The following is a 113,987-nucleotide window of genomic DNA, read 5'->3' as shown; positions in this document are numbered from 1 at the left end:
TCCCAGGCCTCGTCGGCGAGCAGGGCCCACGCCAGGCTCGACGACGGGTGCGACACCACCACGCTGGCGACGGGGGCGTCGGCAGCGAGTGCCGCGGTCACCTCGGGTTCGGCGGGGAGCAGGGTCTCGGGGTTCGTCGACGGGTTCGGCAACAGGTTCTCCGGCATGCCCCCAGCCTGTCATCCCTTGCGCGTCCCCGTGGCCGGGATTACCGTGGGAGGCACCTCGTCGTCATCACGAGGCCCCCGGGGCGGGAGACCGACCGGCGGCACGGATGGCGGACACGGGGGTCCCCGACGGAAGAAGACGGATTGCTGTCGATCACCGGTTCTGCTCAGCCCACGCGCTGACACCGTGATCGCGCGCCCCGTCGGGCGCTCCACCGCACAGCGGTGGGTTCGGTGTCGTGCGCCCAGCATCGACACCGGGAGGCATCCCCATGCCCAGCAGTCCATCCGTCGTCCTGCACGACGTCACCTTCGCCTGGCCCGACGGCTCCGTCGCGCTCGACCACCTCAGCGCCGCCTTCGGGCGTGGCCGGACCGGCCTGGTCGGGAGGAACGGGGCCGGCAAGTCCACGCTGGTCCGGCTCGCGACCGGCCGGCTCCACCCCACGTCGGGCACCATCTCGACGTCCGGCCCCGTCGACCACCTGCCGCAACGCCTGGCAACGGGGACCGACGACGCCGTCGCCGACCTGCTCGGCATCCGGTCGACGCTCACCGCGCTCCGGGCCGTCCTGTCCGGTGACGCGTCGCCCGAGCACTTCGAGGCGGTCGGCGACGACTGGGACCTCGAGGAACGCGCTGCCGCGGCGATCGCGAGCGTCGGACTCGACGGCGCCGACCTGGAACGCCCGGTGTCGACGCTGTCCGGCGGGCAGTCCGTGCTCGTCGCCGTCGCCGGGGTGCGGTTGCGCGGCCGTCCGATCGCGTTCCTCGACGAGCCGACGAACAACCTCGACCGTCGGGCACGAGGGCTCCTGCTCGACCTGGTCGACGACTGGCGCGGCACCCTCGTGGTGGTCAGCCACGACCGGGAGCTCCTCGAGCACGTCGACGAGACGTGCGAGCTCCGCGCCGGCGCGATGACCGTGTTCGGCGGGACCTTCAGCGCGTTCGAGGAGCACGTGGCCGTGCAGCAGGCGGCCGTCGAACGCGAGGTCCGGGTTGCCGAACAGCGACACCGCACCGAGAAGCGGCAGCGCATCGAGGCCGAGACGAAGATCGCCCGGCGCGCTCGCGCTGGGGTGAAGGCCGTCGAGAACATGCCGAAGGGCTACGCGAACGAGCTGCGGAAGAAGGGCGAGCAGACCGCCGGCCGGCTTCGCGTCGGGTACGCGGACGACGAGGCCGCCGCACTCGCCACCAAGCGCGAAGCCGAACTCCGGCTGCGCGACGACGAGTCCATCCACGTGACCCTGCCCGACCCGGACGTCCCGGCGTCACGGCAGATCGCGACCGTCACGGTGCGCGGGCGGGACGTCATCGTGCAGGGGCCGGAGCGCATCGCGGTCACCGGGGACAACGGCGTCGGGAAGTCCACCCTGCTCGAACAGCTCGTCGGTTGGCCGGAGGCCCGGGAGCACCCCCTGCCCGACACCGGTGCCGTCGCCCACGTCGAGCGGATCGCCTACCTGCCGCAGCGGAAGGACACCCTCGACGACTCCGCCACGGTGCTCGACAACGTGCGACGGGACGCCCCGCACGTCGCCGTCGCCGAGGTCCGGAACCGCCTCGCGAAGTTCCTGGTGCGCGGCGACACCGTCGACCGGCTCGCCGGGGCGCTGTCCGGCGGGGAGCGCTTCCGGGTGGCGTTGGCGAGCCTGGTGCTGGCCGACCCGCCGCCGCAGTTGCTGGTGCTCGACGAGCCGACGAACGACCTCGACCTGACGAGTGTCGACCAGCTCGTCGACGCGTTGCGGGCCTACCGCGGCGCGCTCGTCGTGGTCAGTCACGACGAGACGTTCCTCGACCGGCTCGAGCTCGACGCGCGCATCGAGCTGTCGTAGCCCGCTGTCAGCGCCGTCGGGTCGGTCGGATCGCGAGCGACTCGACGGTGCCGCGCTCCGGCAGGTCGACGACCGTCCGGACGGCCGCGGCCACGTCCTCCGGCGCCAGGTAGTACGCGGTGTCGTAGTCCTCGCCGAGCTTCTCGGTCAGCGCCCGTTGCATGTCCGAGTCCGTCCGGCCCGGGTGCACGCTCGAGACCCGGACGCCGTTCGCCCGCTCTTCTTCGCGCAGGGCATCGGCGAAGGCCCGCAGCGCGAACTTCGACGCCGCGTACACGCCACCGCCGGGGCCGGAGTGGAACCCCGAGCCGCTGTTGATCGGCACGACGATGCCCCGCGCCGTCCGGAGTGCGGGCAGCGCCAGCCGGGTGAGCTCGGCGACCGCGAACAGGTTCGTGGCGAAGACCTGCTCCCACACGGCACGCGGGGTGTCGGCGATGGTCGTGCCCTGTTCGACACCGGCGGAGTGCACGAGCACGTCGAGCCGGTCGGGCAGCGCCGGCAGGTCCCCCGCGCCGAGGTCACCGACGAACGGCGCGGCGCTCGGCAGTTCGGCGACGAGGGCGTGCACCGCCTGAGCGTTCCGTCCGCCGACGAACACGTGGTGGATGCGACCGAGGTCGGTCGCGATCGCGCGGCCGATGCCGCGGGTGGCACCGGTCACCAGGGCGACCGGACGGTTCTGGAGCTGTTCTGTCGTCACGTGGGCCAGCCTACGGAAGCCGGGCCGGGCCTCCCGTCCGGTTCCGGGATCTGTGGAGAACCGTCACCGCGACGACCACCGCGACCACCAGGACGGCCACCGCTGCGATGCCCCACGGCGAGCCGGCCAGCGCGGCGACGACCGCCCAGAACACCGCGAGCCCGACGGTGGCGTAGAGGAAGGCCCACGCGACGCAGCCCGGCACCATCGCGATCGTGTACCGCCACCACGCCACGCGGGCGAGCCCGGCGGCCGCGTTCATCACCGTCTGCAGCCCGACCACCACGAAGCTTACCGTCACCACCGGCAGGCCCCAGCGTTCGAGGAGCACTGAGCCGCGGCGGACCGCCGGCGAGTGCAGCCAGCGGCCCCAGCGGGAGCGCGAGGCACCCGTCACCGCGAGACGCGCGACCCAGTACGTGGCCTGCGCGCGGCAGAACACGATCACGAAGAGCGCGAGGACGAGCTGCCAGAACGGCAGCCCGTCGAGGAAGGCGGGCACGGTCGCACCGTAGCGCCTCCGTCCGGAGGAACGCCTCCGGGGGTCAGTCGCCGTCGGCGCCCTGCCGGATCCTGATCCCCTCGAGGACGTCCTGCGCCCGCTTCTCGTCCTGCTTCTCGATCTGGCGGGTGTCGCGCTCGGGGAGCTGGATGTCCTCCTCCGCCCGGATGCCCGCCTGCAGCTGCCGGCCGCGCTCGAGCTCGGCGTCGAACTCGGCACCGAAGAGCAGCGCGTTGTTCGTGATCCAGAGCCACAGCAGGAACACGATGACGCCACCGAGGGAACCGTACGTGGCGTTGTAGTTCGAGAAGTTGGCGACGTAGAACCCGAAGCCGACGCTCGCGATGATCAGGATGAGGATCGCCAGGATCGACCCACCGCTCACCCACCGGAACTTGGGCTGCTTGACGTTCGGAGCCCAGTAGTAGAGCACCGCGACGACGATGATCGCGACGACGAGCAGGATCGGCCACTGCACGATCAGCAGGACCGTCGCGGCGGCGTCGCCGAGTCCGATCACGTCGCCGAAGCTCCGCGCGAGCGGGCCCGAGACGAGCACGAGCAGGCCGACGACGAGCATGACGACGGTGAACACCGTCACGCCGAGCATGGTCGGGCGGAGCTTCCAGATCGGTCGGCCCTCGCGGACGTTGTAGATCCGGTTCATCGCCCGGCCGAAGGCGCCGACGTACCCGGAAGCCGACCAGATCGCGCCGACGATGCCGACCACGAAGGTGATGCCGGCGGCGGGCGACCGGACGAGACCCTCGATCGGGTCCTTCAGCAGGTCGACGACGCTCTGCGACCCGACGTTGCCGATGATCGTCAGCAGGGAGTCGATGGTCTTCTGCGGGTCGGACACGAGGCCCAGGATCGAGACGATCGCCAGCAGTCCGGGGAAGAGCGCGAGCACCGTGTAGTAGGTCAGGCTCGCCGCGAGGTCGGTGCACTGGTCGCCGGTGAACTCGCGGAGCGTCTTCTTGAGCGTGTAGACGAGCGTGGGCTTGGTGAGGTCGGTGGGGCTGTCCGGCTTCCGGGAGTCGTCCGGGTCCGGCTTCTGCTGCTCCTGCGCCATCGGACTACCCCCGCGCCTTCAGGGCCTGCTTCGACCGCTTGACGGCGGCCTTGCGGTTCTTGTTCGCTCGTCGCTGCACCGCGGCGATGCCGGTCTGCTGCTTCACGCGGGCCTTGTGGGCCGGGTCGCGGTCCAGCGCCTGCTCGGCGGCCTTGGCCCGGGCCTTCCGACCCTTGCGGCCGGACTGCGCCTGCTCCTTGGCCGAGGGGCCGTCGCCGCGCGCGCCGAACGGCAGCAGCGCGGTGAACGCCGAACTCACCGGTGGCGTCGCCAGGTGTCCGGCGGGGCGGTTGCGCAGCGCGATGCCGAGGACGATCGCCGCGACGCCGGTCAGCCCGGTGATGCCCATCGCGACGAGCGGGGTCGGGTCACGGTGCCAGCGCTGGCGGGTCTTCGCGGCGGCGAGGCGTGCCCGCGCCGGGAGGTTCGCACGGCGCTTGAGCTCGGTGACGGTGTCGGTCATGCGCTCACGCGTGCGGACGTTCGCGAGTTCGAGCTCGGGGAGACTGTCCTTGGCCATTCCCCAGTTTCTACACGGCTGGGCCGGGGGCGCGCCCAGATGGCCGCGGCGCGGCCGCCCGGTCGGTGTCGCCCCCGGGCAGTGGGCGCGACCCCAGGGCGGACGGGAGGCCCGTGGCGGGCCCGCCACGGGCCTCCCGTCCGTCGGGCACGGCGTTCAGGACGGGACGACGACGTCCTCGGGCTGGCCGCTGGCAGCCGAACGTCCAGCTGCCTCCATGAGTGCGAGGCTGCGCAGGTTGTCGCGGCCGCTCGTCGCCGGTGCCGGGCCACCCTCGACCGAACGGGCGAAGGCCTGCAGCCCGCCCTGGCGGTCGGTGTGCTCGAGCACGGGCAGCTCGACGGGCTCGGCCTCGTCGTCCTGGGTGCGGCGGAGGGTGACCACGTCGCCGTCGACCGCGTTCGGCGCGCCGTCGCGGCTGGTGAACCAGAGTTCGCCGTCCTCGCCCTGGATGCTCCACTCGCCGGCCCACGCCGTGCGGGGGCCGCGGCTCAGCCAGCTGCCGCGGTAGCTGACGATCAGCCCACCGTCGAGCTCGATGAGCATCGAGGCGATGGCTTCGTCCTGGTACTTGCTGTACGACGGGAAGGTCGCCTTGGCGAAGACCCGGACGGCCTCTTGTCCGGTGACCATCCGGAGCAGGTCGAAGTGGTGGATGGCCATGTCGTTGATCATGGCGTGCGGGAACTTGTAGTGCGGGTGTTCCTCGAACGCCAGGTCGTTGTCCCACTGCCGGAAGTCGACGTTGATCGCGGAGAGCTCGCCCACGGTGTTCGCAGCGAGCAGGTCCTGCACGGCGCGCGGTGCCGGGTACCAGCGGTAGTTCTGGCTGACCTGCAGCACGAGGCCGAGCTCCTCGGCACGGCGCACGGCGGTGACGGCCTCGTCCGTGGTGTTGGCGAACGGCTTCTCGACCAGGACGTGCTTGCCGGCGTCCAGGGCCTCGAGCGCGAGCGGCACGTGGGTGACGGCGGGGGCGGTGATGACGACGGCGTCGGCCTCGACCCCGGCGAGCGCCTCGGTGAGGGACGCGAACGCGGCGGACTCGGGCAGCCCGAGGTCCTGCTGCACGGCGGTCAGCGTTGCCGGCACCGGGTCGACGATCCCGACCACCTCCACTTCGGAGACCTCTGGGATGGCGGTGCGGGCCCAGTTGCCGCCCCACCCTCCGAGACCGACGTGGATGATCCGGACCGTCATGCGTGCACTCCTTCGTGGCTGCCGCGTCACGACTCCCGTGACGCGTCCGTCCAGTCTGTCAGTGCTGCGCGCGCCGGGCGCCGTCGGTGCTGCGCGCGGCGGGCGCTGTCGGTGCTGCGCGCGGCGGGCGCCGTCGGTCCTGCGCGCGGCGGGCGTCGAGGTTCCACGACATGCCGTGTGCGCGGCGCCGAGGTTCCACGGAGCGCGTCGGGCGACGTCGAGATGCCGAGATTTCGGAACCTCGACGGGACGCCGACGGGACCGACGGAGCGGGACGGGACGGGACCCGGGCGCTCAGTGCGTGAAGGCGTAGGCGATGAGCGCCATCGTCACGATGAACCCCGCCAGGTAGTTGATCCAGAGGAACCGCTTCCACCCGGCGTTCGCGGCTTCGGCGCCCTGGTCCGTGATGTTCCACCACGGCAGCACGTTGAGCGAGTACGGGATCACGACGACGGCGGCGATCGGCCCCGGGAACGCCGAGAACAGCAGTGCGACGCCGGCGACCAGGTACGCGACGAACGCGAGTCGCACGGTCGCCCGGGCACCGATGACGGTCGCGACGGACCCGATGCCGCCGGCCCGGTCGGCGAGGACGTCCTGCACGGCGCCGAAGGCGTGCGAGGCGACCCCCCACAGGAAGAAGGCGATGCAGACGGCGACGAGCTGGCCGGTCCAGTGCGGTCCGGCGAGCGCCAGGCCGTAGATCGCGGGCGAGACGAAGTGGGTCGACGAGGTCAGGGAGTCGAGGAACGGCTTCTCCTTGAACCGCAGCCCCGGCGCCGAGTACGCGATGACGGCGAACACGCTGATCGCCAGGACGAGCCACGACCACGGCCCGTTCCCGCTCACCGCCCCGAGCACGACGAGCGCGACCAGGAACGGCACGTTGGTGATGACGACGGCCCAGAGCGTGGTGCGGTGGACGCTCTTGTCGAGCAGGGCACCCTCGACGCCGCCCTTGCGCGGGTTGCGCAGGTCGGACTCGTAGTCGAAGACGTCGTTGATGCCGTACATCGCCAGGTTGTAGGGCACCAGGAAGTACACGACGCCGACCAGGAACGCGACGAGCGAGAACCCGCCGCCGCCCTCGACGCCGACCCCGCTGCCGAGCAGGTACGCGGCACCGAACGGGTAGGCGGTGTTCACCCAGCTGATCGGGCGCGACGAGATGAACAGTGCTCGCAGGGTCGACGGCCTGGAGGCGGTGCTGGCGTTCACTTCGTGTCCTCCGGTGGTGCGGTGGTCGGGTCGGGCGCGGGGCGCGCGGCGGCCGGGTCGCGCGGGCCCGTCCGGTCGAACAGGACCCACAGGCTCGGCAGCAGCACGATCGCCGCCATCGCGTACGCGAGGTCCTCGACCGGGATCGCCCCGATCTTCGCCCCGCTGATGAGCGAGGGGTCGTAGGCGACGATGCGCAGGGTCACGATGACGTTGTCGAACACGATCGTCATCACGAGCAGCGCGATCCCGGCGACGAGCGACGTGACCAGTGCGACCCGGCGGCCGGGCCCCGGTGCGCGTCCCGCTGCTCGCGCACGGCGCGCGGCCACGATCCCGGCGACGACCGCCACCACCGCCACGACGGCGAAGAACGGCAGGGCCAGGAGGGCGTAGGCGCCGGAGCCGGTCACGGGCGCCGCCGCCCGAGCGACCGCTGCACGACGGGTCGGACGAAGCCGACCAGGTCCATCGTCGAGTAGCAGAGCAGCAGCAGGAAGAAGAGCTCCTCGAGCGGGACCTCGGGGGCGAGCAGCACGCCGGTCAGCAGGTGCTGCGGGCCGATGAAGAAGATGCCGTACGCGACCCCGGCGACGTCCCACACCATGAAGAACGCGACGCCGACGACCATCACCGCAGCCGCACGCCACGGCGCCCGCCAGAAGAACAGCCGGAAGCGGGCGTCGAGCACGGTCATGCCGATCAGCGACACGACCAGGCCGGCGAGGTACAGCCCGGGCATCAGACGGTGCCGGCCTGGTTCCGCGGGGTGCCGAGCGGCGTCGGCAGCGGTTCGGTGCTCGTGTCGCCGTGGATCCGCTTGAGCAGGACCTCGGCGCTGATCAGGCACATCGGCAGACCGATGCCCGGGATCGTGGACGCCCCGGCGTAGTACAGGCCGTCGACCTTGGCCGATGCGTTCTTCTCGCGGAAGAACGCACTCTGCTTGAGCGTGTGCGCGGGGCCGAGCATCGACCCGTTCCACGCGTTGAGGTCGTCGGCGAAGTCGCGCGGTCCGATCGTCCGGCGGACCCGGATGCGGTCCCGCAGGTCGGGGACGCCCGAACGCTCGGCGACGACGTCGATGGCGCGGTCGGCGATCTGCTCGACCTCCCAGTCGCCAGCACCGTCGATCCCGCCCTTGCCGATGGACAGGTCGGCGGGCAGGGGCACCAGGATGAAGAGGTTGCTCGAGCCGCGGGGCGCGACGGACGGGTCGGTCTCCGACGGCGCGCAGACGTAGATCGACGCGGGGTCGGGGACGTGCCGGTCCTTGCCGAAGATCGCGCCGAAGTTCGCCTTCCAGTCCTCGGTGAACACCAGGGTGTGGTGCAGCAGGCCGGGCGTCGGTCCGTCGATGCCGAGGTAGACGAGCACGGCGCTCGGTCCGGGGTCGCGGGTCTTCCAGTGCTCAGCACCGTGGGTGCGGTGCTCGCGGTCGAGCAGCTGCATCTCGGTGTGCTGCAGGTCGGCGGCGCTCACGACCAGGTCGGCCGGAGCGGTGTGCTGCACGCCGTCGCGGTCGCGGTGCACGACCCCGGTGGCGACGCCGTCCTCGACGACGATCCGTTCGACCTTCGCGCCGGCGATGATCTTCGCGCCCTCTGCACGGGCCACGCGTTCGACCGCGGCGATCACCTCGGTGATGCCGCCCTTCGGGTAGAGCACCCCGTCGGCGAGGTCGAGGTGGCTCATCAGGTGGTACATGCTCGGCGCGGCGTACGGGCTCGTGCCCAGGAACACGGCCGGGTAGCCCAGGATCTGCCAGAGTCGCCGGTCCTTGACCGCCGAGGCAGCGCGGGACGACAGCGGCTGCAGCAGGAGCCGGGCGAGCTTCGGCAGGCGACGGAGCACGTCGGGGGCGGCGAGCTTCGTGAGGTCCTGGAACGTCGTGTACAGGAACCGGCGGATCGCCATCGCGTAGGTGTCCTCGGCCGAGGCGAGGTACTTCCGGATCCGCTTGCCGGCTCCGGGCTCGACGGACTCGAACAGCGCGATGTTCGCCTCGGCGTCGGCACGCAGGTCGATCGGCTCGTCGTTGCCCTCGCTGTAGACGCGGTACCCGGGGTCGAGCTTCACGAGGTCGAGTTCGGCGTCGGCCGAGGTGCCGAGCAGCTGGAAGAAGTGGTCGAACACCTCGGGCATGAGGTACCACGACGGCCCGGTGTCGAACCGGAAGCCGTCGCGCTCCCACGAACCGGCACGGCCGCCGAGCTGCGACCGCTGCTCGAGCACGGTCACGGCGAAGCCGTCCCGCGCGAGCAGCGCCGCGGACGCCAGTCCGCTGATGCCGCCGCCGATCACGACGGCGCGTCGGGCGGGCACCTTGCGCCGGGTGGTGGCGGCGACGGCCGTCGGACGGGAGGCGCGGGGCGGGGTCATGACGTGCCTCCTGGCCGACGGGTGGCCACCTTCGACCGCACGGGGGCGCGTCCGGCGAGCACCTGTGCGGCCAGGCGCGCCTTCACCGGGTTCGGGACGCGCACGCGCGTCGTCACCAGGCGCGTCGCCGGCGTGCGGGCGATGCGGTCGTTGAGTTCCTGGAACAGGGCGTGCGCGAGCCCGACGGCGTTCCGGGCGTCGGGCGGCAGCAGCCGGATCGTCCGGGCCGCGTGGTCGAGGTCGGCCTGCACGTCGGCGACCAGGCGCTCCTTCGTGGCCTCGTCGAACGAGCGGATGTCGACCCCCGGGAAGTACGAGCGACCGAGCACCTCGAAGTCGGCGTGCAGGTCGCGCAGGAAGTTCACCTTCTGGAACGCGGCACCGAGCGCACGGGCTCCCGCGATGAGCTCCGCCTGGTCGAAGGTCGGGCGGCCGGCGCGGTACACGAACGCACGCAGGCACATCAGCCCCACGACCTCGGCCGAGCCGTACACGTACGCAGCGAACGAGGCGTCGTCGTGCTCGGTGCGCTCCAGGTCCATCCGCATCGACGCGAAGAACGGCTTCGTGAGCTCCGCGCCGAAGCCCGTGACCCGTGCACTCCGGGCGAACGCGTGCACGACGGGGTTCACCGAGAAGCCGAGGGCGATCGCGCGCTCGGTGTCGGCCTCGAGCTCGTCGAGGACCGTCCGTGCCAGGTCCGGGTCGAGCCCTGCCTCGGTCGCGGGACCGTCGACGACCTCGTCGGCGACGCGCACCAGCGCGTAGACGTTGCGGATGTGCTCGCGGGTGTCCTTGGCGAGCAACCGGCTCGCCAGGCCGAAGGACGTCGAGTACCGGTCGATGACGACGCTCGACGCCGCCTCGGCCGTGGCGTCGTACAGGGGGAGCCGACCGGACGGCGCACTGCCGGTCCGGGTGGTGTCGGTCGTCACCGGGCGCGCTCCACGAGTTCGGTCACGAGGCCCTCCAGGCGGTCGGCGAGGTCGTACGGCAGTCCGGAGAGCTCGGCACGGGCGAGTGCGACGTGGTCGGCGATCCGGGACTCGGCTGCGGCACGGGCGCCGCAGGTGACCAGGGTCGCACGGAGTTCGGCCGCGCGGTCCTCGGTCAGGTCCGGGTCACCCAGGTAGGGCGCGATGTCCGGCCAGCAGTCGGTCGTGGCCGCGTACGCGATGAGCATGGTCCGCTTGCCCTCGCGCAGGTCCCCCAGCACGCTCTTGCCGGTGGTGGTCTCGTCGCCGAACACCCCGAGCAGGTCGTCGACGATCTGGTAGGCGATGCCGATCTCGCGGCCGAAGGCGCCGAGCGCGGTGACGACGGTCTCGGGCGCGCCGGCGAGCACGGCACCGGACTGCAGCGGCGCCTCGAACGAGTACACGCTCGTCTTCGCCCGTTCCATCGCCAGGACCTCGTCCACCGTCGGCATCACGCCGAGGGCCAGGTCGACGTCGGTCATCTCACCGGCGGCGCTGGCGAACACGGCTTCGTCGAGCAGTTCGAGCAGACGCCCGCGACGCTCGCCCGTCACACCAGAGGACTCGATGAACCGCGGTGCGCCGGAGAGCGCGAGGTCGCCCGCGATCACGGCGGCGCTCATCCCGCGGTGCTCGGCGGTCGGCAGCGGCAGCCCACCGGTGGTGCCGGCGTCGCGGTAGGAGCCCGCGACGTTCGGCTGGCCGCGGCGCGCCCAGTCACGGTCGATGACGTCGTCGTGCACCACCAGCGCGGTGTGCAGGAGTTCGTAGGCCGCGGCGACGTGCGCGGCGGCGTGCACGTCGTCCCCGCCGAGGCCGAGGTACGCGGTCAGCACCATGCGCGGCCGGAAGCGCTTGCCGCCCAGGCTCGCCTTGCGGAGCACCCGCCAGAGTTCCTCGGACGGACGGCCGTAGCGCGCGGCACGAGCCGAGGACACGACGAAGAAGCGCTCGAGACAGTCGTCGACGAGCGCGAGGTCGATGTGCGCCACGGTGGCCGCTTCCTCGCTCATTGGCCTAACCTATCGGTGCAGATGAGCGCTTTCCCGGAAACCGTGGTCCTGCTGGCCGACGACCGTACCCCGATCGGCACAGCGGACAAGTTCACGGTGCACACAGACCACACGCCCCTCCACCTGGCCTTCTCGTGCCACGTCCGCAACACCGACGGGGACGTCCTGGTGACCCGTCGCGCCCTGTCGAAGAAGACGTGGCCCGGTGTCTGGACGAACACGTTCTGCGGGCACCCCGGCCCCGACGAGTCGTTCGAGGACGCCATCGCCCGCCGGGCATCACGCGAGCTCGGCATCACCGTGCGCGACGTCGAGCTCGTGCTGCCGGACTTCCGGTACCGCGCGGTCGACGCCTCGGGGATCGTCGAGAACGAGGTCTGCCCGGTGTTCCGCGCCGTCACCGACGACCTGCCCGCCCCCGCGGACGACGAGGTCGCCGAGTACGCCTGGGTCTCCGAGGACTCGCTGCGGGCCGCCGTCGCCGGTGCGCCGTTCGGCTGGAGCCCCTGGCTGGGCTGGCAGCTGACCGAGCTCGAGGCCGCGGGCCGGCACATCACCCGCTGATCCGGCGCGCCCGCCTGGGCCGAGACTCGGACTCCGCAACACTCCTCGTGCCCGCGAGTACGAGAACCGTCGTCCAGGCCGAGCCTCGGTCGAGCGCGGCCGAGCGCTTGGCTCCCTCGTGCGTCCGGAGTAGGGTCGGACGTCGGCCACGGTTGTGGCCACGAGGCTGCGCACCGCGGCCGCACGACCAGGAGAAGGGCAGGTGAGGCGCGATGTCGGGTGACCATCCTCGCGCGGGCCGGCAGCCCCTCCCCCTCGCCGCCGCGCCCGTGTCCTAGATCTCCTCCGCCCGCTGCGGTCCGTCCGCAGCATCGCGCCTGCCTGCTCCCGACCACGAGGAGCACGCGCATGGCAATGATCGACAACGCGATCTACGTCGAAGGACGTCGCATCGATTCTCCGTCGACCCTGTCGCTCGGCGCACGCCACGAGGTCGCACGGTGCGACCTGGCGTGGATCGGACTCCTCCGCCCCGACCCGAAGGAACTCGACGCCGTCGCGACCGAGTTCGACCTGCACGAGAACGCGGTGGAGGACGCCCGCAAGGGGCACCAGCGCGCGAAGCTCGAGCGGTACGGCGACACGCTCTTCCTGGTGCTCCGTCCGGCCTGGTTCGACCGCGCCGAGGGCACGGTCGAGTTCGGCGAGGTGCACCTGTTCGTCGGCGACCGGTTCGTGGTGAGCGTCCGGCACGCCGAGCGCCCCGACCTCGCGGCACTCCGCGCCCAGGTCGAGGCCGACCCCGAGTTCCTGGCGCTGGGCTCCGAGGCCGTGACCGCCGCGGTGCTCGACGAGGTCGTGGACGGCTACGCCCCGGTGGTCGAGGTGCTACAGGACGGCATCGACGCCATCGAGGACCAGCTCTTCGCCGGGCAGGTCGACCCGGGTGTCTCGAAGCGCATCTACCAGCTGCTCAGCGAGGTGCTGTCCTTCCAACGCGCCACGAAGCCGGTGCCCGCGATGGTGCAGGGCCTGCTCCGCGGGGCCGACAAGTACGGCGTCGACGACGAGGTGCAGCACCGGCTGCGCAACGTGCTCGACCACGCCCTGCGCGTGACGGAGCGGGTCGACTCGTTCCGGTCCCTGCTCGAGAACGCCCTGACCCTGCACGCGACCCTGGTGTCGCAGGAGCAGAACGAGGCGATGCGGCGGATGACCAGTGCGAGCCTGGCGCAGGGCGAGGAGAGCCGGCAGCTCGCCCGCGCTGCGCACCGACAGGGCGAGGAGGTCAAGAAGATCTCGTCGTGGGCGGCGATCCTGTTCGCCCCCGGGCTGATCGCCGGTGTCTACGGGATGAACTTCGACCACATGCCTGAGCTGCACTGGCGGTACGGCTACCCGGTCGCGATCCTCGGCATGCTCGCCCTGATGGGTGTGCTCTGGGCGATCTTCCGCAAGCGCAACTGGCTCTGACGCGCCGCGAGGCCGCAGCGAGGCTGCGGCCCGGCACGCCGCCGGGCCGCAGCGTCGAGGACGTTCAGGTGGCGTCGATCCGCCGGACGTGCATAATGATCTGGCCCGGAATGTGAACGTGCACATCGACGTGCCACGGCCCCGGGCGGAAACGAGCAGCAATGGCGTCATCGCGGGCACAGCAACCGCGTTCGCCCAGCATCCGTGACGTCGCACGGATCGCGGGCGTCTCCCACCAGACCGTCTCGCGGGTGCTGAACAACTCCGACGCCATCCGCGACGCCACGCGCGACAAGGTGCTGGCGGCGATGGAGCAGCTGCAGTACCGGCCGAACCGTGCGGCGCGGGCCCTCGTCACGAGCCGCACCCACACGATCGGCGTCCTGACGGCCCGCCGCGCCCACTACGGCCCGGCGGTCGCACTGCAGGCGATCGAGGACGCGGCGATGCTGCGCGGGTACTCGGTGACGACGGCGAACATCGCCGAGGCGACCGACACCGCCGTGCGTGAGGGGCTCGGGCACCTGCTCGACCTGGACGTCGAGGGCATCGTCGTCATCGCACCCCAGCAACGGGTGTTCGACCTGATCGAGGAACTCGGCATCCGCACGCCGTACGTGACGATGCGGGCCAGTGTCGGCGAGGACCCGACGGCCCTGTGGGTCGACCAGATGGAGGGCGCGCGGCTCGCGACCGAGCACCTGCTCGACCTGGGCCACGAGTACATCCGGCACATCGCCGGCCCGCAGGACTGGATCGAGGCCGACGCCCGTATGCAGGGATTCCTCCGTGCCATGTCGGACCGCGACATGTCCGTCGTCCCGCCGATCCTGGGCGACTGGACCGCGGACTTCGGCTACCAAGCCGGCCGAGAACTCCTGCGGTGGCGGGACTGCACAGCGGTGTTCTGCTCGAACGACCAGATGGCCCTGGGCGTCATGCACGCGGCCCGCTCGTACGGGCTCGACGTGCCGGGCGACCTGTCGGTGGTCGGCTACGACGACATCCCCGAGGCGAAGCACTTCTGGCCGCCGCTCACCACCGTGCAGGTCGACTTCGCCGAGCTCGGCCGCCGCTGCGTCGACCTGCTCCTGCCCGGCGAGGACGAGCTCCTGCGGCCGATCGACATCGTCCCGCAGCTCGTCGTGCGCGCGTCCACGGGGGCCCCGCGCGGTCGTTGACGCGCCGCTGCACACCTTGCCGGAACGGGCATACCTGGTCGAAAGAACGCACCAGGTACGCCCGATTCCGCCAGGTACGCCCGGCTCCAGACGCGACCGACAGGCGGACGGGAGGCCCGTGTGGACGCCGCCACGGGCCTCCCGTCCGCCCAGTGGGAACGCACGCACCGCGTGCGGAACTCCGCACGATCACCCCAACGCGGGGGACGTGATCAGCCTGCTTCCGCCAGATCACGCAGGCCGTTACGAAAACGCGACCAATCCGAATTGACAGCCGCACCGGGGCTGTGCGTAAATTACCTCCGTCCAGCCGATGTGACCGTTCACATGAGCGTCACACCAGCGGGGCACCGGACGCGACAACGAAGTCCACGCAGGCCACCTGCGCCCATTCGCTGCCGCAGCAGAACCACCCGAACAACTGCCGCATCGCAGCGGCAGAAGGAGATGCACTGTGGCGTCAACCCCGATCGACACCGGCCTCGAGACCCGGTCGATCACCGCACCCGAGACCATCCTCGAGATGCGCTCGATCACCAAGGAGTTCCCTGGTGTCAAGGCGCTCTCCGAGGTCTCCCTCAACGTCCGCGCCGGTGAGATCCACGCGATCTGCGGTGAGAACGGCGCCGGCAAGTCGACCCTGATGAAGGTCCTGTCGGGCGTCTACCCCTACGGCACCTACGACGGCGAGATCGTCTTCGAGGGCGAAGAGGTCCGCTTCGCGAACATCAAGCAGTCGGAGCAGGCCGGCATCGTGATCATCCACCAGGAGCTCGCGCTGATCCCGGAGCTCTCGATCACCGAGAACCTGTTCCTCGGAAACGAGCCGGGACGCTTCGGGCGCATCGACTGGACCGCCGCGCAGCTCCGCGCCCAGGACCTGCTCGCCCGCGTCGGGCTCGCCGACGACCCGGACACGCAGATCAAGAACATCGGTGTCGGCAAGCAGCAGCTGGTCGAGATCGCGAAGGCCCTGCACAAGGACGTCAAGCTCCTCATCCTCGACGAGCCGACCGCGGCCCTGAACGAGAACGACTCGCAGCACCTGCTCGACCTGATCGTCGGGCTGAAGGCCAAGGGGATCTCGAGCATCATCATCAGCCACAAGCTCAACGAGATCGAGCAGATCGCCGACGAGATCACGATCATCCGTGACGGCAAGACCATCGAGACGCTGAACGTCAAGGGCGACGGCGTCAACGAGGACCGCATCATCCGCGGCATGGTCGGCCGGTCGCTCGAGAGCCGGTTCCCGGACCGCACCCCGAAGATCGGCGAGACCTTCTTCGAGGTCCGAGACTGGACCGTGCAGCACCCCCTCGACGCGTCGCGTCTGGTCTGCAAGGGCTCGAACTTCCACGTGAAGCGCGGCGAGATCGTCGGGTTCGCGGGCCTGATGGGTGCCGGTCGCACCGAACTCGCGATGAGCCTGTTCGGTCGTTCCTACGGCACCTGGCTCGGCGGCGAGATCATCAAGGACGGCCACGAGATCAAGGTCACCAACGTCCAGCAGGCGATCCAGCACGGCATCGGCTACGTCTCCGAGGACCGCAAGGCCCTCGGCCTCAACCTGCTCGACACGGTGAAGCGGTCCACGGTCTCCGCCGACCTGCAGAAGATCTCGAAGGCCGGTGTCGTCGACTCGCTCGAGGAGTACTCGGTCGCCGAGAAGTACCGCAAGATGCTCCGCACCAAGGTGCCCAGCGTCGAGGAGAACGTCGGCAAGCTGTCCGGCGGCAACCAGCAGAAGGTCGTCCTGTCCAAGTGGATGTTCACCGACCCGGACATCCTGATCCTCGACGAGCCCACCCGCGGCATCGACGTGGGCGCCAAGTTCGAGATCTACGGGATCATCCAGCAGCTCGCGGCCGAGGGGAAGGGCATCATCCTCATCTCGTCCGAGCTGCCGGAACTCCTCGGTCTCTCCGACCGGATCTACACCATCTTCGAGGGCCAGATCACCGCTGACCTCCCGGCCGACCAGGCCGATCCCGAATCGCTCATGCGCAGCATGACCTCCGCGCGGAAGGGCGCCACCGCCTCATGAACAACCTGAAACTGCTCTTCGGCAAGGGCAACAGCATCGGCCAGTACGGCATGATCATCGCGCTCATCGTGCTGCTCGCGTACTTCGCGATCACCACCCAGGGGCTGATCCTCGAGCCCACGAACGTGATCAACCTGTTCCTGCAGTACTCCTACATCCTCATCCTGGCGCTCGGGATGGTCATGGTGATCATCGCCGGCCACATCGACCTGTCGGTCGGCTCGGTCGCGGCAGTCGTCGGCATCATCGTGGCCCAGTCGATCGCGGTGTGGAACTTCCCGGTCTGGGCCGCGATCCTGCTCGGCCTGGTCGTCGGCGCCGTGATCGGTGCCTGGCAGGGGTTCTGGGTTGCCTTCGTCCGCGTCCCGGCGTTCATCGTGACGCTGGCCGGGCAGCTCATCTTCCGTGGCGTCAACCAGATCATCGGCAACTCGACGTCGGTCCCCGTGCCGGACAGCTTCACCCCGATCGGCGCCGGCTTCCTCGGTGACTTCGGGCCCGACTTCGGCTACAGCAACGGCACGCTCCTGCTCGGCCTCGCCACCATCGCCGCACTCATCATCATCGAGGCGCGCGGACGCGCACGGCGCCGCAAGATGCAGGCCGAGGTCCCGCCGCTGTGGGTCTCCGTCGTGCGCACCGGCATCCTGGTCGCCGTCACGCTCGTCGCCACGTACCTGTTCGGCGCCGGCCCGGTCGGTACCTCGGTCCCGATCGTCGCGATCATCCTCGGTGTCCTGACGATCGTCTACGGCTTCGTCACGAAGAACACGATCTTCGGTCGCCAGGTCTACGCCGTCGGTGGCAACTCCAGCGCCGCCGTCCTGTCCGGTGTCTCCGCGAAGAAGGTCAACTTCTTCGTCATGATGAACATGTCCGTCCTCGCCGCCGTCGCCGGCATGGTGTTCGTCGCCTACTCCGGTGCGTCCGGACCCGCGGACGGCACCGGCTGGGAGCTGGACGCGATCGCCGCCGTGTTCGTCGGTGGCGCCGCCGTGGCCGGCGGTGTCGGCACGATCTCCGGTTCCATCATCGGTGGTCTCGTGATGGCGCTGCTGTCGAACGGCCTGCAGCTGATGGGCCTCGAGTCCAACAAGGTGCAGATCATCCGCGGTCTGGTCCTGCTCGTCGCCGTCGCCTTCGACGTCTACTCGAAGTCGCAGGGACGTCCGTCACTCATCGGCGGCATGATGCGGCAGTTCCAGCGGAAGGACACCGAGCAGAACACGGTGGCCGCCCAGCAGCCGCGGTCCATCGAGGACCAGCCGGACAAGATCACCCTCCCCTAGCTCACACCTCCCCACAGCGGGGCCTCAGGCCCCACCCCTCCTCAACGAAGAGAAAGCAATCACATGCGCAAGAAGATCGTCGCCGGCCTCAGCCTGGCGCTCATCGCGGGCCTCGCCCTCAGCGGCTGCTCGTCGCGCGGCTCGTCCGACGACGCCGGCAGCGGCAGCTCCACCACCATCAAGAAGGGCGACCTGATCGGTGTCGCCCTGCCCGCCAAGACCTCGCAGAACTGGGTCCTCGCTGGTGCAGCGTTCAAGAAGTCGATCGAGGACGCCGGCTTCAAGGCCGACATCCAGTACGCCAACGCCGGCAACCCCGTCCCGGACCAGCAGTCGCAGATCTCGGGCATGATCACCAAGGGTGCGAAGGCCGTCATCATCGGTGCGGCCGACGGCTCGCAGCTGACCGCGCAGGTCAAGTCGGCGAAGTCCTCGGGCGCCGTCGTCATCGCCTGGGACCGCAACATCCTGAACACGACGAACGTCGACTACTACGTCGCGTTCAACAACTTCAAGGTCGGTCAGCTGCAGGCCGAGGCGCTGCTCAAGGGCCTGAAGGAGAAGAAGGGCGACGGACCGTACAACGTCGAGCTCTTCGCCGGTTCGGCTGACGACGCGAACGCGACCGTCTTCTTCAACGGTGCGATGGACGTCCTGCAGCCGAAGATCGACGACGGCACGATCAAGATCGTCTCGGGCCAGACCACCTTCCAGAAGGTGCAGACGAAGGGCTGGCTCGCGCAGAACGCCCAGTCCCGCATGACCGACCTGCTCTCGCAGTACTACTCGGGCAGCACGAAGCTCGACGGCGTCCTGTCGCCCAACGACACCCTCGCCCGTGCCATCCTCACCGCGACCAAGGCCGCCGGCAAGGAGAACCCGGTCGTGACCGGGCAGGACTCGGAGACCGCTTCCATCCCGCTCATCATGCAGGGCACGCAGTACTCGACGATCTACAAGAACACCACGGAAGAGGCCCAGGCGGCCATCGACCTGGTGTCCGACCTCGCCGACGGCAAGACCCCGAAGACGACGAAGGACAAGAACAACGACAACGGCAAGAAGATCGTGCCGGCCGTCGAGCTGACGCCGATCCTCGTCACGAAGGACAACGCGGTCGAGGCCTACAAGGGCAACGACGCACTCGAGGAGCTCGCCAAGAAGGGCTGATCTCGCCAGTACACACGGACGGCCCCGTCTCGCCTCGGCGAGACGGGGCCGTCCTGCGTCGTCGTGGGGCTGCGGTGCGGGCTGCGGGCTGCGGGCTGCGGTGCGTGACGCCGTCGTCTTCGCACGGCGCCGCCATGTGCTCGAGACGCCGCAGTATTCGGCGGCGTCTGGGCGGGATCCGGGCGGGGAGCGACGACGCCGGCGTGTTGCGGAACCCGGTCCGCCCGAAGACGCCGGCGTGTTGCGGAGGGTCAGGGCCGGGTCGCGCGAAGACGCCGCCGTGTTGCGGAGGGTCAGGGTCGCGACGCTCGGAGCCGCCGCGCCGCCTCCGCCAGAGACGGCACGTCGGTGCGGGCCGTGCCGAACACCACCGCGCGGGTGGTGTCGAAGTAGCGCCGGGTCAGCCGGTCGCCGAGGTCGGACACCCGCGACCACGGGATGTCCGGCTCGCTCGCGGTGACGGTGCTCGGCAGGACACGGACCGCCTCGCCGATCTCGACCAACCGCATCCGGACGGCGTCGTGCACCAGGTCCTCGGGCAGCCGCTCGTCGCCGACGTACCGACCGATGGCCTCGCACGCGCCGATGACGTCGTCGAGTCGATCACCGACCAGCCGGGGCGTCACCGGCTCCTGGCTCACAGGGGCACCGCGCGTCGGACGACCTCGGGGCTCATGCCGGCGGCGTCCACGACGTCGACACGCACGCCGAGCAGTCGCTCGGCGTCGTCCTGGATGCGCATGAGCGCGAAGATGCCGAGCCCGGCGTCGACGTCGATCATCAGGTCGACGTCGCTGCCCGGGCCGTCGTCCCCGCGGGCGACGCTGCCGAACAACCGCGGGTTCCGACCACCGAAGCGCTCGACGACGGCGATCAGGTCCTGTCGCGCGGCGGCGACGCGTTCCCGCAGGGGCGGTGGGTCCTCGACCGGCAGCAGGTCGATCGACGTGGTGAAGCCCGCCGCCCGGAGCATGCGCTGGAGCGCGGCGAGCGAGGGTTCACGGCGGCCGTTCTCGTACGTGCTGATGACGCTCTGCGTGACACCGGCCCGACGAGCGAGCTGCACCTGCGTCAGTTCGGCGCGGTCACGGGCGTCACGGATGAGCGCGGCCGCCGACACCGTCGGCATCGGACGTGGAGGGACTGCGGACATGCTGCAACGATACACAGAATGCGACATTTCGTCCGCTGGGAGACATGGCGGTGTCGACTCGGAACGACGGCATCGATGTCGCACGACGTCGATGACGTCGTTCCGGGTCGGGTGGACCGCGGTCAGGGGCGTGCTGAAACGTCCGCGCGGTGGAAGTTCTGCGCCGAGCGGGACGGAGTCGGCCCACGCTGGCCCTGGTAGCGCGACTGGTACTCGGCCGAGCCGTACGGCTTCTCGGCAGGGCTGGACAGCTGGAAGAAGCACAGCTGCCCGATCTTCATGCCGGGCCAGAGCTTGATCGGCAGCGTCGCGACGTTCGACAGCTCGAGCGTCACGTGGCCGGAGAAGCCGGGGTCGATGAAGCCCGCGGTCGAGTGGGTCAGGAGCCCGAGGCGTCCGAGCGAGCTCTTGCCCTCGAGCCGCGCGGCGATGTCGTCGGGCAACGTGACGACCTCGTAGGTCGAGCCGAGCACGAACTCGCCGGGGTGCAGCACGAAGGCCTCGTCCGGGTCGGTCTCGACCAGCCGGGTCAGGTCGGGCTGGTCGACCGCCGGGTCGATGTGCGGGTACTTGTGGTTGTCGAACAGCCGGAAGAACTTGTCGAGCCGCACGTCGATGCTCGACGGCTGGACGAGCGAGGCGTCGTGGGGGTCGAGACCGATCCGGCCCTCGGCGAGCTGGGCGGTGATGTCGCGATCGGAGAGCAGCACGCCGTGCAGCCTAGCGGCAGTGGACCCCCGCCGATATGCTGCGAGGCGGTCCGGAGTCGGGCGGCGTCGCACCGCCGGGAGGAACCGACATGACCGCGTACACCGTCCACGAACTCGTGGTCCCCGCCACGATGGACGACGACCCGGGGGTCGTGCAGGCGTTCCGCGAGTGGGTCGACGTGCAGAACCGCGCCGAGGTGTCGATCACCGGACTGCCGGAACTGCTCTGGACGCCCGAGGAACAACTGCCGTACCTGATCGACCCCGACGCGCCCAGCCGACTCTTCCTGGCCCGTGACGACGTGGGGACCGCGGTGGGGGCCGGCTCCTACGACTCGAAGGCGGTCGCGGACTCCCCGAACTGCTGGATGGCGGTCAGCGTGGCGCCCGAGCACCGGCGCCGCGGCATCGGCACGCTCCTGGCCGAGCACGTCGAAGCGGTCGCGAGGCAGCAGGGCCGCACGCAGTGGAAGACGTACGCCGTGTCACGGCAGGTCGGCTCCGCAGCGGGTACCTCCGTGCACCGACCGGGTTCGGCGTCGTGCCCGAGGACGACCCCGGAGTCCGGTTCCTGACGGGCCGGGGTTGGCGGTTCGGCCAGGTGAACCGGATCAGCCGTCTGGAGCTCCCAGCCGAGGCCGATGCCCTCTCCGGCATCCGCGCGGCGGCGACGCGGGCGGCGGCCGACCGGTACCGCGTGCACACCTGGGCCGGACCGACTCCGCCCCTGTGGCAGACGGACGTCGCACTCCTCCTGACCCGGATGAGCACCGATGCCCCGTCCGGCGACATGGCCGAGCCCGAGGACGCCTGGACGGTCGATCGACTCCGGACGCACGAGCAGCACCTCGACGACGGCCCGCGCACGATGCGCACCGTGGCTGTGGAGGACGTGCCGTCCGGCTCACTGGTCGGCTTCACCCAGCTCGCCGTCCCCGGGCCCGTGGTCCAGCCGGTGATGCAGGGCGACACCCTGGTGCTGCGGGAGCACCGCGGACACCGGCTCGGGTGGCTGCTCAAGGTCGTCGGGATCGAGACGATCGAGCGTGACCACCCGGGGCACCCGTCGATCATCACCTTCAACGCCGAGGAGAACCGCCCGATGCTCGACGTGAACGAGGCCGTCGGGTTCGTGGGCGTCGGCAGCGAGGGGATCTGGGAACACCGCCCGGCGTAGGGTTCCCCCATGACGCGCTCACGGGGGATGGACGATCTGGTCAGCGACGGGGTCTTCCTGGCCTGGGAGGCGCAGCTGCAGCTCGCCGACCGGTACGACGACCACGAGCGCTGGAACGTCGACCTCGCCGCCGGCACCCTGCAGTTCGTCGGGCCGCACCCGGGCGAGTTCCGGATCCAGCTCCTGGGGTCGGCCGCACCGGGGCCGCGTACCTGGCTCTGGGGCTGGGCGAATCCGTCGCAGTACCCCGCGTCGGTGCTCGCCGCCGCGAACGCCACCCGCGCGCTGGGCGAACGGCTCGGCATCCCGGAACTCGTGCAGGGCGAGGTCCCGTTCGGCGAGCACCGGCAGGCCGACGCCGCAGACGCCGGGTACGAGTTCGCGTGGGACATGTCGATCGCGGCACGGCTGGCGACCGGCTCGTGGTTCGGCTTCGGCGGGCACGTCGGCGGAGGCTCCCGCCTCTGGGTGCTGTTCGAGGGCCTGCTGTTCGCGCCACCGACGGTGCCCCGGATGGTCCGCGTCTTCGGTGAGGGCCTGCAGACGACCGAGGTGCACGACCACCGCCGCGCTGTGGGGAGCTGGGCGTCGCTCCGCGGTGTCCCCTGGGACGGGCGCACGCTGACGTTGGCGGACGGGACCATCACGGTCGACTTCGACGAACTGGGCCGGATCCGCGACCTGCAGGGGTCGTCGGCGCGAGCCTGAGGCGGACCGCAGCGCGCGCTGCGGACTGACACCGCGCCTCCAGACCGACCCGCCTACCATGGAGGGTCCGCGGTCTCGCGGACGCACGCGTCCCTGGAACAAGGTTGATGACCGTCACGTCCCCCGCAACCCAGCCCGGAGGCCCGGCGCCGGAATCCGCGCCCGTCACCGCGCGCACGTCCACCGTCGCGACCGTGCTGGTCGTCGCCATCCCGCTCGCGGTCGCGTGCTCGATCCTCGGCCTGACGATCACCGGGGCGTTCACCGCGAACCAGCAGCTGGTGTCCGCCGGTGACGTGGTCGAGTACGGCCTGCCGATCGCCCGCGTGGTGCACGACACCATGGCGGCGCTGACCGTCGGCCTGCTCATCGTCGCCGCGTTCGCGCTGCCGGCACAGAAGAAGGACCACCGGGCACTGTCGAGCGTGCAGCACCGTGCCACGCGCTGGGCTGCGGCGACCGGATCGATCTGGTTCCTCGCCGCGGCAGTCACCGTCGTGCTGACCGGCGCCAACACCCTCGGCGTCCCGCTCACCAGTCCGGTGTTCGCCCGCAACTTCATGCTGTTCGCGTTCCAGGTCGAGATCGGTCAGGCACTCGTGGTCTCTGCGGCGGCGATCCTCATCGCGACCGTGCTCGCCGCGTTCGCCACCCGGGTCACGACGCTCGCCGTCGCCACCGTGTTCGGCCTCTTCGCCCTGCTCCCCCTGGCGCTGTCCGGCCACGCCGCCGGGTCGCTCGAGCACGCCAACGCCGTGAACTCCCTCGCGATCCACCTGATCGGGGTGTGCGTCTGGGCCGGCGGGCTCGTCGCCGTCGTGCTGCTGCGCACCCGCACGAAGGGCGCGACCGGTCGGGTGGTCTCCCGGTACTCCACGCTGGCCGGGTGGTCGTTCGGCGCCGTCGCGTTCTCCGGCATCGTCAACGCCTCGCTGCGGCTGACCGGTCCGCTCGACCTCGTCACGACCCCGTACGGCGCACTCATCACGGTCAAGGCCGTCATCCTCGTCCTGCTCGGGGTCGCCGGCGTCGTGCAGCGCCGCAAGCTGGTGCCCGGGCTGCTCCGCGCGCCGCTCGACCGCCGTCGGTTCACCCGGTTCGCGCTCGCCGAGATCGTGTTCATGGCCGTGGCGATCGGCGTCTCGGTGGCCGTGTCCCGCTCGCAGCCGCCGATCCCGCAGACGCCCGAGACCGGTGAGGACACCCGCTCCGGCCTGATCGGGTTCCCGTTCCCGCCGGCCCAGACGATGCACACGTACCTGACGCAGTGGCACATCGACTGGGTGTGGCTCGGGCTCGCCGTCGTCGGTGCCGTCTGGTACCTGCTCGCCGTGCGGAAGCTCCGGAAGCGCGGCGACAAGTGGCCCGTCGGGCGCACCATCGCCTGGGTCATCGGCTGCGCCCTGTTCGTCTGGACCACGTCGGCCGGACCGGCCGTGTACGGCATGATCCACTTCTCGTCGCACATGGTCCAGCACATGCTGCTCATGATGTTCGTGCCGCTGCCGCTCGTGCTCGGCGGCCCGGTGCTGCTGGCCATGCGCACCCTGCCGGTCCGCAACGACGGTTCCCGCGGGGCCCGCGAGTGGCTCATGCTCTTCGTGCACTCGCGGTACATGCAGTTCATGGGGAAGCCCGCCGTCGCCGGTGTGATCTTCGCCGGGTCGCTCGTGGTGTTCTACTTCACGCCGGCGTACCAGGCGGCGATGCAGTCGCACGAGTGGCACGTCGCGATGGTCGTCCACTTCGTGCTGAGCGGCTACCTGTTCTTCTGGGTGTTCGTCGGCGTCGACCCGGGGCCGAAACGGCCGCCGTACCCGATCCTGATCATCGCGCTGCTCGCGACGCTGGCCTTCCACGCGTTCTTCGGCGTCGCCGTGATGACCTCGCAGTCGGTGTTCGCGATCGACTGGTTCCACGCACTCGGCCAGACGAACGACGCCGCACTGCTCGACGACCAGCACACCGGCGGCGGCATCGCCTGGGGCGCCTCCGAGCTGCCGATGGTCTTCGTCGCGCTGCTCGTGGTGCGGAACTGGATCCGCACGGACAAGCGCGACGCGAAGCGGCTCGACCGCAAGGCCGAACGCGACGGGGACGCCGACCTGAAGGCGTACAACGAACGTCTGGCGGCGATCAACGCGTCCGACACCGCGCGCCGCGACTGACGGACACCAGGCGCACGAACAGGACGGCGCCCCGGGCAACTGCCCGGGGCGCCGTCCTCGTCCGTGCGGTCGGTTACTCCGCGGTGGTGTCGGCGACCGTGCCGCGAGCGGCCCGGGTGCGACGGACCATCAGGAGCACCAGGCCCGCGATGAGCAGCGCTGCGGCGAGTGCCATGGCGGTGCCCACGGCCACGGGCGAACCCGTGAACGCGAGCGCACCGGTGGTGGTCGGCGCAGGCGTGACGGGCGCGGTTGCCGACGGTGCCGATGCGGGCGCCGAGGTCTCCGGCGTGGACGGCTCGTCGGTCGGCCCCGGCGTCGGCTCGACGGCGGGGAGTGCCGCGACGACGATCTCGAGCGCGCTGCTCGACGCGGCGAACGACGCGTCACCGCTGTAGGCAGCCGAGACCGTGTTCGTGCCGACCGGCAGGGCGTCGGTCTCGCAGGTCGTCTCGGGCAACGTGACGGTGCACAGGACGGAGCCGTCCGCGGCCGTGAAGGTCACGGTGCCGGTCGCGCCGGCGGGCAGGCCGGATGCAGTCAGGCGGACCTTCGAGCCGACGACCGGAGCCGTCGCGTCGGTGCTCGCCACGAGCTCCGTCGACTGCGCGGTCACGACCAGCTCGAACGGCGCACCGTCGGCGGCCTCGTAGTTGTCGTCGCCGCTGTAGTGGGCGTGCACGGTGTACTTGCCACCCGGCAGGTCGGACGGGATCGCGCACGTGGTGTCGGGCAGCGTCGCGGTGCACAGGACGGTGCCGTCGTCGGTGACGTACTCGATGGTGCCGGTGGCGTCCTCCGGCACGTTCGGGGTGTCGAGCGTGGTGGTCTCGCCGTGCGTGACCGTCACCGTGGTGTCGGGTACGGACGGCCCGCCGCCGTCGCTCGGGTCGCCGCCACCGGTGCCGGGCTGGGTGCCGATGGCCGCCGAGGCCTTGCGGACGGTCAGGTCCACTGCGACCGAGGTCGAGCCGGCGTGCAGCGCGTCGCCGGAGTAGACGGCGGTCACCGTGTGCGTGCCGGCGCCGAGGCCCTCGGCCACGCAGCTCGTGTCGGGGAGCGTCGCGGTGCACAGGACGGTGGTGCCCTCGCGGTACTCGATCGTGCCGGTCGGCGCGGCGACCGTCTCCGAGCCGGAGCCCAGGCCGGTGGCGTCGAGCGTGGTCTGCTCGCCGTACGCAGCGGACGTCGGGGTCGACTCGACCGCGACGGCCGTCGGCACCTTGGTCGCGGTGAGCGTGCCCGTGCTGGTCGCAGCGGTGTGGTCCGCGTCACCCTCGTAGGTCGCGGTGACCCCGCGGGAGCCGACCGTCGACGTCGATGTGTCGCACGAGGCCGCACCGTCGACGATCGTCGCCGTGCAGAGCACCGCGCCGGTCTCGGTGTCGGTGAACGTGACGGTGCCGGTCGGCGCGGTGGCACCGGTCTTCGCGGACGACGCGACCTGGGCGGTCAGCGTGACCGTGTCGCCCACGGTCGCGGTGGCGTCGGCGACCGTGAGCGTCGTACCTTGCGGCTCGACGGTCAGGCCGCGGGTGACGGTGACCGCCTCGGCGTCGGTCGACGCCAGGACGGTGGAGATCGTCGCGGTGCGCGCTGCGCCCGTGACCGAGTACGGGATGGAGAGGGTGGGCAGCTCGGTGCCCGGGGCGAGGGGCGATGCGGCGTCGACGGCCTGGTCGCACGTGACGACCTGCCCGACGGGCGGCTGGCAGGTCCAGCCCGCACCGGTCACACCGGAGACGTCGGGCGTGACGCCCGCCGGGAACGTGGTGGTCGTGCGCACGAGCTGCGACTCGGAGCCACCGTCAGCGGAGACGGTGGGGGTGACCGTGTACGCGCCGGAACCGGCGTGTGCGACGGTGGCCGTGCCTCCCGTGCTGGCGGTCAGCACCGGCACCGGACCGGCGGCCGTCGTGGTGCGGAGGTAGTTGACCTCGTGGATGTCGTTCTGCCCGCCGGTGCCCGCGACCCACCCGTAGGTGAGCTTGTAGGGGTAGCCGGTGGCGGGGTCGACCCACGACGGGTCGACGTTCGCGGCGTTGCCGGTGGTGAGCTTCGGCAGCGCGCCACGCACGACCTGCTGCGAGCCGCCGATGGACGTGAAGACGACCGCGTACTGCCCCGCGGGGACGGACACCGCGGTGTTCTCCTGCGCGGCGAGCGCCGACGACGTCGGGTTGATCACGATCTCGACGGGGACCTTGGCCTGCGCACGGTCCGTGACACCGGTCTTGTTGAGCGACCCGTTGACCACGGTGCGGGACTGCACGCAGTAACCGGTGCCGCCGTCGCCGGGGCCACGGACGGTCACGGCGTTCGCCGTGAGGGTCCGGTTCGTCCCCTGGTCGGTCGTGCAGCCGGTGCCGCCGAACTCGCGGTTGCCGAAGTTGCCGAAGCGGTCGAGGCCGATGCCGAGGTACGCGTGGGAGAGGCCCTGCGCGTTGTTCGCGGTGCTCGCGCTGTAGCCGAGCGAACCGCCCAGGTAGCCGATCTTCGCCGGCACGGTCGGGTTGTACGGGTCGGTCGCGGCGAGGTAGAAGACGATGCCGTCGGCCGAGGTGCCGTTGTACTGGTAGCTGTCGAAGACCGCGTCGACGCCCTTGGTGATCGGGACGGACTGCTTCGCACCGAGGCCACCGGCCTGGTTGTTCTCCGCACCGGTCAGCCGGAGCGCGCCGCTGCCGTCCGCGTCCGTGGCACCGGCACACGTCGGGACCGAGCCGGTGTTCGACGAGCCGGCTGCCGGCTTCGCCGTGAGGCACGCGACGTTCGCGGCACCGGACTGGGTCGACGGCAGGATGTAGGCGGTGCCGGCGCTCGCGCCGGTGAACCCCTCGTTCACGAAGGTGGTCTGCGCGGGTACCGCGGCGGACGCGGTGGTCGTGCCGAGCCCGACGAGCGCGACGCCCGCGAGTCCGGCGACGACCACGCCGGTGAGGATCTTGCGAGCGCGCGCGACGGCGCGCCCCTGGTGGTGTGTACGCACTGGAGCCCTGTTCAGTGAGAAGGGTGCCGACGAGGAGCGTGCTCGCCCGGCTCGTCGGCTCGGGTCCTCACACCGTAGAGCGGTGCTGGGTACTCGCGGGTCTCGAAACCCGCGTTCTCACCAGAACTGGGGGCACCGCGTGGCCGATCCGCGCGACGAGTCGCTCCGGCAGTCGTCGCGTCGGGCCGCATCGGTTCCGTCAGTCGTCGCGCCCGGCTCCGTCAGTCGCCGTGGACGATGCAGACCGCGTCGAGGTCGAGTGCGGCCTCGAGCGCCGCCGAGATCCCGGACTCGCCGTCGGCCCCCGCGGGGGTGACGGTGTCGACCCACCACAGCGGCGTCGCGATCGTGGGGGCGTCCGGCAGGATCCGTTCGACCTCGTCGAACGAGTCGACCCGCCGCACCCCGAGCACGGTGATCACCGGGTGCGTGGCGTCGCGGCAGACCTGCAGCATCGGGCCGTCGTCGAGGGCTCGGACACCCCAGGACTCGTCGTGCAGGAGCAGCGCTTCGGCGACCTCCCGCGGCTCGACCGGCTGGCGGCAGAGGATGGTGACGTCACGCGGCACCCTGACCGCCTGCCACGCGATTGTCCCGCACGTGCCCGTCGAGCGTGCCCTCGTCGTGGGCCGGGTCGAGGGGCGCTCCGCCGACGAGCTGCAGGAAGCGGTCCTCGTCGATGCGGTCGAGGAAGGACTCGAGCGCTTCCCAGCCGTCCTCGAAGCGGACGATCATGCCGCCGTCGACGACGTCGCTCTCAGCGGTGCCGGTGTCGCCTGCGCCGGACCGGTCGCCTGCGCCGGACCGGTCGCCTGCGCCGGATCGGGTGCCGAACGTCGCCGTCGTGGTGCGCGGTGGCGGCCAGACCCCGTCGCGGTCCAGGAACTCGGAGGCTTCGGGTCCGACGACGACGGCGAGCGGCGACGGCTCGCCGTGCGACACCGCGCGGATCAGGTGGTCGGCGTCCCCCCGGCGCTGCATCACCACACCGAAGACGGGCACGACCTGGTCGGCGACCTGTTGCACGGCGTCGAACAGGCGGTTCGCGAGCTCCGGGTCGGTGTTCTCCTCGGGCACGGTCAACACGGCGGACATCGTCTCGACGACGACGCCACCGACCAGGTGGGCGGTCATCGTCGCGGAGAAGCCCTCGCCGACGGCGTACGAGGTCGACACCCCGGGTGCCTCGTGCTTGGCGTACTGCGTGACGACCCATCGGTCCCACGGCACGGTGAGCGGTTCGGCGGTGCCCCAGCGGGTGGGGCAGGTGCCGACGGTGTGGCACAGGGCCTCGATCGCGGACCCCATGTCCACGGCACGCTCGGCGTGGTGACGGAGCGTCAGGTCGATGCTGATCTGGCGGACGGAGTCGGCTGCGACGGGGTGCTCGGGCGACGGTGTGCCGACGAGTTCGGGGCCGCGGTGCACGAAGTCCTCGATGCCCGAGGCTGCTGCACCCGTCCGGCCGTCGCGCAGTGTCCCGTCGAAGTCGGCGACGGCCCACGCGGCACCGTAGGCACCGAGCGCGTGCCGCAGGGCGGGGGTGATCGCGGATTCGCGTCCGGTCCGCAGCACGACCATGCGGCCGGCGTCCGCCGAACGGCGGAGCAGTGAGGCGAGCGCGTCCGTCAGCCACACGACCGGCGAGGCGGACTCGACCACGATGGCGGGACCGACCACGTCGTCGATGAGGGGATGCCTGACCATCCGGGTCCTCCTCGGGTTCTTCGGCGCTGGAACTCCCTGGACGGTACACACGACGACGACACCTGTCCGTCAGGCTGGCGTGCTCACAGCGGAGACTCGGGAGGCACGACACACGCCCGACAGGAGGCGTACGGTGCGCGGTCGGCTGGCTTCCAGGCGAGAATCCGCTAGGCTTGCCGAGTCCCGTTCTGCGGGGCGCGCGAGTGTAGTTCAATGGTAGAACTCCAGCTTCCCAAGCTGGTAGCGCGGGTTCGATTCCCGTCACTCGCTCCAACTAGCATCGTGCTGTGGAGTCCAAGCCGGCATCTGTCCTCAAGGCGATCAGGGCCGAGATCATCGCCGGCACGCTCGCACGTGGCTCCCGGCTGAAGGAAGACGCCCTCGCCGAACGCTTCGGCGTCTCGCGGGTCCCCGTGCGCGAAGCACTCCGGCAGCTCGAGACCGAGGGGTTCGTCGAGTCAGAGAAGTTCAAGGGCGTCCGGGTCGCCGACTCCTCGACCGAGGTGGTCATCGAGCTCATGCAGATCCGCCGAGGACTCGAGGTCCTCGCCGCCGAGCTCGCCGCCCGTCGCCAGGGTGGCGAGTGCGCCGACCTGCTCCGTGCCGTCGGTCGCGAACACCGGTCCGACCAAGAGGTCGAGGCCGCGCAGTCACCGCGGTTCGCGTTCCACGGGCTGGTGGCACGAGCCTCGGGGAACAGCCGGCTCGAGACGATGATCGACCACCTCATCCACCAGACGGCGTGGGCGTTCGAGCGCGTGACGCAGGACGAGGTGGCGTCGAGCAGCGACGACCACACCGCGGTCGCCGGCGCGATCCTGCGCGGCGCTTCGGTGCAGGCAGGGCTGCTGATGGACGAGCACCTGCGCCGCGACGAAGCGATCTACCGGGCCCTGAACCCGTAAGAACGTATACAAAACAGCCCGCGAGCTTGGCGTGGCTTCGTCTGGATGCTTGAATATCCAGGTGATTCAGGCAGCCGTAACGAACTGTCTCGTGTTCGAAACCAGCCCGAAACAGCCTTTCGTATACAAAAGAGTGACCGCACGGTGCACCCACCTCACTCTTCCCCCGCTGGAGTTACGAATGACTGCTGTAACCCGCTCCACCGCACCAACCCGAACCGCTTCCGCCACCCCGTCCTCCGGCGGCGTCGGTTCCGCCCTCGACTCGATCGGCTTCACCCGGGCCCAGTTCGGGGTCCTCATGCTCATCCTCGCCGGGGAGTTCTTCGACACGCTCGAACAGAACTCCATCGGCGCGATGGCCACCAACATCAAGGCCTCGCTCGCCATCGGCGACGTCCAGCTCTCCACGATCAACACCGCCACCGTCCTCGGTGGCCTGGTCGGCCGGTTCCTGGCCGGCTGGCTCGCCGACAAGTACGGTCGGCGGTTCTCGCTCGGGCTCAACCTGCTCGTCTACACGCTCGGCGGCCTCCTCAGCGCCGTCTCCTTCAACTTCGACATGCTGCTCGTCAGCCGGTTCATCGTCGGGATCGGCGTCGGTGGCGAGTTCATGATCGGCATCGCGATGCTGTCCGAGATGGTGGCCACCAAGTACCGCGGCGGCCTCATCGCGACCATCAACGTCGGTGCCGGCGGCATCGGCAACTTCATCTCCTACGGCCTGTTCCTGCTGCTGCTCGGCCCGCTGGCCGTCCCGCTCGGTGGCGACGACCAGGTCTGGCGCTGGACGTTCGTGATCCTCGCGATCCCGGCCCTGTTCGTCGTCCTGTACCGCCGCAAGCTGCCCGAGACGCCTCGCTGGCTGCTGTCGAAGGGACGGGTCGACGAAGCGAACCGTTCGCTCGCGATCCTCGCCTCGAACACGCTCACCCCGCCCGCCGACGCCGCTCCCCCGGTGCGCCTGACGCCGGCCGACCTGCCCCCGGTCGCCCTGCACTCGTCGCCCGCAGCGGTGTTCCACAAGCTGGTGCTCCGCCGGACGATCGCGATCGGCGTCGCCTCGTGGATGGCCTTCGGTGTGCAGGTCACGCTGAACTTCCTGATGCCGACCCTGCTCGTCGAGCGTGGGTACACCGTGTCGCAGAGCCTGCTCTACACGATGATCATGAACATCGGATCGCTCCTCGGGTGCACGGCAGCGGCGCTCCTCGCCAACCGCGTCGGACGACGGCCCCTCATCGCCGTCGCGGGCATCCTCGGCTGCCTCACCGCCCTCGCGTTCGCGGCCTTCGGCAACGACACCGCCGCGATCCTGGTGCTCGGCGCCCTGTTCCAGTTCTTCACGATGCTGACGAACACGACCCTCGCGGCGTGGACCGCCGAGGTCTACCCGACCGCGATCCGTGCCTCCGGCGCCTCGATCGTCAACGGCATCGGCAACATCGCCGGAGCGGTCATGCCGTTCGCCGCGATCGCGCTGTACGGCTCCTGGGCCTTCGCCGGCGTCTTCGGACTCGCCGCCGTCATGTACGCGGTCCTCGTGGTCGCGTCGCGCTTCGCCCCGGAGACCCGCGGCCGGTCGCTCGAGGACGTCAACGAGAACGCCCTCTCGACCACCACCGCCTGACCCACCTGACCACCCGCACCACCCCGGTGGGCCGGACACCCCGGCCCACCACCCCACGATCGGAGAACACCATGGACACCCTCAAGATCTCGGCGACCGCGAACGGCCTCAACTACCTGCCCGAGTACGTCGCCGACGTGGGCGGACTGTTCGCCGAGCGCGGTCTCGCCGTCACCGCGAAGGCCTGCGACCCGTGGACCGGCGTCCTCGACGACATCGACTCGCACGAGGCCGACCTCGCCCTCGGCGGTCTCTGGGTCCCCGCGATGTACGCCGGGACCCCGCGCAAGCTGTCGGTCGTGGGCCAGCTCAACCACGGGTTCCCGATGACCATCGTCGCCCGCGACGAGACGACCCCGATCACCCTGGACTGGCTCGCCGGCAAGGTCGTCCTGGCGCCCGGCGCCGGCGGCAGCGCCCCGTACGAGTTCACGGCCGGACTCGTCCGCGAGGCCGGGTTCGACGTCGCGGCGACCCGCTTCGTCCGCGACCTGTCGACCGCGATGCTCATCGAGCTGTACCAGGGCGGGCTCGGTGACGCGATCATCCTCGACCTCGTCTCCGCCCAGGAACTCGTCGCAGCCGGTGGGGGCACGATCGTCTTCCGGCACCTCGACGCCGGTGGCGTGATGCCGAACAGCGTCTACTACACGCGCACGGACCGCATCGACGAGCTCGGCGACCGGGTCGACCGGTTCATGGACGGCATCGCCGCCGCGATGGCCAAGATCACCGCGGGCGACGCCGACGCCGAGATCGCCGCCGTGCTCGCCGCCCGGTGGCCGGAGAAGGACGCCGCCCTGCTGCGACGGGCCGCCGACGAGATGGCTGCGGGGGGCGTCTGGGACTCCGCGGTCGTCGACCGCGAGGCCTCGGACCGCTGGATGCGCATCCTGTTCGACGGTGGCCTCACGACCCACACCCCGTCGCTCGAGGAGCTGCTCGGCGCCTCGACCGCCGTCACCGCGTCGTGACCGTCGTCCTCGGCGCCGCCGACGTCGCCGGTCTCATCGACGCCGTCGACGTCGTCGGGGCCGTGGAGGCCGTCCACGCCGACCTCGGGACCGGCGCGATGCAGCAGCCGGCTCCGGTCGCCCTGACCGGCGCCGACGACGCGCTCTTCCTGCCGATGGCCGTGCGCTCCGACCGACTCGGGCTCGTCGCCGTCAAGCTGATGGCCGACATCCCCGACAACTCTGCGCGGGGACTGCCGTCGCAGCGGTCCACGATCCTGGTGTCCTCGTCGGTCACGGGTGAGTGCGTCGCCGTGCTCGACGGCATGACGATCACCCGGGCACGGACCGCGGCGACCACCGTCGTCGCAACGAAGCACCTCGCCCGCTCGGGCAGCCGGACCCTCGGGATCCTCGGCGCGGGCAACCTCGCCGTCGAGCACGTCCGTGCCTTCGAGGCGACGCGACCGTTCGAGCGGATCGTCCTGTGGTCACGGTCGTCCGGAACGGTCACCCGGTTCCTCGAGGCCGTCGGACCGGACGTGGCCCGACGGTGCATGGTCGTGCCGGAGGTCCGGCGCGTGGTCGAGGAAGCCGACGTGCTCTGCACCCTGACGCCCTCGGTCGACCCGATCGTCCGCGGTGCCTGGTTGCACGCCGGCCAGCACGTGAACGCGGTCGGGGCACGTCCCCGCCCGACGCACCGGGAGCTCGACGGCGCGGCGATGGCACGTGGCACGCTCTTCGTCGACAGCCGAGCCACCGCCTGGACGAAGTCGGGTGACCTGCTCGAGGCCGTGGTCGAGGGGGCGGTCCCGCAGGACCTCCACCCGGCGGAACTCGGCGAGGTCGTCGCCGGACGCGCACCCGGGCGGACCGGAGACGACGAGATCACCGTGTTCGACTCGGTCGGGCTCGGCGCGCAGGACCTCGCCGTCGCGGCCCGGCTGATCGACCTCGCACGCGAACGGGGTGTCGGGACGCAGGTCTCCGTCGCCCGGGTCGGGGTGCCGGTTCCCGGCGTGTGACCAGGGTCGAGCGGCAGGGTGCTCCCATGCGCCGTGCTCTCCCCCTGGTCGTCGGCGGCACCGTCACCGTGCTCGTCCTCGCCGGGTGCTCCGGTGGCGGCCCGGGTGCACCGACCGCGTCGGCCACGTCGTCCGCACGGTCCACGAGCACACCGACGAGCACCCCTGCGACGACGACGACGACGCGGACGGACGCCGCGACCACCGCCGCGGTCCGCCGAGCACTCGCGGGCCTCGAACGCGAGTACGACGCCACGGTCGGCGTCGTCGCGACCGACACCGTCACGGGGGAGACGGTCGCGTACAACGGCGACCGACGCTTCGGCTACGCCTCGACCATCAAGGCGTTCGCCGCGGCACAGTTCCTGCGCTCGGTGCCCGCGGACGCCCGGAACGAGGTCGTGCACTGGACGGCCGCGGACGTCGCCGCTGCCGGGTACTCCCCCGTGACGGAACAGCACGTGGCCGACGGGCTGTCGTACGAGCAGTTGGCCGAGGCAGCCGTCCGGATGAGCGACAACACGGCCCTGAACCTCGTGCTCACCCGCATCGGCGGTCCGAGCGGCCTGGACGCCGCGTTGACCGAGCTCGGCGACACCACCACCGAGGTGGTCCACGGCGAGCCGGACCTCAACACCATCGAGCCGGGCAGCACCGAGGACACCACGACCCCGGCGGCGTTCACCGCAGCCCTGGCGACCGTGCTCGACGGCAGCACCCTGGACCGCGCCGACACCGCGCTGCTGGTCGACTGGATGGGCGGCAACGCGACCGGCGACGCACTCATCCGGGCCGGGGCACCCGACGGCTGGGTCGTGGTCGACAAGTCCGGGGGCGCCGGACCGATCCGGAACGACGTGGCGCGGGTGACCCCGCCCGGCGGCGACCCGATCGTGCTCTCGGTCCTGACCACGCGGAACGACCCCGACGCCGCCTACGACGACGCCCTGGTGGCCCGGTCGGCATCGGCGGTGCTCGACGCGTTCGACCGCTGATCGACCACTGATCGACCGGGGCGGCGATCGCCGTTCTGCACCGCGTCACACGGCGTCATGAACGACACCTGTCGGGGACCTCGGGACACTACGCTCGCTCCATGTCCTCCTCCGGATCCCCCGTGGTCGTCGTCGGCGCCGGCATCATCGGGCTGAGCGCCGCGTGGCACCTCGCCGCGCTCGGGCAGCGGGTCCTGCTCCTCGACAGCGGCACGGTCGCCGGGGGCACCACCACCGCGGGTGCCGGGTTCGTCGGCCAGTGGGCAGCCGGGTACGCCTGGTACTGGAACGAGTCCGAGCGCGACGTCGAGCAGTACGGCATCGACTTCTACCGCGACCTCGCCGGCGCCGGCCACGGCCCGACCGGGTACCGGCAGAACGGCAACGTCTGGCTGACCGTCACCGAGCAGGGCCGGGCCGACCACCTGCCGCCGTTCGAGCAGCACCCGCTCCGCCCAGCCGGGGCGCGGACTCTCACCCCGGCCGAGGCGGCCGACCTCGTGCCCGGACTCGACCCGGCCGCCGTCACCGCGGGTTTCCTCCATCCGGACGGCATCCAGATCAGTGCGCCGGACACGGCCGCAGCGCTGGTGCACGCGGTCCGTGCGCGGGGCGTCGAGATCCGCGAGCACACGCTGGTCGCCGGTCTGGAGGCCCGTGGGGGCTCCGTCACGGGCGTCCGGGCCGCGAACGGCGAGGTCATCGACGCCGCGAAGGTCGTGCTCGCCGCCGGCAGCTGGACGAACGCCCTCCTCGCCCCCTTCGGGCGCGAGCTGCCGACGGTCCGGGTCGTCGCCAGCCGGCTCGTGACGACGCCGTTCGGTCTGCCGGGCACCCTGCCGACCCTGATGCTGCCGGAGCTGCACGGCCTGTGGATCCGTGAACACCGCGGCGGCCTGACGTACGGTGCCGGCCCCGGGTACGAGCCGCTGCACGTCGGCGGTGCGGACCGGAGCGACGAACCCGACCGCCGACCGGTTCGCACGGACCTGCTCGACGCCATGCGGACCTACCTGCACCCGATCGTCGCCCGGCTGATCCCCGCCGCCGCGAGCGTGCTCGGCGTCGACGAGACCCCCACACAGGGCGTCGTCTCGATGACCGCCGACCGGAACTTCATCGTCGGCGCGGTCCCCGAGCTGGACGGACTCGTGGTGGCCGGCGGCGACAACGAGTCCGGCGTCACGCACGGCCCAGGTCTCGGGCGGATCGCGGCGGAACTGAGCGTCACGGGCACGACCACCCTCGGCGACGCGAGCCGCTACGCCCCGGCACGGTTCCCGGCGGCGGCCCCGACCGAGGCCGAGGTGGTGGCGATGATGCCGGCGCGACGCGAGGCCGACGCCCGACGAGCCGGAGCCGTGGCATGAGCGACGTGCTGAGCGACGTGCTGAGCGACCGGGCCCCGACGCACGTCGTGATCGGCGGCGGGGTCGTCGGCGCCGCCACCGCGTACGCCCTCACACTCCGCGGCGAGCGCGTCCTGCTCATCGAGCAGCACGCGCGCGGGCACCACAACGGCTCGTCCCACGGCGCGACCCGGATCTTCCGGCAGGGCTACGCCGACCCCGAGTACGTGGCCCTGACCTCCCGCGCCCTGGTGCTGTGGGAAGCGCTCGAGGGCGCTGCGGGCGAGGAGCTCATCGTCCGCACCGGTGCCGTCGACCACGGCCGCGCCGAGGTCGTCGACGCCATCGCCGCCGCGCTGACGGACGCCGGCATCCCGCACGAGACCCTCAGCCCGGACGCCGCAGCCGCACGCTGGCCGGGGATCGCGTTCGAGGGGCACGTGCTCGAGCACGCCACGGCCGGTCGCATCCGGTCCGACCGCGCCATCGAGGTGTTCCTCACCCTGGCGGAACGGACGGGGCTCGCCGAGCTGCGCTTCGACACGCGGGTCAGCGGGCTCGAGGACCACGGCGACGACGTGACGGTGACGCTGTCGGACGGGTCCACCCACCGCACCGCGTCCGTGGTGGCGGCCGTGGGGTCGTGGGCCCCCGCGCTGGTCGGCGACCTGCTCGCCGGACGCGGGGCGGGCCTCCCGGCCATCCGCGTCACCCAGGAGCAGCCCGCGCACTTCCCCAGCCGTCTGCCGGACCAGGCGTGGCCGAGCTTCGTGCACTGGGCGGCCGACGACGACGTGTACGGCCTGCTCACCCCGGGCGAGGGCGTCAAGGTCGGGTTCCACGGCACCGGCCCCGTCGTCGATCCGGACCACCGCGACTTCACGCCCGTGCCGGCCGAGGCCGAGCGGCTGCAGGCCTACGCCGCGCGGTACGTGCCCGGTGTCGACGCGACGAAGCCGACCTTCATCAGCTGCCTGTACGACAACTCCCCCGACGAGGACTTCGTGATCGACCGACGTGGTCCCGTCACCGTCGCGACCGGGTTCTCCGGCCACGGCTTCAAGTTCGCACCGCTGCTCGGCGACATGATCGCCGACCTCGCGACCGGCGGGGCCGCACATCCCCGTTTCTCCCTCTCGAAACCATCCCCCTCAGGAACCCCGTGACGACCCGACTCCTCTCCGCGCTCGCGCTCTCCGCTGCCGTCGCCGCCGTGCTCACCGGCTGCGCCTCGACCGGGGCGTCCACCGACGTCTCCGACGGCCTGGTGATCGGGACCACCGATCCCGTCACCTCGCTCGACCCGGCCGGCGCCTGGGACCGCGGCAGCTACACCGTGCAGACGCAGCTGTACCAACACCTGCTCACCTACCCGGCCGGCAAGACCACGACGAGTCCCGAGGTCGCCGAGTCGTGCGACTTCACCGACGGCACCCACTACGTGTGCCGGATCCGCGACGGGCTCACGTTCTCGAACGGTGACGCCCTGACGGCGAAGGACGTCGTGTTCTCGTTCGAGCGCCAGGTCGGCATCGGCTCCGAGAACGGTCCGGGGTCGCTGCTCGCCAACATGGCGTCCGTGGCGGCCGACGGCGACGAGGTCACGTTCACCCTGAAGCAGGCGAACGACCAGACGTTCCCGTACGTCCTGGCGAGCATGGCCGGGGCGATCGTCGACAGCAGTGTGTTCTCGGGGACGAAGGTCCACGCGGACGACGGGGTCGTCGGGTCCGGTCCGTACGCGCTGCAGCAATCGGCCGACGGTGGGGCGACCATCGCGTTGACGGCGAACAAGGAGTACGACGGCACCGCGCCGGAGTCGTCGAGCGTGACGATCAAGCAGTACACGAAGTCCGCCGACCTCAAGCTCGCGGTGCAGGAGGGTGACGCCGACGTGGCGTACCGCCAGCTCACGCCGACCGAGGTCACCTCGTTGTCCGAGGACGACGGCCTGCAGCGGGTCCAGGGCTCGTCGGGCGAGGTCCGGTTCCTCGGCTTCAACCTCGACACGATGCCCGGTGACGACACCGCGCAGAAGACCGCGATCCGCCAGGCCGTCGCCGCGACGGTCGACCGCGCGGCGATCGCGAAGGACGTCTACCAGGGCACCTACGCTCCGGCGTACTCGATCGTGCCGTCCGACTTCACCGGCGCGACCGATGCGTTCCAGACGGAGTACGACGGCGCCGACCCCGCGGCCATCCTCCAGAAGGCCGGCGTGCGCACGCCCGTCGCGCTGCCGATCGAGTACACGACCGACCACTACGGCTCCGGGTCGGACGACGAGTACGCACTCATCAAGCAGCAGCTCGAGGACACCGGCCTGTTCACGGTCGACCTGCAGTCGGCGAGCTGGGACACCTACGTCGGGAACGTCGGCAAGGGCGAGTACCCGGTCTTCCAGCTCGGGTTCTTCCAGGACTACCCCGACGCCTCGTCGTACCTGACGCCGGCCTACGGTTCCGAGGACGTCAACCTGCTCGCGAACCACTTCGACGACCGGGCCGTGCAGCAACTGGTCGCCGCGCAGGCGGTCGAGGCCGACGCGACCGAGCGGACCAAGCAGATCGAGGAGATCCAGCAGGACACCGCCGAGTCCGTGCCGCTCATCCCGTTGCTCGCCGGGCAGGAGAACGTCATCGGGCAGAAGTCGCTCACCGGGCTGACGAAGTCGGTCGACGCCTCTGGTGAGTTCCGCATCTGGGAGATCGGGCGCTCGTGAGCACCGGCGACGCAGCGCTGCAGGCGTCCGTGTCCGCTGACCCGCTCCGCGACGCGGTCCGCGCCGGGATGCCCGCGGGGCTCGACGAGCTCGCGGCGCTCGTCGCCGTCCCGTCCGTCCACGACCCGGCCGTGCAGTCGCTCGACGACTGCCGCCGCGTCGCCGAGCGCGTGCGGGGTGCGTTCGACGGCCTCGGCCTGACCTCGAGCCTCGTCTCGACGTCGGACGGCTCGCAGGCGGTCCTCGCGACCTACCCCGCGCCGCCCGGCGCCCCGACGGTCCTGCTCTACGCCCACCACGACGTCCAGCCCGCGGGCGACCTCGCGGCGTGGACGAGCGACCCGTGGACCCTGACCGAGCGCCAGGGCCGGCTGTACGGTCGCGGTGCTGCTGACTGCAAGGGCGGGGTCGTCACCCACCTCGTGGCGCTGCGGGCCCTGCTCGACGTGCACGGATCGTTCCCGGTCGGACTCGTCGTGGTCGTCGAGGGGTCCGAGGAGCAGGGCACCGACGGCCTCGAGCAGTACGTGTCCACCCACGCAGCGGACTTCGCCGACGTCGACGCAGCAGTCGTGATGGACGCCGGCAACGCCGCCGTCGGGGTCCCCGCGCTCGTGACCACCCTGCGCGGCACGGCGTTCGTCGAGCTGCGCGTCCGAGCGCTGCACGGCAACGTGCACTCGGGGATGTTCGGCGGTGCCGCACCCGATGCCGTCGCGACCCTGGTGGCCCTGCTCGCCACGCTGCGCGACGACGCCGGGGACACCACCGTCGACGGACTCGAGGCCTCGCAGACCTGGGACGGCCTGCCCTACGACGCCGACCGGTTCGCCGCCGATGCCGGGCTGCTCGACGGCGCGGTGCCGATCGGCTCCGGGGACCCGGCATCCCAGGTCTGGGCACGGCCGGCGCTGACCGTCGTCGGCATCGATGCGCCGGCGGTCGCCGGGTCGTCGCCGTCCGTGCAGGCGACCGCCGGTGCCGCGCTGAACCTCCGGGTCCCGCCGGGTGTCGACCCCGCTGCCGCCGGCGAACTGCTCGTGGCGCACCTGCTGCGGCGAGCGCCCTCCGGGGTCGAGGTCACCGCGCGGGTCACGGGCACAGGCGACGGCTTCCGGGCGACGGCGGGGCGGTACTCGTCGGCGTTCCGGAGCGCACTGGCGTCGTCGTACCGGGTGTCGTCGGTGGGCTCCCTCGGCGGCGGCGGATCGATCCCGCTCTGCGCGACACTCGAACGGGCGATCCCGGGGGTCGAGGTCATCCTGGCAGGGGTGTCCGAGCCGGCTGCGAACGTGCACGCGCCGGACGAGAGCGTCGATCCGTCCGAGATCGAGCACATGGCCCTGGCCGAGGCGCTGTTCCTCGACGGGCTCGGGTGCGCCCGCGCCTGACGTCACACGACGCCGCCGGCCGCACGACGCCGTCGTCATCGCACGACGCCCCGGAGCGGCCGAGACGCCCCCTGATTCGAAGGCGTCTCGCGCACTACGGGGCGTCTGGCGCTGACGCCGTCGTCAGACGCCCGCCGCAGCCGATGCCACCACCGGCTTCCGACGCGTCCGAACCTGCAGCACCCCGGTCAGCAGCAGCACGACCAAGCCGATCGCGAGCACCACGAGCCCGCCGAGGAACCCGATCACGACGAGCAGCAGCGTCTCGGTGGACGTCCCACCGTCTGCGCCGCCGTCTGCCGCCGCCACGACGGTCCCGGCTCCGGAGTCGGCCGACTGGGCAACCGCTCCGACGCCGTCGACCACGGTGAACGGCACCGCGACGACCGTTCCCTCGTCACCGACGAGCACGACGTGGTGGTCGCCGACCTCCAGGCCGCTGGTGTCGACCGAGGCGGTGGCCGTGGCGTCCTCGACGGTGAAGTCGTCGCCCTGCACCGGTTCGGAGTACGTCCACACGCTCCCGCCCTCGTCGTCGCCCGTCCACGGCAGGCGGAGCTCGAGCTGGTCACCGGCGGTGACCTCGTCGGGGATCCCGGCGTCGGCGGCCGCGACGGTGGTGATGTCGCCGGCGTCGATCTTGCGTGCCAGCTCGTCGGAGTCCCCGGCGGGGGCCGTGGGTGGCTCGGCGGCCGAGGGCGCCTTCGCGCTGTTCCGTGGCTGGGCGGCGGTGTGCCGCGGCACAGCGGTCGGCGCGGCGATCGGCGCGGCCGTCGGCGCCGTGTCCGAGGCATTCGTGATGGTCGGTGCGGTGGCGGCCGGCGGCAGCTGCACGACGGGCGGCTGGATGACCGTGCCGCCGTTGCCTGCGCCGGTGCCACCCGTGGTCGGACCGGTCGGCAGGGTGCCGGGGACCGTCTGTCCGGCGAAGTACACCGGCGTGAAGGTCTCGAGCGCGGCGTCGGCGGCGCCGTGCGCACCGATGGTCAGGACACCGCACTGCACGGCCCCGGACAGGCAGTCGACGCGCTTGGTCGACTGGCCGGTGAACGTGGAGCGCGCGATGACGCCGCCCTGCGTGAAGCCGGCGTTCTTCGTGCCGCTGAGCTTCGCGGTCGCTGCGGCGCCGGTGCCGGTGTTGTCGGGCCAGGCGACGAAGCCCTGGCCGTCCTGCCCGGTGCCGCCGGACCCGGGGACGTAGTCGTAGCCCGCTCCGGCCGCTCCCCCGGCGCTCGGGTGCTCCGTGACGTACCCGAACAGCACGTACAGCCCGGAGCCGTTCGTGTTCTTCGTGAAGCCGGAGCCCGTCACGGTGAGCTTCGAGCCCGCCGACGCGGTCGAGAGTCCGGTGGCCGGCCGCACGTTCGTCGAGGCGCCCCGAGCGTTCTCCGCCCCGGTGATCGACCCGTCCGCACCGACGACGGTCGACCCGCCGCCGCCGTTCCCGCCACCCGGGTTCGTCGGCGCCTGCACGGTGACGCGCAGGGTCGCGGTGTCCGAAGCGACCCGACCGACGACGGTCGCACCGAGGACGTTCGTGGCGACCGCGCGGTACCGGTCGCCGTTCAGCCCCTCGGTGGCGGTGATGCGGAGTGTGCTGGTCGTCGCGCCGGCGACCGAGGGACCGTCCTGCAGGTCGGCCCAGCCGGACGGGGTGTGCTGCTGCCACTGCACGGTGGGCGTCGGGGTCCCGGTCGTGGTGACCGCGAAGGACACCTGCTGCGGCGTGGCGGGGGTCGTGCTGCCGTCGGTTCCGGTGGTCGCGCCGGTCAGCGTCACGGCGACGTCGGCCGGCTGCGCCGTGACGGTCGGGGTGGTCACGACCGTGAACGTGCGGAGCCCCTGGTCGGCGGCGTCGGTCGCGGCGTTCACGACGCCGACCACCGCGCGGCCGTCGGCGGCGACCACGATCGGGTCGCCAGTGTAGCTGGTGCCGGGCGTGTACTCGGCACCGAGCGTGGGCGCGGTGCTGCCGTCGATCGCGTACGCGCGGACGACGTTGCCGGTGTCGGTGCTGCCGGCGGCCGACACCCAGAGGCGCTTCGCGGACTCGTCGACGGCCAGGTACGCGGCACCGCCGACCCGGTCGATCGAGGTCGTCACGGCCGGGGTCCCGCGCAGCGACACAGCTCGGAGGGTGGCGTCGCCGTCGTTGCTCCACCACGCCCGGCCCCGGGAGTCGACGACGGTCCCGCCGGCGGCCCCGGACGTCGCGGTGGCGCCGATCGACACGTCGGCGACCGAGGCTCCGGTGTCGAGGTCGACGACGCGTGCGAGGGCGGCGGCCTGGTCGAAGACGACGGCGCGCTTGCCGGTCCAGTCGACGCCGACCGACGAGATCGTCCCGGTGACCGAGCCGATCAGGGTGGCCGTGCGGGTGACGGCGCGGACGGTCCCGCCAGCGGGGCTGGTGCCGACCTCGGTGACCGCACCCGAACCGGAACCAGAGCCAGAGCCGGAACCAGAGCCAGAGCCGGAACCAGAGCCACCCGAACCAGAACCAGCACCCGCTCCCACTCCCGCACCGACCGCGGCCACCCGCAGCAGCCCCGCGGACCCGCCGTTCGCGGCCGGGGCGACCTGCGCGACGATCGAACCGTCGGCGGGGTTGATCGCGAACGCCTTCGCGGCGGGCACCGCGACGGAGGGCTTCACGTGCACGACGTCCCGGTACGCGGCGTCCGTGCCGCGCACGACGACGACGTAGCCCTGGACGTTCGAGCCGGTGCCGCCGAACTCCGCGGAGGGCAACGACGCGGTCGCGACGATGTTCCCGGTCGACGGGTCGACGCTCGGCTTCGAGGTGGCGACACCGGGGTCGATCGGCCCGGCGAGACGCTTGCCGTCGTCGTCCACGACGAAGTAACTCGCCTTGGCGGTTCCGGCAGCCGGTACCTGCACGACGTTCAGGGCGCGCGCGGCGTCCCGCACCACCGTGGTGACCCGGCCGATCGTGCTGTCACCGACCGTGGTCTGCACGCCGGTGCTCACGAGTCCCTGGACGCCGGGGTCGCTGAACCCCTGGTCACCGTCGGCACCGCCGTCACCGTCCGTCCCCTCGGCAGCCCAGTCGCCCGTCACGGCGACCGAGAGCGGGTCCAGCGCGGTGCCCGCGGCGTAGAACTGCGTCGGGTTGCCGCCGCCGGTGACGTCGGCTGCGAAGGCCGCTGCACCCGCCGCGGTGATCGTGGCGGGCAGACCGGTCCACGAGTACTTCCCGTCGGTGACCGATCGGGTGCCCTTGGTGACGTCGATCGTCGCGAACGCGATGCGCTTCGTCCCCGGGTCGGACGTCGTGGCACCGGTCGTCGGGTCCACCAGCCGCACGTCGACCCCGGCGGTCAGGGTGCCGGTGGTCGGCGTGAGCTCGATCGCCGGGTCGCGCAGCGAGATGACGAACGTGTGTGCCCGGTAATCGAACACCGCGGCACCGGAACCCGTGACGGTGAGCTTCCGCGTGGCGGGGTCGTAGCTGCCGCCCGATGCGGTGAACCGGAACGTGCCGTCGGCGTTCTTCGACGCACCGCCGGACACCGACTGCCCTGCGGCCGGCACGTAGTTCCGGAACGACTGCTTGAACCCCCAGTCGAGCGTGCCGCCCGTGACGGACGTGCTCGGACCCGAGGCGGCGGTCGCCGCGGTGGGCACGGTGCCGGCGACGGCCGCGGTCAGGCCGATGATCGCGGCGACGGTGGCGCTGAGCGCGCGGAGGCGACGGGCCGGTCTGGTCTGGGTGTGCATCGGTTCCTCGGGTCGGGGTGGTGCGCGTGTGGGAGACGGTGCCCCGGGCAGACCCGGGGCACCGCGTGGGTCACCAGGTGACGGGGACCTGGACCTCGTCGAGGTCCACCGGGTCGTTCGCGACGCCGTGCGCCGAGAACGTCTGGACGAAGCACTCGTACTGCCCGAGCGCCGCGTTGGCGGTCGCGGTCTTCGTGGCGTCGTAGTCGCAGCTGACGGTGGTGGCCGCGTCGCCGGTGTGGTGCGGGTCCGCGGTGTAGGACTTCGCGACGTCGATCGTCGTGGTGAAGCCGCCGCCGGCCGTGAAGGCGCTCTTCGACACCCACTGGGCGGAGCCGAACCAGCCGGAGTTGGTGGCGTAGTCCGCCTGCTTGGGCCCGTAGACGACGTAGACGCCGAAGCCGCGCCCCTGCGCGTCCCCGTCGAAGCCGCTGCCGGTGACCGTGACGGTGCCGTCCGAGACGCCGTGGAGCGCCCCCGAGCCGTCGGTCACGACCGAGGCCGGACCACTGACGGACAGGCTGGCGCCGTAGTCGTTCGTGACCGCGGTGGCCGCGGACGCGCTGACCGCGGGCAGGACGGCGATGCCGACCGCGGCGACTCCTGCCGCCAGCGTCATCCCGAACGAGCGTGCGATTCGTGTCATGTTCGTGTTTCCCTCTCGATGTGGGCGCCCCCTGTGAGCACCCGGGTCCGGTGGTCCTACGGCGCGACGTCGGTCGCGGTGCGTCGTGCGGCACGGCGGGAGTGCACGATCGCGAAGACGACGAGCGCAGCGACGGCCACGACGAGCGCGGACAGGCCGCCGAGCACGATCCGCAGGACGCCCGGGTCGATCCCGCCCGACGAGCCGTCGGCAGCCGCCGCCACCGCCGAGGGGGTCGCCCCGGCCGGCGCGGTGGGCGTCGCCGACGCGGTCGGCTCCGCGGTGGCACTCGGCTTCGCCGACCGCGCGGACGGCTTCGTGGTCGCGCGGGTGTCGGCGCTCGCCTCGGACGTCGGCTCGGCGGACGGACGGGAGGCACTGCCCGCGTCCGTCGTGTCGCCCGGCGTCTGCCCGGTGGTCGCCCTGGTACCGCCGCCGGCCAGCGTGCCGCCGCTGCCGTACAGGTTCTGCACGGAGACGGGTGTGAACGACTCGTTGTTCGCGTTCGCGACGCCGTGCGCGCCGATCGTGATGATCCCGCACTGCACGACCGTGCAGTCGACGGTCTTCGCGGCGCCGTTCCGGTCGAGCGCCTGGAACGTCGAACCGGGGACCTTGAGGGTCGCGGACCAGGTCCCCGTGGCGGAGTCGATCGTGCCGCCGTTCGCCTCCGAGGCGGTGGTGCTGCCCTCGAAGGCCACGAAGTCGAGGTACCCGGTGGGGTTCGACTCGTCGTCGGGCACGTAGCTGTAGTCCGCGCCCGTCGCCCCGCCCTTGCTCGGCTGCCAGGTGCCGTTCACGGTGCCGAACGCCACGTAGATGCCGCCGTACCCGTTCTTGATGCCCTGGAACCCGGAGCCGCGCAGTCGCAGCGTCGTCAGGTAGGTCGAGTCGACCTGGTTCGTGACCGCGGGGTGCCCCTCGATCGCGACGCTGACACGGCCGGCTGCCGATGCTGGGGCGACGCCCACCACGGCGGCGCCCCCGGCACCGAGCGCGACGAGCAGTCCGGCGAGCGCGAGCCGCAGCGGGCGGGTGCGGGTGGTCACGAGGAGGCCTCCTGGAGGGTTCGGGACGGCACGACGACGGGCGTACCGGTGTTCGGGTCGGGCACGACGGTGACCGGGTGCCGGTAGACGGTGCCGATGCGGTCGGCGGTCAGGACGTCAGTGGGGGAGCCGTCGGCGACGATCCGGCCGCCGGCGAGCATGGCGACGCGGTCGGCGTACGCCCCGGCGAGGCTCAGGTCGTGGAGCACCACGACGACGGCACCACCGGCCCGGGCGTGCGCACGGGCGACGGCCAGCACGGCCTCCTGGTGTCGCAGGTCGAGGGCGGCGGTCGGTTCGTCGAGCAGCAGCACCGGGGTCGACTGCGCCAGGACCCGGGCGAACGAGGCCCGGGCGCGCTCCCCACCCGACAACGAGGGGAACGCCTGGTCGATCCGGTCGGCGAGTTCGACCTGGTCGAGCACCCGCGCGACCACGGTGTCGTCGTCGACCGCTCGCGGGGTCCCCCGCCACGGGGCCCGGCCCATCCGGACGACCTCGCCGACGCGGAATCCGAAGGCCACGGCGGTGTCCTGCTCGAGCACGGCACGCCGACGAGCGGTGGCGAGCGGTGCTTCGCCGCCGGTGCGCACGCCGCCGGTGCGCACCCCGTCGATCGCGACCGTGCCGCTGTGGGCGAGGTCGCCGGCGATCGCCCGGAGCAGGGTCGACTTGCCGGCACCGTTCGGACCGACGAGCGCCAGGACCTCGCCCGCGCGCACGGTCAGGTCGACGTCGGCGAGCAGCGGTCGTCCGTCGGTGACGACGCCGATCCCGGACACGACCACAGCGCCGACAGCGCTCGTCTCCGTCATGCCCAGCCTCCCGACCGTCGGCGTGCACGGCGCAGGAGCCAGAAGAAGAATGGTCCGCCGACGAGCGAGGTCAGCATGCCGATCGGCAGGTCCGCGTACGGCACCAGGGTGCGCGCGAGCAGGTCGGCGATCGTCAGGAGCAGGGCGCCGCCGAGCGTCGAGACCAGCAGCAGCGGGCCGTGCGCCGGGCCGATGACCATCCGCATCAGGTGCGGGACGACGAGCCCGACGAAGGCGATGATGCCGGCGAACGCGACCGCTGCGCCGACGAGCAGGGCGACCACGACGATCGCGACGACCCGGACGGCCTCGACCCGCACCCCGACGTGCCGCGCGGCCCGGTCACCGAGGGCGAGCAGGTCGAGCGAGCGCGTCAGCACGACGGCGCCGACGAGGCCCGCACCGATGACGGGGGCGATCGCTGCGGCCTGGTCCCACATCGAGCCGTTCAGGGACCCGAGCTGCCAGAACACGATCTGCTCGCGCGCCTGCTGGTCGCCGAGGAACGTCAGGAAGGCGAGCCCCGCCCCGGTGAACGCGTTCACGGCGATGCCGGTGAGCAGGAGCGTGACGACCTCGGTGCGGCCACCGGCACGGGACAGCCCGTAGACGAGCAGCGTCGCGACCAGGCCAGCGGCGAAGGCCATCAGCGGCGTCGTCCAGTACCCGGCGAACTGCAGCCCGAACACGATCGAGGCGCAGGCCCCGAACGCCGCGCCTCCGGACACCCCGACGACGCCGGGGTCGGCCAGGGGGTTCGCGAACACGGCCTGCATGAGCACACCGGCTGCGGCGAGCGCGGCACCGATCAGCAGCGCCATCACCACGCGCGGGAACCGGATCGTCCACAGCGCCTGGGTGACGAGGTCGTCGGCGGGGCCGTGCACGGGCAGCCCGAGCGACCGGCCCACGGTCCGGAGCACCTCGGCGGGCGAGATCCCGAGCTGCCCGACGCTCGCCGACACCAGCGTCGCGACGACGAGCGCCACCACGAGCCCGGTGGTGAGCAGTGCGATGCGGCCGACCCGCGACCTGGACGTGACCGCCGGTGCGGCGGGGACGTGCGTGGCGGGCGCGATCCGTTCCTCCCGGACGGTCACGAGGCGTCCGCCGGACCGTAGATCGCCGCTGTCAACGCGGCCACGATCTCGGGGGTGCGCGGCCCGAAGCTCATCACCGTCGTGTCGGCCATGTCCACGATGCGGCGGTGCTCGCCCGCGGGCGTCTTCGCGATCGCGGGGACCCGCTGGAGCAGTCCGTCGACGCCGTCGACGGACTCGAGGCCCTTGGTCATCATGATGACGAGGTCCGGCTGCATCGCGACGAGCGCCTCGGCGTTGACGGGGCGCATGCCCGTCCAGTCCTGTTCCGTCGCGACGTCCCGCCCGCCGACGGCGTCGATGAGCGAGTCGGCGCCGGACTCGCTGCCGAACAGGTAGTAGATCCCGGCGTTCCCCCGCACGTACAGGAACACCATCTTCAGCTTGTCGGCCCGAGCCGACGGCGCGATCCGGGCCACCTGCGCGGCGACGGCCTGCTCCTGCGCGTGCACCTCGGCGGCCAGGCGGTCGCCGGTCGCCGGGACGCCGAGCGCGGTCGCGACCTGCTCGATGATCGCGTCGGTGTTCGTGGTGTCCCGGTGCGGGTCCAGGACGACGACGGGGACGCCGGCCTTCCGGATCTGCAGGACGACTTCCCACGGTCCGAGCGAGGTGTCGGTCAGCAGCACCGTCGGGCGGAGCGCGAGGATCGCCTCGGCGGAGAGCTCGTGGCCGTTCTGGGTGACGAGCGGCAGGTCCTCGGTGCCGGAGAAGCCGGTCGAGACGTCCCGTCCGACCAGGTGGTCCCCCAGGCCGAGGCCGTACACGGTGGACGACAGCGTGCCGGAGATGTCGAGCGCGAGGATCCGGTCCGCGCTCGTGACGGTCACCTCGGTGTCCTGGTTGTCGGTGACGGTGACGGGCAGCTCGGGCTCGTCGACCGTGCTCGCCGTCGGCGGCAGGTCCGTCGCCAGGGTCGCGGTGCGCTCGCCGGTCACGTCCTTCGCGTCGGTCACCGGGGCGATGGCCTGGAGGCTCGCGGCCGGGTCCGTCGCGCTCGTCCCGCGACCCGCCGCCTGCGTCGCACCCGCGGTGCCGGTGCCGCCGCCGGTGCAGCCGGTCGCCACGGCGAGGACGACGAGGGCGGACGCTGCGGCCGTGAGGGCGCGACGGAGTGACGACATGGAGATGATCCCGAGTGCTGGTTCGTGAAGTTAGGTGAGCCTCACCTAACCGTTAACTTAGGTGAGCCTTGCCTATCTTGTCCAGCACGTGTCGCCGTCTCCCCACTACGGTGGTCCCGTGCGCATCGTGGTGGCTCCGGACTCGTTCAAGGGCACCGCGACCGCGGCGTCCGTCGCCCAGGCGGTCCGCGATGGCTGGCTGACCGAACGCCCCGACGACGACGTGGTGCTCGTGCCGATGGCCGACGGCGGCGAGGGCACCCTCGAGGCGTTCGCGACCGCGGTCCCCGGTGCGGTCCGGGTCCCCGTCACCGTGACCGGTCCCGCCGGCACCCCCGTCGAGACGTGGTGGCTCATGCTGCCCGACGGCCGTGCGGTGGTGGAGCTCGCGGCGACGAGCGGTCTCCCGATGCTCGACGAACTCCTGCCGGACACCGCGACGAGCCGGGGGTTCGGCGAAGCGATCGCCGCCGCGCTCGACGCCGGTGCCACGGGGCTCGTGCTCGGCATCGGCGGCAGCGCCTCGACCGACGGCGGCCGGCCCGTGCTCGAGGCGCTCGGCTACGACGGCGACCGCGGCGCGCTGCGTGCCCTGCCGCCGCTCGGCGTCACCGTCCTGACCGACGTGACCTCTCCCCTGCTCGGCCCGACCGGCGCGGCTGCCGTGTTCGGGCCGCAGAAGGGGATCGAGCCCTCGCGGGTCGCATTCTTCGACGAGCAGCTGGCCGCCTGGGCCGCACGGTTCCCTTCGGTGGACCCCGCGACCCCGGGCGCCGGTGCAGCGGGTGGCGTCGGCTTCGGCCTGCTCGCCTGGGGTGCGACCCTGGCCCGCGGCGCGGACGGTGTCGCCGAGGTCCTCGGGCTGGCCGACCGACTCGACGGCGCCGACGTCGTGATCAGCGGCGAGGGCCGGTACGACGGGCAGTCCGCCGTCGGCAAGGTCCCGTCGGTGGTGCGGTCGCTCACGGCGACGCACGCCCCCGGGGCCCGGTCGATGCTCGTCGCCGGCGCGATCGAGGCCTCGCTCGACGACTACGCCGCCGCCGCCTCGCTCACCGTCCTCGCCACGCAGACCACCGGGGAACCGGACGACGCCCTGGCCGACCCGCTGCGCTTCGCCACGATCGCGGGCCAGCGCCTCGCACGGCTGGCCTGACCACTCCGATTCCCGCACTGGGGAGCCCCATTGGAACCTCCCACGCTGTGGCGCGCCCCATCAGACTGGTTCCGGGCCGGAACCGGCCCGCAACGCACCCCCACGAGGAGATCATTGCGCACCGTCAACGCGTACGCGGCACCGTCAGCGACCGAGCCGCTCGTCAAGACCACCATCACCCGTCGTGACGTCGGAGCGAACGACGTCGAGATCGACATCGCCTACGCCGGCATCTGCCACTCGGACATCCACACCGTCCGCGGTGAGTGGGGCCAGATCCAGTACCCGCAGGTCGTCGGCCACGAGATCGTCGGCCACGTCTCCGCCGTCGGCGAGAACGTCACCAAGCACCAGGTCGGCGACCGCGTCGGCGTCGGCTGCATGGTGAACTCGTGCGGCGAGTGCGAGAACTGCGTCGCCGGCGAGGAGCAGTACTGCCTCAAGGGCAACATCGGCACGTACACGAGCGTCGACCCGGCCGACGGCTCGATCACCCAGGGCGGCTACTCGCAGGCGATCGTCGTGAACGAGGACTTCGTCCTCCGCGTCCCCGAGTCGCTCGACATCGAGAAGGTCGCGCCGCTGCTCTGCGCCGGCATCACCACCTACTCGCCGCTGCACCACTGGAAGGCCGGCCCCGGCACGAAGGTCGCCGTCATCGGCATGGGCGGCCTCGGCCACATGGCCGTCAAGATCGCCGTCGCCCTCGGCGCCGAGGTCACCGTCCTGTCGCAGACCACCTCGAAGGAAGCCGACTCGCTCCGCTACGGCGCGAAGGCCCACTACGCGACGAAGGACCCGGAGACGTTCGAGAAGCTCGCGAACTCCTTCGAGCTCATCATCAACACCGTGTCGGCGAAGATCCCGATGGGCTCGTACCTCGGCCTCCTCAAGGTCGACGGCACGCTCGTCAACGTCGGCGCCCCGTCCGAGCCGCTCGAGGTCCCGGCGTTCGCCCTGATCCCGCGCCGGCTCAGCTGGGCCGGGTCCGCCATCGGCGGCATCCGAGAGACCCAGGAGATGCTGGACTTCTGCGCCGAGCACGACATCCTGCCGGAGACCGAGCTCATCAGCGCCGACCAGATCAACGAGGCCTACGAGCGCGTGCTGTCCTCGGACGTCCGCTACCGCTTCGTGATCGACGCGGCCACGCTGGCGTAGTCGTCACCACCTGCACCACAGGAGGCCCGGTACCAGCTGGTACCGGGCCTCCTGTCCGTCTGTCCGTCGGGCCGTCAGCCGACCTCGTCGCCGGACGGCAGCGCGCCGCACCAGTCGACGGAACCCGCGTCGATGCTCGCCTCGAGCGCACCGGAGGTCGCGTCGACGATGCTCACCAGCTCGTCGGTCGCCGATTTCGTCGCGACCGCGACGAACTGTCCGTTCGGGGACGGGCAGACCGCCGTGACGCTCGCGTCGTCGGGGATCGTCACCGGCAGCCGGGAGGCCCGCCCACCGTCCACGCGCACGATCCGTGCCGAGACGGTCCCGTCCGACCGCACGTCCCCCAGCACGCGCAGGTACGTGTCGTCCGTCAACGGGGCGATGCGGCCGAGCACCGCCGCGTCGGTGCTCGCGGCCGGCGCCCGCAGCGCCGTCTTCGCGCCGTCGGTCAGGTCGAGGCGCTCGATGCCCGTGCCGGTCTCGACCACGGCCGTGGTGCCCGAGCCGACGAACCCGTGCAGGTACGTGGCGCTGCCGAGCCGGACGGGGTCGGCGCGGCCGCTCATGTCGACGAGCACCAGGTCGTCGCTGCCCGTCCGCACCAGGGCGCTCTCCGTCCGAGGCACGTAGGCCCACTGCCCGACCGTCATCGGCACGGCGCCCGTCTGCGGCTTCCCGTCCTCGGCGATCGCGGTGGGCAGGTGCGTGCCCGTCATGTCGACCACGTACAGACCGGTGTTCCGCGACTGCCCGGTGGACGTGTCGGCGTACTCGAACCCGAACGAGGCCGCGTCGTCGGCGACGTGCAGGGCGGTGACCCGACCCTGCGAGGACGGCAGGGTGAGGTGCTCGACGGGGGCGTCCGGGTCCTGCACCCCGCCGGACAGCGCGACCACGTCGACCGAGGAGCTCGCGTCGCTGCCACTGACGACCACCAGGGACCGTCCGAGCCGGGCGTACTCCGAGATCTCGGCGCCCTGGTACACGGTCGTCGCACCGCCGGCGTCGAGAGAGCGGCGCACGATGCGGTCCTTCGCGCCGTCGGCTCCCGGCACGAGGGCGAGGACGTCGGTACTGCCGGTCCGGATGGCGGCGGTGAGGTCCGCGGTGGCACGTTGCCCCGGAGCCCGGACGTTCGCGACCGTCACCGTGTAGTCGCGGTCGTAGGCCAGGGGTCCGGCGAACTCGACCGCGATCGTGTTGCCGCTCGAGGTCACGGTGTGCGCGGCGGCCGGGGTGACCCGGACGTCGGCGGCGGACACCTGCTGCAGTGCCTGGTTCGCCGTCAGGATCACCCGTTGCGCCGGACGGGACACCAGGCCGGTGGCGTCGTACGACACGTCGCGCAGGCGTGGGCCCTGCTGCGACCCGACGACGGCGGCGAGCGTGGCGACGACCGCCAGGACGAGCACGACGGCGAGGTACCGGCGGTGGAACCGGCGCGTGACCGGGCGGCGGTCGGTGCGGCGTCCCGCGCGCTCAGTACTCATACGGGTCCTTCGGCTGCGCGATCTCGGTGACCTTCGCGGCCTTGATGACGATGCGGGCGTCGGCGGACTGGTCCGGGTTCGCCGCGAGTGCGCCGGTCACCGTGACCCACTGCCCTTCGTCGGGCTCCGCCTCGGTACGGTCGCCGCCCTCGGTCACCACGCCGAGGCCGACTGGCTGGGCGTCCACGGCGCAGCAGCTGATCACGAACCGGGTCAGGGTGAACGAGCCGTCCTGGCCCGGCACCACGAAGCCGGACAGCCGCACCTGCTTGCCGACCAGGGCCGTGGTGTCGGTGGTCTGCCGGATCAGCGCCGCCCAGTCCTTGACGCCGTACTCCGAGGTGTCGACGCCCTCGCTGCCGAGCAGGGAGACCGCCGCCTCGGAGCCCGTCGCGTTCGACAGGGTCGCCGAGTCCACGCTCCGCTGCTGCGCGGTGCGGGCGGACAGCGTCGTCGGGGGCAGGACCAGCATCGACACGGTGACCCCGACCGTGACGATCGCGGCCGCCCCGCCGAGGGCGAGGCGGAGGGCGCGACCACGGCCGGGTCCGCGCCGCCCGTGGTCGTGGTCCGGCTCGTGCTCGTCCGCGTCGTCACCGTGCGTGTGGCCGTGGCCGCGTGCGATGACCACCAGGCCCGCGATCGAGGCGGGTACCGCGACGGCGGCGAGCACGATCGTGAACACCGAGTACCGCGGGTTGATGTACAGGTCGAGGTGCCCGACCAGTGCGAGCCAGAGCGTGCACAGGGCGACCGCCAGCACGGACCCGAGCCCGAGGTAGGCCGGAGCGTTGCTGCTGCGTGCGTCAGACGAGGACATTCATCACCAATCCCACGGCGCCGGCGAACAGGACGCACACGACGGCGAGCAGCACCAGGAACCGGACCCGGAACGTCGTGCGGAGCAGGGCGATCATCTTCACGTCGATGATCGGCCCGATGATCAGGAAGGCCGTGATCGACCCGGGCAGGAACGTCGAGGCGAACGACAGCGCGAAGAACGCGTCGACGTTCGAGCAGAGCGACACCGTCATCGCGAGCAGCATCATCGCCGCGACGGACAGCACCGGGTTCGAGCCGATCGCGACGAGCGTGGAACGGGGCACGGCGACCTGGATCGCCGCAGCCAGGCCGGCGCCGACGAACAGGGCCGGCATCATCGTCGCGGTCTCGCCGCCGAACTGCGCGGCGCTCTCCCGCCACCGGTTCCGGCTCCGTGGTGCGCCGATCGCAGCGCGGCACCGGGCCTCGAACGCGGGCAGCAGCAGGTCGGCCGGGCGGCGGTGCGCGGCGACGATCCAGCCGACCAGGTTCGCGATCACGAAGCCGCCGACGATCCGGACCGGCAGGATCCAGCCGGACCAGCCGAACGCCTGCGCGGTGCTGATGATCACGAGCGGGTTGAGGATGGGGGCGGCGACCAGGAACGTGACGGCCTCGGCAGGGGTGAACCCGCGCATCATCAGGCCGCGGGCGAGCGGCACGTTCCCGCACTCGCACACCGGGAACAGCATGCCGATCAGCGAGATCACGGCGCGGCGGCCGAAGGCGTTCTGCGGCAGGACCTTCTCGAGCGCACCGACGGGCACCCACACCTCGACGACGATCGACAGCACGATGCCGAGCACCACGAACGGCAGCGACTCGACCACCACGCTGATCGCCAGCGTCAGGAAGTCCTGCACGACGTCCGGGAGGCCGGCGCTCCCGATGCTCGGGGACAGCAGCCGGATCCCCAGGAGCACGACGACGGTGAGCAGCACGAGGCCCGGGCCCGTCAGGGAACGGGAGCGGGAGCGCTGCTGCGGCGGCGTGGTCGTCGTCACCCGGAAAGGATAGGCGACGTGTGCTGCGTGACGGTCCGCGCGCGGCCGCCTGGGCACCGTGCGAGTTCGTTCACCCCGTGCAGGGTTGCCCGCTCGGTGCAGACCTGGAGCGCCGCACGGAGCCACCAACGACGCACGGGTTCGCGAACCCGGCACCGTGCAGCAGTCAGACCCGGGCGATGCCCGCCGCGTGCCGGTCGAGCGTGTCGATCGCCCACGAGGCGTCACCCCCGGGATCGACCCGCACGATGTGCATCGCGAGCCCGTCCACCAGGGCGTGCAGCCGCCGGGTCTCGTAGGGCACGTCGGCGTCCGGCACCCCGAGCGCCCGCAGGATCCGCCCGCACCACTCCCGCATCTCGTCGACGACCCGGTCGTGGAACGGCCGCAGCTCAGTGTCGGTCAGCGCTGCCGTGCCGAGGCCCAGGTAGACGTCGAGCTCGATGCGTCGCTCCTCGTCGAGGGGCAGGAGCTCGAGCAGGACCGCGTGCGCGTACGCCGTGCCCCGCAGGTCCGCCGGCACGGCGTCGATCCGGGCCGCGGTCGCGTCGAACACGAGCTCGAGCGCGTGCGACCGGACGCTCGCCTGCGTCGGGAAGGTGTAGCGGACGGTGCTCGGCGGCAGTCCGGCCTCTGCCGCGACGTTCCGGACGCTCAGCGCCCCGAGTCCGTCGCGGGCGAGCACCCGGCACGCGGCTTCGGACACGGTACGGCGCCGCTGCTCGACGTCCATGCTCCTGGCCACACCGCCATACTCGCACAGTCGTACGAACCCGTGCTACCGTCGAGGTCGTTGTCGCACAGTCGTGCGACTATGCGACCGAACGAAGGGAACATCGTCATGGCATGGGTCATCCTCGTGCTGAGCGGCGTGCTCGAGGCCGTCTGGGCCACCGCGCTGAGCGCCTCGAACGGCTTCAAGAAGGTCGTGCCGACGATCGTGTTCATCGCCGGCATGGCGCTGAGCATGGTCGGGCTCGCGTTCGCGATGAAGTCGATCCCGGTGGGCACCGCCTACGCCGTCTGGGTGGGCATCGGCGCCTCGCTGACGGTCGTCGTGTCGATCCTGCGCCGGCAAGAAGCCGCGTCGCTCGCACGACTCGGCCTCGTGTTCGGCCTGGTCGCCTGCGTCGTCGGCCTCAAGGTGGTGAGCTGAGGTGGCCTGGATCGTCCTGTTCCTCAGCGCCACGCTCGAGACCGTGTGGGCGACCGCCCTCGGCGAGAGCGACGGCTTCACCCGACCCGGACCGACGCTCGTGTTCGCGATCACGATCGTGGTCAGCCTGGGCGCGTTCGGCTACGTCCTCAAGCACATCCCGATCAGCACCGCGTACGCCGTGTGGACCGGCACCGGTGCAGCCCTGACGGTGCTGTGGGGCATGGCCACCGGCGCCGAGCCCGTCACCCTGCTGCGCGTGCTGTTCATCGCGGGGATCGTCGGCTGCGTCGTCGGCCTGAAGCTCGTGCCGGCCCGTCCGGTCACCGAGCCGGACGCCCCGCTCGCGAAAGCGACAGATCTCCGCCGATGATCGGCGGGCAACTGTCGCTTTCGCGAAGGTGACGGCAGCGCCATCCGCAGGACTGTCGCTTTCGCGATGGGCGCACTGGACACGCGCCGGGGCGGACGGGAGGCCCGGTGCCAGCTGGCACCGTCCCTCCCGGCACGGCCGTGGTCGCGCCCACTGCGCATGGTGAGCAGAAAGGGTCGGGTCGCCTCGCGGGACCCGACCATTCCTGCTCACGAACCGAGCGCCGGGAGCGTCAGACGGAGGCGCCGGTCCACTCGTCCTCGGCGGCGACGTGGTCGCTGCCGACCGTGCCGGCGGCGAGCGCCGCGGCGGCGCGTTCCGTGTGGCTCGGCGGGTTCGACGGCACGTCGGACGGACGGCCCTCGTCGTTCAGCTTGCGCAGCTCGGGCACGATGTCCGTCGCCAGGATGTCGATCTGCTCGAGCACGGTCTTGAGCGGCAGCCCGGCGTGGTCGACCAGGAACAGCTGGCGCTGGTAGTGGCCGACGTGGTCCTTCATCGCCGCGTACCGGTCGATGACCTGCTGCGGCGAACCGACCGTGAGCGGGGTCTGGGCGGCGAAGTCCTCCATCGAGGGGCCGTGACCGTAGACCGGGGCGTTGTCGAAGTAGGGCCGGAACTCGTTGACCGCATCCTGCGAGTTCTTCCGAGCGAAGAACTGCCCGCCCAGACCGACGATCGCCTGGTCGGCGCGGCCGTGACCGTAGTGCTCGAAGCGCTGGCGGTACAGCCCGACCATCTGCTCGGTGTGCTGGATCGGCCAGAAGATGTTGTTGTGGAAGAAGCCGTCGCCGTAGTAGGCGGCCTGCTCCGCGATCTCGGGCGTGCGGATCGAGCCGTGCCAGACGAACGGGGGCACGCCGTCGAGGGGGCGCGGCGTCGAGGTGAAGCCCTGCAGCGGCGTGCGGAACTTGCCCTGCCAGTTGACGACGTCGTTCTCCCAGAGCTGGCGGACGAGCGCGTAGTTCTCGATCGCCAGGTTGACGCCCTGGCGGATGTCCTGCCCGAACCACGGGTAGACCGGGCCGGTGTTGCCGCGGCCCATCATGAGGTCCATGCGGCCGTCGGAGATGACCTGGAGCATCGCGTACTCCTCGGCGATGCGCACCGGGTCGTTCGTGGTGATGAGCGTGGTGCTCGTCGAGAGCGTGATGTCCTTCGTCTTCGCCGCGAGGTAGGCCAGCAACGTGGTCGGCGACGAGGCGACGAACGGCGGGTTGTGGTGCTCGCCGGTGGCGAAGACGTCGAGTCCGGCCTGGTCGGCGTGCTGCGCGATCGTGAGGATGTCGCGGACGCGCTGGGTGTCGTCCGGCGTGGTGCCGGTCGTGGGGTCGGTCGTGACGTCACTGACCGTGAAGATGCCGAACTGCATGATGCGCCGCCTTTCGCGATATCGATGCGTTTGCATCGACTTGCTGGGTACAACGTAGCGTACGCCGGTGCATTCCCACCAGGCGTCAGCGCGCTGCGGGCAGTGCTGCGGGGTCGGTCCGTGCCGCGTGGTGCATGCCGTCGAGGAACCACACCGCGGTCACCACCGCCAGGACGCTCGCGCTCGAGGCCAGCCGTCCGGCCATCAGGATCGCGGCGTGGTCGTGAGCGCCGTCCCCCGTCAGGCCGACGACGAGCGCGGCGACGCCGACGGCCAGCGTGACCCCGGTGGCGACGAGCAGGACGACGCTGACCACCCGGCGCGGACCCCGACGGCCGTCCCGGTCACCTCGGAGGCCCCGGTCGACCCTCGGACCGAACGCCCGGACGACGCCGAGCCAGAACATCGCGATCGCGCACGCCCCGATGATGTCGCTCACCCGGTGCCAGCCGTAGACGACCGTCTGGTTGGCGACGAAGACCGCGTAGGCGGCACCGAGCAGGGTGACGATCGGCCGGAAGCGACGGGGCGTGACCATCAGGACGGCGAACAGCGCGGCCAGCGCGATGGTCGCGTGCCCCGAGGGGAACGAGTTCGGCGTCGTCGACTGGGCGATCTCCGGGCGCTCGGCGATACGCTTGACGAGCGTCGAAGTGGCCGCCGACGCGAGCACCACTGCACCCGCGCCGAGCCCCACCGAGAGCCGTCGCCTGGCGAACGCCACCGCGACGATCACGACAACGAGCAACAGGATCACCGGCACCGAGATGACGTTGAGCGCAGTGTCCGAGCTGAACAGGTCGGACTCACGGACCCCGCCGAGCGCGGCGTCCTCCATGCGCTGCCCCACCGGCGTCAGTACCGCGGCCGCGTAGACGGAAGGCACGATCACGAACCCCAGAGCCGCCAGCACACCCCACCGCAACCGCCGCGAGACGCTCGGTCCACGCGACTCCGGTGCACTGCGCTCGGGTGTCAAGGTCACCGGACTGGTCCTCCTCGGAGTGGTCGTCGTCGGTCTCGTCGCCCGCCTGGTGACGGCGCTGCGATTCGGACGGTCGGGGTCGGACACGATACCGTTGGCTCACCGGCCGGAGGCTGGGAACCGCGCGGCCGTCACCCGCGGATCCCGCGCTGTGCCGCTCAGTGCCGCGCCGCTCAGTCCGGCGGGCACCGCCGGACTGACGCACGTCGCGTCGGCAGTGTACGAGGAGGAGACCGAAGTGGCCATCAAGGAACCGGGCATCACCGCCTCACCGAACCGCGGGCTCGCGCTCACGGTCGGTGGCGTCCTCGCACTCTGGGGCATCCTGGGCTTCTTCTTCGCCGCCGACGGCGACCCCGGCTTCTTCAGCCGCCAGGGCGGGATGCTCTGGAACGCCTTCGGGGTCAACCCGCCGCTCGCCCTCATCTGGGTGCTGCTCGCCGCGGTCCTGCTCATCACCGGGCTCGGCACCACCATCGGTTCGCGGAACGGCAACCTGGTGGTCGGCGCCGTGCTCGTGGTGCTGGCCGTCTACGGCTTCGTCTTCGTCAACACCTCGGCGAACATCTTCGCGCTGAACACCACCGACAACGTGTTCCACGCCATCGTCGGTGTCATCCTGCTGCTGACGGCGCTCGGTGCCGACAAGGAGAACCTCCGCGCGCTGCGTGCGGCGGCTCGCGCCTGACACACCGACACGCTCCCCGACGCCCGTCTGCCGCTCCGGCAGGCGGGCGTCGTCGTGTGTGCGGAGCGAGTGCGGGGAGCGTGAGTGCGGGGCGTGTGTGCGGAGCGCGGGTGCGTCAGGCGTCGTCGTCGGGGTCGGCGTCGGCGTCGGCGGCGGGCTCCGGCTTCCGGGCTTCGAGTGCCGTCGCGACGATGCGTGGCGCTTCGGACATGAAGCGCCGGACGTCCGTGTCGACGATGATGTCCTGCGGCCGCAGCGGCCGGGTCAGGTACAGCCCCTCGAGCGAGGTCAGGCGTGACAGCGCGACGTAGGTCTGTCCGGCGCTGAACACCCGGTTGCCCAGGTCGACCACCGCGCGGTCGTAGGTGCTGCCCTGCGACTTGTGGATCGTCACCGCCCACGCGAGCCGCAACGGGAACTGCTGGAACTCACCGACGGTGTCCTTCTTGAGTTCCTTCTTGTCGGCGTCGTAGGAGTACTTGAACTTCTCCCACACCGACGGCTGGACCTCGAACGATTCTCCGTCGACGTCGACCCAGACCGTGTCGCGGATCGCCGTGACGATGCCGAGCGTCCCGTTCACCCACCGCTGGTCGGCGTCGTTGCGCAGGAACATCACGTGCGCACCGGGCTTGAGCTCGAGGGCTTCGTCGGCCGGGAAGTTCCGCCCGCCGAAGTCACCGTTGACGTCGGCCTTCGCGGTCTTCACCTTGCCGGGCAACCGTTCGAGCGCCGCCTTGTTGATGCGCGCGACGGTGTCGTTCCGGGTGGCGAGGGTGATGGCGTCGTCGGGCGAGGGCCGTGCGCCCGCGGTGTTGAGCTGGTCGGCGATCTCGGCGGTCACCCGGCCGTGCCGCACCGCCGTGAGCATGGCGGCGAAGGCGTCGTCGCGCTGGCGGTGCACGGTGGCGAGCTCGATGATGTTCAGCTTCGCCTCGAGCCAGACCTTGGCGTCGAAGAACCACATCGACCGGTAGTGGTCGGTGAAGTAGGCGCGTTCGTCGGCACCACCCGGGACCGGCGGCAACTGGTACGGGTCGCCGAACATGACCACCTGGACCCCGCCGAACGCCTCGAACTGCCGCCCGCGGGCCTTGCGCAGCGAACGGTCCATCCCGTCGAGCAGGTCGGCGTTCACCATCGAGACCTCGTCGATCACCAGGGTGTCGATGGTGTTCAGGAGCTTGCGGGTGTCCGGTCCCTGGCGCAGCTCGGCATCGGCGATGAGGCCGATCGGCAGGCGGAACAACGAGTGGATCGTCTGGCCACCGACGTTCAGGGCCGCGACCCCGGTCGGTGCGCAGATCACGACCTGCTTCTCGGTGTTCCACGACAGGTGGTTGAGCAGGGTCGACTTGCCCGTGCCGGCACGACCGGTGATGAAGACGTGGTCGCGGGTGTGCTCGATGTACTCGAAGACGGCCCGCTGCTCGTCGCTGAGCTCGACGCTCATCGTGCGTCCTGCTCGAGGGTGCGCGCGTCCGCTCCGAGCGTGCGCGCCGGCGATCCAGCGCGCCGCAGCTGCACGAGCACCACCACGACGACCGCCACCAGGAGCAGCACCCCGGCGACCACGAGCACGAGCCCGCCACGGGCCTGGTCGACGAGCGGATCGGGGCCCCACGTCCGCCCCACCGCCCCGAACCACGACGCCTGCAGCAGTCCGAGCGGCCCGCGCATCGCAACGCCGAGCGACACCGCTCCGGCGGCGACGACCGCGGCCCCGACGATCCGCACGACCGCCGCTGCGCGGGTCGGGTGCTGCTGGCCGGCCGCGATCGGGGTGAAGAGCGTCGGCATCGCCAGGAGCCCGACGAGCAGGAAGCCCACGTCGATGACCGTGCGCCCCGTGGAGTCGCTCACCGACCACCGGACGGCGTCGGTGGCGAAGTACGCCCACCACACCGCTGCGGCGAGCAGGAACGCCGGGAAGGGCTGCACCAGGTAGCGGACCGCGGCGTTGTCGACCAGCACACCGGTCCACTCGCGCACGCCGGTGCTGTCGTCGTCGCGCGGGTGCACCGCGGCCCGGATGAGCACGACGGGAGCCGCCGCCCACACCAGCGCCGGCACCACCAGGCCGAGCAGCACGTGCGCGCCGACGTTCGCCGACACCAAGAACCGGTCGTACTGGTGCAGCGAACCGGACGTCGCGACGACGAGCGAGATGATCGCGAGGGCCGCCGCCACCGAACGGCGCACCGGCCAGTGGACCCCGGTGCGGCGCAGGCGCACGACCCCGGCCGTGTACGTCGCAGCGAGCAGCACGGCGGCCATCAGCCAGAACAGGTCGATGTTCCACTGCGTCAGCCAGCCCCAGGCCCCGGGCGCGTGCGGCAGCAGGTCGTCGGTGAGCAGCTCAGCGGGGCTCGGGTCGGTCGTCTTGCTCAGCGCGATCTGGTCGACCGGGGTGGCCGTGCGTCCGAGCGCCGCGGCGAAGCCCGATGCGACACCCATCACGGCGAGCTCGACCACGATCAAGGTCCAGAACGGGCGGTGCCGTGCCGGCGCCTCGGTCAGGGAGCGAATCGCACGCCGACGCTGCACGGCACCGAGGACCCCGATGGCGACGATCGCGCCGATCTTGACCAGCACGAGGGTGCCGTACGGCGTGAACAGGTTCGACAGAACGCCCACGCGGATCTGTGCCGAGGCGACACCCGACACCGCCACGAGCACGAAGCACCCGAGCGCGATGCTCGAGTACCGCGCGACGACCACGGCCAGGCGGTCACCGGGCAGCACGCCGCGCAGGAGCACGAGCATGGTCAGGCCACCGACCCAGAGCGCGGCGCCGACCAGGTGCAGCCCGAGCGCGGTCACGGCGGCGTCGTGGCTCGCGGTGCCGGCGGCGTGGCCCTGCTGTGCGAGCGGGATGAGCCCGATCATCGAGACGCCGGCGGTCAGGGCGACCATGCCCCGCGAACGGACGGCGAAGCAGAGCACCGTGACGGCAGCGGCGACGAGCACCGTCACGAGCCAAGCGAGCCCGAGGTCCGTGCCGGTGAGGAACACGCCCATCGACTGGCCGAACTGCTCGTCGATGCTGATCTTCGAACCGGCGACGCTCAGGAACGTGAAGAAGGTGGTGACCGCGGACGACACCGTCCAGAGCCCGCTGGCGGCGGCCGCGACGTCGATGGCGCGGTTCCACTCCGGGCCGGAGCGCGAGAGTCCGACGGTGGCCAGCGCGAGGCCGCCGATCGTCGCAGCGGCGGACAGGTCCACGACCAACCGCGAGATCGGCAGACCGAAACGGACCAGGGCACCGGGGTCGGCGATCAGCGCTGCGTTCGCACCACCGCCGATGACGAGTGCCGTGAGCAGCGCCACGAACCCGACGAGCAGGAGCACGGCGGGACCGGCGATGCGCGCGATCCGATTCACCCGTCAAGCCTAGGCGGTGCCCACCCGGCCACCGAACCGGCCGGGCCGACCTGTGGGAACCGGCACGGGCCTCCAGGCAGGACATGCGCACCGGGCGCACGCACCCCGGGAACGACGAAAGGGACGGCCGAAGCCGTCCCTCCCGATGCGCGGAACAGTCTTACTTGACCGCAGCCTTGAGCTTCGAGCCGGCGCTGACCTTGACCGAGTCGCTCGCGGCGATCTCGATGGCCTCACCCGTCTGCGGGTTGCGGCCGGTGCGGGCAGCGCGGTGCGTCTTCTCGAAGGCGATCCAACCGGGGATCGTGACCTTCGTGCCGTCCGCGACGGACGACGAGACGACGCTGAAGAGCGCGTCGACGACGCCGTTGACGGTGGCCTGGCTCTGGCCGGACTCGGCGGCGACGGCAGCGACGAGCTCGGTGCGGTTCAGTGACTTGTCAGCCATTGGATGTCCTCCTCGGACTTCTTGCAGTATCGGTCGGACGGACGTGCCGTCCGGCGCCCGGAGCGGTTGCCCCGTGCCACGGTGCCAGTGGGCCGAGGGCCCGGCGGAACCGGAGTTGAACCTACCAGCCACATCGGACGAATTCAGCCGACTCGCCCGGATTTCCGGGCTTGTCGCGGGTCCAGCGGGGCAGATGTGACCACTGAGGCGCCCTTGTACCCCGGACACAGCGAACGCCCCGCCACCAGGAGGTGACGGGGCGTCGGGTGCTGCGAGTGCTTACCAGGAGCTCTTCGTGATGCCGGGGAGCTCTCCACGGTGGGCCATGTCGCGGAAGCGGACACGGCTGATGCCGAACTCACCCAGGTGGCCACGGGGGCGGCCGTCGATCGCGTCGCGGTTGCGGTAGCGGATCGGGGATGCGTCGCGGGGCAGCTTCTGCAGGCCCACGCGAGCGGCCTCACGCGACTCGTCGGAGCCGTTCGGGTCCACGAGGGCCTTCTTCAGCTCGAGACGACGCTCGGCGTAGCGCGCGATGATGACGGCACGCTGGTTGTTCTTCGCGATCTTGCTCTTCTTCGCCATGCTTAGCGCTCCTCACGGAAGTCGACGTGCTTGCGGATCACCGGGTCGTACTTCTTCAGCACGAGACGGTCGGGGTTGTTCCGACGGTTCTTCTTGGTCACGTACGTGAACCCGGTGCCCGCCGTCGAGCGGAGCTTGATGATCGGACGGATGTCCTGACCCTTTTTCGCCATCAGATCTTCTCCCCACGGGCGAGGACGTCCTTGACGACGGACTCGATGCCCCGTGCGTCGATGACCTTGATGCCCTTAGCGCTGACGTTGAGCGTCACGTTGCGACGCAGCGACGGCACGTAGTACGTCTTCTTCTGCACGTTCGGGTCGAAGCGGCGCTTCGTCCGGCGGTGCGAGTGCGAGATGTTGTGACCGAAGCCGGGAACGGCGCCGGTCACCTGGCACACTGCTGCCATGGTTTCCTCCTGAGGTACCGTGCGACCGGACGGCCGCACCCAAGTTCACTTGCCTGGTGCGCACGCGCAGGACCACCGGAGTGGTGCATGCGAGGGGGTTGTGCACACCGCCCAGGCCCGCAGCCCCTGTCGAAGGGGGAACGGACACCACGCGACCGCGGCGTTCGCGACGGTCGGAGGGCTTGGAACAACGGGTCCACCACGCGGACGTGGAGGACCAAGGGAAGAGCCTACGCGAGCTCCGGGCGTGTCGCAAGCGCACGCACCATGAGCTCGCCGAGTTCGCGCGGCGCCGTGAACATCGGCCAGTGTCCGGTCTCGAGTCCGACGATGCTGAGCTCCTCGGTCGCGACGAGTTCCGCGGCCCAGGTCTGGTGGTCTGCCACCATCGTCGCGAGCTCGGTCGCCGGGATCTCGCAGGTGATCACCGTCGCCGGGATCGTGTGCCGGGCGGCGTCGGCGTAGTGGAACCGGTCGGACGGCACGGCGGCCGGCTCCGGGATCGCGCGGTGCTCGAAGGACTCCCGCAACGCCGGCGTCATCCCGCGCACCGTGGCCGGCTCCCAGACGTCCCACGACGGCAGCGGCACCACACCGTCGACCACGGGCAGTTCGTCGTTCACGCAGCCGCCGGCGGGACCGGGGAACGTGTCGACGTAGAGCAGGTGCGCGACGAGCGAGGGCCGCTGGTCGGCGGCCATGTACGCGATCGGTCCGGCGCCCGAGTGTCCGGCGAGCACGACGGGCTCGTCCGCGCTGGCGACGTCGTCCAGGCGCTCCACGAGCGCCGCGACCTGCTCGTCGAGCGTGTCACCGTCGCGGGTGATCGCCTCGACCGTGTGGCCTGCCTGCAGCAGCACCGGGGCGACGTCGTCCCACGCGCTCGCATCGAGCCAGAACCCGGGGACCAGGATGACGTGCATGGCGCGGACGCTACTCGCCGTCGGCGTCGCCGGTCCGCGGTCCGGCTGCGGCGGCAGATGCCGTGCACGCCGCGCACTCGCCGAAGATGTCGACGACGTGGCTGGCGTTCGTGAACCCGTTCGCGGCGGCGACGTCCTGCGCCCACTGCTCGACGGGGTCCGCCTCGATCTCGACGGTCCGGCCGCAGTTCCGGCAGATCAGGTGGTGGTGGTGCGCGTCCGTCGTGCAGGCCCGGTACAGCGATTCGCCGTCCTGCTGCAACGAGTCGGCGTCGCCCTCGGTCGCCAGGTCGGCGAGCGCCCGGTAGACGGTGGCGAGGCCGATCGTCGAGCCCTCGTCACGCAGGTGCTGGTGCAGCGCCTGCGCGCTGACGAACCCCTCGGTGGAGTCGAGGGCGCCGCGCACCGCTTCGCGCTGCCACGTGTTCCGCTTGACCTTCTGCACGGCGTTCATGCTGGTGCACCCACCTTCGTTTCGGCTGACGTTCCGGAACCGGCTCCGGCTCCGGTTCCGGTTCCGTTCGTTCCGGACGGGAGGCCCGGTGCGCCCCCGCCACGCTGGTCGCGGCGGACGACCCGGTCGCGTCCACGGCGGTCGCGCCTGGCCCCGACGATCCGGCAGACCACCCAGATCGCGAACGAGATGGTCGTCACGTAGGGGCTGATCGGCAGTCCGCCGCCGAGTGCCAGCAGGATGCCACCGACGACCGACACCACGGCGAACACCGTGGACAGCACCGGCACCACGACCGGGTGCGAGCTGAGCCGCAGTGCCGCAGCGGCCGGGGTGACGAGCAGCGACAGCACGAGCAGGGCGCCGACGATCTGCACCGACACCGCGGTGGCCAGGCCGAGGACGAGCATGAACACGATCGCGAGCGTCCGCACCGGGATGCCGGCGGCCGCGGCCACATCGGGGTCGACCGACGCGAACATCAGCGGCCGCCAGATGACGAGCAGGGTCGCGACCACGATGGCGGCGATGACGATGAGGAACGTCAGCTGGGGGTTGTCCACCGACACGATCTGGCCGGTGAGCAGCCCGAACTTGTTGGCCGCACGCCCCTTGTAGAGCGCCAGGCACAGGATGCCGAGCCCGAGGCCGAACGGCATGAGCACGGCGATGATCGAGTTGCGGTCGCGCGCTCTCGAGCCGAGCACCCCGATGAGCAGCGCCGCGATCACCGACCCGACGAGCGAGCCCGTGACGACGTTGACACCGAGCAGCAGGGACGCGCTCGCGCCGGCGAAGGACAGCTCCGAGATGCCGTGCACCGCGAAGGGCATGTTCCGGGCCACCACGAACGGGCCGATGAGCCCGCCGACGATGCCGAGCACCGCGCCGGCCCAGATCGAGTTCTGCACCAGGGCGACGAGCTCGCCGTAGTCCTGGAACGAGAAGACCGTCGACAGGACGTCCATCAGATCCGCCCTTCGTCCGACGCCGGGGCGTGCGGGTCGACCTCGCCGTGGTGGTGGTCGTGCGCGTCGTTCGCGCCGACGATGACGATGCGGCCCATCGTGCGGACGACGTCGACCGGGGTGCCGTACAGGTCGCTCAGGACGTCGGCGCGCAGGACATCGTCGGGGGATCCGATCCGGAACCGGCCGCCGGCGATGTAGAGGACCCGGTCGACGACGTCGAGGATCGGGTTCACGTCGTGCGTCACGAAGAGCACCGCGGCACCCTGCTGCCGACGCTGCCGGTCGATGAGCTCGGTGACGCCGCGCTGGTGCCGCAGGTCGAGTGAGATCAGGGGTTCGTCGCACAGCAGCAGTGCCGGGTCGGCGGCGATGGCCTGACCGACGCGGGTGCGCTGCTGCTCGCCGCCGGACAGCTCGGCCACCGGGGCGTCGGCGAACGCGGTGGCGCCGACCTCGTCGAGGATGCGGTCGATGCGGGCGCGGTCGGCCTTCGCCGTCGGCAGGACGCCCCACCGGTGCCCCGTCACACCCTGCGCGATCATGTCCCGCGCGCGCAGGGGGGTGCCGACTTCCATGAGCCGCTGCTGCGGGATGTAGCCGATCTTCCGGTGTCCGCGCCGGACTGGCTGGCCGAGGAACGACATCGTGCCGCTCGTCAGGCGCTGCTGCCCGAGCACCGTGCGCAGGAGCGAGGTCTTGCCGGCGCCGTTCGGGCCGAGGACCGCGACGAACTCCCCCGGCGCGATGTCCAGGTCCAGGTGTCCCCAGAGCTTCCGTTCACCGAAGGACAGCCCGGCGTCGCGCAGGGCCAGGACCGGACGGGCCGCAGCCCGGTCGTCCACCGAGGTGGTCGCCGGGCTGTCGGTCGTCGCTGCTGCGGTCGAGGTCGTCACTTCTGGAGCGCCGCCTGCACCGCGTCGATGTTCGCCTGCTGCCACGAGACGTAATCCTGCCCCTTGGGGAGCGTCTCCGTGACACCGACCACCGGGACGTCGTTCTGGTCGGCGGCCTTCTTGACCTGTTCGGTCTCGGCGCTCGAGGTCTGGTCGTTGTAGGCGAGCAGCTCCACGCTCTTGCCACTGAACAGCGCGAGGGTGTCCTTGAGCGCTGCCGGCGGGACGTCGTCGCCCTCCTCGATCGCCTCGGAGAACGCTTCGGGGGTGACGTTGTCGAGACCGATCGCGTCGAAGAGGTAGCCCGGCACCGGCTCGGTGTACGCCACCTTCTCGCCGTCGTACGTCTTCTTCAGGTCGGCGGTCTGGGACTCGAGGTCGTCGAGCTTCGTCGTGAGCGCGTCGGCGTTCTTCTCGAACGTGGCCTCGTCGCCCGCATCGAGCGCGGACAGGCGCTTCGTGACGTCGTCGACGAGCTTCACCATCGTCGGGTAGCTGTAGAACACGTGCTCGTTGAACTCGGCGTCGCCGCCCTTGTCCAAGCCGGAGAGCTTCACGACGTTGATGGTGTCGGCCTTGGTGTCCGAGGCGTCGGCGAGCGTGGTCATGAAGTCGTCGTACCCGCCGCCGTTCTCGATGAGCAGGTCGGCCTTCGACACCGCGAGCTGGGTGCGGGCGCTCGACTCGAACGAGTGCGGGTCCTGCGAGGGGTCGTTCAGGATGCTCGTGACCGACACCTGGTCGCCACCGATCGACTGGACGATCGAGCCGTAGACGTTGGTCGAGGCGACGACGGCGATCTTCCCGTCGCTGCTGGCGTTGCCCGAGGCCGAGGAGGTCGCGCAGCCCGTCAGGGCGAGCGCGGCGGCGCCGGCGACGAGCGGGAGGGCGAGGAGGCGGTTGTGCATGCTCCGACGGTAACGCTTGCTGATAACGATTGTCAAAACCGGTACCAGCGCTCTGGTGGTGACGACAGACGGACGGGAGGCCCGGTGCCAGCTGGCACCGGGCCTCCCGTCTTGCAGGAACGCGCGCTTACGGCTTGGTGGCCGCGTCGATCGTGTTCTCGGCGATCGTGTCCTCCTCACGCCCGGGCGTGCGGAGGTTCCACCTCTTGATCACGAAACTGAACAGGAAGTAGTAGACGACCGCGTAGCCGAGGCCGATCGGGATGAGCCAGATCGCTCCGTCCGCCTTGCCGAAGTTCAGCACGTAGTCGATCGCACCGGCCGAGAACGAGAACCCGTCGTGGATGCCGAGGGCGTTGACCAGCGCCAGCGAGGTCCCGGTGAGCACCGCGTGGATGATGTACAGCGGGAATGCCACGAACATGAACGAGTACTCGAGCGGCTCGGTGATGCCGGTCACGAACGAGGTGAGCGCGGCCGAGAGCATGATGCCGCCGACGAGCTTGCGGTTCTGCGGCTTGGCGTTGCGCCAGATGGCGAGCGCACCGGCCGGCAGCGCGAACATCATGATGGGGAAGAAGCCGGCCTGGAAGATGCCAGCGGTCGGGTCACCGGCGAGGAAGCGCGCGATGTCGCCGTGGTAGGTGACCCCGCCCGAAGTGAAGCTGCCGAGCTGGAACCACGGGAAGAAGTTGAGCAGCTGGTGCAGCCCGATCGGGATGAGCATGCGGTTGACGAACCCGAAGATGCCGCCACCGATGACGGCGTTGTCGGCCACGGCCTGGCCGGCGGCGGTCAGCGCGATGTCGAAGTAGCGGTACACGAAGGACATCAGGACGGCGATGACCAGACCAGCGACCGCGGTCAGGATCGGGACGAGGCGACGGCCGGAGAAGAACCCGAGGAAGTCGGGCATCTTCGTGCGGTGGAACTTCTCCCACATGACCGCCGAGACGAGGCCCATCACGATGCCGCCGAGGACGCCGAAGTTGATGGTGGCCTGGTCGCCGTTGGCGTCCTTCACCCCCGCGAGGACGATCGGCGACATCGCTGCGAACACCTGGTACATGACCATGTAGCCGACGACGGCGGCGAGCGCGGTCGTGCCGTCAGACTTCTTCGCCCACCCGATCGCGATGCCGACCGCGAAGAGCAGCGGCAGCCAGGTGAACACACCGTTGCCCGCGGCGGCGATGATCGTCGCGCCCTGCTCGAAGCCGGGGATCGCGCCGAGCATGTCGGACTGACCGAGGCGCAGCAGGATGCCCGCGGCGGGCATCACCGCGATCGGCAGGAGCAGGCTCCGTCCGAGGCGCTGGGCTTGCGCGAACAGCCGGGACTGCTTCTTCGGCTTCTTCTTCTCCGGCACGTCCGTGGCAGTGGTGGCGCTCATCGGAGGTCCTCTCGTCATTGGGTGGAGCTGTCGGGGTGAGTTGAGTCGTGCAGCCAGCGCAGGTAACCTCGGCGGTGTCGCCAGGTCCGGTCCTGTCCGGTCATGACCAGTTCCGTAGTCTGAACCGAGACCGGTCCCGTGTCAACCTGGTACGAAAACCCTTAACGAGGAGGAAACGATGGCCGACATCAAGGCAGCCGACATCATCGCCGCGCTCGGCGGTGCCGACAACATCGAAGAGGTCGAGGGCTGCATCACGCGCCTCCGCGTCGAGGTCGAGGACGGCGACCTCGTCGACAAGGCCGCGCTGCAGGCTGCGGGCGCCCAGGCCGTCGTCGGCGGCGGCACCGGCTGGCAGGTCATCGTCGGCACCATCGCCGACAACCTCGCGCAGGACATCCAGGACGAACTGTGACGGCGGTCCGCACGCCCTTCGCCGGCCCGGTCGTCGCCCTCGCTGACGTACCGGACCCGGTGTTCGCCGGCCAGCTCGTCGGCGCCGGTGTGGCCGTCGACCCGACGGGCGTCGAGGGCGCGGTCACCGCGGTGGCCCCGGTCGACGGCACCATCGTGAAGCTGCACCCGCACGCGTTCGCGCTGCAGGGCTCGGCGGGCACGGACGTCCTCGTGCACGTCGGCATCGACACCGTGAAGCTGTCGGGCGAGGGCTTCGAGCTCCTCGCGACCGAGGGCGCAGCGGTCACGGCCGGCGACCCCGTCGTCCGGTTCACGCCCTCGGTGATCTCGGCCGCCGGCTACTCGCCGATCTGCCCCGTCGTGGTGCTCGGCTCCGCGCCGGACACCGTCGACCAGGGCATGGTGGGCACCTCGGTGCTCGACGGCGACACCCTGTTCGAGGTCTGACCCGGGCTCACTTCGGTTCTTCCTTGCCGAAGCGACTCTGTGCTGCGGAACGTTCGCAGCACAGAGTCGCTTTCGCGTTCGTGCCGGACTACGCGACCGCCGGGGTCGCGGTGACCTCCATCTGCACGCGGTAGCGGTCCGAGCGGTACCAGCTGCGGGTGTGCTCCACGGGGCGCTCTCCCGCGTAGGACACCCGGTCGAACTCGAGCACCGGAGCACCGGTCTTCGTGCCGAGCAGCGTCGCGACGTCGTCGGCAGCCGGGTTCGCGGCCACCGTCTGCTGCGCCCGGTCGATCGGGGTGCCGTACTCGTTCGCGATGATCGAGTACACCGACCCGGACAGGTCGTGGTCGAGCAGCCCCGGGAACGCATCGGCCACGAGCCAGGCGTCGTCGATCGACACCGGAGCGCCGTCCGCCATCCGGAGTCGCTTCACGTGGAAGGCCGACACCTCGGCGTCGAGCCGCAGCGCCGCCACGGTGTCACTCGGCGGCACACGTTCCTCGCGCACCAGCACAACCGTGGTCGGGACGTGGCCCATCGCCCGCATCTCCTCGGTGAACGACGCCAGGTGCAGCGTCGACTGCACGGGGCGGTGTGCCACGAAGGTGCCCTTGCCGCGGACGCGCTCCAGGTAGCCCTCGTTGACGAGCTGCCCGAGGGCTTCGCGCACGGTGATCCGTGAGACGCCGTACTCGGCGATGAGCTGGCGTTCGGACGGGATCGCGGCGCCGGGGGCCAGGCGTGCGGTGGCGAGGTCGAGCAGGATGCGCCGCAACTGCTGGTGCTTCGGTTCGGCACCCTCGGTGATGCGGCTCGTCATGCGTCCCTCGTGCTCCGTTGCTGGTCCTGGGTGGTGGTCATGCGCGGACATGACCAGTTCCCATCACAGTAGCGAGTCGACCTCGGAACGCCAACGTGCGTGGCAAGATGACGGCCGTGACCACGGTGGTGATCGTCGACGACGAGACGCTCGTCCGGTACGGCTTCGAACTCATCCTCGGCGCCGCGCCGGACATCGACGTGGTCGCCACGACCGGGGACGTCGACGCGGTGCAGGTCATCCGCGACCACGCCCCGGACGTCGTCCTGCTCGACGTGCGCATGCCGCGTGTGGACGGGATCGAGGTCCTCCGCGCACTGCAGGCCCTCGCCGAACCGCCGGCGGTCGCGATGCTCACCACCTTCGACACGGACGAGTACGTGGGGCGGGCGATGGAGCTCGGCGCCGCCGGGTTCCTGCTCAAGGACACCGATCCCGAGGGACTCGCCGAGTACGTCCGTGTGCTCGCTCGGGGTGGGGTGGTCATCGCCCCGGGCGTCGACCGATCGCGACTGTTCGCCGCGCAGCCGTCCGGTCCGCCACCGCCGTCGCTCTCCGAACGGGAGCACGCCGTGGTGCGCCTGGTCGCCAGCGGCGCGAGCAACCCGGACATCGGCGCTCGTCTGGGCGTCAGCACCGGCACCGTGAAGGAGGACGTCCGTGCCCTCCTGTCCGCGTTCGGCGTCTCGACACGGGTCCAGCTCGCCCTGCGCGCAGCCGAGGCCGGTCTGCTGGATGGCTGACCGACCGACGGCCGGTCGCGTCCGACGTGTCCTCGCCGCGACCGACGGGAGGCTCGACCTCCTCGTGGACGCCGGCCTGCGCTGGGTGCGCACCCGCCGCGCAGCCTGGTGGTTGCTCGACGTCCTCTTCGTCGCTGCCGCCCTCGCCGACGCCGTGCTCGACATCTCCGGGGCGACCACCCTCGAGACGGTGCTGTCCCTGGTCGCCGCAGCGGCGCTCCTGCTCCGCCGCCGCTTCCCGGTGCTCGCCTTCGCCCTGACCGTGCCCGGGTTGTTCGTCGGGTCCGCGGTCGTCGCCGCGAGCGTCGCACTGTTCACGCTCGGAGAGCGCACCGACCGCCGGTGGCTGATGCTCCTGGCCGCGCTCGTGCAGTTCGTCGGCTTCGGTGGGTTCGTCGGGCCGCCGCAGTCCCCCGGCGAGATCGTCGTGTCGGTCGTCTACGCGCTGATCTTCGCGCTCGGTCCGCTCGCCGTCGGACTGCTCGTGCAGACGCGGGCGCGCCTCACCGGCCAGCTCGTCGAGGTGCACCGGGCCCGCGAGGACGAACGTCGCCAGGCCGCCGCAGTCGCGCTGTCCCGTGAACGCGCGCTCCTCGCCCGCGAGATGCACGACGTCGTCTCCCACCAGGTCACCCTCATCGCGGTGCAGGCCGGTGCGATGCAGATGGCGGGCCGCGACGAAGCGGAACGCGGCTTCGCGCGGACGATCCGGCAGCTGTGCGTCGTCACCCTGCAGGAGCTGCGCGAGATGGTCCAGGTGCTCCGGGCCTCGGGCGGCACCGATCGGCAGATCGCCCCGCAGCCGGTGCTCGCCGACCTGCCACGGCTCATCGCGGAGAGCGGTCTCGAGACCCGCGCGACCGTGGACCTGCCCGACACCCTGGCCCAACCGCTGCAGCGCGCCGTGTACCGGTTCGTCCAGGAAGGGCTGACGAACGTCCGCAAGCACGCGCCCGACGCGACGGTCCGGGTCAGCGGCCGGGTCTCCGCCGGGCACGTGCTGGTGGACGTCGTGAACGGGCCGGCGCGGGCGGAGCGACTCGAGCTCCCGGGGTCCGGCCTCGGGCTGATCGGCCTCGGTGAACGCGCCTCGCTGCTGGGCGGGAGCATGGACTCCGGGCCGCAGCCGGACGACGGCTTCGCCCTGCACCTGCGGCTCCCCGTCGGACACCTGCAGCCGACTGCTCCGGCCTGACCGTCATCCTCCGGGTCGGCCCGGATGGCCGATCGGCCATCGTGGATCACGCCGCGGGGCGATGACGCGGGGTCCGGGGCCGTGTGGGATGAGACCGTGGCCCCTCAAGCACTGTTCGGACGGCTCGTCCGCTTCCCCGTGTCCGTCGTCGCGGCGGTCGTGGCGGTCGCCGTCGTGCTGTCCGCCCGGATGACGCACGCTGAGCCCGACTTCCCGCACCACCCACCCGTCGCCTGTCTGGCCCTGGCCGCGGTGGTGCTGACGACCGTCCTCGCCGAGCGGTCCCTCGGCTCGGTCCGGACACTCGTCATCGGCGTCGGGGCGCCGGTACTCGCCCTGCTCGCCACGCTCCTCACGGTGACGATCGGCTCCGCCCTGGGTGAGGCGCACGCCGAGTTCGCCGTCGGCCAACCGCTCTTCGCGCCCTCGATCGTGGCCGCCGCGCTGCTCGTGGCCGCCTCCGCCGCGATGCCGACCCAACGCCGTTGGCGGACGCGCCTCGCGCTGTGGACCGTGGTGCTGACCCTCGTCCTGTTCGCCGGCCACGGTTCGGACCTGGCCCGCGCCCTGGCGACGCTGCTCGGGACCGCGGCCGGTGTGCTCGTCGTGCGCCGCGCCTCCCGTCCCGACGCCCGCACCACGCGCGACACCGTCAGCGCACGGACCGTCGTGGTGAGCGCGCTCATCGCACTCGGTGCCGGGACGCTCGTGACGCCGGTCGTGCCGAACCCCGACGGCGTCCTGTCGCTGTTCGCCGACGCGATGAGCGACCGCTCGGCGGTCGTGACCGGACTCCTCCTGCTCTGCGCCGCGTGGCTGGTGCACCGCGGACGGCGCGCGGGCATCGCCCTGGCGACCGGGGTCCTGGTGACGCTCACCGCGGTCCTGGCCGACGTCTTCGTGATCGAACCGATGCAGGACGGCGCCGTCCAGTGGCAGGGGCTCGGGCTGGACGCGCTGGAGTGGCAGGTCACCCTGCTCGGGGCGTGGCTGGTGCCCGCTGCCGTCCTGCTCACGGTGCTCGCGCTGCACGGTCGGCTGGTCCGTCGTCGGTTCCACGCTGCCGGGGCCTGTCGCGACGACCTCGTGGAGATGCTCCGCGACGGTGACGCCGGCACGCTCGGCCACATGGGCACGTGGCACGGCAACGCGACCTGGACGCACCCGGGCGGCCTCGGCGCCGTCGCCTACCGGGTCAGCGGCGACGTCGCCCTCACGGTGTCCGACCCCGCGTGCTCCGCCGCCGACCGCGCCGAGGTCGTGACGGCCTTCGCCGCGTTCTGCGACCGCAACGGCTGGGTACCCGCGTTCACGAGCGTGCACGAACCGATCCGCGAGATCCTCGCTGCCGAGGGCTGGACCGCGCTGCCCGTCGGCGTCGAATCGGTGCTCGACGTCACCGCGTTCGACCTGCGCGGGAAGAAGCGGCAGGACCTGCGGACCGCGTCGAACCGTGCCGAGCGCGAAGGCGTCCACGACGAGTGGACGACGTTCGCGGCGCTCGACGACGACCGTCGCGCCGAGGTCGCGGCGATCTGCACCCGGTGGGCAGCGGACCGACGGCTGCCGGAGATGGGGTTCACGCTCGGTGGGTTCCGCGAGCTCGACGACCCGGACGTCCGCCTGTTGCTCGCCGTCGCCGCAGACGGACACGTGACCGCCGTGACGAGCTGGTTGCCCGTGTACGAGCACGGCGCGCTGACCGGGTACACGCTCGACGTCATGCGCCGCGGCGAGGACGGGATGCCCGGGGTGATGGAGTTCCTCATCGCACGGACCGCGCTCCGTGCCCGCGACGCCGGACTCACGATCGTCAGCTTGTCCGGCACGCCGCTGGCCGCGCACGCCGGGGCACGATCCCTGGTCGCCCACGGCTCGGTGCTCCTGGCCCGCGTGCTCGAGCCGGTCTACGGGTTCCGGTCGTTGCAGCGCTTCAAGGAGAAGTTCGGCGCCCGCCACGAACCGCTCTGGATCGTCGTGCCCACGCCGTTGCACGTCCCGCGGGTCGCGCGGGCGCTGGCCGCTGCGTACGTGCCGGGGCTGCGACCGAAGCACCTGTGGGCGCTGCGGCAGGCACACCGGCCGGCGTCCGACGACCGGGCGACGGCACGCTCGTGAGTCCCACCGAGTGGCTGCTCGCCACACAGCTGCAGGCACCGTCGAAGCTGGTGCCGATCGACCTCGTGTTCGCGGCGCTCGCCGTCGCGGTGCTGCTGCCGGCGCTGCGGTCGTTCCGCACTCGCCAGGCCTGGCGGACGGTCGGGGTCCGTGCGACCGCCGCCGTCGGAGCCGCCGTGGTCGTGCTCGTCGCGTGCTGGCTCGTCAGCGACGTGCTGAACCTGTTCGGCGTCGCCCTGAGTCCGGTCACGCGGATGTGGGTCGTCCTGGCCGCGGCGGCGCTGGCCCTGGCGGTCACCGGGATCGTGCAGGGCGGGCGCTGGCGCCGTGTGCTGGCGGTGGTGCTCGTCCCGGCAGCCCTGCTCGTGCCCGCGCTCGGCGTCAACGTGGAGTTCGCGAAGTACCCGACCCTCGGGACGGTCGTGCAGAGCGATCCCTACCCGGCACTCGACCTCGCGGCGGCGCCCGCTGCCAGGATGCCGGCCGTCGGCCAGGTCCGCACAGTCGACATCCCCAGTTCGCGCTCCGACTTCCCCGCGCGTCCGGCCGTCGTCTACCTGCCACCCGCCGCCCTCGTGAACGACCCCGCGCCGCTGCCGGTGCTTCTGGCGTTCGCCGGCCAGCCCGGAGCCCCGAGTGACATGTTCACCGCCGGTCAGATGGGCACCGTGCTCGACGCCTACGCCGCTGCACACCACGGACGAGCCCCGATCGTCGTGTCCGTCGACCAGTTGTCCGCGCCCGGGCGCAACCCGATGTGCGTCGACTCGAAGCTGGGGAACTCGGCGAGCTACGTCACCGAGGACGTGCCCAGCTGGCTCACCGCCCACCTGCCCGTCACCACCGACCGCGGCGCCTGGGGCCTCGTCGGGTTCTCCCAGGGGGCGACGTGCGCCATGCAGTTCGTCACCGGGTCACCCGACGCGTTCGGTGCCGCGCTCGCGATCTCGAGCGAGCTGCAGCCCGTGGACCAGAACCCGCGGCACAGTGCCGACCAGGCGTTCGGCGGGTCAATCGCGGCATGGGAGCGCGCGGCCCCGATCGCGCAGATGCGGGCGAACGGGCTCGGCGGGCACGCGGTCTGGCTGACGGCCGGGTCGTCGGACCACGCGTTCAGTCACAACGCCCGGACACTCGGCAGGGCAGCGCGCGCAGCCGGCGCGACCACCACCGTCGCGTTCGCGCCGGGGAGCGGGCATGACTGGAACACCGTGCAGTGGTCCCTGCGGCAGGAGCTGCCGCAGGAGGCGGACTTCCTGTTCCGGACGCTGCGCTGAGCCAGTTCCGCGACGTCACCCGTCGCTCAGGCGTTGGCGACCAGCCAGGCGAACTGTTCGTCGGAGAGCAGCCGGTCGGTCCAGACCTGCCCCTCGACCCCGGCAGCGGACGACGTCTGTACCCCGGGAGCCCCCTGCCACACGAGCGACAGGCCCGAACGGCGGAGCACCGCGGCGGACGCGGGGTTGTTCGTGAGCACGCGACCCGTCACGGGGACGTCCGGCGCGGTCTCGGCAGCAGCGCGCACGGCAGCGAGGGCGATCTCGGACGCGAAGCCCTGCCCCCAGGCCGCTGGAGCCAACCGGTAGCCGAGGTTCCACACCCCACCGGCGGTCATGTCGACACCGCCGACCCCGACGAACGCGTGGTCAGTAGCCGTACGGACGGCCCACGAACCGAGTCCGTGTCGGGCCCGCCCACCGATCTTCCGCTGCACCAGGTCCACGCTCGAGCTCCGGGCGACGTGCCGGCCGCTCGGCAGGTGCTGCCAGGTGCGGGCGTCGGCGAACACCGCGTGCACGTCGTCGATGTCGGCCGGCGTGAGCGGGGTGAGCAGGAGGCGATCCGTTCGGATCTCCTGCGAGGGGGTCAGGAGCTGGTGGACCATGCCCCGATCATGCCCCGCACCACCGACATCCGTGTGAACACCACGCGACGTTTGCGGAAGGCCGCAGATGGTGAGCAGAAATGGTCGAGTGGCTCGAAGCCACCCGACCATTTCTGCTCACGAAGCGGAACGACCGACGCGCCGGCCCCTGGACGCCACTCAGTCGAGCAGGAGCGCCGGCTCCTCGAGCACCGAGGCCACGTCGTGCACGAAGCGCGACGCCACGTCACCGTCCACCACGCGGTGGTCGAACGAGGCGCCGATGGTCGTCACCATGCGCGAGCGGACCTCGCCGTCGACGACCCACGGCTTCGGCTTGATCGTGCCCATGGCGACGATGGCGACCTCGCCCGGGTTGAGGATCGGGGTGCCGGTGTCCATGCCGAACACGCCGATGTTCGTGATCGAGACCGTGCCGTTCGCCATCTGCTTCGGCGTCGTCTTGCCGTCGCGGGCGGTGAGGGTGAGTTCCTCGAGCGCCTGCGCCAGCTCGAGCAGCGACATGTCCTGCGCGTCCTTGATGTTCGGCACGATGAGCCCGCGCGGGGTCGCCGCGGCGATGCCGAGGTTCACGAAGTGGTGGACGATGATCTCGCGGTCGGTCCAGGTCGAGTTCACCGAACGGTTGCGGCGGACGGCCCAGATGACGGCCTTCGCCACGATGAGCAGCGGCGACACCTTGACGCCGGCGAACGTCGGCGAGGCCTTGAGCCGCTTGACGAACTCCATCGTGTGGGTCGCGTCGACGTCGACGAACAGCGACACGTGCGGTGCGGTGAACGCCGAGGTGGTCATCGCGGTCGCGATGGCCTTGCGGACGCCCTTGACCGGGATCGTCTCGCTGCGCACCTCGCCCCACTCGGGCGTCTCGATGTTGCGGAAGACGCTGGCCTGCTTCGCGTGCCGGATGACGTCGTCGCGGGTGACCTCGCCGGCGAACCCCGTCGCGACGATCTCGGTCAGTTCGACACCGAGGTCCTTCGCGAGCTTCCGGATCGGCGGCTTCGCGAGCACGTTGGTCGCGAGGGTCTGCTTGCGCGCGGGCGCGGAGGCCAGACCGGCGATCGCCTCGGCGGTGGTGTCCTCACCGGGATCGCTGGCGGCTTCGGCCGCTGCTTGCGCATCCACACTGGAGGCACGGCTCGCCTCGGCAGCGAGGGCTGCGGCCCGGCGGGCGCCCGGCTTGCGACGGGACGGCGACGAGGTCGCCGAGCCGTAGCCGACGAGGACGGCGCCGGAGGACTCGTCCGTCCCGACGACGGAGGCGCCGTCGGCGACGGGCTGCGCGGTTGCCGCAGGGGCAGCCGTGGGCGCGGCTGCGACGACGGGAGCAGAGGCAGCAGCGGGTGCCGGGGCCGCCACGGGGGCGGGCTGGGTCTGCGCGACCGGAGCTACCGGGGCGGGCGCTGCCGGCGGGGTGGGGGCGACCACGGGCGAGGTCGGCACGCTGTCGGCGACCGGTGCCGGGCCTCCCGACTGAGCAGCGGGAGCGGCGACCGGCGCACCGGACGCGACCGACGCGTCGGACTCGACACGGATGATCGGCTTGCCGACCTCGACCGTGTCACCCTCGGACACGAGCAGCCCGGTGACGGTTCCGGCGAACGGCGACGGCAGCTCGACGAGCGACTTCGCGGTCTCGATCTCGACCAGGACCTGGTCGACGGTGATCTCGTCCCCGATCGCGACGCGCCACTGCACGATCTCGGCCTCGGTGAGGCCTTCGCCCACGTCGGGCAGGGGGAATTCGGCGACGGCCACTTACGGCTCCTTCGGCGTTCGGACGAGTTGGGTCAGTCGAGCTGGATCAGTACGCGAGGGCGCGGTCGACGGCCTCGAGGACGCGGTCGGCGTCCGGCAGGTGCAGGTGCTCCAGCTTCGAGACCGGGAACGGGATGTCGAACCCGGACACCCGCAGCGGCGGCGCCTGCAACGTGTAGAACGCCTTCTCGGCAACCGTGGCGGCGATCTCGCTGCCGACACTGACGAAGCCGGAGGCCTCTTGCGCGATGACGAGGCGGCCGGTCTTGCGGACCGAGGTGAGGATCGGTTCCCAGTCGATGGGGGAGATCGAGCGGAGGTCGATGACCTCGCAGCTCGTGCCCTCGGACTCGGCGAGCTCGGCGGCCTGCATGAGGGTCGCGACCATCGCACCGTGGCCGACGAGGGTGACCTCGGTGCCGGTGCGTGCCACACGCGTGGTGTGCATCGGGACGTGCCCGTCGACGAGGTCGACCTGGCCCTTGGGCCAGTAGCGCGACTTCGGCTCGAGGAAGACGACCGGGTCCTTCGAGGCGATGGCCTCCTGGATCATCCAGTAGGCGTCGTTCGGGGTGCTCGGGCTGACCACACGCAGACCGGGGGTGTGCGCGAAGTACGCCTCGGGCGACTCCTGGTGGTGCTCCACGGCGCCGATGTGGCCGCCGTAGGGGATGCGGATGACGACGGGCAGCGACATGTGCGCCGGCAGCCGGTTCGCCATCTTCGCGAGCTGCGAGGTGATCTGGTCGAAGCCGGGCCACACGAAGCCGTCGAACTGGATCTCCACGACCGGGCGGTAGCCGCGCAGGGCGAGGCCGATCGCGGTGCCGATGATGCCGGCCTCGGCGAGCGGGGTGTCCCGCACGCGCTCGGGGCCGAACCGGTCCTGCAGGCCCTCGGTGATGCGGAAGACACCGCCCAGCTGGCCGATGTCCTCGCCCATCAGCAGGACCTTGTCGTCTGCCTGCATCGCCGCGGCGAGCCCGGCGTTGAGGGCCTTCGCCATCGGCAGGGTCGGGGTGGGGTCGCCCGGGACCTCGCCGGCGCCCGGGTGGGACCGCAGCGTGTAGTCGAAGAGCTGCTCGGTGGTGCTCATGCGTGGGCGCCCCCTTCGAAGCCGGCCTCGTACTGTTCGAGCCAGGCCTTCTGCTCGGCGACCAGCGGGTGCGGCTCGCGGTAGACGTTGTCGAACATGACGTCGACGGACGGCGGGGTCAGCGCCACGGTGCGGCTGCGGACGTCGGCGGCGATGTCCTCGCCCTCTTCGTCGAACGCGGCGAACTGCGCGTCGGTCGCGCCCTTCGAGCGCAGGTACGCCTCGGAGCGGACGATCGGGTCGCGGCGCACCCAGTCCTCGAGCTCGCCGTCCGCGCGGTACCGGCTCGGGTCGTCCGAGCTGGTGTGCGCGCCGATGCGGTACGTGTCGGCTTCGATGAACGCGGGACCCTGACCGCTGCGGGCGTGGTCGGTGGCGACGACCGACGCCGTGTACGAGGCGAGGATGTCGTTGCCGTCGATCAGGACGCTCGGGATCCCGAAGCCGCGGGGACGGTCGACGAGCGGCGTCGGGGACTGCACGGACACCGGCACCGAGATCGCCCAGTGGTTGTTCTGCAGGAAGAAGACGACGGGGGCCTTGGTCGACGCCGAGAACACGTACGCCTCGTTCACGTCGCCCTGGCTCGTCGCGCCGTCGCCGAAGTAGACGATGGAGCACGCGTCACGGTCGGGGTCGCCCGTGCCGACGTCGCCGTCGAGCTTCTGGCCGAGCGCGTAGCCCGTGGCGTGCAGGGTCTGCGAACCGATCACCAGGGTGGAGATGTGCGTGTTGCCGCGCTGGTCCGGGTCCCATCCACCGTGGGTCTGCCCGCGGTACATCGCGATGATCTCCATCGGCTCGACACCGCGCTGCATCGTGACGGCGTGCTCGCGGTACGAGGGGAAGACGTGGTCCTGGGCGCGCAGGGCGAAGGCGGAACCGGTCTGCGCGGCCTCCTGCCCGTGACTCGGCACCCAGAGGCCGAGCTGGCCGGTGCGCTGCAGGTTGTGGCCGGCGTGGTCGAACCGTCGGGTGAGGACCATGCGGCGGTGCATCGCCAGCAGGGTCTCGTCGGGGATCGCCCGCGCGGCGGCGGCGAACTCGGCGTTCTCGTCGGACTCCACGAACCGACCCTCGGGGTCGAGGAGCCGGACGGTGGTCGTCGCGGGAGCCGCGGCGCGGAATGACATGCGGGCCAGCGTAGCGGCAGGCATCAGTCGGCCACCTGGAGGTCCCCCACAAGCGAGCGGGCCGTTTCGAGGAGCGTTTCCACAGCCTCGTGTTCGCCGATCGAGATGCGGATGCCCTCCGGCGGGAAGGCCCGCACGATGATGCCGGCCTCCTCGAAGGCGGCGGCCGCAGCGACCGTGCGGTCCCCCGTCGGCAGCCAGACGAAGTTGCCCTGGGCGTCCGGCACGGCCCAGCCCTGCTCGCGGAGCTCGGTGACGATGCGGTCGCGCAGCGCGGCGATCTCGGAGACCCGCTCGAGCAGTTCGCCCTCGCGTTCCAGGCTGGCCAGTGCGGCCGCCTGCCCCTGGGCCGTGACGGAGAGGGGGATCGCGCACGCGCGGACCGCCTCGAGCACGTACACCGGGCCGAGGGCGTAGCCGACCCGGAGACCGGCGAGACCGTACGCCTTCGAGAACGTCCGGAGGACGACCAGGTTCGGGTAGCGGGCCAGCAACGGGTGCCCGTGCACGGCGGCCTCGTCGGTGGCGAACTCGGCGTATGCCTCGTCGAGCACGACCAGCACGGACTGCGGCACCGCGGCCATGAAGGTCGCGAACTCGGACTCGGTCACGATCGGACCGGTCGGGTTGTTCGGCGTGCACACGATCACCATGCGGGTGCGGTCGGTGACGGCAGCGGCCATCGCGTCGAGGTCGTGGCCGCCGTCCGGCCGGTTCGGCACCTGCACGCTCGTGGCACCCGCGACGGTGACGACACCGGGGTAGGCCTCGAACGACCGCCAGGCGTAGACGATCTCGTCGCCCGGACCGGAGGTCGCACGGGCGAGCTCGTGCAGGATCGCGACGCTGCCGGGGGCGACGTGCACCTCGTCGGCGGTCAGTCCGAAGCGGTTCGCGAGCGCGGCGCGGACGGCCAGGGCGGTGGCGTCCGGGTAGCGGTTGAACGCGGTCTGCGCCTGCACGGCCTGGACCACCCCGGGGAGCGGGGGGAACGGGTTCTCGTTGCTCGACAGCTTGAAGGCGTCGTCGGCGGCCTGGCGTCCCTGCTTGTAGGCGGGGAGGACGGCGATCTCGGGCCGGATGTGCACACGCTCGTCAGTCACCGGTTCAGGCTACCGGCACGTGCGCGGGGATCGGAGGGCATCATGGGTGCATGCGATTCCTCGTCCGCCTCGTCGTCAACGCCGTGGCCCTCTGGCTCACCACGCTCATCGTCAGCGGCGTCTCCGTCACCGCGTTCGGCGACGGCCGGACCACGGCCACCGTGCTCACCTACCTGCTCGTGGCCTTCGTGTTCGGGCTCGTCAACGCCGTGATCGGCACGCTGATCCGGATCGTGGCGTTCCCGATCTACATCCTGACCCTCGGGCTGATCTCCTTCATCGTGAACGCGGTCCTGCTGCTCATCGTCGCGGGCATCTCGGACGCGTTCGGCTTCGGGCTCGAGGTCGAGTCGTTCGGCTGGGGCATCGTCGGGGCCTTCGTGCTCGCCGTCTTCGCCTGGCTGATCGGGCTGTTCGTCCGCCCGGTGCTGAACCGCCAGCGGGCGTGACGCGGACGGACCTCGCGGAGGACACCTCCCTGCGTCATGATGTGACCATGGCCCCGGACGTCGACGCCCCGTTCCGCGTCTCGTTCGTCTGCAGTGGCAACATCTGCCGGTCCCCGATGGCCGGCGTCGTCTTCGCGCAGATCGCCGCGGACGCCGGGCTCGCCGACCGCTTCCACGTCGAGTCGGCCGGCACCGGTGACTGGCACGTCGGCGAACCGGCCGACGAGCGCACGATCGCAGCCCTCGCGGCACGCGGATACGATGGCAGCAGGCATCGCGCCCGTCAGTTCGACCCGGACCGGTTCCCGGACCTCGATCTGGTGGTCGCACTCGACCGCTCCCACGAACGCGTCCTGCGATCGTGGGCACCGACCATGGACGACTCCGCCAAGGTGACGCTCCTGCTGCGGTACGACGACGCCTGGCCCCAGCAGACCGACGTGCCGGACCCGTACTACGCGGACCGGCACGAGTTCGACCGAGTGCTCTCGACCGTCGAACGGGCCTGCCGGGCGCTCTTCCACCAGCTCGAGCCGGCAGTCCGTCAGGGAGCCCCATGACCCCCCTTCCCCCGCAGCCGATCAGCCCGCTCGACGGGCGCTACTACCCGATCGTGCACACGGTGGGCGAGCACCTCTCCGAGGCCGGGCTCAACCGCGCGCGCATCGTGGTCGAGGTCGAGTGGCTGGTCTTCCTGACCGACCACGCGATGTTCACCACCTCGCCGCTCAGCGTCGACGACAAGGCCGCACTCCGGCGCATCGTGGAGACCTTCGGCCACGACCAGATCGCCGAACTCGCCGAGATCGAGGCGACGACCCGCCACGACGTCAAGGCCGTCGAGTACTTCGTCCGCCGCCGGCTCTCGGAGCTCGGGCTGGACGCGATCGCCGAGCTGACCCACTTCGCCGCCACGAGCGAGGACGTCAACAACCTGTCGTACGCCCTGACCGTGCGCGACACCGTCGACCAGGTCTGGCTGCCGGCGTACCGTGCTGTGCTCGAGAAGCTGCAGACCCTCGCCGTCGAGCTGCGCGCCGTCCCGATGCTCTCCCACACGCACGGGCAGCCCGCCACCCCCTCGACGCTCGGCAAGGAGCTCGCGGTCGTCGTCTACCGGCTCGAGCGAGTCCTGGCCCAGATCGAGGGCGGCGAGTACCTCGGCAAGTTCTCCGGCGCCACCGGCACCTTCTCGGCCCACCTCGCCGCCGACCCCGAGGCCGACTGGCCGACGCTGTCGCGCGAGTTCGTCGAGGGCCTCGGACTCACCTGGAACCCGCTCACCACGCAGATCGAGTCGCACGACTGGCAGGCCGAGCTGTACGACCGGATCCGGCACGCCAACCGCATCCTGCACAACCTGGCGACCGACGTGTGGACCTACATCTCGATGGGGTACTTCACGCAGATCCCGGTCGCCGGTGCCACCGGGTCGTCGACGATGCCGCACAAGATCAACCCGATCAAGTTCGAGAACGCCGAGGCGAACCTCGAGATCTCGTCGGCGCTGTTCTCCACCCTGTCCGAGACCCTGGTGACGAGCCGTCTGCAGCGCGACCTGACCGACTCCACCACGCAGCGGAACATCGGCGTCGCGTTCGGGCACTCGCTGCTCGCGCTCGACAACCTGCGCCGCGGCCTGGGCGAGATCTCGGTGAACGAGGCCAAGCTCGCCGACGACCTCGACCACAACTGGGAGGTCCTCGCCGAGGCGATCCAGACGGTCATCCGCGCCGAGGTCACCGCCGGGCAGTCGAACATCGAGGACCCCTACGCGATGCTCAAGGACCTCACCCGCGGCAAGCGGGTGACCCAGCAGGACCTCATCGTGTTCGTGAACGGCCTGGACATCTCGGACGGCGCGAAGGCCCGGCTGACGAACCTGACGCCGGCGACGTACACGGGCCTGGCGGACGAGCTGGTCGACCACCTCGACGTCTGAGCACGGTGCGGTGCGTCCGGACACCGACGCACCGCACCGCAATCAAGGGTGCGGAATCCTCACGAAACCGGTAGGTTCGTCCTGCTGAGCGTCGCCTCAGCACGGGGGGCGTCGCAGTGGACGAACCCTGTCCTCTTCACCGGATGGACCTCCACACCGTGCTTCGTTCCCGTATCGCCGCGGCCGCCGTCGGCGTCACCGTGCTCGGCGTCACCGCCGCTCTCGTCCCCACCGTCTCGACCGCCACGGTGCCGACGACCTCGGCTTCGCCGATCGTCACCTGGACCGACTCGGCCGCCGACTTCACGGCGGCGCCCGAGACCGCGGTCCCCCTGACCGACCAGTGGTACTGGGCGTCCCTGGGGGCCCCCGCCGCCGGTGGCAGCATCACCGACCACGCCACGATCGACGCCGACGGCCTGTCCGTGTCCGCGGGCGAAGCAGTGGGCATCATCCGCGGGCTCACCAAGCCGGTGGCCCCGAGTGGGCTCGGCGCACTCGTCTCCGGCGCCAGCGCGACGACGACCGGGGCGACGAGCTTCGCGCTCGCGATCCAGTCGACCGCCGACAGCTCCGACCAGACCGTGGTCTTCGCCGCGGGCGACGGCGACGCCGGCCTGAGCGGCGCGTCCACCGAGTGGATCGACCCCGCCACCGGGACGACCGAGTCGACCAGCGAGCTCGCGACGGACCTCTCCGACGCCGGCGCCCAGGTCGTCGGGTACATCGTGTACGTCGGTCTCGACGCCTCGACCGGCATCCCCGCACCCGGCCCGACGGACGAGCCGACCGCGCCGACCACCGAGAGCCCGGCACCGACCGTCGCGCCGACCGATCCGACCGTCGCGCCGGGCGGCCCGCTCGACCTCTCCGCGCCGCTCGAGTCCACTGCGCAGGCCCTCGCGGCCGATGCCTCCGGTTCCGTCTCCGCGCTGCGCGTCGACGACACCACGACGTACTTCACGCCGCAGCCCACCGCGGTGACGAGCGTCGAGGACACCCGGGTGTCACAGTCGGTCTCCGGGTTCCAGGTCGTCGGCAGCGGGTTCGCGCCCGCCGAGGGCGTGCAGGCGACGATCACCCAGGGCGGCGAGACGTACGCGGTCGCCGCCAACGCCTCCGCGGCCGACCAGGACGGCGACGTCGTCGTGGTCGTCGCACTGCCCGAGGGCGTCGCGACCGCCGGCGCGTTCACGGCGACCCTGGTCGGCACGTCCTCCGGACAGACCGCATCGGCGGCGGCGACCTTCATCGCCGACCCGGCCGGCCCGGCCGTCGCGCCGGTCGCCGTGCCGGTGCCCGGAACGGCGTCCTTCACGGGCTGATCTTGCCGATCCTCCCGACCGAGCCACGGCGGCGCGCGACACTGATCGCCGCCGCCGTGGCCGTCGTCTGCGCCGGGGCTGTGGCGTTCGTCGCCCTCGGCCCCCTGTCGGCAACGCCCACACCGGCACCCACGCGGTCCGTCGCCGCGTCTCCGACGCCCAGTGCGACGCCGACACCGACGGCGACTCCCTCGACGAGCCCGGCCGACGCGGTCGACGCCCCCGTCAGCACCACCGTCGCCGCCGTCCGCGGAGACTCGGTGCCCGTGAGCGCGACCGCCGGCGGGGCGTCCGGCCAGACCCTGTCGAACCCGCAGCAGTCCGGCGCACCACTGGTCTTCCGCGTGGTCGACCGGCAGGACGGCTGGGTCCGGGTGCAGCTCCCGCAGCGTCCGAACGGCAGCCTCGGCTGGGTGCCGGCGGGCGCCGTCACCCTGTCCGAGGACCCGTACGCGATCGTGGTCACGCGCTCGGAGAACACCCTCGAGCTCTACAAGGCCGGCAAGGTCGTCGACAGCTACCCCGTCGCGACCGGCACCGGCGGCACCCCGTCGCCGACCGGCCGCTTCGCCCTGACCGAGCTGCTCGCCCCGACGAACAGCGGCTACGGCCCGTACGCGTACGGCACGACGGCGTTCTCGGACGTCCTCAACTCGTTCGGCGGCGGCCCGGGCCAGATCGGCCTGCACGGCACCGACGACAGCTCGAGCATCGGGACCGCTGCCTCGCACGGCTGCATCCGCATGCACAACGCCGACATCAGCGCCCTGGCCGAGCTCCTGCCGCTCGGTACCCCGTTCCAGGTGCGCTGAGCGCGTTTCCGCGCACGAAGCAGGTCTGCCGTGGTGCACACCCGGACTGGAGGCGCGGCGTGCGCCCGGCAGTGGGCGCGACCGTCTCAGGTGGTGACGTCCAGGGCCTCGGCGACCAGCGCCTCCAGGACGGTCCGCACCACGGGCCGGACCGCACGGTCGGGGCGGACAAGCGCCTCGATCCGGCGCCCCGCGCGCACGTCGGCCAGCTCGGCCAGGTGGAACCGGCCGGACGCCCGCGTGCCCGAGGTGTAGCGCGGCACGAGCGCGACGCCGTGGCCCGCGGCGACCAGGTTCTCGATGACGGGCAGGTGGATCGTCCGGAAGGCGACGCTCGGCGGAGCGTCCGACGCCGCCGCCATCGCCTGCAGGACCCGGTCGATCGGGTAGCCCTCGGGCACGCCGATCCAGGTCTCGCCGACGACCTCGTCGATCCCGACGCGCTCGCGCCCGGCGAGCCGGTGCCCCGGCGGCAGGGCCACGTCGAGCGGTTCACGCAGGAGCGGGACCGTCTCCACCGATCCCTGGTCCGCCGGCCGCACCCCGTCCGACCGGTGTCCGACGACGATGTCGTGGTCGGCGGCGAGGGGTGCGAACTCCCCCTCGCTGACGTCCACGTCGACGAGGGCGAGCTCGATACCGGGGTGCGCGCGCATCCGGGTGAGGACCCCGGGCAGCAGCAGTTCCGCCGCCGACGGGAAGATCGCGAGGTCGACGCGGCCCGTCGCGCCGCCCACGTGCTCCTGCCACGCGGCGTCGACCCGGGCGATCGCCGTGGCGACGCCGGCGGACAGGCCGGCCAGCACCTCGCCGTGGGCGGTGAGCCGGACGCCGCGTCCGATGCGCTCGACGAGTGGGACGCCCACCTGCCGCTGCAGCGTCTGCAGTTGCTGCGACACCGCGCTGGGCGTGCGGTGCGTGGCCTCGGCGACGGCGGTGACGCTGCCGCGCTCGGCGAGTTCGCGCAGGACGGCGAGCAGGTGCACGTCGAAGTCGACCATGCAGGGAGGCTACAACGTCGGTTGCGAACTATTCGCTGGTCCTACACGTTCTGAGCCACCACGATCGGAACATGACCACCCGTGACCGCCTCCTCGCCCTGGTCGTCGCCGTCGTCTGGGGCCTGAACTTCCCCGCGACCGCGCTCGCCCTCGAGCACTTCCCGCCGTTCCTGCTCGCGGCCCTGCGGTTCACGATCCTGGCGATCCCCACGCTGCTGTTCGTGCCGCGGCCGAAGATCCCGTTCGGGCGGCTGCTGCTCGTCGGGTTCGGGCTCGGGGTGCTGCAGTTCTCGTTCCTGTACCTGAGCATGGCGTCGGGGATGCCGTCCGGGCTCGCCTCGCTCGTGCTGCAGGCCTCGGCGCCGTTCACGGTGGTGCTCGCCGGCGTGTTCCTGCGCGAACGACTCACCGGACGACAGGTCATCGGCGTGACCATCGCGGTCGCCGCCCTCGGCCTGATCGCCCTGCACCGGTCGCAGACGGCGGCGCTGCTGCCGGTGGTGCTGGCGCTCTGCGGCGCGCTCGGGTGGGCGATCGGCAACGTGGCGACCCGACGAGCAGGAGCCGCGAACCCGCTGCACCTGACGCTCTGGTGGTCGGTCGTGCCGCCGATCCCGATGGCCGTGCTGTCGTTCGTGGTCGAGGGGCCGGACCGCATCGGTGCCGCACTCGGCACGGCCTTCACCACCGAGGCCCTGCCGGCGGACCTCGGCCTGCTCTACATCGTGCTCGTCGCGACCCTGGTCGGCTACGGGATCTGGTCGCGGCTGATGGCGACCTACCCGTCGAGCACGGTCGCGCCGTTCTCGATGCTCGTGCCGGTCGTCGGTGTGCTCGCGTCGTGGGCGGCCTTCGGCGAGGTGCCCGACCTGGTCGAGGTGCTCGCCGGCGCCGTCGTGGTCGGGGCGGTGCTGTGGTCGTCGCGACCGGCGCGCGCGTCGCGACCGGCGCGCGCGTCGGGTCCGTCGCACTCGTCGCCTTCCGGGGCCCCGGTGCCGACGCCGGTCGACGGGATCCCGGTGCCGGTGCTCAGCCCCGGTGCTGGCGACGCTCCGCGATGATCCCGGCGAGCGCACCGCGCAGGTGCGGGTACCGGAACTCGTAACCCGCCTGGGTCAACCGCGTCGGCACCACCCACCGGCTCTTGAGCACCAGTTCGGTCTCGGTGCGGATCGCGAAGGACCCGACCTCGAGCATCCACCGCGGCGTCGGCAGTCCGAACCGGCGGCCCACGGCGTCACGGATCGTCGCCATCACGGTCCGGTTGTCGGACGGGTTCGGGCTCGACACGTTCACCGGCCCCTCGATCTCCGGGTGGTCGCGGACGAACCGGATCGTGCCGAGCACGTCGGCGATGTGCACCCAGCTGAACCGCTGGCGACCCCGGGTCGGCCGGTGGTGGTGGTACGTCCCCGCCCGCAGCCGGGAACGCGTCGGCACCCAGGCCCCGTCGTACTGCGGCCCGCCGAGGCCCGTCTGCGCCAGCCGGATGAGCGGCACGAGTGCGCTGCCGTCGCCGAACACGATCGCCATCCGGAGCGCCACCCGACGGGTCGAGGGCAGGTCCGCGCCGAAGAAGGCGTCCTCCCACGCGCGCGCCACCGAGACCGAGAAGCCCTCGCCGAGCTCGCCGGTCAGTTCGTCCTGGGGGCGGTCGTCGGCGTGCCGGTAGATCGTCGCGGTCGAGGCGTTGAGCCACAGCGGTGGGGGCTGCTCGGCGGTGCGGATCGCCTCGGCGAGCTCGAGCGTGGTGTCCACCCGGGAGCGCATGATCTCGGCGCGGTTGCGCCGGCCGTACCGGCAGTTGACGCTCTTGCCCGCCATGTTCACGACGAGGGCTGCACCGTCGACGAGCTCGCGGATGCGCAGGGTGTTACCCCACACCGCGTCGCCCGTCCGGCCGACCGTGACGACCTGGTAGCCCTCCTCGGTGAAGGCATCGCGCAGGTACTGCCCCACGAACCCGCTCGCTCCCGCGATCACGACGCGGCCCTTCTGGTCGCTCATCTCATCCCCGTCCTGTGTCCGGCGCGATCTCGTACCGGAACGCCCCCTCGTACCGGTACAGCGTGCCGAGCACCGGTGCCGTGAGCACCAGGGACACGCGCTGGACGTCCGCTTCGTCATCGAATCGTTCTGTGAGCAGGACCCGCGGTGCGATGCGGGCCGGGAGGCGCACCTCGCGTCCCAGCGCACGGAACGTCACGCGCGTGGAGACCAGGCGCAGGGCGCCCGCATCCGGCCCGTGCGCGTCGACCTCCGCCCGGAGCCGGGCGCTGACGCGCCCGTGGTGACCGAGGTGGTCGACCAGGCCGTCCGGTTCGGCGGTGATGGCGTCCACCATCGTGCGGCTGCCGGAGCGGAACCGGAAGGTGCGGTGCGCGCGGACCCCGGGGCGGGCCTCCTGTCCGGCACGCCCACGGCGGACGCGAGCCGGCCGGTTCTCGACCGTGAACGGGACGTCCCGCTCCCAGACCGGGAACATGACGGAATCCCGGGCGAACCAGGCGAGCAGCGGCCAGAGCCACCGGCGCGGTGTGCCGACGACGTCGAACACCCCTTCACCGCGGCCGACGTGGCCGGGTGGGATCGCGCCGAAGTACGCCGACAGTCGCGGATGCAACCGGGCCAGCACGTCGGATGGTGCGGACAGCTCGTAGGGCGACCGGGTCACGTCCTGATCCTGGCATGTCGTCGGTGCCGATCCCTACGATGTGGCACATGGGTCACGACCACGGAGCAGGCCACTCGCACGGGCACGCGTCCGAGCGCGCGCTGCTCATCGCGTTCTGCATCTCGGCGACGATCCTGCTGGCCGAGGTCGTCGGCGCCGTCGTCACGGGCTCCCTCGCGCTGCTGGTCGACGCCGGGCACATGGTCGTCGACACCGGTGGGCTCGGCATCGGACTCGTCGCGACCCGGCTCGCCCGCCGTAGCCCGACGACGCAGCGCACGTGGGGCTTCCAACGTGCCGAGGTGCTCGGTGCCACCGCGCAGGCGGCGATCCTGCTCGCGGTCGGCGTCTTCGTGATCATCTCCGCGATCCAACGGCTGTTCGTGCCCGCCGAGATCCACTCCGGGCCACTGCTCGTGTTCGGCATCATCGGACTCGTCGGCAACCTGGTGGCCTACGGCGTGCTGCTGCGGGCCTCGGGCGAGGGCTTCACCTCGCGCGCCGCCCGGCTCGAGGTCCTCAACGACACCCTCGGCTCGGTCGCCGTCATCGCCGCCGCGATCGTGCTCATGCTGACCGGGTGGGAGCGTGCCGACTCGGTCGCCGCGATCCTGATCGGCCTGCTCATCCTGCCGCGGGCGATCCGCCTGCTGCGTGAGACCGCGAACGTCCTGCTCGAGTCGACGCCTCCGGGGCTCGACCTCGACGACGTGCGGGGACACATCCTCGAGCTCGAGCACGTCATCGCGGTGCACGACCTGCACGCGACCCTGGTGGCGACGGGGGTCCCGAACCTGACCGCGCACGTGGTGGTGGACGACGAGTGCTTCTCGACGGCGCACGCTCCGCGGATCCTCGACGAGCTGCAGCAGTGCGTGGCGGAGCACTTCGACGTTCCCGTGGAGCACTCGACCTTCCAGCTGGAGCCCGCGTCGCACCGGCGGCACGAGCACGAGGTGCACGCGTAGGGGTGCCGTGTGGGTGGCTGGCTCGTCGCACCCGCCGCACCTGTCGACGCGGAACGACTTCGTCGACGTCGTACGACATCGGCTTCGTCGTTCGTTGCACGCGCGCTCTGTTGCCGGTGCCCCGAGACGACATCCTCGACGTCGTACGACATCGAGAGTGTCGTTCGGGGTCGGCGCACGCACGAACGCACTCACCCACGCCCGCCCGCGTCAGCAGTCGTCGGTGCGCGTCGGGTACGCCGTGATGACGCGGTCGGTGGTGGCGGAGACGATGACCTTCACGAACGGGTCCGCATCCGGGCGCGACCCGTCGTCGAACCGCACCGGTGCCGCGTAGCAGACCTTGCCGTCGCCGGCGTCGACCGGGAACCCTGCTCGCGGTGACACCAGCGCCGTCTGCACGGCCGTGAGCATCGCATCGTCCCAGTCGCGGGAGCCGCGGCCCGCGACGACCTCCTGCCAGTCGGCGGTGTGCCGCTGCCGGATGTGCTCGTAGCCCTGCGCCGACGTGCCGCACTGCAGGGTGACCCGCCCGAGCGCCGCGGTGTCGTACTGGGCGACGGCCGCCTGGGTCGTGGAGTCGCACCGCGCCAGGGTGGCGTCGCCGGGCAGGTCCGGCCCGGTGCGGGTGATCGTGACGGTGCCGTCACCAGCGGCGGTTGCCGTGTCGCTCGGCGTCCCGGAGCTCGATCCGGCGCCGATGGTCGGGTCGTCCGCGCCCTGCCGGGCCGTCAGGAACAACCCGCCGGCGAGGAGACCGGCGGCCACCACGGCCGCGATCCCCGTGATCACGGGACGGTTGCGGTTCTGGGGCACGCGCCCAGTATGCCGGGAGTGCGACCCTCACAACGGAACCAGGTTCCGGACACGACACCGCGCGATCGCGTGGTGCGGTGTCCGGAACCTGGTTCCGGGATGCGACGGGCGGACGGGAGGCCCGCCCCGCGTCAGGCGCGCGCGGCCAGTCGGGTGCCGGCGATGACGGCCAGGACGGCGACGAGCACCACGTACCCGATCAGGACGGACAGGGTCGGGATCACCAGGAGCGCCGCCCCGACGGCCACGACCGGCACCGTCAGCCCGGCGTACGCGATGAGGAACGTGGCCGCGAGCACCCCGCCCCGACGCTCGGGACCGACCAGGGCTCCGGCGCTCGCGATGCTGGCCCGGAAGAGCAGCCCGACCCCGGCGCCCGCCACGACGCCACCGCCGATGAAGCCGGCGACCTGCAGCAGGGCCGCGGCGACGGCCAGCACCGCCAGGCCGCCGACCAGGAGCACCATGCCGAGTCGGATCTGCGTGCGCTGCGTGAGTCGGGCGAACACGATCTGCGAGACGGCACTCGCGGCGAACACCCCGAAGGTCGTCGCGCCGGCCGCCAGTCGGTCGGTGACGTGGAAGGTGGTGCCGAGGAACGTCGGGGCGACCGAGGTGAAGAGCCCCTGGACCGCGAGGGCCGCGAACGCTGCGGCACCGGCTGCCCAGAACGCGGCGGCCTTGCCCTCGGGCGCCTGCATGCGCTGCGGGCGGTAGGGCACGCGGGTCTCAGGGCGGGCGACGGTCTCCGGCACGACGAGGACGAGCACGAAGGCCACGGTCAGCGCGGCGACGAACACGACGTACGGCACCATGAGCGGCGCTCCGACGAACTCGGCGAGCGCACCCCCGACGAGGGCACCGAGCGACAGCCCGCCGAGGTTCACGGCACCGGCGGCGACGCTCGCGCCCTTCGCCGAGTCGGACGAACCGGTCGCACGGACCCGCAGCTCACCGAGATGGGCGGTCGCCGTGGCGGTGAGCGTGCCGACGCCGAGGCCGGTCACGAGTCGCGCGACGATGAGGCCGGTGACGTCGTTCCAGACCAGGAACAGCACGGCGGCGACGAGCTCGAGCGCGATCGACACGAGGATGAGCGGCTTCCGCCCGTGCACGTCGCTGAGGTGCCCGGCCAGGTACAGGGACCCGACGACCCCGACGCCGTACGCGGCGAAGATGATCGTGGTGGTGAAGGTGGGGAAGCCGTCCCGTGCCTGGTAGATGACGTACAGCGGTGCGGGGACCGTCGCGAAGGCCATCACCGACAGGAACGCGAAGGCGACCGCCCAGAAGCCGAAGCCGTGACGCCGACGGGTGTGCGCACGACGGCCACGGGGGGCCGGGACACGCTCGCTCGCGGGAGCGGATGCTGTGGCGGGGAGAGCGCCCGTCGGGGTGTCGGTCACGGTTGACATGCTCTGATGATCGCGCGCCCCGAGCATCGAGTCCAACGGATGCTCTTGATGCCGTCCATCGATCGGATCGATGATGGGGCGATGGAGACTCGCCTGCTCGAACAGTTCGTGACCGTCGCCGCCGAGGGCAGCGTGACCCGCGCGGCCGAACGGCTCTGGGCGGCGCAGTCGACGGTGTCGGCCGGGATCGCCTCGCTCGAGCGGACCTTCGGCGTGCGGCTGTTCGACCGCACCGGACGGCACCTCGTGCTCACGACCGCCGGGGAGGACCTGCTCCCGCACGCCCGCGCCGTGCTGGAGTCGCTCGACCGGATGCGCGACCTGGCGACCGTGGACGACGCCGACCTGCGCGGACGGGTGCGGCTCGGCATCTTCACGAGCATGGACATCGTCGACCTGACCGGCGTGCTGCAGCGGTTCCGGCGGCGGCACCCGTTCGTCACCGTGGAGCTCATGACCTCACCGTCGGGCACGACCGGGCTCGTGCAGGACCTCGTCGCCGGGCGCCTCGACCTCGCGTACACGGGGCTGCCGACGGTGCCGGCGGGAGTGGTGGTTGAACCGTTGCGCGAGATGCCGTTCCGGGTCTTCACCGCGTCGGACCACCCGTTGGCGGGGCGCGCCTCGGTGTCGCTCGCCGAGCTCGCGGACGAACCGTTCGTCGACACCGCGCACGGGTTCGGCAACCGGATCATCCTGGACGGCGCACTCGAGCGGCTCGGGATCCGGCGGCGGATCGTCGCCGAGATGAACGACATGCCCGCGGTGATCCGGTTCGCTTCGGCGGGGCTGGGGGTCGGGGTCGTGCCGGATTCCGGAGTGCGGCACGACGGCGCGGTCCTCGAGCTCGAGGACGCGGTCGAACCGCTCCGCATCGGCCTGGCGATCCGCACGAGTCCGGAGCCGAACCGTGCGGTCCGGACGCTGGCGCGCGACATCGTGGCCGCGCGCGTCGTCTGACGCGGCGCCGGTGGGTGGACCCCACCGACGGACAGGAGGCACGGGGCGGGTCCGCCACGAGCCTCCTGGCCGTCAGTCCCCCCACACCTCCCCGACGACCGCACCCAGCAGGTTGTCGGTCGGGAAGCCGATCTGGTCGACGACGACGGAGCTGTCGCCGCGGACGTACAGGGTGTACGCCTTGGCGACGCCGCCGTCGAGGGTCGCTCGGAGCTGGCACAGTGTGCCGTCCGGACGCTCGGTGCAGGTGCCGCCGGCCTCGTCACCGAACGTGTCGACCTGGTTCCGGGCCTGCTCTGCGGTCGTGGTGGAGACCGTGACGTACAGCACCCCACCGTCCGCACCCGGCGCCCGCCATTCACAGCTGAGTCCGGTGGCGGCGGTGCCGTCGCCACCGTCACTCGAGCCGTCGACGTCCTGCTCGGTCGCGGTGATGTCCCCGAAGAACCGGGAGTACTCCGACGCCGGCACGACCGCGCGGCAGTCCGTCGGGATCGTGGCGGTGGTGTTCAGGGGCGTCGACGTCGCGGTGGGGCGGGGCGTGCCGGTGATCGGTGCGGAACTCGGGGTGGTGGCCGTCGGCGAGGGCTCGGGCGCCTGCGTCTGGGTGGGCGCGGCGACCGGGGTGTCCTGCTGCGAGAGCGTCAGCGCGACGGCTCCGGTAGCGGTACCGACGGCGAGCAGCGCGACGACGCCGATGACCACACCGGACCGACCACGACGTCGCTTCGGGCGGGGCGTGGCGCGTTCGAGGACGTGCTGCTTCATCGAGACGAGCATGCGCTGCAGCTCGTCTCCCTGGGGAGGTTCAGTGTTCATCGTGCATCACCGCCTTCTTGAGTCGACGTCGGTTGCGGGAGACCCGCTGGGTGACCGCACCGATCGTGAGACCGAGGAGCTCCGCGGCTTCGGCGTAGGAGTACCCCTCGAGGAGGCAGAGCTCGCAGATGCGGCGGTCGAGGTCGGGGAGCGCGGCGATCTCGGCACGGACCCAGCGCAGGGTCTCGCGGGCCTCGTCGTGCTCGGCCAGCGACGAGAGGTGCTCGGGGAGCTCGTCCGCACGGCGGCGGGCCTGCTTCCGGCCGGTGTTGAAGGCGTGGTTCCGGCAGACGACGAGCAGCCACGGCAGCACGGTGTCCGCCGGGAGCTCCAGCGCCACCGCTCGCTGCCACAGGGTCAGGAACGTGTCCTGCACGATCTCCTCGACGTCCGACCGGTCGTCGACGAGTGCCCAGGCGTACCGGGTGAGCGTGGCGGCGTAGCGGTCGAACACCCGTGCGAGCGCATCGGTGTCCCCCTGCGCGATCGCACGGACGAGCGCCTCGTCCGTGTCGGTCGTCACGTCCACATCCCACCTCCTTCACCCAGAGGTGTCGGCAGGACCCGCGATCCTGACAGGACCGTGGCGGAAACGTGATCTCGGGCGTGTCCGACCGCGGTGCGATCGGCGGCGACCGCCGTGGATCAGTGGAAGTCGTCGCCCTCGCCGTCGCCGGGCGTCTTGTGCCCGCCGAGCATGTCGTTGTCGTCCTGGTCGCTCGTCGAGGCGAGCTGGAGCATCGCCAGCACCACGACGACGACGATGAACGCGACGCCGAGGAAGATCACGGCCAGCTGCAGTTCCCGCGTCGAGAACAGCACGACGAGTCCGGTGAACACCGCGATGATCGCGGAGATCCCGAGGAGCTCGACCGGGCGCAGACGGTCACGACGGCTGGGGGTGGTCATGCGTGTGGTGCTCCGTCCGGGGCGACGGACGGCGTGGCCGTGCCCCACTTGTGCGAGAGGCCGGCGATCACGTGGAAGACCGCCGTGATGGCGAGGTAGGCGCCGAGCAGGCCGACCAGGACGATCGAGGCGTCGAGCGTGCCGGTGACCTGCTCCACACCACCGAGCTGCTGCGAGTAGTCCGGCGGGGTGATGAGGAACGCGATCGCGAGCAGCAGGGTGAGCGCGCCGATCGTGGTCCAGTCCCGCGCGAAGGGGGAACGACGACGAGCCCGCAGACCCTGGGCCAGCTCGAGGGCCCCGGTGAGGACCGCGAAGGCGACGATGACCGAGATGAACGCCGGCAGGCCGAGGCCGTTGCCGGCGAACCCGGCGACGGCGGCGAGCAGGGTGATGACCGCCTGCAGCAGCGTGGTGCGGCGGGACCGACCGTCGAGCGGGAGCCGCGCGACGCCGGCCCACAGGAGCACGAGCCCCTCGACCAGCGCGAAGCCCGCGAACAGCAGCAGGCCGTAGCCGGCGGCGTGGTTCGTCGAGAAGGTGATGACGAGCGCGACGACCGCGGCGGGCACGGCCCGGAGGATCGGGATCGGCCAGTACCGCGCGCGTTGGGTCGCCTCGTTCACGGTGGTGGCGTCGTCCACGGTGTCGGACACGGGACCTCTTTCAGGCATGCGGATCGTGAGATCGATCCTACCGCCGCGGTGACAGCCGACCGACCGCCGGGGGTTCTGCAGCACTGAGGATGCTCGAATGCCGGCCGGGGCGGCGTCGCCCGAGCGACGCCGCCCCGGCGCCCGAGCGACGCCGCCCCGGCGCCCGATCAGGACCGTGGCTGGTCGTCCGTCACCACCGACCGCCGTCCACGCCGACGAGCGAGCCACCAGCAGGTCGAACCGGCCGCGACGACCACCGTGGCGAGCGCGGCGACCAGCCCGAGGTCCTCGACGCCGGTGTAGGCGAGGGCGCCACCCGCGGGCTGCGGCTGCACGTCGGCACCGGGGGCGCGGGGGGCCTGGTCGCCGTCGTCACCGCGGGGAGCGTCCGGCACCGCCGCTTCGTCGTCGTCGGGTCCGGGCGCCGAGGAGGGGGACGGGCTCGGCGCGGGCCCCTCGTCGCCCTGCTCCACGACGATCGCGACCTCGGTCGACGGGTCACCGCCGTCCGGGTCCGTCGGAGAGGTCGCCGTGGCCACGTTCACCACGTCGGACCCGTCCCCCTGGTAGTCCGGGTCGAGCACGGCCCGGAGCCGGAAGTCGTGGGTCTCCCCCACGGCGAGCGCGACGTCGGAGCGGCAGGTCACCCGCTGCCCCTCGGCCGTGCAGCCGTCGTCGGACCCGACGAACCGCATCGCCTCGGGCAGGTCGTCTACCGCACCGATCTGCTGGGCGACCGAGGGCCCGCGGTTCCGGGCGGTCACGGTGTACACGACCTCGTCGCCGGGCTCGGCGGTCGTGGGCGAGACGGACTTGTCCGTCTCGACGTGCGCCGCAGACACGGCGGTCACGACCGTGGTGCTCGCCCGCGAGGTGTTGTCGGCCTCGTTCGTGTCGGACATCGACGACGGCGGGGCGATGGTCGCGACGCTCTCGAGTGGCCCCTCAGCCCCGTCGGCGATCCGTCCCTCGACGGTGACGACGGCGGACCCGCCACGGGGCAGGGCGAGGTCCGTCTCGACGTCGCCCGCTCCTGCCGCGACGGCGCAGCCCGAACCCGCTGCCGGCGCGCAGCTCCAGGTGACGTCCTCGATGCCGTCGGGGACGTCCACCCGCAACGGGCTCGGATCGGCGTCGTTCGGCCCGGGGTTCCGTGCGGTCACGGTGTACCGGACGGGGCTGCCGGCGACGGAGGTCGCGGGCAGGTCGTGCGCCACTGACAGGTCCGCCGGCTTCCGGACCCGGAGGGCATCGACCTCGTGGGTGTTCACGTGGCTACCGGTGGCTCCCGCGAACCCGAGCCGCAGCGTGCTCGGCATCGGTGCCTGTCCGTCGCCGTGCAGCGGGACCCCGTCGAGCACGGTGCGCATCGCCTGACCGACCTGCAACCGCACCGTCAGCGTGAGCTCGCCGTCCTCGCCCGGCAGCAGCGTGACGCGGACCGTGCGCGGCGTCGAGCCGGTCGTCACGGTGCCGCCGGGTGCCGGAGCCCCCGCGACGTAGCGGTAGCCGTCGTTCCCGTTGCCGGACCCGCGGACCACGACGTGGTCGGCCTGCGCTCCCGGGCCCGAGCCGTTGATCTGCGACGAGAAGTTGCCGTAGTGGTCGATCGCGATCGCGGCGAACCCACCAGGGACCCCGGGCAGGTCGCACGCCCGTCCGCCACCCTCGGTCCGCGTGCTCCGGCAGGCGTACCCGAGGCCGGCGCCGAACGCCCCGACGCCCTGCGCGGCGGCGCCGTCCGCGAGGAAGAGCAGCAAGCCGTCCGCGCCGGGGTCGTCCTCGTCGGTGTGCATCGCGTAGTCGAACGAGATCTCGAGCCCGGTGCCCGACGGGAACGTGTCGTTCGTCGACCACGCCCCGGCCTGGTTCCGGACGTCGTCGGTCAGGCGGAGACGGTCGTCGACGATCGCAGCGTCGCCGCTCAGGGTCCCACCGGCTGCGCTGGTGAACTGGTTGTCGTAGGGGAAGTCGAGTGCCGCCGCACTCGAGCCGGTGGGCAGCATCGCCGGAGCCGCGAGGACGGCGAGGGCGGTCAGCGCGGTGCACACCGTCGCGAAGCGACGGGCAGCCCGCGACCGGAGCGGGTCCGGGACGGATGTCGGAGCAGTGGGTTCTGTCATGTCCCGATCGTCGCGATCGAGCGGTCACCGCAGGTCGAGCCGAAGCCGATCTGTGGATCGCAGCCACGGGCCTCCTGGCTGTGGAGGAAGAGCTGTGGAGGAAGAACGGACGGAGCTGGTCCGCTCAGGCCAACCAGACCGTCGTCTCGCCCGGCAGCACGCCTACCGCATCGCCGAGCGGCCCGGACGCGACCACGACGTTCCCCGACGGCAACGGCACGGGTGTCGTCCCGAAGTTCGTGACCGACCGCCACCCGTCCTGCCGGGCGAAGGCGACCACGCCGTCGGGGGCGTCCAGCCAGGTGAGCTCCTCCCCCTGCTGCAACCGGCGGCGGGCGTCGAGCGCTGCCCGGTACAGGGACAGCGTCGATGCGGGGTCGCCGTCCTCGGCCTGCACCGACGACGCCCCGAAGTCGGCGGGCTGCGGCAGCAGCGGCGCGACCTCCCCGAAACCGAACGACGGCCCGGAGGTCGTCCACGGGATCGGCACACGGCACCCGTCCCGGCCCTTGACGGTGTGTCCGGAGCGGAGCCACTTCGGGTCCTGCAGCTGGTCACGCGGGATCGCGGCGGCCTCGTGCAGGCCGAGCTCCTCGCCCTGGTAGACGTACGACGACCCGGGCAGCGCGAGCATCAACAGGGTCGCGGCGCGGGCTCGGCGCAGGCCCCGCTCCCGGTCGAGCTCGGGCGTGGTGCCGTCCGTCAGGAGCCACGCGTCGGTGTCGGTGTCGTCCGGCAGGCCGTACCGGCTGGCGTGCCGAACCACGTCGTGGTTCGACAGCACCCAGGTACTCGACGCGCCGGACTGCTCGGACGCCGCCAGGTTCCGCTCGATGATGCGCCCGAACGCAGCGGCCTCGAACGGTGCCTCGAGCAGGTCGAAGTTGAACGCCTGCCCGAGTTCGGTGGGCCGGGCGTACAGGACGCGTCGCGGTGCCGGCGCCCAGGCCTCGGCGACGGCGGCCCGGGGCGGGTCGTACTCGTCGAGCACGGTGCGCCAGGACGCGAAGACCTCGTGCACCTCGTCGCGGTCGTACAGCGGGTCGGAGCCGTCGAGCGGCAGTGCGTGCTCGTTCGATGCGCGGTACGGCGTCGACAGGTCCTTGGCGAGGCCGTGTGCGACGTCGACCCGGAAGCCGTCGACCCCGCGGTCCGACCAGAAGCGCAGCGTGTCCTCGAAATCCGCGCGGACGGACGGGTTCGACCAGTCCAGGTCGGGTTGCTCGGGTGCGAAGAGGTGCAGGTACCACTGGCCGTCCGCGACCCTCGTCCAGGCGCTCCCGCCGAAGTTCGACACCCAGTCGCTCGGCGGCAGTTCCCCGGACACACCCGCCCCGTCGCGGAACACGTACCGCGCCCGTTCCGGCGAGCCCGGCGCGGATGCGAGCGCCGCGCGGAACCACTCGTGCTCGTCCGAGGTGTGGTTCGGCACGATGTCCACGATCACCCGCAGATCGTGCTCGTGCGCGGCCCGGAGCAGGGCGTCCAGGTCCTCGAGCGAGCCGAGTCGCGGATCGACCGCCCGGTAGTCGGCCACGTCGTACCCGCCGTCGGCGAGGGGCGACGGGAAGAACGGCGAGAGCCACAGCGCGTCGACGCCGAGCGCCGCCAGGTACGGCACGCGGCTGGTGATGCCCGCGACGTCGCCCAGGCCGTCGGCGTTCGAGTCCGCGAAGCTGCGTGGGTAGACCTGGTAGACGACGGCATCGCGCCACCAGTCCGGGTTCGTCGTGCGGGGTGTGCTGGCCGGCGTCCGAAGCGTGCTCACGTCGCCACCGTACCCAGCGGTCTGGGAATAGCGCGCCGTACGCTCGGATTGGTTGTCGCAGACACCTTTCCGTCCCAGAACAACGTCTCGAACCAGAAGGATCACCATGACGAACGTCCTCGCACTCGTCGGCAGCCTCCGCGCCGACTCCATCAACCGCAAGCTCGCCGAGGCCGCGGCGCACCACGCGCCGGAGGGCATCGAGGTCACCACGTTCGACGGCATCGTCGACCTGCCGTTCTACAACGAGGACATCGACGGCGACACCCCGCCGGCCGCCGCCGTCGCCTTCCGTGACGCGATCGCCGCCGCGGACGCCGTCCTGCTCGTCACCCCCGAGTACAACGGCACGATCCCGGCGGTGCTGAAGAACGCCCTCGACTGGGCATCGCGTCCGTTCGGCGCCTCGCCGCTGTCCGGCAAGCCGCTCGCCGCCATCGGTTCCGCGTTCGGGCAGTACGGCGGCGTGTGGGCTCACGACGACGCCCGCAAGGTCGCCGGCATCGCCGGTGCGAAGGTCCTGGAGGACGTCAAGGTCGCGATCCCGCAGTCGGTCGTCCGCTTCGCGGAGACCCACCCGCGCGAGGACGCCGAGGTCACCTCGCTCGTCCAGGGCGCACTGAACGCACTCGCCGACGCCTCGACCGAGCAGGCCGCCGCGTAGAGCGACCGGGTGCGGTCGACCGCACCACAGGACGGACGGGAGGCCCGTGGCGACCCCGCCACGGGCCTCCCATCCTGCAAGCGGGAACGAAGCAGGCACACCCACAGGAAGTCGCTAGACGGCCTCCATACGAGACGGACTAGCCTGTGCCAATGGCAACGCAGGAGATCACCGAGGCGTCCGGGTACTGGTTCCCCGACGACGACGCGACCCAGCGCGGGGTGGCCGTGCTCAACGCCCTGCGACGCTACCGGGCCGCCGAGACCGCGATGCGCCGTCGCACCCGCGACTCGATGGGCATGGGCGAGACCGACCTGCTCGCCGTGCGCTTCCTGCTGCAGTCGCAGCGCTCGGGCCGCAGCATCAGCCCGAAGGACCTCGCCGCTTACCTGAAGATCTCGTCGGCCTCGACCACGATCCTGATCGACCGCCTGGTGAAGTCGAACCACGTGCGCCGCGACCCGCACCCCACCGACCGCCGAGCACTCGTGATCACCCCGACGACCGAGACCGACGACGAGGTCCGCGCGACCCTCGGCATCATGCACCGCCGGATGATGTCGATCGCCGAGGGACTGCCAGCGGACGAGGCGCGCATCGTGGCGTCGTTCCTCGAGCAGATGCGCGGCGCCGTCGACCAGGTCGACCCGGCACCGGCCCACTGACCGGCGCGAACACACCCGGTCGAACGCCCGGGGGACAGTGCGGTTCCGTGCGCACTGAGAGTGGTCTCGGCCGCACCGCGTAGACCGGAAGGGTCACCGACGCGAAAGGAGCCACCACCATGCACGCTTCGGACAAGATGGCCAAGAACCTCCAGGCGGTCCTCGTGGACCTCATCGACCTGCACCTCCAGGGCAAGCAGGCCCACTGGAACATCCTCGGAACGAACTTCCGCGACCTGCACCTGCAGCTCGACGAGATCGTCGACGCCGCACGCGAGTTCGCCGACGACACGGCGGAGCGCATGCGCGCCCTGTACGCCGTGCCGGACGGACGCTCGAGCACGGTCGCGGCATCGAGCCACCTCGACCAGTTCCCCGAGGGCGAGATCACGACGCACGACGCCATCGACCAGGTGACGCTCCGCCTCTACCAGGCGACCGGCACCATGCGCGACGTGCACGACGAGGTGGACGAAGAGGACCCGACGACCGCGGACCTGCTCCACGGCTTCATCGAGCGCCTCGAGCAGCTCGCGTGGATGGTCTCCGCCGAGAACCGCGCGCCGAGCACGCCGCTGGCATCCGCCACGACGCCTGCCGTCGCGGACGCCTCGGCGCACGCCTAGGGGACCGAGTGGACCTCGGCATCCAGGGCAAGACCGCGCTCGTCTTCGGTGCCGACTCCGGCATCGGCTGGAACACGGCTCGCATCCTCCTGGCAGAGGGTGCGACCGTGGTCGTGAGCGACCTCGACCAGGCGCAGCTCGACAACAGCGCCGACCAGCTCGAAGCGCCGCTCGGCAAGCTGCACGCGTTCGCGGCCGACGTCACGAGCGCGGCGAGCCTGACGGACCTGCACGGCAAGGTGCGGGACGCCGTCGGCGCGATCGACATCCTCGTGCAGTCCTCGGGCGTCACCGGCGCCCAGGGACTGTTCCACGAGATCGACGAGCAGGGTTGGGCCGACACCATCGACGTCGACCTGATGGGTCCTGTCCGCATCACGCGCGAGTTCATCGGCGACCTGCGGCAGGGCGGATGGGGCCGGATCGTGTACCTCGTGTCCGAGGACGCCTCGCAGCCCTACGACGACGAACTGCCCTACTGCGCCGCGAAGGCCGGGGTCCTGTCGTTCGCGAAGGGCCTGTCGCGCACCTACGCGCAGGAGGGCGTGCTCGTGAACACCGTCAGCCCCGCGTTCATCCACACGCCCATGACGGACGCGATGATGAACAAGCGGGCGAAGGAGACGAACCAGAGCTTCGACGACGCGATCACCAGCTTCCTCGACGAGGAACGTCCCTACATGGAGCTGAAGCGCCGCGGTGAGCCGGAAGAGGTCGCGAACGTCATCGCGTTCCTCTGCTCCGATCTCGCGAGCTTCGTCAACGGCTCCAACTACCGGGTCGACTCCGGCTCGGTCGCCACGATCTGACGCCGGGAGGCACCGTGACCGACTACCGATACCTCATCGTCGGCGGCGGGATGGTCGCCGACGCCGCCGCCCGCGGTGTCCGCGAGCTCGACGCCGACGGCACGATCGGCATCCTCAGCGAGGACGTCGACCGGCCCTACGCCCGCCCCGCCCTGTCGAAGAAGCTGTGGACCGACCCGGACTTCAGCTGGGACGAGAAGGTCGACCTGCACACCGAGGAGACCGGGGCGTCGTTCGTCCTCGGCACCGCGGTGACGGGGATCGACCGTGCCGCGAAGACCGTGACCACGGCCGACGGCCAGGCCCACGGCTACGAGCGACTGCTCATCGCCACCGGCGGCAAGCCCCGCGGGTTGCCGGGCCTGGAGCCCTCGGACCGCGTGCTCGACTACCGCAGCGCCGACGACTACCGGAAGCTCCGCGAGCTCGCCGACGCCGGGGCGCACGTGGTCGTCGTCGGCGGCGGCTACATCGGCCAGGAGATCACCGCGGGGGTCGTGCAGAACGGCGCTCGCGTCACCCTGGTCGACCCCGACGAGGTCGTGGGCGGCCGGATGTTCCCGGACGACCTCGCGCGCGCGTTCCAGCAGCGCTTCGTCGACGCCGGCGTGGACCTCCGACTCGGACGCCGGGTCGAGTCCGGCACGCAGACGGCCGACGGGGTCACGCTCACGCTCGACGACGGCTCCGTGCTCGAGGCAGACGCCGTGGTCGCCGGACTCGGCATCGAGCCCGCCACCCAGCTCGCCGCTGACGCCGGTCTGACCGTGCGCGACGGCATCGTGGTCTCGTCGACGCTGCTCACCGACGACGACTCGGTCTTCGCGGCCGGCGACGTCGCCGAGTACCCGGACCGGATCCTCGGGACGCGTCGGGTCGAGCACGTCGACAACGCGCAGCAGCAGGGTCGGCAGGCCGGCCGGAACCTCGCCGACGCCGACGAGACCTACGACCACACGCCGATGTTCTACTCCGACGTCTTCGACATGGGGTACGAAGCGGTGGGGCAGGTCTCCACGAAGCTCCGCACCGTCGAGGACTGGCAGGACCCGACCGTCACCGGCGTCGTCTACTACCTGGACGACGACGACACGGTGCGCGGCGTGCTGCTCTGGAACGTGTGGGACAAGACCGACGAAGCCCGCAAGGTCCTCGCCGAGGCGAACTCCCTGACGTCGGACATGCTGCCGGGCCGCATCACGGCCTGACCGGCGCGCTGGTCGCCCTGGACGCGACCGACGGGAGGCCCGGTGCCGGTTCCGAGAACCGGCACCGGGCCTCCCGTGCGTCGCGTGCAGTGCCCGGTGTCAGCGGTTCGGGTCGGCCTCGGGTGCGACCGCGTCGACGACCGCCCTGCGGTCGGCAGGGTCGACCGGCAGGTCGTCCCCGTCGGCCATCGCGACCGCGTGGGCGGACTTCGCCGCCTCGAGCGTCTCGTCGTCGTTCTTCGCCATGCCGACCAGTTCGACGAAGCGCGACTTCACGAGCATCCACGCCTCGCTCGGGCTCAGACGCGACAGGTCGGACGCCGTCGAGTCGTCGCGCACCCGCTGCAGCGAACCGACCCCGCGGTCCGGCAGCCGGTGGTCGACGTGCGCGACCGCAAGCCGCGCGACCGCGTCCGCCTGGGCGTGCATCACGGAGTGGGCACCGTCGACGACCTCGCGCAGCACCGCGTAGGGGAACACCCGCGCGAGCCGGCGGATCCAGTCCCGCGGGACCATCGCGTCGTGCTCGCCGCGGACGATGAGGGTGCGCGCCTGCACGTGGTCCGCGCGCTCCTCGATCGGGAACGCGATCATCCGCGGCAGCACCTTCGAGAACCAGTGCCATCCGCACAGCGCGTACGCCGTGATGCCGTGCCACCGGACCGCCGAGGGCTCGTGCAGGGTCGACCGCAGGAACCGGAACGCGGACTGGCGGACCGTGCGCGCGTGCGAGTCGACGACCGGGCTGATGAGCACGAGGTCCGAGATCTCCGGGTGACGCGCCGCGACCTCGGTCACGACCTGGGTGCCCATCGAGTGGCCGACCAGGACCGGGTCGACCAGGCCGAGGTCGTCGATGACCTTCTCGACGGCATCGGCGTAGCGCTCGATCGAGACCTTCCCACGGAACCGGGGAACGCCCGCGAAGCCGGGCAGGTCGAGGGCGTGCACCGGGCCGTTCTCGTTGAGGTGCGGGGCGAGCCGCTCGTAGTAGGTGGCCGCGATGCCGAGGCCGGCGACGAGCAGGAAGGCACGCTCCCCCGGCTCGCCGATCGAACTCACCCGGACGTACGTGCCTTCGACCGCGACCCGGTCCACCTCCACGGTGACGTCGGCGTTCTCGGCCTCCGCGAGTTCGCCGGCCGGGTCCGGGGTGGCTGCCGTGCGCTCGTCGTTCACGTGGGTCTCCTCGGGTCGGGCGAGCGCCCACGATACCCGCGGACACCGCCGCAGCGTGCGCTCCCGCCCGGTCAGCCGCTGAAGGTGTTCGCGGGGAACCCGCGCACCCGCGTCGGCACCGCCAGGATGGCCCCCGAGGACGGGTGCTGCTCCAGCTGCTCCTCGGTGAGGTTCTCCCGTGCCGAGGCGACGAACAGCGTCGACATGTCGGGGCCGCCGAAGGCCACCGACGTCACGTTCGGGGTGGGCAGCTCCACGGTCTCGAGGTGCGACCCATCGGGGCCGTACCGCTCCACCCGGCCGCCGCCGTAGACCGCACTCCACGAGCAGCCCTCGTCGTCGCGGACCAGACCGTCGTGGGCGTGGCCGACGACGAACGGTTCGAGCTCGCCGAGTTCGCCGTCCGGACCGTACGACCCACGGTAGATCGTCGATGCGCTCGTGTCGGTGACGTACATCACGGTGCCGTCGTCCGACCACTCGAAGCCGTTCGTCACGCCGAAGCCGCCGCGGAGCAGTCGCGTCGTGCCGTCGGCCTCGACCGAGTACAGCGCGCCGTCCGGCTCGCCCGTCGTCAGGTTCATGCTGCCGACCAGGAACCGGCCGAACGGGTCGCACTTCCCCTCGTTGAACCGGAGCCCGGCCGTGGCGTGCTCGACACGGGTGAGTTCACGCTCGACCACGCCGTGCTCATCCGTCACGACGACGGTGTCCCCGAGCGCCGCCACGAACCCGCCGGACGCCCGCGGCTGGAAGCTCGCGAGCGGCGGCGGGAGCGGGACGGTCGACACCACGGTGCCGTCGGACTGCGCGGTGACGAGGGTGCCGAGGGTGATGTCGGTCCAGCGGAGCAGCTGCGCCGACGGGTCCCAGACGATGCTCTCGGCAAGGACCGCCCGGGCGTCGGAGAAGACGGTCACAGGTCCGGTCGTCGCGCTGGTGCTCATCGGACCGGTCTACCGGCGCCGGCTCCGTGCCCCCTCAGCGAAACACGGAATGTTCGACTGTGGACTCTCCTCGCTGGCAGCGTGGCTCGATGATCTGCCCACTCCACGCCTGGGGCGGCGAGAGCATCCGTTCCCACGGGCTCGATGCGCCCGCTTACCTGCTCGGCGCCTCCGTCGTCGACTCCGAGGACGTCGAAGCCACCCGCGAGGTACTCGAGTCGCTGCGGCCGACGAACGGGAAGCGCCACTGGCATGATCTCCGTCGGGAGGAACGAGCACGAGCGGTCTGCCTGGAACGTCTCGGATGGGAGCTCGCTCGCCACGACGTGTCACTGCTCACGCTCGAGTCACGCGCGAGCGCGCTCATCGCCCGGGATCTGCGAGTCGTGGAAGCACTCCGCGGCCGACGCGTCATCCCGAAGACCCTGCGGGTCGAGCACGGTGACCCCCGGAACGAGCCGATGCTCTGGCTCCCAGATCAGCTGCTCGGGATGTTCGGCGAGGCCATGACCACGGGAAAGCCGTTCTCCGATTCGATCACCGTCGGACTCGAGATCTTCGAAGTCCGACCGTGAGCGAACACCGGACGGCGCAAGAGCCGGGACCTGGTATACCCCAGGTGCACCGGCTCCGACTTCTCATCCCCCCAGCAGGAGGCGAGCAAGGTCAATATATCAGAGGCGGGCGTACCGCGCGCGGAAGAAGCTGTAGACGCCGAAGGCGAGGAACCCGATGCCGATCGCGACCAGGACGAACACGCCACCGGGCATCGAGCGCACCGCGTCGAACGCCGCGTCGAGGCCCGTCGCCTGGTCCGGGTCGCTCCGCAGTCCGGCCACACCGATGAGCACACCGACGATGACCACGGCGATGCCCTTGCCGACGTACCCGACGACCCCGAGCACCGTGACCACCCGGTCGAGCGTCCCCGACGGCCGGGTGATCTGCTTCCGGAACGTCCGCCGACACCCGATCACGACGAGCCCGATGCCGACGGCGACCCCGATCGCGCCGGCGAGGAGCAGCACGAACACCCCGCCGGGCGTCGCGAGGGTCTTCGCCGCGGCACTCTGCGACGAGCTGCTGGAACTCGACCCGGCACCGAGGGCGTACGACGCCGACGAGTACGCGATGATGCCGTAGACAACGGCCTTCGCGACGTCCTTCGCCCGCGCGAGCCACCCGCGCGTGCTGTCCGACCGGCCGCCGACGACGGCCTCGACGATCAGCCGCACGGTGAGTGCTGCCGTGCCGATCGCGATCAGCCAGAGCAGGAAGACCCCGCCCGGAACGGCGGCGATCTGCTGCAGTGCTCCGGACTGGTCGGTCTCACCGCCGGAGGACGCGTTGCCGATGCCGAGCAGGATCGCGAGGTACCCGATCAGCAGGTGGACGATGCCGCTGCCGACGAAGCCGGCGCGAGCGGTCAGCTCGAACCAGCGGCTGTCCGCCGCTCGTCGGACCTGTCGTCCGGTCTCCCGTGCTGCGTGCTCTGCTGTGTCGCTCATCCGGTCAAGCGTGCCCGACGCGGGCCGGTCTGTCCGGGCCGCGCCGGGCTGTGGACGCTGCCCGGCACCAGACGGGAGGCGCGGGGCGGGTCCGATCCGCGCCTCCCGTCTGCACCGTCGTCAGCGCACCCACCAGGCCGCGCCGACCAGGGTGCGCCGCCCCCGACGGCGCTCGCCGCGCCGCGCTGCGGCGACCGCCGCAGCGACGTCCCCGGTGTTGCCCGTGGCACTCCAGCCGTCCGCCGTCGCGACGATCCACGAGTGCTTCGAGTCGATGAGGACGAAGCCGCCACCGAGGATCCCGACGAACATCTCGTCGACCGCCTCGAGCAGGTTCTCGGAGCCGTCGTCGCACGCATCGCACCCGCAGTTCGGCTGTGATCCGACCACGGCAGCCGGGTCGCCGACGGAGAGGTCGACGGCGGTGCCCGGGAGACCGTCCATCGACCTGACGTCGACGTCGAGGGGCAGCGCGCCGTCGACGGCAGGGACGAGCCGGAGGACGCCGTCGGGCCGCGTGGTCCGCTCGGCCAGGCCGAGGTCGACGAGCACCTCGACCCAGACGGCCACGCGCGCACCGATCACGAGGTACCGCTCGGGGTCGGTGACGCGGGAGTACTCCTCGTCCAGCGGATCGCGGTCCGGATGCGGGGCCGGCCACGAGACGTCACGCTCGGGCCGCGCCACCCACGCGGACTCGACGGCGCGCAGGACGTCGGGCAGGGTCGCGACCGTCACGTCAGTCCCCCTTCACGTTGACGACCTGCCGCAGCGTGTGCCGGATCGACACGAGGTCCGACGCATCCGCCATGACCTGGTCGATCGGCTTGTACGCGCCCGGGATCTCGTCGAGGAACGCGTCGGTGTCGCGGTACTCGATGCCGACCATCGCCTCGCGCAGCTGGTCGTGCGTGAAGGTCCGGCGTGCAGCGCTCCGCGAGAACCGCCGGCCGGCACCGTGCGGCGACGACTCGAGCGACGGCTTGTTGCCGAGGCCCTCGACGACGTACGACGCCGTGCCCATCGACCCGGGGATCAGCCCGGCCTGTCCGGCCGTCGCCTGGATCGCTCCCTTGCGGGACACCCACACGGACTTCCCCCAGTGCGTCTCGCGCTGCGTGAAGTTGTGGTGGCAGTTGATCCGCTCCTGCTCGTCGACAGGGGTGCCGACGACCTCGGACAGCTGTCGCACGACGCGGTCCATCATCTCCTCGCGGTTGAGCAGGGCGAAGTGCTGTGCCCACCGCAGCTCGGCGATGTACCGGTCGAACTCCGGCGTGCCCTCGATCAGGTAGGCCAGGTCGGGGTCCGCCAGCTGGATCCACCAGCGCTCCATCAGCCGCTTGGCGACCTTGATGTGCCGCTGCGCGATCTTGTTGCCGACGCCCCGCGATCCGGAGTGCAGGAAGAGCCAGACCCGGTCCTGCTCGTCGAGGGAGACCTCGATGAAGTGGTTCCCGGAGCCGAGCGTGCCGAGCTGGTTGCGCCAGCCGCCGTGCGCCTGTGCGGGGTCGAACCCGGCGGCGTCGGCCATCGCCTCGAGCTCGGCGATCCGCGGCTCGGCGGTCGCGACGATCTTGCGGTTCGACGCGCCGGCCGACAACGGGATCGCGCGCTCGATCTGCTCACGCATCTCCTGCAGGTCGTCGGGCAGGTCGGCCTCGGTGAACTGGGTCCGGACCGCGATCATGCCGCAGCCGATGTCGACGCCGACGGCAGCCGGCATGACCGCGCCGAGGGTCGGGATGACGGAACCGACGGTGGCGCCGAGGCCGAGGTGGGCGTCCGGCATCAGGGCCAGGTGCGGGAACACGAACGGCATGCGCGCCGTCGTACGGGCCTGCTGCTCGGTGTTGTCCTCGAGCATCGACGCCCAACTCAGCAGCCGGTCGTTGATCTTCTTCATTGCTTCGTCTCGCTTTCAGGACGGTCGTCTGGACGGTCGTCTGGACGGTCTTCGATGACGGTCCGGGACGGTGTCCGGCCTGCGCTCCGGGCGACGTCGAGCACGACGTGGCGAGGATGAGCAGGACGACGAACGCCCCGGGCCGGGTGGGCACGGGGCGTCGTGGGACGTGCCGTGCCTACGCGGGATAGCGGAGGGACCACTGCTGCTGCGGTTCGGGCAGCACGGCGGTCGCGTCGAGCTGGAGCTCGACGCGTTCCTCGTTGTGCTGCACGGCGCGCATGCGCGGTCCTTCCGGTGTGCCCAGGGCGGGCGTTCCTGCCGGCGGCGTTGGTGCCGCTGGCGTTCCTGCCGACGGCGTTGCTGCCGCTGGCGTCCTGCCGACGGCGTTGCTGCCGCTGGCGTCCTGCCGACGGCGTTGCTGCCGCTGGCGTCCTGCCGATGGGCAGGAGAGCGACAGTAGTGCGACACGCCCGGGATGCGCAACTCACTCGGGCGTGTCGCGGCTCGTGCACAGCCGTGGGCCCGTTCCGCGCCCTGCACAGCGGGGTACGTCCGCCTGATGGTCGTGCCCCGGGCCCGGGCAGTCTGGGTGCATGACGGAGCGCACCGAAGACACCCTCGACGCGGTCGACACCCACGCACGCACCGACGGGTACGCCCCGCTCCGCACCTACGGAGCGATCGGCGACGGCCGGACCGTCGCGCTCATCGCCCGCGACGGGCAGATCGACTGGCTGCCGATCCCCTCGATGGACTCGCCGCCCGTGTTCGCGGAGATCCTCGACGCCGACCACGGCGGCCACGTGGCGCTCCGCCCGGTGGACCGATCCGCCGAGGTCACCCGCGAGTACCTGCCCGGCACCAACGTGCTCGTGACCACGTGGACGACACCGTCCGGGCGGGCGACGGTGACGGACGCGATGGTCACCGGGGTCGCCGGCCGCCTGCCGTGGGCCGAGGTCGCGCGCTGCGTCCAGGGGGTCAACGGGTCCGTGGAGTTCGAGTGGGCCGTCGTGCCCGGCACCCTGCTGGGGACCGCTGAACCGAAGCGCCTCGACACCGCGAACGGCGCCGTCATCGGCATCGACGGCATCACGATCGCGATCGTCGAGCAGGGGTTCGACCCGGTGGACGACGACCGCCCGCGCTTCTCCGGCCGGTTCACCACCGGCGACGGATCGAAGCACATCCTGACCATCGTCGGCACGCACGACGAGCCGATCTTCATGCCGCGGCCGGAGAGCGCACTCGCCGCGATGGACCGCACGATCGACAACTGGGCGACCTGGTCGGAGGAGTTCTCCTACGACGGCCCCTGGGCCGAAGCAGTGCAGCGCAGCGCCCTCGCCCTGAAGCTGCTCATCTTCTCGCCGACCGGAGCGATCGCGGCGGCGCCGACCACGAGCCTGCCCGAGGACCGGACCGGCGGCAAGAACTGGGACTACCGGTTCGCCTGGGTGCGCGACCTGTCGTACACCGTGCACGCCCTGACCCGGTTCGGCCTGCGCGAAGAGACCCACGCGGCGGTGTCGTGGGTGATGCGCACCATCGCCGAGCACGACGAGGACATGCCGATCTTCTACGAGCTGGACGGCACGAAGAGCGACGACGTCGAGGAGCGCGACGTCCCCGGGTGGAACGGCATCGGCCCGGTCACGGTGGGAAACCGCGCCGGCGACCAGCTGCAGCTCGGGGTCTGGGGTGACGTCTTCGAGATCCTGCGCCAGTACGTGAACGCCGGCAACGTCCTGGACCGGAAGACCGCGGCCGTCCTGCAACAACTCGCCGACGACGCCTGCCACCGGTGGGAGGAACCGGACTCCGGCATGTGGGAGCTCGAGGACACCCAGCACTACGTCACGAGCAAGATCGGCTGCTGGCAGGCCCTCGACGCCGCGGTGGACCTCCACGACGCCGGCATGATCGACGGGCCGCGCGAGAAGTGGGTCGAGAACCGCGAGCTCATCGAGCAGTGGGTCGCGGAACACGGCTGGGACGAGGAACGCGGTCACTACGTGATGTACCCGGGTTCGGACGCGCTCGACACGTCGATCCTGCTGCACGCGATGAGCTCCTTCGACCGCGGCCCGCGCATGGCGTCGACCATCCGGGCGATCGAGGAGCAGCTGCAGCGCGGACCGCTGGTCTACCGCTACTCGGGCATCGAGGACGAGGAGTCGCCCTTCGTCGCGTGCTCGTTCTGGCTCGCTGCCGCGATGGCCTGCACGGGCCGGATCGACGACGCACGGTCCCTGATGGACGAGATGGTCGGCCAGGCGAACGACGTCGGGCTGTTCAGCGAGATGATCAGCGAGGACGGCTCCTTCATGGGCAACCTCCCCCAGGGGCTGTCGCACCTGGCGCTCATCCAGGCAGCGCTGACCATCGAGGAACTGACTGGCGAGGACGACCGCTCGGAGTGATCATGGAGGGGTCATGAACGACGTCGATGCACGGATGGACCGGCTCCGCAGGGCCGCTCGCTACCGCTACCAGCAGCTGGTCGACAGTGAGATCGAGCGGGGGACGCTCGATCCGGACGAGGTGCGTGAGGAACGCCGGCTGCTCAAGGCGGCCGACGTCGCCGCGCACGCTCGGGCGCAGATCGAGGCGGCCGAGCGCCGCGGTGTCTTCGAGGGCAATCCGTACCACGGCAAGCCCCTGCCCGGGAACGACGGGCAGCACGACCCGGACTGGTGGATCCGCTCGAAGATCGAACGCGAGGACATCCGCGGCATCGCTCCGCCTGCCCTCGCACTCCGCACCGAGGACGCGGAACTCGACGATGCCCTCGACGCACTGTCGACGGAGGCCGACGTGCGCGATGTCCTCGTGGACTTCAACGCCCGGGTGAAGGAAGCCCGACGTCAGCTGCTCGGTGGGCCGCCGGTCGTGACGCCGCTGCGGGACGTCGACGACGAGGTCACCGCGTGGCGTGACCGCCGGGAGGCCCGTCTCGCCGAGGCCGCAGCGGCTGCGGCTGCGCTGGCGGCCGGGTCTGACGACCGACCTCGTCGGTGGTGGCGCCGGCGTCACTGAACGTGGTGAAGGGCCGTCCCGGTTGCCCGGGGCGGCCCTTCACGTGTGGTGCAGTGGTGCGTGTGGTGCGTGTGGTGCGTGTGGTGCGGGGTGTTACTTGATCTGTGCGGTGATGGTGGCGGTGCCGACGAGGAGGCCGCGCTTGACGGCGTCGGTGCCGAAGGTC

111 protein-coding genes and 1 tRNA gene (1 of these 112 running past the window's edge) are annotated in these 113,987 nt (G+C 71.5%); 48 read left to right on the top strand and 64 right to left on the bottom strand.

The window, feature by feature from the left end; genetic code table 11:
- Positions 1–167, bottom strand: partial view of a DUF3151 domain-containing protein gene (locus EDF40_RS01140; protein ID WP_123340012.1) — the beginning only. It extends 259 nt beyond the left edge of the window; the window shows 167 of its 426 coding nt (coding positions 1–167); it begins with the start codon at positions 165–167; its stop codon lies beyond the left edge, outside the window.
- Positions 168–439: 272 nt separating this feature from the next.
- Between EDF40_RS01140 and EDF40_RS01135 the strand changes: the two genes are divergently transcribed.
- Complete coding sequence (locus tag EDF40_RS01135) at positions 440–2,011, top strand: ABC-F family ATP-binding cassette domain-containing protein (protein WP_123340011.1); 1,572 nt, start codon at positions 440–442, stop codon at positions 2,009–2,011.
- A gap of 7 nt (positions 2,012–2,018) precedes the next feature.
- On the opposite strand, the gene EDF40_RS01130 is transcribed toward EDF40_RS01135, so the two are convergent.
- The 11 genes from EDF40_RS01130 to EDF40_RS01085 form a co-directional block, all read right to left on the bottom strand.
- The gene (locus EDF40_RS01130; RefSeq protein ID WP_123340010.1) at positions 2,019–2,714 is read right to left on the bottom strand and encodes an SDR family oxidoreductase; all 696 of its coding nucleotides are present in this window, start codon (positions 2,712–2,714) and stop codon (positions 2,019–2,021) included.
- A gap of 10 nt (positions 2,715–2,724) precedes the next feature.
- Positions 2,725–3,216, bottom strand: a complete 492-nt coding sequence (locus EDF40_RS01125) for a DedA family protein (RefSeq protein WP_123340009.1) — start codon at positions 3,214–3,216, stop codon at positions 2,725–2,727.
- Positions 3,217–3,259: 43 nt separating this feature from the next.
- Entirely contained in the window at positions 3,260–4,291 is a 1,032-nt protein-coding gene (locus EDF40_RS01120) for a YihY/virulence factor BrkB family protein (protein WP_123340008.1), read from the bottom strand.
- A gap of 4 nt (positions 4,292–4,295) precedes the next feature.
- Positions 4,296–4,811 (bottom strand): hypothetical protein, encoded by a 516-nt coding sequence (locus EDF40_RS01115; protein ID WP_123340007.1) that lies wholly within the window; start codon positions 4,809–4,811, stop codon positions 4,296–4,298.
- Positions 4,812–4,967: 156 nt separating this feature from the next.
- The gene (locus EDF40_RS01110) at positions 4,968–6,011 is read right to left on the bottom strand and encodes a Gfo/Idh/MocA family protein (protein ID WP_123340006.1); all 1,044 of its coding nucleotides are present in this window, start codon (positions 6,009–6,011) and stop codon (positions 4,968–4,970) included.
- 294 nt (positions 6,012–6,305) lie between these two features.
- Positions 6,306–7,232: a prenyltransferase gene (locus EDF40_RS01105; protein WP_123340005.1), complete on the bottom strand. Its 927-nt coding sequence runs from the start codon at positions 7,230–7,232 to the stop codon at positions 6,306–6,308.
- On the bottom strand, positions 7,229–7,645 hold the full coding sequence (locus tag EDF40_RS01100) for a lycopene cyclase domain-containing protein (RefSeq protein WP_185002623.1): 417 nt from the start codon (positions 7,643–7,645) through the stop codon (positions 7,229–7,231). The genes EDF40_RS01105 and EDF40_RS01100 overlap by 4 nt, the downstream gene beginning before the upstream one ends.
- Positions 7,642–7,974: a lycopene cyclase domain-containing protein gene (locus EDF40_RS01095; RefSeq protein ID WP_111085416.1), complete on the bottom strand. Its 333-nt coding sequence runs from the start codon at positions 7,972–7,974 to the stop codon at positions 7,642–7,644. Before EDF40_RS01095 ends, EDF40_RS01100 begins: the two co-directional genes overlap by 4 nt.
- Positions 7,974–9,614 carry a phytoene desaturase family protein gene (gene crtI, locus EDF40_RS19070; RefSeq protein ID WP_260213067.1) on the bottom strand — a complete coding sequence of 547 codons (1,641 nt, stop codon included), beginning with the start codon at positions 9,612–9,614 and terminating at the stop codon, positions 7,974–7,976. Before crtI ends, EDF40_RS01095 begins: the two co-directional genes overlap by 1 nt.
- A complete protein-coding gene (locus EDF40_RS19065) occupies positions 9,611–10,549 on the bottom strand; it encodes a phytoene/squalene synthase family protein (protein ID WP_260213065.1) in 939 nt (312 codons plus the stop codon). Before EDF40_RS19065 ends, crtI begins: the two co-directional genes overlap by 4 nt.
- Positions 10,546–11,604 carry a polyprenyl synthetase family protein gene (locus EDF40_RS01085; protein ID WP_123340003.1) on the bottom strand — a complete coding sequence of 353 codons (1,059 nt, stop codon included), beginning with the start codon at positions 11,602–11,604 and terminating at the stop codon, positions 10,546–10,548. Before EDF40_RS01085 ends, EDF40_RS19065 begins: the two co-directional genes overlap by 4 nt.
- 21 nt (positions 11,605–11,625) lie before the next feature.
- Here EDF40_RS01085 and idi point away from each other — a divergent pair, with 21 nt between their 5' ends.
- The 6 genes from idi to EDF40_RS01055 all read left to right on the top strand — a co-directional run bounded on the left by idi (position 11,626) and on the right by EDF40_RS01055 (position 19,268).
- Positions 11,626–12,168: an isopentenyl-diphosphate Delta-isomerase gene (idi, locus tag EDF40_RS01080; RefSeq protein ID WP_123340246.1), complete on the top strand. Its 543-nt coding sequence runs from the start codon at positions 11,626–11,628 to the stop codon at positions 12,166–12,168.
- Positions 12,169–12,516: 348 nt separating this feature from the next.
- The gene (locus tag EDF40_RS01075; RefSeq protein ID WP_123340002.1) at positions 12,517–13,581 is read left to right on the top strand and encodes a magnesium and cobalt transport protein CorA; all 1,065 of its coding nucleotides are present in this window, start codon (positions 12,517–12,519) and stop codon (positions 13,579–13,581) included.
- Between the two features lie 161 nt (positions 13,582–13,742).
- Positions 13,743–14,762: a LacI family DNA-binding transcriptional regulator gene (locus tag EDF40_RS01070; protein ID WP_123340001.1), complete on the top strand. Its 1,020-nt coding sequence runs from the start codon at positions 13,743–13,745 to the stop codon at positions 14,760–14,762.
- A 523-nt stretch (positions 14,763–15,285) separates the two neighbouring features.
- Positions 15,286–16,809 (top strand): multiple monosaccharide ABC transporter ATP-binding protein, encoded by a 1,524-nt coding sequence (mmsA, locus tag EDF40_RS01065; RefSeq protein WP_185002736.1) that lies wholly within the window; start codon positions 15,286–15,288, stop codon positions 16,807–16,809.
- Positions 16,806–18,098: an ABC transporter permease subunit gene (locus EDF40_RS01060; RefSeq protein ID WP_123340000.1), complete on the top strand. Its 1,293-nt coding sequence runs from the start codon at positions 16,806–16,808 to the stop codon at positions 18,096–18,098. The genes mmsA and EDF40_RS01060 overlap by 4 nt, the downstream gene beginning before the upstream one ends.
- Before the next feature lie 63 nt (positions 18,099–18,161).
- Entirely contained in the window at positions 18,162–19,268 is a 1,107-nt protein-coding gene (locus EDF40_RS01055; protein WP_123339999.1) for a sugar-binding protein, read from the top strand.
- Positions 19,269–19,561: 293 nt separating this feature from the next.
- Here the strand turns inward: EDF40_RS01055 and EDF40_RS01050 are convergent, their stop codons facing one another.
- The 3 genes from EDF40_RS01050 to dcd form a co-directional block, all read right to left on the bottom strand.
- Positions 19,562–19,894: a DUF86 domain-containing protein gene (locus tag EDF40_RS01050; RefSeq protein ID WP_148053841.1), complete on the bottom strand. Its 333-nt coding sequence runs from the start codon at positions 19,892–19,894 to the stop codon at positions 19,562–19,564.
- A gap of 11 nt (positions 19,895–19,905) precedes the next feature.
- Complete coding sequence (locus EDF40_RS01045) at positions 19,906–20,421, bottom strand: helix-turn-helix domain-containing protein (RefSeq protein ID WP_185002620.1); 516 nt, start codon at positions 20,419–20,421, stop codon at positions 19,906–19,908.
- Between the two features lie 122 nt (positions 20,422–20,543).
- The gene (gene dcd, locus EDF40_RS01040; protein WP_123339996.1) at positions 20,544–21,131 is read right to left on the bottom strand and encodes a dCTP deaminase; all 588 of its coding nucleotides are present in this window, start codon (positions 21,129–21,131) and stop codon (positions 20,544–20,546) included.
- 89 nt (positions 21,132–21,220) lie between these two features.
- Between dcd and EDF40_RS01035 the strand changes: the two genes are divergently transcribed.
- The 4 genes from EDF40_RS01035 to EDF40_RS01020 all read left to right on the top strand — a co-directional run bounded on the left by EDF40_RS01035 (position 21,221) and on the right by EDF40_RS01020 (position 25,184).
- The gene (locus tag EDF40_RS01035) at positions 21,221–21,706 is read left to right on the top strand and encodes a GNAT family N-acetyltransferase (RefSeq protein WP_185002618.1); all 486 of its coding nucleotides are present in this window, start codon (positions 21,221–21,223) and stop codon (positions 21,704–21,706) included.
- Positions 21,673–22,308 (top strand): hypothetical protein, encoded by a 636-nt coding sequence (locus EDF40_RS01030; protein WP_123339994.1) that lies wholly within the window; start codon positions 21,673–21,675, stop codon positions 22,306–22,308. The genes EDF40_RS01035 and EDF40_RS01030 overlap by 34 nt, the downstream gene beginning before the upstream one ends.
- Positions 22,309–22,317: 9 nt before the next feature.
- Positions 22,318–23,016, top strand: a complete 699-nt coding sequence (locus tag EDF40_RS01025) for a DUF6882 domain-containing protein (RefSeq protein WP_148053840.1) — start codon at positions 22,318–22,320, stop codon at positions 23,014–23,016.
- Between the two features lie 107 nt (positions 23,017–23,123).
- Positions 23,124–25,184, top strand: a complete 2,061-nt coding sequence (locus tag EDF40_RS01020; protein ID WP_123339992.1) for a cytochrome c oxidase assembly protein — start codon at positions 23,124–23,126, stop codon at positions 25,182–25,184.
- Positions 25,185–25,257: 73 nt separating this feature from the next.
- On the opposite strand, the gene EDF40_RS01015 is transcribed toward EDF40_RS01020, so the two are convergent.
- The 3 genes from EDF40_RS01015 to EDF40_RS01005 form a co-directional block, all read right to left on the bottom strand.
- On the bottom strand, positions 25,258–28,173 hold the full coding sequence (locus EDF40_RS01015; RefSeq protein WP_123339991.1) for an Ig-like domain repeat protein: 2,916 nt from the start codon (positions 28,171–28,173) through the stop codon (positions 25,258–25,260).
- 221 nt (positions 28,174–28,394) lie between these two features.
- Complete coding sequence (locus tag EDF40_RS01010; protein WP_123293483.1) at positions 28,395–28,742, bottom strand: hypothetical protein; 348 nt, start codon at positions 28,740–28,742, stop codon at positions 28,395–28,397.
- On the bottom strand, positions 28,732–29,880 hold the full coding sequence (locus tag EDF40_RS01005; RefSeq protein ID WP_123339990.1) for a DUF6177 family protein: 1,149 nt from the start codon (positions 29,878–29,880) through the stop codon (positions 28,732–28,734). Before EDF40_RS01005 ends, EDF40_RS01010 begins: the two co-directional genes overlap by 11 nt.
- 199 nt (positions 29,881–30,079) lie before the next feature.
- Between EDF40_RS01005 and EDF40_RS01000 the strand changes: the two genes are divergently transcribed.
- The 10 genes from EDF40_RS01000 (at position 30,080) to EDF40_RS00955 (ending at position 40,853) form a co-directional block, all read left to right on the top strand.
- Positions 30,080–30,153: transfer RNA gene (locus EDF40_RS01000), tRNA-Gly, on the top strand.
- Positions 30,154–30,167: 14 nt separating this feature from the next.
- Positions 30,168–30,785 carry a GntR family transcriptional regulator gene (locus EDF40_RS00995; protein WP_123339989.1) on the top strand — a complete coding sequence of 206 codons (618 nt, stop codon included), beginning with the start codon at positions 30,168–30,170 and terminating at the stop codon, positions 30,783–30,785.
- A 181-nt stretch (positions 30,786–30,966) separates the two neighbouring features.
- Positions 30,967–32,415, top strand: a complete 1,449-nt coding sequence (locus tag EDF40_RS00990) for an MFS transporter (RefSeq protein ID WP_260213056.1) — start codon at positions 30,967–30,969, stop codon at positions 32,413–32,415.
- A gap of 71 nt (positions 32,416–32,486) precedes the next feature.
- On the top strand, positions 32,487–33,389 hold the full coding sequence (locus tag EDF40_RS00985) for an ABC transporter substrate-binding protein (RefSeq protein ID WP_123339988.1): 903 nt from the start codon (positions 32,487–32,489) through the stop codon (positions 33,387–33,389).
- Positions 33,386–34,396, top strand: coding sequence for an ornithine cyclodeaminase family protein (locus EDF40_RS00980; protein WP_123339987.1), 1,011 nt, complete (start codon positions 33,386–33,388; stop codon positions 34,394–34,396). The genes EDF40_RS00985 and EDF40_RS00980 overlap by 4 nt, the downstream gene beginning before the upstream one ends.
- 26 nt (positions 34,397–34,422) lie before the next feature.
- A complete protein-coding gene (gene bla / locus EDF40_RS00975) occupies positions 34,423–35,391 on the top strand; it encodes a class A beta-lactamase (protein ID WP_123339986.1) in 969 nt (322 codons plus the stop codon).
- A 101-nt stretch (positions 35,392–35,492) separates the two neighbouring features.
- A complete protein-coding gene (locus EDF40_RS00970) occupies positions 35,493–36,761 on the top strand; it encodes an FAD-binding oxidoreductase (protein ID WP_123339985.1) in 1,269 nt (422 codons plus the stop codon).
- Positions 36,758–37,906 carry an FAD-dependent oxidoreductase gene (locus EDF40_RS00965; protein ID WP_260213038.1) on the top strand — a complete coding sequence of 383 codons (1,149 nt, stop codon included), beginning with the start codon at positions 36,758–36,760 and terminating at the stop codon, positions 37,904–37,906. Before EDF40_RS00970 ends, EDF40_RS00965 begins: the two co-directional genes overlap by 4 nt.
- Positions 37,903–39,462 carry an ABC transporter substrate-binding protein gene (locus tag EDF40_RS00960; protein WP_185002616.1) on the top strand — a complete coding sequence of 520 codons (1,560 nt, stop codon included), beginning with the start codon at positions 37,903–37,905 and terminating at the stop codon, positions 39,460–39,462. The genes EDF40_RS00965 and EDF40_RS00960 overlap by 4 nt, the downstream gene beginning before the upstream one ends.
- The gene (locus EDF40_RS00955; protein WP_260213035.1) at positions 39,459–40,853 is read left to right on the top strand and encodes a M20/M25/M40 family metallo-hydrolase; all 1,395 of its coding nucleotides are present in this window, start codon (positions 39,459–39,461) and stop codon (positions 40,851–40,853) included. The genes EDF40_RS00960 and EDF40_RS00955 overlap by 4 nt, the downstream gene beginning before the upstream one ends.
- A 123-nt stretch (positions 40,854–40,976) precedes the next feature.
- On the opposite strand, the gene EDF40_RS00950 is transcribed toward EDF40_RS00955, so the two are convergent.
- The 6 genes from EDF40_RS00950 to EDF40_RS00925 all read right to left on the bottom strand — a co-directional run bounded on the left by EDF40_RS00950 (position 40,977) and on the right by EDF40_RS00925 (position 49,328).
- Positions 40,977–44,594, bottom strand: a complete 3,618-nt coding sequence (locus tag EDF40_RS00950) for an HtaA domain-containing protein (protein WP_123339983.1) — start codon at positions 44,592–44,594, stop codon at positions 40,977–40,979.
- A 70-nt stretch (positions 44,595–44,664) separates the two neighbouring features.
- The gene (locus EDF40_RS00945; protein WP_148053839.1) at positions 44,665–45,240 is read right to left on the bottom strand and encodes a hypothetical protein; all 576 of its coding nucleotides are present in this window, start codon (positions 45,238–45,240) and stop codon (positions 44,665–44,667) included.
- Positions 45,241–45,296: 56 nt separating this feature from the next.
- A complete protein-coding gene (locus tag EDF40_RS00940) occupies positions 45,297–46,289 on the bottom strand; it encodes a hypothetical protein (RefSeq protein ID WP_123339981.1) in 993 nt (330 codons plus the stop codon).
- Entirely contained in the window at positions 46,286–47,104 is an 819-nt protein-coding gene (locus EDF40_RS00935; protein ID WP_123339980.1) for a heme ABC transporter ATP-binding protein, read from the bottom strand. The genes EDF40_RS00940 and EDF40_RS00935 overlap by 4 nt, the downstream gene beginning before the upstream one ends.
- Complete coding sequence (locus EDF40_RS00930; protein WP_374102073.1) at positions 47,101–48,204, bottom strand: iron ABC transporter permease; 1,104 nt, start codon at positions 48,202–48,204, stop codon at positions 47,101–47,103. Before EDF40_RS00930 ends, EDF40_RS00935 begins: the two co-directional genes overlap by 4 nt.
- Positions 48,201–49,328: a hemin ABC transporter substrate-binding protein gene (locus EDF40_RS00925; RefSeq protein ID WP_123339979.1), complete on the bottom strand. Its 1,128-nt coding sequence runs from the start codon at positions 49,326–49,328 to the stop codon at positions 48,201–48,203. Before EDF40_RS00925 ends, EDF40_RS00930 begins: the two co-directional genes overlap by 4 nt.
- Positions 49,329–49,446: 118 nt before the next feature.
- Here EDF40_RS00925 and EDF40_RS00920 point away from each other — a divergent pair, with 118 nt between their 5' ends.
- A complete protein-coding gene (locus tag EDF40_RS00920; protein WP_123339978.1) occupies positions 49,447–50,484 on the top strand; it encodes a glycerate kinase in 1,038 nt (345 codons plus the stop codon).
- 114 nt (positions 50,485–50,598) lie between these two features.
- The gene (locus tag EDF40_RS00915; RefSeq protein ID WP_111085390.1) at positions 50,599–51,645 is read left to right on the top strand and encodes an NAD(P)-dependent alcohol dehydrogenase; all 1,047 of its coding nucleotides are present in this window, start codon (positions 50,599–50,601) and stop codon (positions 51,643–51,645) included.
- Between the two features lie 74 nt (positions 51,646–51,719).
- On the opposite strand, the gene EDF40_RS00910 is transcribed toward EDF40_RS00915, so the two are convergent.
- The 4 genes from EDF40_RS00910 to EDF40_RS00895 form a co-directional block, all read right to left on the bottom strand.
- The gene (locus EDF40_RS00910; RefSeq protein WP_123339977.1) at positions 51,720–53,138 is read right to left on the bottom strand and encodes a hypothetical protein; all 1,419 of its coding nucleotides are present in this window, start codon (positions 53,136–53,138) and stop codon (positions 51,720–51,722) included.
- On the bottom strand, positions 53,128–53,958 hold the full coding sequence (locus tag EDF40_RS00905) for a TIGR03943 family putative permease subunit (protein ID WP_123339976.1): 831 nt from the start codon (positions 53,956–53,958) through the stop codon (positions 53,128–53,130). Before EDF40_RS00905 ends, EDF40_RS00910 begins: the two co-directional genes overlap by 11 nt.
- Complete coding sequence (locus EDF40_RS00900; protein WP_123339975.1) at positions 53,945–54,964, bottom strand: permease; 1,020 nt, start codon at positions 54,962–54,964, stop codon at positions 53,945–53,947. Before EDF40_RS00900 ends, EDF40_RS00905 begins: the two co-directional genes overlap by 14 nt.
- A gap of 166 nt (positions 54,965–55,130) precedes the next feature.
- Positions 55,131–55,709: a TetR/AcrR family transcriptional regulator gene (locus EDF40_RS00895; RefSeq protein WP_260213011.1), complete on the bottom strand. Its 579-nt coding sequence runs from the start codon at positions 55,707–55,709 to the stop codon at positions 55,131–55,133.
- Between the two features lie 96 nt (positions 55,710–55,805).
- Here EDF40_RS00895 and EDF40_RS00890 point away from each other — a divergent pair, with 96 nt between their 5' ends.
- Together EDF40_RS00890 and EDF40_RS00885 are read left to right on the top strand one after the other, a co-directional pair.
- Positions 55,806–56,120 (top strand): multidrug efflux SMR transporter, encoded by a 315-nt coding sequence (locus EDF40_RS00890; protein WP_123293830.1) that lies wholly within the window; start codon positions 55,806–55,808, stop codon positions 56,118–56,120.
- A gap of 1 nt (position 56,121) precedes the next feature.
- Positions 56,122–56,493 carry a multidrug efflux SMR transporter gene (locus EDF40_RS00885; protein WP_123339973.1) on the top strand — a complete coding sequence of 124 codons (372 nt, stop codon included), beginning with the start codon at positions 56,122–56,124 and terminating at the stop codon, positions 56,491–56,493.
- Positions 56,494–56,725: 232 nt separating this feature from the next.
- On the opposite strand, the gene EDF40_RS00880 is transcribed toward EDF40_RS00885, so the two are convergent.
- Positions 56,726–57,865, bottom strand: a complete 1,140-nt coding sequence (locus tag EDF40_RS00880; RefSeq protein ID WP_123339972.1) for a CE1758 family FMN-dependent luciferase-like monooxygenase — start codon at positions 57,863–57,865, stop codon at positions 56,726–56,728.
- A gap of 85 nt (positions 57,866–57,950) precedes the next feature.
- The gene (locus tag EDF40_RS00875) at positions 57,951–58,850 is read right to left on the bottom strand and encodes a phosphatase PAP2 family protein (RefSeq protein WP_148053838.1); all 900 of its coding nucleotides are present in this window, start codon (positions 58,848–58,850) and stop codon (positions 57,951–57,953) included.
- Positions 58,851–59,088: 238 nt separating this feature from the next.
- Here EDF40_RS00875 and EDF40_RS19060 point away from each other — a divergent pair, with 238 nt between their 5' ends.
- The gene (locus EDF40_RS19060) at positions 59,089–59,538 is read left to right on the top strand and encodes a DUF4383 domain-containing protein (protein WP_165901145.1); all 450 of its coding nucleotides are present in this window, start codon (positions 59,089–59,091) and stop codon (positions 59,536–59,538) included.
- A 115-nt stretch (positions 59,539–59,653) separates the two neighbouring features.
- Here EDF40_RS19060 and EDF40_RS00865 read toward each other — a convergent pair whose 3' ends face one another.
- From EDF40_RS00865 to EDF40_RS00810, 12 genes are all read right to left on the bottom strand, one after another.
- Positions 59,654–60,991: an ATP-dependent RecD-like DNA helicase gene (locus EDF40_RS00865; protein ID WP_123339970.1), complete on the bottom strand. Its 1,338-nt coding sequence runs from the start codon at positions 60,989–60,991 to the stop codon at positions 59,654–59,656.
- Complete coding sequence (locus EDF40_RS00860) at positions 60,988–62,925, bottom strand: cytochrome c oxidase assembly protein (RefSeq protein ID WP_123339969.1); 1,938 nt, start codon at positions 62,923–62,925, stop codon at positions 60,988–60,990. Before EDF40_RS00860 ends, EDF40_RS00865 begins: the two co-directional genes overlap by 4 nt.
- A gap of 160 nt (positions 62,926–63,085) precedes the next feature.
- Positions 63,086–63,373, bottom strand: a complete 288-nt coding sequence (locus tag EDF40_RS00855) for an HU family DNA-binding protein (protein ID WP_111085379.1) — start codon at positions 63,371–63,373, stop codon at positions 63,086–63,088.
- A gap of 279 nt (positions 63,374–63,652) precedes the next feature.
- Positions 63,653–63,958 carry a 30S ribosomal protein S14 gene (rpsN, locus tag EDF40_RS00850; RefSeq protein ID WP_111085378.1) on the bottom strand — a complete coding sequence of 102 codons (306 nt, stop codon included), beginning with the start codon at positions 63,956–63,958 and terminating at the stop codon, positions 63,653–63,655.
- A gap of 2 nt (positions 63,959–63,960) precedes the next feature.
- Positions 63,961–64,131: a 50S ribosomal protein L33 gene (rpmG, locus tag EDF40_RS00845; protein ID WP_017886456.1), complete on the bottom strand. Its 171-nt coding sequence runs from the start codon at positions 64,129–64,131 to the stop codon at positions 63,961–63,963.
- Positions 64,131–64,367, bottom strand: coding sequence for a 50S ribosomal protein L28 (gene rpmB, locus EDF40_RS00840; protein WP_111085377.1), 237 nt, complete (start codon positions 64,365–64,367; stop codon positions 64,131–64,133). Before rpmB ends, rpmG begins: the two co-directional genes overlap by 1 nt.
- A gap of 230 nt (positions 64,368–64,597) precedes the next feature.
- Positions 64,598–65,290 carry an alpha/beta fold hydrolase gene (locus EDF40_RS00835; protein WP_123339968.1) on the bottom strand — a complete coding sequence of 231 codons (693 nt, stop codon included), beginning with the start codon at positions 65,288–65,290 and terminating at the stop codon, positions 64,598–64,600.
- Between the two features lie 10 nt (positions 65,291–65,300).
- Complete coding sequence (locus EDF40_RS00830; RefSeq protein WP_123339967.1) at positions 65,301–65,744, bottom strand: Fur family transcriptional regulator; 444 nt, start codon at positions 65,742–65,744, stop codon at positions 65,301–65,303.
- Positions 65,741–66,712 carry a metal ABC transporter permease gene (locus EDF40_RS00825; RefSeq protein WP_123339966.1) on the bottom strand — a complete coding sequence of 324 codons (972 nt, stop codon included), beginning with the start codon at positions 66,710–66,712 and terminating at the stop codon, positions 65,741–65,743. The genes EDF40_RS00830 and EDF40_RS00825 overlap by 4 nt, the downstream gene beginning before the upstream one ends.
- Positions 66,712–67,557: a metal ABC transporter ATP-binding protein gene (locus tag EDF40_RS00820; RefSeq protein ID WP_123340240.1), complete on the bottom strand. Its 846-nt coding sequence runs from the start codon at positions 67,555–67,557 to the stop codon at positions 66,712–66,714. Before EDF40_RS00820 ends, EDF40_RS00825 begins: the two co-directional genes overlap by 1 nt.
- A 47-nt stretch (positions 67,558–67,604) precedes the next feature.
- Positions 67,605–68,516 carry a metal ABC transporter solute-binding protein, Zn/Mn family gene (locus EDF40_RS00815; protein ID WP_123339965.1) on the bottom strand — a complete coding sequence of 304 codons (912 nt, stop codon included), beginning with the start codon at positions 68,514–68,516 and terminating at the stop codon, positions 67,605–67,607.
- A 127-nt stretch (positions 68,517–68,643) separates the two neighbouring features.
- Positions 68,644–69,909, bottom strand: coding sequence for a PTS transporter subunit EIIC (locus EDF40_RS00810; RefSeq protein ID WP_123339964.1), 1,266 nt, complete (start codon positions 69,907–69,909; stop codon positions 68,644–68,646).
- 178 nt (positions 69,910–70,087) lie between these two features.
- Here EDF40_RS00810 and EDF40_RS00805 point away from each other — a divergent pair, with 178 nt between their 5' ends.
- Both EDF40_RS00805 and EDF40_RS00800 read left to right on the top strand, forming a co-directional pair.
- Complete coding sequence (locus tag EDF40_RS00805; RefSeq protein WP_071293232.1) at positions 70,088–70,324, top strand: PTS transporter subunit EIIB; 237 nt, start codon at positions 70,088–70,090, stop codon at positions 70,322–70,324.
- Positions 70,321–70,773 carry a glucose PTS transporter subunit IIA gene (locus EDF40_RS00800; protein ID WP_123339963.1) on the top strand — a complete coding sequence of 151 codons (453 nt, stop codon included), beginning with the start codon at positions 70,321–70,323 and terminating at the stop codon, positions 70,771–70,773. The genes EDF40_RS00805 and EDF40_RS00800 overlap by 4 nt, the downstream gene beginning before the upstream one ends.
- Before the next feature lie 88 nt (positions 70,774–70,861).
- On the opposite strand, the gene EDF40_RS00795 is transcribed toward EDF40_RS00800, so the two are convergent.
- On the bottom strand, positions 70,862–71,596 hold the full coding sequence (locus EDF40_RS00795; RefSeq protein WP_123293453.1) for a GntR family transcriptional regulator: 735 nt from the start codon (positions 71,594–71,596) through the stop codon (positions 70,862–70,864).
- A 95-nt stretch (positions 71,597–71,691) separates the two neighbouring features.
- Between EDF40_RS00795 and EDF40_RS00790 the strand changes: the two genes are divergently transcribed.
- The 4 genes from EDF40_RS00790 (at position 71,692) to EDF40_RS00775 (ending at position 76,929) form a co-directional block, all read left to right on the top strand.
- Complete coding sequence (locus EDF40_RS00790; RefSeq protein WP_260236162.1) at positions 71,692–72,339, top strand: response regulator transcription factor; 648 nt, start codon at positions 71,692–71,694, stop codon at positions 72,337–72,339.
- A complete protein-coding gene (locus tag EDF40_RS00785) occupies positions 72,332–73,534 on the top strand; it encodes a sensor histidine kinase (protein WP_123339962.1) in 1,203 nt (400 codons plus the stop codon). The genes EDF40_RS00790 and EDF40_RS00785 overlap by 8 nt, the downstream gene beginning before the upstream one ends.
- A 96-nt stretch (positions 73,535–73,630) precedes the next feature.
- On the top strand, positions 73,631–75,652 hold the full coding sequence (locus EDF40_RS00780; protein WP_148053837.1) for a bifunctional lysylphosphatidylglycerol flippase/synthetase MprF: 2,022 nt from the start codon (positions 73,631–73,633) through the stop codon (positions 75,650–75,652).
- Positions 75,649–76,929, top strand: coding sequence for an esterase family protein (locus tag EDF40_RS00775; protein ID WP_148053836.1), 1,281 nt, complete (start codon positions 75,649–75,651; stop codon positions 76,927–76,929). Before EDF40_RS00780 ends, EDF40_RS00775 begins: the two co-directional genes overlap by 4 nt.
- A gap of 26 nt (positions 76,930–76,955) precedes the next feature.
- On the opposite strand, the gene EDF40_RS00770 is transcribed toward EDF40_RS00775, so the two are convergent.
- The 5 genes from EDF40_RS00770 to EDF40_RS00750 all read right to left on the bottom strand — a co-directional run bounded on the left by EDF40_RS00770 (position 76,956) and on the right by EDF40_RS00750 (position 82,630).
- Positions 76,956–77,537, bottom strand: coding sequence for a GNAT family N-acetyltransferase (locus tag EDF40_RS00770; protein WP_185002614.1), 582 nt, complete (start codon positions 77,535–77,537; stop codon positions 76,956–76,958).
- Between the two features lie 159 nt (positions 77,538–77,696).
- On the bottom strand, positions 77,697–79,298 hold the full coding sequence (locus EDF40_RS00765; protein WP_123339958.1) for a dihydrolipoamide acetyltransferase family protein: 1,602 nt from the start codon (positions 79,296–79,298) through the stop codon (positions 77,697–77,699).
- Positions 79,299–79,344: 46 nt separating this feature from the next.
- Positions 79,345–80,304, bottom strand: coding sequence for an alpha-ketoacid dehydrogenase subunit beta (locus tag EDF40_RS00760; RefSeq protein ID WP_123340238.1), 960 nt, complete (start codon positions 80,302–80,304; stop codon positions 79,345–79,347).
- An 86-nt stretch (positions 80,305–80,390) separates the two neighbouring features.
- Positions 80,391–81,527 (bottom strand): thiamine pyrophosphate-dependent dehydrogenase E1 component subunit alpha, encoded by a 1,137-nt coding sequence (locus EDF40_RS00755; protein ID WP_123339957.1) that lies wholly within the window; start codon positions 81,525–81,527, stop codon positions 80,391–80,393.
- A gap of 23 nt (positions 81,528–81,550) precedes the next feature.
- Complete coding sequence (locus tag EDF40_RS00750) at positions 81,551–82,630, bottom strand: histidinol-phosphate transaminase (RefSeq protein WP_123339956.1); 1,080 nt, start codon at positions 82,628–82,630, stop codon at positions 81,551–81,553.
- A gap of 50 nt (positions 82,631–82,680) precedes the next feature.
- Here EDF40_RS00750 and EDF40_RS00745 point away from each other — a divergent pair, with 50 nt between their 5' ends.
- The 5 genes from EDF40_RS00745 to EDF40_RS19595 all read left to right on the top strand — a co-directional run bounded on the left by EDF40_RS00745 (position 82,681) and on the right by EDF40_RS19595 (position 87,158).
- Complete coding sequence (locus EDF40_RS00745; protein WP_123339955.1) at positions 82,681–83,079, top strand: phage holin family protein; 399 nt, start codon at positions 82,681–82,683, stop codon at positions 83,077–83,079.
- Positions 83,080–83,126: 47 nt separating this feature from the next.
- A complete protein-coding gene (locus EDF40_RS00740; RefSeq protein WP_111087056.1) occupies positions 83,127–83,639 on the top strand; it encodes a low molecular weight protein-tyrosine-phosphatase in 513 nt (170 codons plus the stop codon).
- Entirely contained in the window at positions 83,636–85,021 is a 1,386-nt protein-coding gene (gene purB / locus EDF40_RS00735) for an adenylosuccinate lyase (RefSeq protein WP_123339954.1), read from the top strand. The genes EDF40_RS00740 and purB overlap by 4 nt, the downstream gene beginning before the upstream one ends.
- A 143-nt stretch (positions 85,022–85,164) precedes the next feature.
- A complete protein-coding gene (locus EDF40_RS00730; RefSeq protein WP_123339953.1) occupies positions 85,165–86,346 on the top strand; it encodes a hypothetical protein in 1,182 nt (393 codons plus the stop codon).
- Between the two features lie 2 nt (positions 86,347–86,348).
- A complete protein-coding gene (locus EDF40_RS19595) occupies positions 86,349–87,158 on the top strand; it encodes a L,D-transpeptidase (RefSeq protein WP_311316761.1) in 810 nt (269 codons plus the stop codon).
- Positions 87,159–87,244: 86 nt separating this feature from the next.
- Here EDF40_RS19595 and EDF40_RS00720 read toward each other — a convergent pair whose 3' ends face one another.
- Complete coding sequence (locus tag EDF40_RS00720; RefSeq protein ID WP_123339952.1) at positions 87,245–88,159, bottom strand: LysR family transcriptional regulator; 915 nt, start codon at positions 88,157–88,159, stop codon at positions 87,245–87,247.
- A gap of 71 nt (positions 88,160–88,230) precedes the next feature.
- Between EDF40_RS00720 and EDF40_RS00715 the strand changes: the two genes are divergently transcribed.
- On the top strand, positions 88,231–89,220 hold the full coding sequence (locus EDF40_RS00715) for an EamA family transporter (RefSeq protein ID WP_123339951.1): 990 nt from the start codon (positions 88,231–88,233) through the stop codon (positions 89,218–89,220).
- Here the strand turns inward: EDF40_RS00715 and EDF40_RS00710 are convergent.
- Together EDF40_RS00710 and EDF40_RS00705 are read right to left on the bottom strand one after the other, a co-directional pair.
- Entirely contained in the window at positions 89,189–90,166 is a 978-nt protein-coding gene (locus EDF40_RS00710; protein ID WP_123339950.1) for an epimerase, read from the bottom strand. The genes EDF40_RS00715 and EDF40_RS00710 overlap by 32 nt on opposite strands.
- Position 90,167: 1 nt before the next feature.
- The gene (locus EDF40_RS00705) at positions 90,168–90,833 is read right to left on the bottom strand and encodes a DUF4166 domain-containing protein (RefSeq protein ID WP_123339949.1); all 666 of its coding nucleotides are present in this window, start codon (positions 90,831–90,833) and stop codon (positions 90,168–90,170) included.
- Between the two features lie 47 nt (positions 90,834–90,880).
- On the opposite strand from EDF40_RS00705, the gene EDF40_RS00700 reads away from it, so the two are divergent.
- A complete protein-coding gene (locus tag EDF40_RS00700; protein WP_123339948.1) occupies positions 90,881–91,801 on the top strand; it encodes a cation diffusion facilitator family transporter in 921 nt (306 codons plus the stop codon).
- A gap of 210 nt (positions 91,802–92,011) precedes the next feature.
- Here the strand turns inward: EDF40_RS00700 and EDF40_RS00695 are convergent, their stop codons facing one another.
- Together EDF40_RS00695 and EDF40_RS00690 are read right to left on the bottom strand one after the other, a co-directional pair.
- The gene (locus EDF40_RS00695) at positions 92,012–92,617 is read right to left on the bottom strand and encodes a hypothetical protein (RefSeq protein WP_123339947.1); all 606 of its coding nucleotides are present in this window, start codon (positions 92,615–92,617) and stop codon (positions 92,012–92,014) included.
- 131 nt (positions 92,618–92,748) lie between these two features.
- Positions 92,749–94,032, bottom strand: coding sequence for an MFS transporter (locus tag EDF40_RS00690; RefSeq protein WP_123339946.1), 1,284 nt, complete (start codon positions 94,030–94,032; stop codon positions 92,749–92,751).
- Positions 94,033–94,113: 81 nt separating this feature from the next.
- Between EDF40_RS00690 and EDF40_RS00685 the strand changes: the two genes are divergently transcribed.
- The gene (locus EDF40_RS00685) at positions 94,114–94,992 is read left to right on the top strand and encodes a LysR family transcriptional regulator (RefSeq protein WP_185002611.1); all 879 of its coding nucleotides are present in this window, start codon (positions 94,114–94,116) and stop codon (positions 94,990–94,992) included.
- A 72-nt stretch (positions 94,993–95,064) separates the two neighbouring features.
- Here EDF40_RS00685 and EDF40_RS00680 read toward each other — a convergent pair whose 3' ends face one another.
- The 6 genes from EDF40_RS00680 to EDF40_RS00655 form a co-directional block, all read right to left on the bottom strand.
- Entirely contained in the window at positions 95,065–95,811 is a 747-nt protein-coding gene (locus EDF40_RS00680; protein WP_148053835.1) for a hypothetical protein, read from the bottom strand.
- The gene (locus EDF40_RS00675; protein WP_260212970.1) at positions 95,801–96,334 is read right to left on the bottom strand and encodes an RNA polymerase sigma factor; all 534 of its coding nucleotides are present in this window, start codon (positions 96,332–96,334) and stop codon (positions 95,801–95,803) included. Before EDF40_RS00675 ends, EDF40_RS00680 begins: the two co-directional genes overlap by 11 nt.
- 122 nt (positions 96,335–96,456) lie before the next feature.
- Complete coding sequence (locus EDF40_RS00670) at positions 96,457–96,720, bottom strand: hypothetical protein (protein WP_111086912.1); 264 nt, start codon at positions 96,718–96,720, stop codon at positions 96,457–96,459.
- Entirely contained in the window at positions 96,717–97,376 is a 660-nt protein-coding gene (locus EDF40_RS00665) for a DUF308 domain-containing protein (protein WP_123339942.1), read from the bottom strand. Before EDF40_RS00665 ends, EDF40_RS00670 begins: the two co-directional genes overlap by 4 nt.
- A 167-nt stretch (positions 97,377–97,543) precedes the next feature.
- The gene (locus EDF40_RS00660; protein ID WP_123339941.1) at positions 97,544–99,499 is read right to left on the bottom strand and encodes a lectin-like domain-containing protein; all 1,956 of its coding nucleotides are present in this window, start codon (positions 99,497–99,499) and stop codon (positions 97,544–97,546) included.
- 124 nt (positions 99,500–99,623) lie between these two features.
- A complete protein-coding gene (locus tag EDF40_RS00655; protein WP_260212967.1) occupies positions 99,624–101,267 on the bottom strand; it encodes a glycoside hydrolase family 13 protein in 1,644 nt (547 codons plus the stop codon).
- A gap of 106 nt (positions 101,268–101,373) precedes the next feature.
- Here EDF40_RS00655 and EDF40_RS00650 point away from each other — a divergent pair, with 106 nt between their 5' ends.
- The 5 genes from EDF40_RS00650 to EDF40_RS00630 all read left to right on the top strand — a co-directional run bounded on the left by EDF40_RS00650 (position 101,374) and on the right by EDF40_RS00630 (position 105,239).
- A complete protein-coding gene (locus EDF40_RS00650) occupies positions 101,374–101,931 on the top strand; it encodes an NADPH-dependent FMN reductase (RefSeq protein WP_111086916.1) in 558 nt (185 codons plus the stop codon).
- Positions 101,932–102,083: 152 nt separating this feature from the next.
- On the top strand, positions 102,084–102,596 hold the full coding sequence (locus tag EDF40_RS00645; protein ID WP_123339939.1) for a MarR family winged helix-turn-helix transcriptional regulator: 513 nt from the start codon (positions 102,084–102,086) through the stop codon (positions 102,594–102,596).
- Positions 102,597–102,715: 119 nt separating this feature from the next.
- Complete coding sequence (locus EDF40_RS00640; RefSeq protein WP_123339938.1) at positions 102,716–103,222, top strand: Dps family protein; 507 nt, start codon at positions 102,716–102,718, stop codon at positions 103,220–103,222.
- Positions 103,223–103,230: 8 nt separating this feature from the next.
- Positions 103,231–104,031: an SDR family NAD(P)-dependent oxidoreductase gene (locus tag EDF40_RS00635; protein WP_123339937.1), complete on the top strand. Its 801-nt coding sequence runs from the start codon at positions 103,231–103,233 to the stop codon at positions 104,029–104,031.
- Between the two features lie 14 nt (positions 104,032–104,045).
- Positions 104,046–105,239 carry an NAD(P)/FAD-dependent oxidoreductase gene (locus EDF40_RS00630; RefSeq protein WP_123339936.1) on the top strand — a complete coding sequence of 398 codons (1,194 nt, stop codon included), beginning with the start codon at positions 104,046–104,048 and terminating at the stop codon, positions 105,237–105,239.
- 99 nt (positions 105,240–105,338) lie between these two features.
- Here EDF40_RS00630 and EDF40_RS00625 read toward each other — a convergent pair whose 3' ends face one another.
- Entirely contained in the window at positions 105,339–106,418 is a 1,080-nt protein-coding gene (locus tag EDF40_RS00625; RefSeq protein WP_185002608.1) for an alpha/beta fold hydrolase, read from the bottom strand.
- Positions 106,419–106,489: 71 nt separating this feature from the next.
- Positions 106,490–107,365 (bottom strand): SMP-30/gluconolactonase/LRE family protein, encoded by an 876-nt coding sequence (locus EDF40_RS00620; RefSeq protein WP_123339934.1) that lies wholly within the window; start codon positions 107,363–107,365, stop codon positions 106,490–106,492.
- Positions 107,366–107,454: 89 nt separating this feature from the next.
- On the opposite strand from EDF40_RS00620, the gene EDF40_RS00615 reads away from it, so the two are divergent.
- Entirely contained in the window at positions 107,455–107,940 is a 486-nt protein-coding gene (locus EDF40_RS00615; protein ID WP_123339933.1) for a hypothetical protein, read from the top strand.
- Positions 107,941–108,039: 99 nt separating this feature from the next.
- On the opposite strand, the gene EDF40_RS00610 is transcribed toward EDF40_RS00615, so the two are convergent.
- The 3 genes from EDF40_RS00610 to EDF40_RS00600 form a co-directional block, all read right to left on the bottom strand.
- Positions 108,040–108,873: a DUF1206 domain-containing protein gene (locus EDF40_RS00610; RefSeq protein ID WP_123339932.1), complete on the bottom strand. Its 834-nt coding sequence runs from the start codon at positions 108,871–108,873 to the stop codon at positions 108,040–108,042.
- A 120-nt stretch (positions 108,874–108,993) separates the two neighbouring features.
- Positions 108,994–109,611 (bottom strand): DUF6226 family protein, encoded by a 618-nt coding sequence (locus EDF40_RS00605; RefSeq protein ID WP_123339931.1) that lies wholly within the window; start codon positions 109,609–109,611, stop codon positions 108,994–108,996.
- 1 nt (position 109,612) lies between these two features.
- Positions 109,613–110,779, bottom strand: coding sequence for an RtcB family protein (locus EDF40_RS00600; protein WP_123339930.1), 1,167 nt, complete (start codon positions 110,777–110,779; stop codon positions 109,613–109,615).
- Between the two features lie 596 nt (positions 110,780–111,375).
- On the opposite strand from EDF40_RS00600, the gene EDF40_RS00595 reads away from it, so the two are divergent.
- Positions 111,376–113,205, top strand: a complete 1,830-nt coding sequence (locus EDF40_RS00595) for a glycoside hydrolase family 15 protein (RefSeq protein WP_123339929.1) — start codon at positions 111,376–111,378, stop codon at positions 113,203–113,205.
- 13 nt (positions 113,206–113,218) lie between these two features.
- Positions 113,219–113,821 carry a DUF1992 domain-containing protein gene (locus tag EDF40_RS00590; RefSeq protein ID WP_123339928.1) on the top strand — a complete coding sequence of 201 codons (603 nt, stop codon included), beginning with the start codon at positions 113,219–113,221 and terminating at the stop codon, positions 113,819–113,821.
- The last annotated feature ends 166 nt before the right edge of the window (positions 113,822–113,987 follow it).

It is taken from the genome of Curtobacterium sp. PhB170, from assembly GCF_003752345.1.
Lineage (GTDB): Bacteria > Actinomycetota > Actinomycetes > Actinomycetales > Microbacteriaceae > Curtobacterium.
This window is presented reverse-complemented; position numbering and strand designations above follow the sequence as displayed.

Bases quoted from the DNA above. Each gene is read 5' to 3' on its own strand.
- EDF40_RS01135 (WP_123340011.1), top strand. From the start codon at position 440: ATGCCCAGCAGTCCATCCGTCGTCCTGCACGACGTCACCTTCGCCTGG.
- EDF40_RS01120 (WP_123340008.1), bottom strand. From the start codon at position 4,291: ATGGCGCAGGAGCAGCAGAAGCCGGACCCGGACGACTCCCGGAAGCCG.
- EDF40_RS01115 (WP_123340007.1), bottom strand. From the start codon at position 4,811: ATGGCCAAGGACAGTCTCCCCGAGCTCGAACTCGCGAACGTCCGCACG.
- EDF40_RS01110 (WP_123340006.1), bottom strand. From the start codon at position 6,011: ATGACGGTCCGGATCATCCACGTCGGTCTCGGAGGGTGGGGCGGCAAC.
- EDF40_RS01095 (WP_111085416.1), bottom strand. From the start codon at position 7,974: ATGCCCGGGCTGTACCTCGCCGGCCTGGTCGTGTCGCTGATCGGCATG.
- crtI (WP_260213067.1), bottom strand. From the start codon at position 9,614: ATGACCCCGCCCCGCGCCTCCCGTCCGACGGCCGTCGCCGCCACCACC.
- EDF40_RS01085 (WP_123340003.1), bottom strand. From the start codon at position 11,604: ATGAGCGAGGAAGCGGCCACCGTGGCGCACATCGACCTCGCGCTCGTC.
- idi (WP_123340246.1), top strand. From the start codon at position 11,626: ATGAGCGCTTTCCCGGAAACCGTGGTCCTGCTGGCCGACGACCGTACC.
- EDF40_RS01075 (WP_123340002.1), top strand. From the start codon at position 12,517: ATGGCAATGATCGACAACGCGATCTACGTCGAAGGACGTCGCATCGAT.
- EDF40_RS01070 (WP_123340001.1), top strand. From the start codon at position 13,743: ATGGCGTCATCGCGGGCACAGCAACCGCGTTCGCCCAGCATCCGTGAC.
- mmsA (WP_185002736.1), top strand. From the start codon at position 15,286: ATGCGCTCGATCACCAAGGAGTTCCCTGGTGTCAAGGCGCTCTCCGAG.
- EDF40_RS01060 (WP_123340000.1), top strand. From the start codon at position 16,806: ATGAACAACCTGAAACTGCTCTTCGGCAAGGGCAACAGCATCGGCCAG.
- EDF40_RS01055 (WP_123339999.1), top strand. From the start codon at position 18,162: ATGCGCAAGAAGATCGTCGCCGGCCTCAGCCTGGCGCTCATCGCGGGC.
- EDF40_RS01045 (WP_185002620.1), bottom strand. From the start codon at position 20,421: ATGTCCGCAGTCCCTCCACGTCCGATGCCGACGGTGTCGGCGGCCGCG.
- EDF40_RS01035 (WP_185002618.1), top strand. From the start codon at position 21,221: ATGACCGCGTACACCGTCCACGAACTCGTGGTCCCCGCCACGATGGAC.
- EDF40_RS01025 (WP_148053840.1), top strand. From the start codon at position 22,318: ATGACGCGCTCACGGGGGATGGACGATCTGGTCAGCGACGGGGTCTTC.
- EDF40_RS01020 (WP_123339992.1), top strand. From the start codon at position 23,124: ATGACCGTCACGTCCCCCGCAACCCAGCCCGGAGGCCCGGCGCCGGAA.
- EDF40_RS01005 (WP_123339990.1), bottom strand. From the start codon at position 29,880: ATGGTCAGGCATCCCCTCATCGACGACGTGGTCGGTCCCGCCATCGTG.
- EDF40_RS00990 (WP_260213056.1), top strand. From the start codon at position 30,967: ATGACTGCTGTAACCCGCTCCACCGCACCAACCCGAACCGCTTCCGCC.
- EDF40_RS00985 (WP_123339988.1), top strand. From the start codon at position 32,487: ATGGACACCCTCAAGATCTCGGCGACCGCGAACGGCCTCAACTACCTG.
- bla (WP_123339986.1), top strand. From the start codon at position 34,423: ATGCGCCGTGCTCTCCCCCTGGTCGTCGGCGGCACCGTCACCGTGCTC.
- EDF40_RS00970 (WP_123339985.1), top strand. From the start codon at position 35,493: ATGTCCTCCTCCGGATCCCCCGTGGTCGTCGTCGGCGCCGGCATCATC.
- EDF40_RS00965 (WP_260213038.1), top strand. From the start codon at position 36,758: ATGAGCGACGTGCTGAGCGACGTGCTGAGCGACCGGGCCCCGACGCAC.
- EDF40_RS00950 (WP_123339983.1), bottom strand. From the start codon at position 44,594: ATGCACACCCAGACCAGACCGGCCCGTCGCCTCCGCGCGCTCAGCGCC.
- EDF40_RS00945 (WP_148053839.1), bottom strand. From the start codon at position 45,240: ATGACACGAATCGCACGCTCGTTCGGGATGACGCTGGCGGCAGGAGTC.
- EDF40_RS00935 (WP_123339980.1), bottom strand. From the start codon at position 47,104: ATGACGGAGACGAGCGCTGTCGGCGCTGTGGTCGTGTCCGGGATCGGC.
- EDF40_RS00925 (WP_123339979.1), bottom strand. From the start codon at position 49,328: ATGTCGTCACTCCGTCGCGCCCTCACGGCCGCAGCGTCCGCCCTCGTC.
- EDF40_RS00910 (WP_123339977.1), bottom strand. From the start codon at position 53,138: ATGAGTACTGAGCGCGCGGGACGCCGCACCGACCGCCGCCCGGTCACG.
- EDF40_RS00905 (WP_123339976.1), bottom strand. From the start codon at position 53,958: ATGTCCTCGTCTGACGCACGCAGCAGCAACGCTCCGGCCTACCTCGGG.
- EDF40_RS00890 (WP_123293830.1), top strand. From the start codon at position 55,806: ATGGCATGGGTCATCCTCGTGCTGAGCGGCGTGCTCGAGGCCGTCTGG.
- EDF40_RS00880 (WP_123339972.1), bottom strand. From the start codon at position 57,865: ATGCAGTTCGGCATCTTCACGGTCAGTGACGTCACGACCGACCCCACG.
- EDF40_RS00865 (WP_123339970.1), bottom strand. From the start codon at position 60,991: ATGAGCGTCGAGCTCAGCGACGAGCAGCGGGCCGTCTTCGAGTACATC.
- EDF40_RS00855 (WP_111085379.1), bottom strand. From the start codon at position 63,373: ATGGCTGACAAGTCACTGAACCGCACCGAGCTCGTCGCTGCCGTCGCC.
- rpsN (WP_111085378.1), bottom strand. From the start codon at position 63,958: ATGGCGAAGAAGAGCAAGATCGCGAAGAACAACCAGCGTGCCGTCATC.
- rpmG (WP_017886456.1), bottom strand. From the start codon at position 64,131: ATGGCGAAAAAGGGTCAGGACATCCGTCCGATCATCAAGCTCCGCTCG.
- rpmB (WP_111085377.1), bottom strand. From the start codon at position 64,367: ATGGCAGCAGTGTGCCAGGTGACCGGCGCCGTTCCCGGCTTCGGTCAC.
- EDF40_RS00835 (WP_123339968.1), bottom strand. From the start codon at position 65,290: ATGCACGTCATCCTGGTCCCCGGGTTCTGGCTCGATGCGAGCGCGTGG.
- EDF40_RS00830 (WP_123339967.1), bottom strand. From the start codon at position 65,744: ATGAACGCCGTGCAGAAGGTCAAGCGGAACACGTGGCAGCGCGAAGCG.
- EDF40_RS00825 (WP_123339966.1), bottom strand. From the start codon at position 66,712: ATGGACGTCCTGTCGACGGTCTTCTCGTTCCAGGACTACGGCGAGCTC.
- EDF40_RS00815 (WP_123339965.1), bottom strand. From the start codon at position 68,516: ATGCACAACCGCCTCCTCGCCCTCCCGCTCGTCGCCGGCGCCGCCGCG.
- EDF40_RS00810 (WP_123339964.1), bottom strand. From the start codon at position 69,909: ATGAGCGCCACCACTGCCACGGACGTGCCGGAGAAGAAGAAGCCGAAG.
- EDF40_RS00805 (WP_071293232.1), top strand. From the start codon at position 70,088: ATGGCCGACATCAAGGCAGCCGACATCATCGCCGCGCTCGGCGGTGCC.
- EDF40_RS00795 (WP_123293453.1), bottom strand. From the start codon at position 71,596: ATGACGAGCCGCATCACCGAGGGTGCCGAACCGAAGCACCAGCAGTTG.
- EDF40_RS00785 (WP_123339962.1), top strand. From the start codon at position 72,332: ATGGCTGACCGACCGACGGCCGGTCGCGTCCGACGTGTCCTCGCCGCG.
- EDF40_RS00770 (WP_185002614.1), bottom strand. From the start codon at position 77,537: ATGGTCCACCAGCTCCTGACCCCCTCGCAGGAGATCCGAACGGATCGC.
- EDF40_RS00760 (WP_123340238.1), bottom strand. From the start codon at position 80,304: ATGGCGAAGGCCCTCAACGCCGGGCTCGCCGCGGCGATGCAGGCAGAC.
- EDF40_RS00755 (WP_123339957.1), bottom strand. From the start codon at position 81,527: ATGTCATTCCGCGCCGCGGCTCCCGCGACGACCACCGTCCGGCTCCTC.
- EDF40_RS00745 (WP_123339955.1), top strand. From the start codon at position 82,681: ATGCGATTCCTCGTCCGCCTCGTCGTCAACGCCGTGGCCCTCTGGCTC.
- EDF40_RS00740 (WP_111087056.1), top strand. From the start codon at position 83,127: ATGGCCCCGGACGTCGACGCCCCGTTCCGCGTCTCGTTCGTCTGCAGT.
- purB (WP_123339954.1), top strand. From the start codon at position 83,636: ATGACCCCCCTTCCCCCGCAGCCGATCAGCCCGCTCGACGGGCGCTAC.
- EDF40_RS00730 (WP_123339953.1), top strand. From the start codon at position 85,165: ATGGACCTCCACACCGTGCTTCGTTCCCGTATCGCCGCGGCCGCCGTC.
- EDF40_RS00720 (WP_123339952.1), bottom strand. From the start codon at position 88,159: ATGGTCGACTTCGACGTGCACCTGCTCGCCGTCCTGCGCGAACTCGCC.
- EDF40_RS00715 (WP_123339951.1), top strand. From the start codon at position 88,231: ATGACCACCCGTGACCGCCTCCTCGCCCTGGTCGTCGCCGTCGTCTGG.
- EDF40_RS00710 (WP_123339950.1), bottom strand. From the start codon at position 90,166: ATGAGCGACCAGAAGGGCCGCGTCGTGATCGCGGGAGCGAGCGGGTTC.
- EDF40_RS00700 (WP_123339948.1), top strand. From the start codon at position 90,881: ATGGGTCACGACCACGGAGCAGGCCACTCGCACGGGCACGCGTCCGAG.
- EDF40_RS00690 (WP_123339946.1), bottom strand. From the start codon at position 94,032: ATGTCAACCGTGACCGACACCCCGACGGGCGCTCTCCCCGCCACAGCA.
- EDF40_RS00685 (WP_185002611.1), top strand. From the start codon at position 94,114: ATGGAGACTCGCCTGCTCGAACAGTTCGTGACCGTCGCCGCCGAGGGC.
- EDF40_RS00680 (WP_148053835.1), bottom strand. From the start codon at position 95,811: ATGAACACTGAACCTCCCCAGGGAGACGAGCTGCAGCGCATGCTCGTC.
- EDF40_RS00670 (WP_111086912.1), bottom strand. From the start codon at position 96,720: ATGACCACCCCCAGCCGTCGTGACCGTCTGCGCCCGGTCGAGCTCCTC.
- EDF40_RS00660 (WP_123339941.1), bottom strand. From the start codon at position 99,499: ATGACAGAACCCACTGCTCCGACATCCGTCCCGGACCCGCTCCGGTCG.
- EDF40_RS00650 (WP_111086916.1), top strand. From the start codon at position 101,374: ATGACGAACGTCCTCGCACTCGTCGGCAGCCTCCGCGCCGACTCCATC.
- EDF40_RS00645 (WP_123339939.1), top strand. From the start codon at position 102,084: ATGGCAACGCAGGAGATCACCGAGGCGTCCGGGTACTGGTTCCCCGAC.
- EDF40_RS00640 (WP_123339938.1), top strand. From the start codon at position 102,716: ATGCACGCTTCGGACAAGATGGCCAAGAACCTCCAGGCGGTCCTCGTG.
- EDF40_RS00620 (WP_123339934.1), bottom strand. From the start codon at position 107,365: ATGAGCACCAGCGCGACGACCGGACCTGTGACCGTCTTCTCCGACGCC.
- EDF40_RS00615 (WP_123339933.1), top strand. From the start codon at position 107,455: ATGATCTGCCCACTCCACGCCTGGGGCGGCGAGAGCATCCGTTCCCAC.
- EDF40_RS00610 (WP_123339932.1), bottom strand. From the start codon at position 108,873: ATGAGCGACACAGCAGAGCACGCAGCACGGGAGACCGGACGACAGGTC.
- EDF40_RS00600 (WP_123339930.1), bottom strand. From the start codon at position 110,779: ATGAAGAAGATCAACGACCGGCTGCTGAGTTGGGCGTCGATGCTCGAG.
- EDF40_RS00595 (WP_123339929.1), top strand. From the start codon at position 111,376: ATGACGGAGCGCACCGAAGACACCCTCGACGCGGTCGACACCCACGCA.
- EDF40_RS00590 (WP_123339928.1), top strand. From the start codon at position 113,219: ATGAACGACGTCGATGCACGGATGGACCGGCTCCGCAGGGCCGCTCGC.